General features: G+C 43.7%; 106 protein-coding genes and 2 riboswitches (2 of these 108 cut by a window edge). Of the genes, 91 read left to right on the top strand and 15 right to left on the bottom strand.

Annotated features, from left to right (window positions below):
- From fumC to BQ7400_RS06200, 3 genes are all read right to left on the bottom strand, one after another.
- Positions 1-330: the 5' end (the start) of a class II fumarate hydratase gene (gene fumC / locus BQ7400_RS06210; RefSeq protein WP_072469812.1), read on the bottom strand. It extends 1,050 nt beyond the left edge of the window; only the first 330 of its 1,380 coding nucleotides appear in the window; it begins with the start codon at positions 328-330; the stop codon falls past the left edge of the window.
- On the bottom strand, positions 330-1,493 hold the full coding sequence (locus BQ7400_RS06205; RefSeq protein WP_072469811.1) for an NAD(P)-dependent malic enzyme: 1,164 nt from the start codon (positions 1,491-1,493) through the stop codon (positions 330-332). Before BQ7400_RS06205 ends, fumC begins: the two co-directional genes overlap by 1 nt.
- 136 nt (positions 1,494-1,629) lie before the next feature.
- Positions 1,630-2,580: an NAD(P)-dependent oxidoreductase gene (locus BQ7400_RS06200; RefSeq protein ID WP_034437468.1), complete on the bottom strand. Its 951-nt coding sequence runs from the start codon at positions 2,578-2,580 to the stop codon at positions 1,630-1,632.
- 96 nt (positions 2,581-2,676) lie between these two features.
- On the opposite strand from BQ7400_RS06200, the gene BQ7400_RS06195 reads away from it, so the two are divergent.
- The 4 genes from BQ7400_RS06195 (at position 2,677) to BQ7400_RS06180 (ending at position 6,706) form a co-directional block, all read left to right on the top strand.
- Positions 2,677-3,513, top strand: coding sequence for a YhfC family intramembrane metalloprotease (locus BQ7400_RS06195; RefSeq protein WP_034437471.1), 837 nt, complete (start codon positions 2,677-2,679; stop codon positions 3,511-3,513).
- Positions 3,488-4,411 carry an AAA family ATPase gene (locus BQ7400_RS06190; protein WP_219306812.1) on the top strand — a complete coding sequence of 308 codons (924 nt, stop codon included), beginning with the start codon at positions 3,488-3,490 and terminating at the stop codon, positions 4,409-4,411. The genes BQ7400_RS06195 and BQ7400_RS06190 overlap by 26 nt, the downstream gene beginning before the upstream one ends.
- On the top strand, positions 4,404-6,161 hold the full coding sequence (locus BQ7400_RS06185) for a vWA domain-containing protein (protein ID WP_034437473.1): 1,758 nt from the start codon (positions 4,404-4,406) through the stop codon (positions 6,159-6,161). The genes BQ7400_RS06190 and BQ7400_RS06185 overlap by 8 nt, the downstream gene beginning before the upstream one ends.
- 80 nt (positions 6,162-6,241) lie before the next feature.
- Entirely contained in the window at positions 6,242-6,706 is a 465-nt protein-coding gene (locus BQ7400_RS06180; protein ID WP_034437474.1) for a redoxin domain-containing protein, read from the top strand.
- 48 nt (positions 6,707-6,754) lie between these two features.
- Here BQ7400_RS06180 and BQ7400_RS06175 read toward each other — a convergent pair whose 3' ends face one another.
- Entirely contained in the window at positions 6,755-8,641 is a 1,887-nt protein-coding gene (locus tag BQ7400_RS06175; protein ID WP_072469810.1) for an ABC-F family ATP-binding cassette domain-containing protein, read from the bottom strand.
- A 138-nt stretch (positions 8,642-8,779) separates the two neighbouring features.
- Between BQ7400_RS06175 and BQ7400_RS06170 the strand changes: the two genes are divergently transcribed.
- From BQ7400_RS06170 to BQ7400_RS06115, 12 genes are all read left to right on the top strand, one after another.
- Positions 8,780-9,415 carry a redox-sensing transcriptional repressor Rex gene (locus tag BQ7400_RS06170; RefSeq protein WP_052098715.1) on the top strand — a complete coding sequence of 212 codons (636 nt, stop codon included), beginning with the start codon at positions 8,780-8,782 and terminating at the stop codon, positions 9,413-9,415.
- Between the two features lie 47 nt (positions 9,416-9,462).
- Positions 9,463-10,287, top strand: coding sequence for a DNA-3-methyladenine glycosylase family protein (locus BQ7400_RS06165; protein WP_072469809.1), 825 nt, complete (start codon positions 9,463-9,465; stop codon positions 10,285-10,287).
- 1 nt (position 10,288) lies between these two features.
- Positions 10,289-10,972: a DUF554 domain-containing protein gene (locus tag BQ7400_RS06160; protein WP_072469808.1), complete on the top strand. Its 684-nt coding sequence runs from the start codon at positions 10,289-10,291 to the stop codon at positions 10,970-10,972.
- A gap of 106 nt (positions 10,973-11,078) precedes the next feature.
- Positions 11,079-11,360 (top strand): co-chaperone GroES, encoded by a 282-nt coding sequence (locus BQ7400_RS06155; RefSeq protein ID WP_034437477.1) that lies wholly within the window; start codon positions 11,079-11,081, stop codon positions 11,358-11,360.
- Positions 11,361-11,377: 17 nt separating this feature from the next.
- Entirely contained in the window at positions 11,378-13,015 is a 1,638-nt protein-coding gene (gene groL, locus BQ7400_RS06150) for a chaperonin GroEL (RefSeq protein ID WP_034437478.1), read from the top strand.
- Positions 13,016-13,370: 355 nt separating this feature from the next.
- Positions 13,371-14,141, top strand: coding sequence for a Fe-S cluster assembly ATPase SufC (gene sufC / locus BQ7400_RS06145; protein WP_072469807.1), 771 nt, complete (start codon positions 13,371-13,373; stop codon positions 14,139-14,141).
- The gene (sufB, locus tag BQ7400_RS06140; protein ID WP_072469806.1) at positions 14,119-15,531 is read left to right on the top strand and encodes a Fe-S cluster assembly protein SufB; all 1,413 of its coding nucleotides are present in this window, start codon (positions 14,119-14,121) and stop codon (positions 15,529-15,531) included. The genes sufC and sufB overlap by 23 nt, the downstream gene beginning before the upstream one ends.
- Positions 15,532-15,539: 8 nt before the next feature.
- Positions 15,540-16,583, top strand: coding sequence for a SufB/SufD family protein (locus tag BQ7400_RS06135; protein WP_072469805.1), 1,044 nt, complete (start codon positions 15,540-15,542; stop codon positions 16,581-16,583).
- A gap of 9 nt (positions 16,584-16,592) precedes the next feature.
- Positions 16,593-17,840: a SufS family cysteine desulfurase gene (locus BQ7400_RS06130; protein WP_072469804.1), complete on the top strand. Its 1,248-nt coding sequence runs from the start codon at positions 16,593-16,595 to the stop codon at positions 17,838-17,840.
- A complete protein-coding gene (sufU, locus tag BQ7400_RS06125) occupies positions 17,827-18,261 on the top strand; it encodes a Fe-S cluster assembly sulfur transfer protein SufU (protein ID WP_072469803.1) in 435 nt (144 codons plus the stop codon). The genes BQ7400_RS06130 and sufU overlap by 14 nt, the downstream gene beginning before the upstream one ends.
- Positions 18,262-18,296: 35 nt before the next feature.
- Complete coding sequence (gene crcB / locus BQ7400_RS06120) at positions 18,297-18,659, top strand: fluoride efflux transporter CrcB (protein WP_072469802.1); 363 nt, start codon at positions 18,297-18,299, stop codon at positions 18,657-18,659.
- Positions 18,660-18,683: 24 nt separating this feature from the next.
- The gene (locus BQ7400_RS06115) at positions 18,684-19,154 is read left to right on the top strand and encodes a glutathione peroxidase (protein ID WP_072470455.1); all 471 of its coding nucleotides are present in this window, start codon (positions 18,684-18,686) and stop codon (positions 19,152-19,154) included.
- A 52-nt stretch (positions 19,155-19,206) separates the two neighbouring features.
- Here the strand turns inward: BQ7400_RS06115 and BQ7400_RS06110 are convergent, their stop codons facing one another.
- A complete protein-coding gene (locus BQ7400_RS06110; protein ID WP_072469801.1) occupies positions 19,207-20,259 on the bottom strand; it encodes an acyltransferase in 1,053 nt (350 codons plus the stop codon).
- Between the two features lie 722 nt (positions 20,260-20,981).
- Here BQ7400_RS06110 and kal point away from each other — a divergent pair.
- The 22 genes from kal to BQ7400_RS06000 all read left to right on the top strand — a co-directional run bounded on the left by kal (position 20,982) and on the right by BQ7400_RS06000 (position 66,968).
- A complete protein-coding gene (gene kal / locus BQ7400_RS06105) occupies positions 20,982-21,365 on the top strand; it encodes a 3-aminobutyryl-CoA ammonia lyase (protein WP_034437486.1) in 384 nt (127 codons plus the stop codon).
- Between the two features lie 2 nt (positions 21,366-21,367).
- Entirely contained in the window at positions 21,368-22,192 is an 825-nt protein-coding gene (gene kce / locus BQ7400_RS06100) for a 3-keto-5-aminohexanoate cleavage enzyme (protein WP_034437487.1), read from the top strand.
- 27 nt (positions 22,193-22,219) lie between these two features.
- Complete coding sequence (locus tag BQ7400_RS06095; protein ID WP_034437488.1) at positions 22,220-22,894, top strand: CoA transferase subunit A; 675 nt, start codon at positions 22,220-22,222, stop codon at positions 22,892-22,894.
- Positions 22,884-23,543 carry a 3-oxoacid CoA-transferase subunit B gene (locus BQ7400_RS06090; RefSeq protein WP_034437489.1) on the top strand — a complete coding sequence of 220 codons (660 nt, stop codon included), beginning with the start codon at positions 22,884-22,886 and terminating at the stop codon, positions 23,541-23,543. Before BQ7400_RS06095 ends, BQ7400_RS06090 begins: the two co-directional genes overlap by 11 nt.
- A gap of 26 nt (positions 23,544-23,569) precedes the next feature.
- Complete coding sequence (gene kdd, locus BQ7400_RS06085) at positions 23,570-24,607, top strand: L-erythro-3,5-diaminohexanoate dehydrogenase (protein WP_034437490.1); 1,038 nt, start codon at positions 23,570-23,572, stop codon at positions 24,605-24,607.
- A 20-nt stretch (positions 24,608-24,627) separates the two neighbouring features.
- Positions 24,628-25,866, top strand: a complete 1,239-nt coding sequence (gene kamA / locus BQ7400_RS06080; protein ID WP_072469800.1) for a lysine 2,3-aminomutase — start codon at positions 24,628-24,630, stop codon at positions 25,864-25,866.
- A gap of 19 nt (positions 25,867-25,885) precedes the next feature.
- Complete coding sequence (gene kamB, locus BQ7400_RS06075) at positions 25,886-26,917, top strand: lysine 5,6-aminomutase reactivase subunit KamB (protein ID WP_034437493.1); 1,032 nt, start codon at positions 25,886-25,888, stop codon at positions 26,915-26,917.
- Entirely contained in the window at positions 26,914-28,536 is a 1,623-nt protein-coding gene (gene kamC, locus BQ7400_RS06070) for a lysine 5,6-aminomutase reactivase ATPase KamC (protein WP_072469799.1), read from the top strand. Before kamB ends, kamC begins: the two co-directional genes overlap by 4 nt.
- Positions 28,537-28,540: 4 nt before the next feature.
- Positions 28,541-30,100 (top strand): lysine 5,6-aminomutase subunit alpha, encoded by a 1,560-nt coding sequence (kamD, locus tag BQ7400_RS06065; protein WP_072470454.1) that lies wholly within the window; start codon positions 28,541-28,543, stop codon positions 30,098-30,100.
- Entirely contained in the window at positions 30,097-30,909 is an 813-nt protein-coding gene (kamE, locus tag BQ7400_RS06060) for a lysine 5,6-aminomutase subunit beta (RefSeq protein ID WP_034437496.1), read from the top strand. The genes kamD and kamE overlap by 4 nt, the downstream gene beginning before the upstream one ends.
- Positions 30,910-31,483: 574 nt before the next feature.
- Positions 31,484-31,679: riboswitch (cobalamin riboswitch) on the top strand.
- Positions 31,680-31,977: 298 nt separating this feature from the next.
- The gene (locus tag BQ7400_RS06055; RefSeq protein ID WP_083553282.1) at positions 31,978-38,418 is read left to right on the top strand and encodes a leucine-rich repeat protein; all 6,441 of its coding nucleotides are present in this window, start codon (positions 31,978-31,980) and stop codon (positions 38,416-38,418) included.
- 26 nt (positions 38,419-38,444) lie between these two features.
- Positions 38,445-40,118: an S-layer homology domain-containing protein gene (locus tag BQ7400_RS06050; protein ID WP_072469797.1), complete on the top strand. Its 1,674-nt coding sequence runs from the start codon at positions 38,445-38,447 to the stop codon at positions 40,116-40,118.
- Between the two features lie 81 nt (positions 40,119-40,199).
- Positions 40,200-43,790: an S-layer homology domain-containing protein gene (locus BQ7400_RS06045; RefSeq protein ID WP_072469796.1), complete on the top strand. Its 3,591-nt coding sequence runs from the start codon at positions 40,200-40,202 to the stop codon at positions 43,788-43,790.
- Positions 43,791-44,182: 392 nt separating this feature from the next.
- A riboswitch (cobalamin riboswitch) is annotated at positions 44,183-44,365 on the top strand.
- Between the two features lie 155 nt (positions 44,366-44,520).
- Entirely contained in the window at positions 44,521-49,515 is a 4,995-nt protein-coding gene (locus BQ7400_RS06040; protein WP_072469795.1) for an S-layer homology domain-containing protein, read from the top strand.
- A 269-nt stretch (positions 49,516-49,784) separates the two neighbouring features.
- On the top strand, positions 49,785-52,943 hold the full coding sequence (locus BQ7400_RS06035; RefSeq protein ID WP_072469794.1) for an S-layer homology domain-containing protein: 3,159 nt from the start codon (positions 49,785-49,787) through the stop codon (positions 52,941-52,943).
- A gap of 23 nt (positions 52,944-52,966) precedes the next feature.
- Positions 52,967-60,259: an S-layer homology domain-containing protein gene (locus BQ7400_RS06030; RefSeq protein ID WP_180371963.1), complete on the top strand. Its 7,293-nt coding sequence runs from the start codon at positions 52,967-52,969 to the stop codon at positions 60,257-60,259.
- Positions 60,260-60,374: 115 nt separating this feature from the next.
- Entirely contained in the window at positions 60,375-60,764 is a 390-nt protein-coding gene (locus BQ7400_RS06025) for a hypothetical protein (RefSeq protein WP_072469792.1), read from the top strand.
- An 86-nt stretch (positions 60,765-60,850) separates the two neighbouring features.
- A complete protein-coding gene (locus BQ7400_RS06020) occupies positions 60,851-61,732 on the top strand; it encodes an energy-coupling factor transporter transmembrane component T (RefSeq protein ID WP_072469791.1) in 882 nt (293 codons plus the stop codon).
- A complete protein-coding gene (locus BQ7400_RS06015; protein ID WP_072469790.1) occupies positions 61,714-63,333 on the top strand; it encodes an ABC transporter ATP-binding protein in 1,620 nt (539 codons plus the stop codon). The genes BQ7400_RS06020 and BQ7400_RS06015 overlap by 19 nt, the downstream gene beginning before the upstream one ends.
- A gap of 14 nt (positions 63,334-63,347) precedes the next feature.
- Positions 63,348-64,904: an S-layer homology domain-containing protein gene (locus BQ7400_RS06010; protein ID WP_072469789.1), complete on the top strand. Its 1,557-nt coding sequence runs from the start codon at positions 63,348-63,350 to the stop codon at positions 64,902-64,904.
- The gene (locus BQ7400_RS06005) at positions 64,904-66,052 is read left to right on the top strand and encodes a DUF4430 domain-containing protein (protein WP_072469788.1); all 1,149 of its coding nucleotides are present in this window, start codon (positions 64,904-64,906) and stop codon (positions 66,050-66,052) included. Before BQ7400_RS06010 ends, BQ7400_RS06005 begins: the two co-directional genes overlap by 1 nt.
- Positions 66,053-66,248: 196 nt before the next feature.
- Positions 66,249-66,968, top strand: coding sequence for an ECF transporter S component (locus BQ7400_RS06000; RefSeq protein ID WP_072469787.1), 720 nt, complete (start codon positions 66,249-66,251; stop codon positions 66,966-66,968).
- Between the two features lie 211 nt (positions 66,969-67,179).
- Here BQ7400_RS06000 and BQ7400_RS05995 read toward each other — a convergent pair whose 3' ends face one another.
- From BQ7400_RS05995 to BQ7400_RS05985, 3 genes are all read right to left on the bottom strand, one after another.
- Positions 67,180-67,803 (bottom strand): hypothetical protein, encoded by a 624-nt coding sequence (locus BQ7400_RS05995; RefSeq protein ID WP_072469786.1) that lies wholly within the window; start codon positions 67,801-67,803, stop codon positions 67,180-67,182.
- Between the two features lie 90 nt (positions 67,804-67,893).
- Positions 67,894-68,076, bottom strand: coding sequence for a DUF1858 domain-containing protein (locus BQ7400_RS05990; protein ID WP_009430117.1), 183 nt, complete (start codon positions 68,074-68,076; stop codon positions 67,894-67,896).
- 66 nt (positions 68,077-68,142) lie between these two features.
- Positions 68,143-69,024 (bottom strand): DUF1002 domain-containing protein, encoded by an 882-nt coding sequence (locus BQ7400_RS05985; RefSeq protein ID WP_072469785.1) that lies wholly within the window; start codon positions 69,022-69,024, stop codon positions 68,143-68,145.
- Positions 69,025-69,207: 183 nt separating this feature from the next.
- Here BQ7400_RS05985 and BQ7400_RS05980 point away from each other — a divergent pair, with 183 nt between their 5' ends.
- The 10 genes from BQ7400_RS05980 to BQ7400_RS05935 all read left to right on the top strand — a co-directional run bounded on the left by BQ7400_RS05980 (position 69,208) and on the right by BQ7400_RS05935 (position 79,265).
- Entirely contained in the window at positions 69,208-70,245 is a 1,038-nt protein-coding gene (locus tag BQ7400_RS05980) for a 5-bromo-4-chloroindolyl phosphate hydrolysis family protein (RefSeq protein WP_072469784.1), read from the top strand.
- A 1-nt stretch (position 70,246) separates the two neighbouring features.
- Positions 70,247-71,365 carry a toxic anion resistance protein gene (locus BQ7400_RS05975; protein ID WP_072469783.1) on the top strand — a complete coding sequence of 373 codons (1,119 nt, stop codon included), beginning with the start codon at positions 70,247-70,249 and terminating at the stop codon, positions 71,363-71,365.
- A gap of 74 nt (positions 71,366-71,439) precedes the next feature.
- Entirely contained in the window at positions 71,440-72,786 is a 1,347-nt protein-coding gene (gene mgtE / locus BQ7400_RS05970; RefSeq protein WP_034437504.1) for a magnesium transporter, read from the top strand.
- Between the two features lie 8 nt (positions 72,787-72,794).
- Positions 72,795-74,150 (top strand): magnesium transporter, encoded by a 1,356-nt coding sequence (gene mgtE, locus BQ7400_RS05965; RefSeq protein WP_072469782.1) that lies wholly within the window; start codon positions 72,795-72,797, stop codon positions 74,148-74,150.
- A 43-nt stretch (positions 74,151-74,193) separates the two neighbouring features.
- Positions 74,194-74,595: a YkvA family protein gene (locus BQ7400_RS10825; RefSeq protein ID WP_245759417.1), complete on the top strand. Its 402-nt coding sequence runs from the start codon at positions 74,194-74,196 to the stop codon at positions 74,593-74,595.
- A gap of 188 nt (positions 74,596-74,783) precedes the next feature.
- The gene (locus BQ7400_RS05955) at positions 74,784-75,272 is read left to right on the top strand and encodes a CarD family transcriptional regulator (RefSeq protein WP_034437507.1); all 489 of its coding nucleotides are present in this window, start codon (positions 74,784-74,786) and stop codon (positions 75,270-75,272) included.
- Positions 75,273-75,296: 24 nt separating this feature from the next.
- A complete protein-coding gene (locus tag BQ7400_RS05950; protein WP_072469781.1) occupies positions 75,297-76,394 on the top strand; it encodes a PIN/TRAM domain-containing protein in 1,098 nt (365 codons plus the stop codon).
- A 2-nt stretch (positions 76,395-76,396) separates the two neighbouring features.
- Positions 76,397-76,966 carry a GNAT family N-acetyltransferase gene (locus tag BQ7400_RS05945; protein ID WP_072469780.1) on the top strand — a complete coding sequence of 190 codons (570 nt, stop codon included), beginning with the start codon at positions 76,397-76,399 and terminating at the stop codon, positions 76,964-76,966.
- Positions 76,967-77,085: 119 nt separating this feature from the next.
- A complete protein-coding gene (locus tag BQ7400_RS05940) occupies positions 77,086-78,075 on the top strand; it encodes an aspartate-semialdehyde dehydrogenase (RefSeq protein ID WP_072469779.1) in 990 nt (329 codons plus the stop codon).
- 8 nt (positions 78,076-78,083) lie between these two features.
- Complete coding sequence (locus BQ7400_RS05935) at positions 78,084-79,265, top strand: homoserine dehydrogenase (RefSeq protein ID WP_072469778.1); 1,182 nt, start codon at positions 78,084-78,086, stop codon at positions 79,263-79,265.
- Positions 79,266-79,354: 89 nt separating this feature from the next.
- Here the strand turns inward: BQ7400_RS05935 and BQ7400_RS05930 are convergent, their stop codons facing one another.
- Positions 79,355-80,650, bottom strand: a complete 1,296-nt coding sequence (locus tag BQ7400_RS05930; protein WP_072469777.1) for a sensor histidine kinase — start codon at positions 80,648-80,650, stop codon at positions 79,355-79,357.
- A 2-nt stretch (positions 80,651-80,652) separates the two neighbouring features.
- The gene (locus BQ7400_RS05925; protein WP_072469776.1) at positions 80,653-81,348 is read right to left on the bottom strand and encodes a response regulator transcription factor; all 696 of its coding nucleotides are present in this window, start codon (positions 81,346-81,348) and stop codon (positions 80,653-80,655) included.
- Positions 81,349-81,475: 127 nt separating this feature from the next.
- On the opposite strand from BQ7400_RS05925, the gene BQ7400_RS05920 reads away from it, so the two are divergent.
- From BQ7400_RS05920 to BQ7400_RS05910, 3 genes are read left to right on the top strand one after another with little or no spacing between them, the layout of a single operon-like run.
- Positions 81,476-82,369, top strand: coding sequence for an ATP-binding cassette domain-containing protein (locus BQ7400_RS05920; protein ID WP_072469775.1), 894 nt, complete (start codon positions 81,476-81,478; stop codon positions 82,367-82,369).
- A 1-nt stretch (position 82,370) separates the two neighbouring features.
- The gene (locus BQ7400_RS05915; protein WP_072469774.1) at positions 82,371-83,123 is read left to right on the top strand and encodes a hypothetical protein; all 753 of its coding nucleotides are present in this window, start codon (positions 82,371-82,373) and stop codon (positions 83,121-83,123) included.
- A gap of 8 nt (positions 83,124-83,131) precedes the next feature.
- Positions 83,132-83,830, top strand: coding sequence for an ABC transporter permease (locus BQ7400_RS05910; RefSeq protein WP_072469773.1), 699 nt, complete (start codon positions 83,132-83,134; stop codon positions 83,828-83,830).
- Between the two features lie 56 nt (positions 83,831-83,886).
- Here the strand turns inward: BQ7400_RS05910 and BQ7400_RS05905 are convergent, their stop codons facing one another.
- The 3 genes from BQ7400_RS05905 to BQ7400_RS05895 form a co-directional block, all read right to left on the bottom strand.
- A complete protein-coding gene (locus BQ7400_RS05905; RefSeq protein ID WP_072469772.1) occupies positions 83,887-84,693 on the bottom strand; it encodes an NAD(+)/NADH kinase in 807 nt (268 codons plus the stop codon).
- A 116-nt stretch (positions 84,694-84,809) separates the two neighbouring features.
- Positions 84,810-86,456: a zinc-ribbon domain-containing protein gene (locus tag BQ7400_RS05900; RefSeq protein WP_072469771.1), complete on the bottom strand. Its 1,647-nt coding sequence runs from the start codon at positions 86,454-86,456 to the stop codon at positions 84,810-84,812.
- A gap of 155 nt (positions 86,457-86,611) precedes the next feature.
- Complete coding sequence (locus BQ7400_RS05895) at positions 86,612-86,902, bottom strand: hypothetical protein (protein WP_034437519.1); 291 nt, start codon at positions 86,900-86,902, stop codon at positions 86,612-86,614.
- 161 nt (positions 86,903-87,063) lie between these two features.
- Here BQ7400_RS05895 and dnaX point away from each other — a divergent pair, with 161 nt between their 5' ends.
- From dnaX to recR, 3 genes are read left to right on the top strand one after another with little or no spacing between them, the layout of a single operon-like run.
- Positions 87,064-88,683, top strand: a complete 1,620-nt coding sequence (gene dnaX, locus BQ7400_RS05890) for a DNA polymerase III subunit gamma/tau (protein ID WP_072469770.1) — start codon at positions 87,064-87,066, stop codon at positions 88,681-88,683.
- Between the two features lie 10 nt (positions 88,684-88,693).
- Complete coding sequence (locus tag BQ7400_RS05885) at positions 88,694-89,029, top strand: YbaB/EbfC family nucleoid-associated protein (RefSeq protein ID WP_034437521.1); 336 nt, start codon at positions 88,694-88,696, stop codon at positions 89,027-89,029.
- Positions 89,029-89,637: a recombination mediator RecR gene (gene recR / locus BQ7400_RS05880; RefSeq protein ID WP_034437522.1), complete on the top strand. Its 609-nt coding sequence runs from the start codon at positions 89,029-89,031 to the stop codon at positions 89,635-89,637. The genes BQ7400_RS05885 and recR overlap by 1 nt, the downstream gene beginning before the upstream one ends.
- A 34-nt stretch (positions 89,638-89,671) precedes the next feature.
- On the opposite strand, the gene larB is transcribed toward recR, so the two are convergent.
- Entirely contained in the window at positions 89,672-90,409 is a 738-nt protein-coding gene (gene larB, locus BQ7400_RS05875) for a nickel pincer cofactor biosynthesis protein LarB (RefSeq protein ID WP_072469769.1), read from the bottom strand.
- Positions 90,375-91,748, bottom strand: a complete 1,374-nt coding sequence (locus BQ7400_RS05870; RefSeq protein ID WP_072469768.1) for an APC family permease — start codon at positions 91,746-91,748, stop codon at positions 90,375-90,377. Before BQ7400_RS05870 ends, larB begins: the two co-directional genes overlap by 35 nt.
- Positions 91,749-91,872: 124 nt before the next feature.
- Between BQ7400_RS05870 and murB the strand changes: the two genes are divergently transcribed.
- The 37 genes from murB to BQ7400_RS05685 all read left to right on the top strand — a co-directional run.
- The gene (gene murB, locus BQ7400_RS05865) at positions 91,873-92,766 is read left to right on the top strand and encodes a UDP-N-acetylmuramate dehydrogenase (protein ID WP_072469767.1); all 894 of its coding nucleotides are present in this window, start codon (positions 91,873-91,875) and stop codon (positions 92,764-92,766) included.
- 8 nt (positions 92,767-92,774) lie between these two features.
- A complete protein-coding gene (gene rapZ / locus BQ7400_RS05860; RefSeq protein ID WP_034437526.1) occupies positions 92,775-93,623 on the top strand; it encodes an RNase adapter RapZ in 849 nt (282 codons plus the stop codon).
- A gap of 1 nt (position 93,624) precedes the next feature.
- Positions 93,625-94,593 carry a gluconeogenesis factor YvcK family protein gene (locus tag BQ7400_RS05855; protein ID WP_072469766.1) on the top strand — a complete coding sequence of 323 codons (969 nt, stop codon included), beginning with the start codon at positions 93,625-93,627 and terminating at the stop codon, positions 94,591-94,593.
- Positions 94,594-94,718: 125 nt separating this feature from the next.
- The gene (gene whiA / locus BQ7400_RS05850; RefSeq protein ID WP_072469765.1) at positions 94,719-95,669 is read left to right on the top strand and encodes a DNA-binding protein WhiA; all 951 of its coding nucleotides are present in this window, start codon (positions 94,719-94,721) and stop codon (positions 95,667-95,669) included.
- A complete protein-coding gene (locus BQ7400_RS05845) occupies positions 95,666-95,929 on the top strand; it encodes an HPr family phosphocarrier protein (protein WP_094230614.1) in 264 nt (87 codons plus the stop codon). Before whiA ends, BQ7400_RS05845 begins: the two co-directional genes overlap by 4 nt.
- A gap of 57 nt (positions 95,930-95,986) precedes the next feature.
- Positions 95,987-99,430, top strand: a complete 3,444-nt coding sequence (locus BQ7400_RS05840) for a DNA polymerase III subunit alpha (RefSeq protein WP_072469764.1) — start codon at positions 95,987-95,989, stop codon at positions 99,428-99,430.
- 8 nt (positions 99,431-99,438) lie between these two features.
- The gene (locus tag BQ7400_RS05835) at positions 99,439-100,398 is read left to right on the top strand and encodes an ATP-dependent 6-phosphofructokinase (protein ID WP_072469763.1); all 960 of its coding nucleotides are present in this window, start codon (positions 99,439-99,441) and stop codon (positions 100,396-100,398) included.
- Positions 100,399-100,414: 16 nt separating this feature from the next.
- Positions 100,415-102,163, top strand: coding sequence for a pyruvate kinase (gene pyk, locus BQ7400_RS05830; RefSeq protein ID WP_072469762.1), 1,749 nt, complete (start codon positions 100,415-100,417; stop codon positions 102,161-102,163).
- Positions 102,164-102,475: 312 nt separating this feature from the next.
- The gene (rpsJ, locus tag BQ7400_RS05825; RefSeq protein ID WP_072469761.1) at positions 102,476-102,787 is read left to right on the top strand and encodes a 30S ribosomal protein S10; all 312 of its coding nucleotides are present in this window, start codon (positions 102,476-102,478) and stop codon (positions 102,785-102,787) included.
- Positions 102,788-102,851: 64 nt separating this feature from the next.
- Positions 102,852-103,484 (top strand): 50S ribosomal protein L3, encoded by a 633-nt coding sequence (gene rplC, locus BQ7400_RS05820; protein WP_034437533.1) that lies wholly within the window; start codon positions 102,852-102,854, stop codon positions 103,482-103,484.
- Positions 103,485-103,506: 22 nt separating this feature from the next.
- On the top strand, positions 103,507-104,127 hold the full coding sequence (rplD, locus tag BQ7400_RS05815; protein WP_072469760.1) for a 50S ribosomal protein L4: 621 nt from the start codon (positions 103,507-103,509) through the stop codon (positions 104,125-104,127).
- 2 nt (positions 104,128-104,129) lie between these two features.
- Entirely contained in the window at positions 104,130-104,420 is a 291-nt protein-coding gene (gene rplW, locus BQ7400_RS05810; RefSeq protein ID WP_034437535.1) for a 50S ribosomal protein L23, read from the top strand.
- Positions 104,421-104,437: 17 nt separating this feature from the next.
- Positions 104,438-105,268, top strand: coding sequence for a 50S ribosomal protein L2 (rplB, locus tag BQ7400_RS05805; RefSeq protein ID WP_072469759.1), 831 nt, complete (start codon positions 104,438-104,440; stop codon positions 105,266-105,268).
- 17 nt (positions 105,269-105,285) lie between these two features.
- Positions 105,286-105,564 carry a 30S ribosomal protein S19 gene (gene rpsS, locus BQ7400_RS05800; protein WP_034437538.1) on the top strand — a complete coding sequence of 93 codons (279 nt, stop codon included), beginning with the start codon at positions 105,286-105,288 and terminating at the stop codon, positions 105,562-105,564.
- A 10-nt stretch (positions 105,565-105,574) separates the two neighbouring features.
- Complete coding sequence (gene rplV / locus BQ7400_RS05795; protein ID WP_009430009.1) at positions 105,575-105,910, top strand: 50S ribosomal protein L22; 336 nt, start codon at positions 105,575-105,577, stop codon at positions 105,908-105,910.
- A 13-nt stretch (positions 105,911-105,923) separates the two neighbouring features.
- Positions 105,924-106,688: a 30S ribosomal protein S3 gene (gene rpsC, locus BQ7400_RS05790; RefSeq protein ID WP_034437540.1), complete on the top strand. Its 765-nt coding sequence runs from the start codon at positions 105,924-105,926 to the stop codon at positions 106,686-106,688.
- 21 nt (positions 106,689-106,709) lie between these two features.
- Positions 106,710-107,147, top strand: coding sequence for a 50S ribosomal protein L16 (rplP, locus tag BQ7400_RS05785; protein WP_034437541.1), 438 nt, complete (start codon positions 106,710-106,712; stop codon positions 107,145-107,147).
- The gene (gene rpmC / locus BQ7400_RS05780; RefSeq protein WP_009431684.1) at positions 107,137-107,343 is read left to right on the top strand and encodes a 50S ribosomal protein L29; all 207 of its coding nucleotides are present in this window, start codon (positions 107,137-107,139) and stop codon (positions 107,341-107,343) included. Before rplP ends, rpmC begins: the two co-directional genes overlap by 11 nt.
- A gap of 3 nt (positions 107,344-107,346) precedes the next feature.
- On the top strand, positions 107,347-107,601 hold the full coding sequence (gene rpsQ, locus BQ7400_RS05775) for a 30S ribosomal protein S17 (protein ID WP_009430854.1): 255 nt from the start codon (positions 107,347-107,349) through the stop codon (positions 107,599-107,601).
- 23 nt (positions 107,602-107,624) lie between these two features.
- The gene (rplN, locus tag BQ7400_RS05770) at positions 107,625-107,993 is read left to right on the top strand and encodes a 50S ribosomal protein L14 (RefSeq protein ID WP_034437542.1); all 369 of its coding nucleotides are present in this window, start codon (positions 107,625-107,627) and stop codon (positions 107,991-107,993) included.
- An 11-nt stretch (positions 107,994-108,004) separates the two neighbouring features.
- Positions 108,005-108,316 (top strand): 50S ribosomal protein L24, encoded by a 312-nt coding sequence (gene rplX / locus BQ7400_RS05765; protein ID WP_034437543.1) that lies wholly within the window; start codon positions 108,005-108,007, stop codon positions 108,314-108,316.
- Positions 108,317-108,326: 10 nt separating this feature from the next.
- Positions 108,327-108,872 (top strand): 50S ribosomal protein L5, encoded by a 546-nt coding sequence (rplE, locus tag BQ7400_RS05760; RefSeq protein WP_034437544.1) that lies wholly within the window; start codon positions 108,327-108,329, stop codon positions 108,870-108,872.
- 11 nt (positions 108,873-108,883) lie between these two features.
- Positions 108,884-109,069: a type Z 30S ribosomal protein S14 gene (locus tag BQ7400_RS05755; protein ID WP_072469758.1), complete on the top strand. Its 186-nt coding sequence runs from the start codon at positions 108,884-108,886 to the stop codon at positions 109,067-109,069.
- 18 nt (positions 109,070-109,087) lie between these two features.
- Positions 109,088-109,483, top strand: coding sequence for a 30S ribosomal protein S8 (gene rpsH, locus BQ7400_RS05750; RefSeq protein WP_034437546.1), 396 nt, complete (start codon positions 109,088-109,090; stop codon positions 109,481-109,483).
- A 16-nt stretch (positions 109,484-109,499) separates the two neighbouring features.
- Positions 109,500-110,039, top strand: coding sequence for a 50S ribosomal protein L6 (gene rplF, locus BQ7400_RS05745; protein ID WP_072469757.1), 540 nt, complete (start codon positions 109,500-109,502; stop codon positions 110,037-110,039).
- 14 nt (positions 110,040-110,053) lie between these two features.
- On the top strand, positions 110,054-110,416 hold the full coding sequence (rplR, locus tag BQ7400_RS05740) for a 50S ribosomal protein L18 (protein WP_034437548.1): 363 nt from the start codon (positions 110,054-110,056) through the stop codon (positions 110,414-110,416).
- A gap of 16 nt (positions 110,417-110,432) precedes the next feature.
- Positions 110,433-110,939 carry a 30S ribosomal protein S5 gene (gene rpsE / locus BQ7400_RS05735; RefSeq protein ID WP_034437549.1) on the top strand — a complete coding sequence of 169 codons (507 nt, stop codon included), beginning with the start codon at positions 110,433-110,435 and terminating at the stop codon, positions 110,937-110,939.
- A gap of 12 nt (positions 110,940-110,951) precedes the next feature.
- A complete protein-coding gene (gene rpmD, locus BQ7400_RS05730) occupies positions 110,952-111,128 on the top strand; it encodes a 50S ribosomal protein L30 (protein WP_034437551.1) in 177 nt (58 codons plus the stop codon).
- 11 nt (positions 111,129-111,139) lie between these two features.
- On the top strand, positions 111,140-111,589 hold the full coding sequence (rplO, locus tag BQ7400_RS05725; protein WP_072469756.1) for a 50S ribosomal protein L15: 450 nt from the start codon (positions 111,140-111,142) through the stop codon (positions 111,587-111,589).
- Positions 111,589-112,869 (top strand): preprotein translocase subunit SecY, encoded by a 1,281-nt coding sequence (secY, locus tag BQ7400_RS05720; RefSeq protein WP_034437554.1) that lies wholly within the window; start codon positions 111,589-111,591, stop codon positions 112,867-112,869. Before rplO ends, secY begins: the two co-directional genes overlap by 1 nt.
- A gap of 9 nt (positions 112,870-112,878) precedes the next feature.
- Positions 112,879-113,520 (top strand): adenylate kinase, encoded by a 642-nt coding sequence (locus BQ7400_RS05715; protein WP_034437555.1) that lies wholly within the window; start codon positions 112,879-112,881, stop codon positions 113,518-113,520.
- A 4-nt stretch (positions 113,521-113,524) separates the two neighbouring features.
- Positions 113,525-113,794 (top strand): KOW domain-containing RNA-binding protein, encoded by a 270-nt coding sequence (locus BQ7400_RS05710; RefSeq protein ID WP_072469755.1) that lies wholly within the window; start codon positions 113,525-113,527, stop codon positions 113,792-113,794.
- 2 nt (positions 113,795-113,796) lie between these two features.
- Positions 113,797-114,015: a translation initiation factor IF-1 gene (infA, locus tag BQ7400_RS05705; protein WP_009430442.1), complete on the top strand. Its 219-nt coding sequence runs from the start codon at positions 113,797-113,799 to the stop codon at positions 114,013-114,015.
- A 14-nt stretch (positions 114,016-114,029) separates the two neighbouring features.
- Positions 114,030-114,143, top strand: a complete 114-nt coding sequence (rpmJ, locus tag BQ7400_RS05700) for a 50S ribosomal protein L36 (protein WP_008900988.1) — start codon at positions 114,030-114,032, stop codon at positions 114,141-114,143.
- Positions 114,144-114,158: 15 nt separating this feature from the next.
- Complete coding sequence (gene rpsM / locus BQ7400_RS05695; RefSeq protein WP_034437557.1) at positions 114,159-114,521, top strand: 30S ribosomal protein S13; 363 nt, start codon at positions 114,159-114,161, stop codon at positions 114,519-114,521.
- A gap of 15 nt (positions 114,522-114,536) precedes the next feature.
- Positions 114,537-114,929: a 30S ribosomal protein S11 gene (rpsK, locus tag BQ7400_RS05690; protein WP_009431471.1), complete on the top strand. Its 393-nt coding sequence runs from the start codon at positions 114,537-114,539 to the stop codon at positions 114,927-114,929.
- Between the two features lie 38 nt (positions 114,930-114,967).
- On the top strand, positions 114,968-115,343 hold the 5' portion of the coding sequence (locus tag BQ7400_RS05685) for a DNA-directed RNA polymerase subunit alpha (RefSeq protein WP_034437558.1). Its footprint extends 572 nt past the window's final position; 376 of the gene's 948 nt are visible here — the first part of the coding sequence; it begins with the start codon at positions 114,968-114,970; its stop codon lies off the right edge, out of view.

Below are 115,343 nucleotides of genomic sequence, written 5' to 3'. Positions count from 1 at the left end.
GGCAATGACTTCATTGACATTCATATTGCTCTGGGTGCCAGACCCTGTTTGCCAAACCACCAGGGGGAAGTGGTCATCCAGGCTGCCGGATAAAATTTGGTCACAGACCTCTTCAATGGCCTGGGCTTTTTTTTGGTCCAAAAGGCCTAATTCGCAATTGGCCTGGGCGGCAGCATATTTTAAAAGGGCAAAGGCCTGGATGATTTCCCGGGGCATTTTTTCTTGGCCAATTTTAAAATTTTCATAACTTCTTTGGGTTTGGGCAGCCCAGTACTTGTCCTTGGGAACCTTGACTTCGCCCAGGCTGTCGTGTTCGATGCGGTAGTCCATTATTTTCTCGCCACCCCATCCTTGATGGCCTGGTCTGCCACGGCCTTGGCCACATGGTCCGCTACTGCCAAGTCAAAGGCATTGGGAAGGATGTAGTCTTCATGTGGGTCTTGGACGGCATCGGCAATGGCGTGGGCAGCAGCCAGTTTCATATTATCTGTAATCTTCCGGGCGCGAACATCTAGGGCTCCTCGGAAGAGGCCTGGAAAGACGGAGACATTGTTGACCTGGTTGGGGAAGTCGCTGCGGCCGGTACCACAAACCCGGGCTCCTCCAGCCTTGGCTTGGTCGGGATAAATTTCTGGTACGGGGTTGGCCATGGCAAAGACAATGGCATCCTTATTCATCTTTTCCACCATTTCCTTGGTTACCAGGCCAGGACCGGAAACCCCAATAAAGATATCTGCCCCAGTTAGGGCTTCTTCCATGCCTCCTTGGACATGGTGAGGGTTACATTGGGCCAGGAGTTTTTTCCGGTAGGGGTCGTCATAATAGTCGGCATCCAAAATTCCCTTTCGGCCAACGAAGATGACATCTCGTGCCCCTTCAAGGCTTAAAAGATGGAGGATGGCCATGCCAGCTGCTCCAGCTCCACTCATGACAATCCGGACCTCTTCTAATTTTTTCCCCACCAGCTTTAGGGAGTTGATCACAGCGGCCAAGACCACAATGGCTGTACCGTGTTGGTCGTCATGGAAAACGGGAATGTCCAGTTCTTGGCTCAGTCTTTGTTCGATTTCAAAACACTTGGGGGCCTTGATATCTTCCAGGTTGATGCCGCCAAAACAGGGCTCAATATTTTTTACCGTTTGAATAATTTCTTCTGTATCCTTGGTGGCCAGGCAGATGGGAAAGGCATCTACATTGGCAAAGTTTTTAAATAGGATGGACTTGCCTTCCATGACAGGCATACCTGCCAGACCGCCAATATCTCCCAGGCCTAAAACAGCTGTCCCGTCAGAAACGACAGCCACCAAGTTCCACTTCCGGGTCAGGGCATAGGCTTGGTCCGGGTCTTCTTGGATGGCCAGGCAGGCTTGGGCTACTCCTGGAGTATAGGCCAGGGCCAGGGCTTGGGCACTGTCGGCCTTGGTTCTGGCTTTGATTTCTAACTTACCTCTTAAATCTCTGTGAAGCTGCATGGCTTCTTTTTTGTTGTCCATGGTTCCCCCTTATACATTGATTGGAAAATAATTTGCTTAAGTAGATTATAGCATAGAAAATCTTGGGCTTTTTAAGATTTTTTATAAATTTAGCCAAGAAAAAGCCGGGCTAGGCCCGGTTTAGTCTTTCGAAATTTTAATTCACCCGGTTGGGAAGGTCCTTGCCTTGGGCCAGGGCCAGGAGGTTGTCCCGGGCATTTTCTCCCATTTCCATCCGGGCGGCATAGGTGGCATTGCCCAGGTGGGGAGACAGGACCACTTGGTCCATGGTTAAGAGGTCAGGGTGGACCTTGGGTTCAAACTCATAGACGTCCAAGGCGGCTCCGGCAATTTTTTTCTCCTTCAAGGCTTGGACCAGGGCTTTTTCATCTACAATGGGTCCCCGGGAGGCATTGATGAGGATGGCAGACTCCTTCATTAACTCCAGGGCATCCTTGGAAATCAAGTGGTGGAGTTGGGGTTGGTAGGAGAGGTGGAGACTGACAAAGTCGGATTTTTGTAGGACTTGGGCTAAATCCAGGTATTTGAGGCCCAGGTCTTCCAGGTCGCTTTTCCGGGTCCTGGAAAAATAAACCACTTCCATGCCAAAGGCCAGGGCTCTTTTGGCTAGTTCAGACCCAATATGACCCAGGCCAATAATGCCCAGGACCTTGCCCTTGACTTGGTGACCCAAAAAGAAGGTGGGCCGCCAGCCTTGGAAGTCTCCTTGGCGAACCAGCTTGTCTCCGGGAATGAGTCCCCGGGCTGCTGCCAAGAGGAGGCTGAAGGTCATCTCGGCTGTAGATACAGCCGAAGAAGGGGCCGGGGCATTGGAAACGGCAATGTTTTTATAGGCGGCATACTTGGTGTCGATATTGTCAAAACCGGCGCCGTAGTTGGCCACCAACTTTAAATTTTCTCCTGCATCTAAAATTTCCCGGTCAATCTTGTCGGAAAGGGGGCACAAGAGGGCGTCGACATCTTGGATCCGCATCTTGATTTCTTCTGGAGATAGGGGCTCCAGGGAATCGTGGTAGTCTATGGTATAAACTTTGGCTAAATCGTCAAAAATTTCTTGGGGTATCCGGCTCGTAATTAATAATTTCATAAGGACCTCACTTTCTCTTTCTAGTCTACCACATTTTCCTGTAGAGGGGGAGACATTCATGCTATAATGAAAAGACCAAATACAAAGGAGGTTGACATGTTTAGCAATGCGCAAATCTACGGCCAATTGGCCCTGGGGTTGGTCTGTATCCTGGTCCCCCTTACGGGCATGGTCTATTTAAATATAAGAAAAAATGCAAGGATTAAGTATGCCCTAGCCGGGGCCTTGGTCTTTTTTTCCTTTGCCCTAGTTTTAGAAAAGATGCTTCATGCAGTGGTTCTGCCCCATATTGACCGGGAGAATCAAGTCTGGCTCTATGTCCTTTATGGGGCCTTGGCAGCGGGAATTTTTGAAGAAATTCCCCGTTATTATGTCCTGAAACTCATGGACCAGAAGAAAGGTTTGGGGACCTATGACGCCCTCCAATATGGCCTGGGACATGGAGGGTTTGAAATGACCATCCTGGTGGGTCTAACGGGGATTAGCCAGTTTTTCTTGGAGAGAAAGGTTAATGCCCTGGGCTTGCCGGCCATCTTAAAGGACATTCCTCCGGCCTACCATGGCCAGGTTAAGGAGACCATCCAGGCCCTGGCCTCCATCCAGGGGGTCCAAATGATCCTGCCTTTGGTGGAAAGGATCTTAGCCCTGAGTTTCCACTTGGCCATGGCCCTTTTAGTCTATTTTATTGTCCGGGGATTTTTGAAAAAATCAGCCCTGGTTTTAGCTATAGGTCTACACTTTCTCATGGACCTGCCAGCTGTGCTCTATCAAGTGGGCCTGGTGAAAAACCTCCCGGCCATTTATGCCGGCTACTTGGTTATGGTCCTGGCCATCTTTTACTGGCTCAGCCGGGTCTATAGGAAAAAGGCAGGGGAAGTTTTGCAAGAGAAGGAAGGAGGGGTGGATTATGACCATGACCATGGAAAGCTTTGAAGAATTTTTACGGAGCCAGGGGGTGGCAGATGCCCTTTTGACAGAGGTTAAGGCCTTTCGGGAGGAATACCCCCGGGAAATGGAAGACCGGATTGGGACCTTAAACTATAAATTTTACGGAGGGGTAGTTTGGACCCAGGCCATCCTGGCCCTATTGGAAGGGGCCCACCTCCTCCTGTCGGGGCCCAAGGCCACGGGGAAAAATGTCCTGTGTGAAAACCTGTCCTTCCTCTTTGGCCGACCCCAATGGACGGTTTCCTTGAACATGACCAGCGATGCCCATGGCCTGGTGGCCAGCGATACCTTCAAGGATGGGGAAGTAGTTCTCAAACCGGGGCCTGTCTACCAGGCAGCCAGGTATGGGGGTTTTGGAGTCCTGGACGAAATCAACATGGCAAAAAACGAGGCCCTGTCCGTTATCCATTCAGCCCTGGATGACCGGCGGATTTTAGATATTCCGGGTTACGACCTCTTGAGGCTCCATCCTGCCAGCCGTTTTTTGGCCACCATGAACCATGGCTACCTGGGAACCCGGGACCTAAACGAGGCCCTGGTGAGCCGGTTTTTAGTCTTGGACATGCCGGCCATCTCTCAAGAAGATTTGATTAAGATCCTCATGGACCACACTGGGATCCATCGAGACCCGGCCCAAGCCTTTAGCCAGCTCTTTATGGACCTGCAAGAAAAAAGTCTCCATGCAGAAATTTCCTCCAAGGCCATTGACCTAAGGGGACTCCTTTACGCCCTCCAACTTATGAAAAGGGGTCTGGGAATTTTTCCAGCCCTGGACCTGGGCCTGGCCAACAAGTGTTTTGATACCTATGAAAAAGACCTGGTCCAAGATACCATCAAGACCCTCTTTAGCCAGGACATGAAGGGGCAGGATTTCTTTGACTAGGCAAGAAGGGGACCAAGTCAGGGAAGACAACGTCCTTTGGACAGTGGCCGGGACCTATGAAAGCCTGCCCAAGGACCGGCTGGTTTCCCAGGGAGGCCTGGTCTATAGCAATAGCCTGGAGGGTTTGATTTATAAATACTATGATGGGAAAAAACTTCTACATTTTTTCCGGAGCCGGGTTTATTCCGGAGACCATGACCGGGACCTAAGGGTCCTGGCCCAGCTTTATTTTGACTACCAACTCAAGGACCTGATGGAGGAAGAAAGACCCGGGGCCTATGCCCATCGTCTATCCTACCTGGAAGATGTAAAGGAAAAGTTGCAAGAAAAAAGGGACAAGACCTTTCAGGAGGAGGTTTTGTATGCCTACATCCAGGCCCTGGACGGGGGCTTGGAGGCTGGGTCTTTCTATGAAAAAATCCTAAAAGACCTTATGAAAAAAAGTCCCCTGGAAACGGACCAGGCCATCCGGGACTTGGAAAAAATTTATCGGAGCCTGGCCTGGAAGCGGGAAGCAGGACCTGGACAGATTTCGCATTCTCAAGAAGGCTGGAAAGAAAAGTCCCAGGCCAGGAAAGACCAAGGCAAGGATGCAAAAATTCTTTCGGCCCAAGACAAGGTCAAGGAAACAGACTCCCTGGAAAAATATACCATTGAAGCAGCAGAATTTACCGGCGTCCTCCTAATGGATGAAGAGGTCCAGGCCCTGGAGGAGGCAGCTGGGGACCCGGGTCAGTCCCAAAGTCCCTTTGACCCCAAAATTCATGAAAAAGTCATCCAGCACTATGGTCAAGCCTCCCAGGAAGGGAGTCGACTTTTGGCCCTGGAAGAGAAAATTTGTCGGGGCATCCACCAGGGCATCCGCCTCCACAGGACCAAGGGCCACTATCTCCAGGATATGAAGTCCTGCTACTACCAGTCCCTGGCCCAAGACCAAGAAAAGAAAAACCTCCAGGCCTTTCAAGACAAGGCCACCATTTATCGGAGAAACATCAACCAACTAAAGAGTCTTTTAAAAAAGACCCTCTTGGACCAAAGCCAAGAGGACAGTCAAAGGTCCAGGTCCGGAGACCTGGAAGCGGCCTGGGTTTGGCAGGAAGTTGTCTTGGACAACCACCAGGTCTTTCGAAACCACCTGGCCCAGGAGCCGGGGCAGTTTACGGTAGACCTTTTAATGGATGCCTCGGGGTCCCAGGAAGACCACCAGGAAGATGTGGCCATCCAGGCCTATATCCTGGCCCAGGCCCTGGTGGCCCTCCACATTCCCACCCGGGTTTTGGGCTTCCACAACCTCTACAACTATTTAGTCATAGAAGAATATCGGGACTACCAGGATGGAATCCAGGAAAACCGGCAGATTTTTCGCTACCAGGCCACCGGGTCCAACCGAGATGGCCTGGCCCTGGCCTACCTCTATGAGAGTATGAAAAAAGATCCCAACCGGCAATCTCTCCTGGTGGTCTTAAGCGATGGGCGACCCAATGACCGGATCCACCTGGGCCTGTCAGCTGACCAGACAAGTCCCGGCCTCAACTATGAAGACCAGGAGGCCCTGGAGGATACAGCCCAGATGGTTTTAAATCTCCGGCTGAAGGGAATCCAGGTCCTGGGAGTCTTTACCGGCCAGGAAGAAGACCTGGCCAAGGAGTTGAAAATTTACGGAAAAGACTTTGCCTATATCAAGGACATGGACCGGTTTTCCATTGTTGTTGGAAAATTTTTTAAAAGCTTTGTGGAAAGATGGAGATAATTTTTCCAAATTGGGTATAAGGACAATACAAGGTCTTAAAATAAGTTAAGACCCATGTCTTGAGTAAAGGAGGAAAAATTATGTCGATTATTGAAAAAGGGCAAAAGGCTCCGGAGTTTGATTTAACCAACCAAAGAGGAGACCATGTTAAACTATCGGACTACAAGGGAAAATATGTCCTATTGTCTTGGCATCCCCTGGCATTTACTCCTGTTTGCACAGACCAAATGAGAGATCTTGAAGCCAACTATGGCTTCTTCACAGACCACAATACAGAAGTTTTGGGTATGAGCGTAGACCCCCAACCCTCGAAAAAGGTTTGGGCAGAAACCCTGTGTTTGAGTAACTTAAACATCCTTTCAGACTTCAAACCCCTGGGAGAAGTTTCTAAGGCCTATGGAGTTTGGCAAGAACATTCCGGATCTTCCGGCCGGGCCGTTGTCCTAGTTGGACCCGATGGAACCGTTCTTTGGTCCCACAAGTATGAAGATTCCATCAAACCAGACATTGAAAAAATTAAAGAAATTGTCAGCCAATGTAAATAATGTAAATAAAGATAAAAACGTGTAGGAGGTATTTTCTCCTACACGTGTTTATTGGCTTAAAAAGTCTTCCCATTGGTCCATGGCCTGGGCCAAGAGGTCTTCTAGATCTTGGCGTTTTTTGGACAGGGCCATGGTCTTGTCCAGGTCCTGGTAGAGGTCCGGGTCGGCCAGGTCTTGGTCCACCTGGGCCAGGTCCTTTTCCAGTTGGTCAATTTTTTCTTCCAACTTGGCCAGGTCTTCCTTTTCTTTTTTTCGATTTTTTTGCTCTTGCCGTTCCCGGATTTGTTCCCTTTTTCGACTGGTCTTGGAGGGGCCGCCATCAAAGGCCAGGTCCTCTTCCTCCTTGGTTTTTTCCAGGTAGTAGTCATAGTTGCCTAAAAATTCATGGATTTGCCCATCTTCCAGGGCCCAAATCTTGTTGCTGACGGCATTTAAAAAGTAGCGGTCGTGGCTAATGGTTAAGATGGTTCCCTCATAGAGTTTCAGGGCATCTTCTAAAATTTCCTTGGAGTCCATATCCAGGTGGTTGGTGGGTTCGTCCAGGATTAAAAAGTTGGCTTCAGACAGCATGAGCTTTAAGAGGGATAGGCGGCCCCTTTCTCCACCGGAAAGTTCCTCTACAGTCTTGAACAAGTCATCTCCCACAAATAAAAACTTGGCCAGGTAGGACCGGACCTCATAGTGGGTCAGCTTGGGGTATTGGTCCCAAAGTTCATCCATAACGGTCTTGTTTAGGTCCAGGTCGGCTAATTCTTGGTCAAAATAGCCCAGATGGACATTGGCACCCAACTGGATGGATCCGGCAGTCAAGGGGACCTTGCCCAGGATGGCCTTGGCCAGGGTGGACTTGCCGGTGCCGTTGTCGCCGATGAGGCCTACGGAATCTCCCTTGTAGAGGTTGAGGTTGACCCCCTGAAAGAGGGGGCGGTCATAGGACTTTTGAGCATCTTGGACCCGTAAGACATCTTGACCACTTTGGACCTTGGTTTCAAAGCGGAGGATGGTTTTTTTGGCCTCCAGGGGGGCGTCCATTTGCTTCATCTTATTCAGGAGCTTTTGCCGGGACTGGCCCTGGCGGATGAGCCGGGCCTTGCCCATATTGGTAAAGCGCTTGATGATTTCTTCCTGGCGCTTGATTTCTTTTTGCTGGTCTTGGTATTGCTTGCGGTAGAGGTCCAGGTCCAGCTTGTGGCGAGCCTGGAAGTGGGTGTAGTTGCCCTGGTAGACTTTTAATTGCTGGTTTTCCAGGTGGAAGATTTTTTTACAGACCTTGTCCAGGAAGTAGCGGTCGTGGCTAATGACCAGGACAGTGGCCTGGAGGTCGTTAATGGCCTTTTCTAAAAATTCAATGGTCTTGACATCCAGGTGGTTGGTGGGTTCGTCAAAGAGGTAGACGTCATAGGGGGTCAAGAGGATTTGGGCCAGGCCCAACCTTGCCCTTTGACCACCAGACAGGTCCTGGCTGTCCATGGACCATTGGTCCTGGTTAAAGCCCAGGCCTGTTAGGACACCCCGGATCCTTGACTCATAGCTGTAGCCGTCCATCTGGAGAAATTTTTCCTGGAGGTTGGCATAGCGGTCCATGAGGTCTTGGAGGTCCTCCCCATGGGCATGGGCCATGGCAGCTTCCATTTGGTGCATGGTCTCCTGGAGCCGGAAAAGCGGGGCAAAAATTTCCAGGCAGGAGTCGTAAACTGTCCCGGAAAAGGACATATGTTGGGATAAAAGTCCAATCTTCAGGTCCTTCATCCGGTTGATTTCTCCTGAGTTGGGACTTAAATTTCCCTTGATTAATTGAAATAAGGTGGTTTTCCCGGACCCGTTATTGCCTACCAGGCCGACCTTTTCTCCTGGCTCCAGGACAAAGTCCACCTGGTCCAAGATGGGGTCGACGACATAGGCATAGGAAACCTTGTGAAATGAAATTTGTGCCATGCTTTGCTCCTTTCCTTCATTTATTGTATCAAAAATTGAGAAAAATCGGTATATCCTTGACAAAAAGACTTTAAAAAAAAGGAAAAATCGGATATACTAAATTAGATAGAATATTATTTATTAATAGGAGGGAAAAAATTGGCAAAAGAGATAAAAAAAGTATCAGATATTGTTATTCGACGGCTACCAAAGTATCATCGCTACCTGTCCGATCTTCTGGACCGCAACGTTGATCGCATTTCCTCCCAAGAACTAAGTGGACTTACAGGCTTTACGGCCTCGCAAATACGCCAAGATTTGAATAATTTCGGGGGTTTTGGCCAACAAGGTTACGGCTATAATGTTCAAGCCCTACATACAGAGATTGCCAAGATTCTTGGTATCGATAAGACATATAGGGCTGTAGTTGTTGGGGCAGGTCGACTGGGGTCAGTTATTTCAACCTATTCTGGCTTTAAGGCCTCGGGCTTTGAAATCCTGGCCATGTTCGATAAAAATCCGGAAAAAGTAGGCAAGGTTATTGACGGTCTCAAGGTCTATTCCTTGGATGACATGGCGGACTTTATCAAAAAGAACAAGGTGGAAGTGGGGATTATCACAGTACCCAAGGATGGGTCCCAAAAAATTGCTGATGACTTTGTTGCTGCGGGAATCAAAGGGATTTGGAACTTTGCCCCTGTAGACTTGGTGGTACCGGAAGATGTCATTTTGGAAAGTGTCCGTTTAAACGATAGCTTATTGACCCTGTCATACTATCTAACGGAAAAGAAATAGTAGAAGCTCTCCCTGGGAGAGCTTTTTGTCATTTAGGAAGAGTAACGATGAAGATAAAAACAAGTATGGACCTGGAAAAAACCCTTTTTTGCGGGCAATTCTTCCGGACCCAGGCCCTGGATGGGGGCTACCTGGTTTACTTTAAGGACCAAAGGATTTGGGCCCGACAGGGAGAGGGCTTTTTAGAGGTCCAGGGTCCAGTGGCAAGAAGGGATCTGGAGGACTTTTTTGACTTGAACCGGGACTACCAGGCTGTGGAAGAGACCCTAGCAAGTCACGAATTTTTACGGCCGGCTTTGACGGCTGCCTCAGGAATCCACATCTTGAGGCAGGACCCCTGGGAGGTGGTGGTGGCCTTTATTATTTCAGCCAACTCCAATATTCCCAGGATTCGTAAGTCTCTCTTTGCCCTTTGCCAAAATTATGGGATTAAAAGACAGGACCAGTGGGGGACCTATTACAGCTTTCCCAGGCCCCAGGACCTGGCCGGGGTTTGCCGGGAGGACTTTCGAGAAAAAATAAAGTTGGGCTACCGGGACCAATACCTGGTCAAGACTACCCGGCAGATTTTAGAGGGCCAGGTGGACTTGGAGGCCTTAAAGGAAACTAAGGACAAGGACCTGGCCATGAAGGAACTAAGGAAACTCAGTGGGGTGGGACCCAAGGTGGCCCATTGCATCCTCTTGTTTGGCCTCCACAACTGGCAGGGCTTCCCGGTGGATGTTTGGATGAAACGGGCTTTGAAAAAGCACTTTCCCAAAAGTGGAGAAAAAGACTATGAGGCCTTGGCCCAGGACCTTTTTGGCCCCTATGCTGGCTATGCCCAGCAGGCTCTTTTTTACCATGCCAAGTTAAATCAAATGGAGGGTTGATATGCAGGCAAATCTTGTAAATATGCTGGCTATTTTTATCGGTTGCAGCCTTGGCCGCCTGGCGGGAAGGTTTATGGATAAAAAGCTGGAAGATTTTTTAATGACAGCCATGGGCTTGGCCGTCCTCTACCTGGGCATTGACATGGCCCTAAAAACCCAAACAGCCCTGGTGGTGATCCTGTCCCTGGTTCTTGGTGGAATCCTGGGGACCAAGCTGGATATTGAAGACCGGCTCTATGGCTATGGCAACAAGCTCCAAGCCAAGTTGGCCAAGGATGGGGGACCAAACTTTGCCACAGGTTTTATCGGGGCCAGCCTGCTTTTTTGCATTGGGTCCATGTCCATTGTAGGGTCTCTCCAGGCGGGCCTGGAAAAAAACTACGCCACCCTTTATGCCAAGGCCATCTTGGATGGAACCATCTCCGTGGTCCTGGTCAACACCCTGGGGCCAGGAGTCTATGGGTCTTTGGTAACTGTGGGCCTCTACCAGGGGGCCATTGTGGTTTTTTCAAAATTCATCGACCCCTTACTGACTCCAGCTGCCCTGGCAGATCTAACAGGTCTAGGGGGACTTTTGATTATGGCCATTGGGATCAACCTCTTGGGCCTGAAAAAAATAAAGGCAGGAGATATGTTGCCAGGCCTTCTAATCCTCTTGGTCTACCATATTTTTATCCTGGCTTAAATTTTTTTTAGAAGAGACTTGAAAAGAAGAAAAGAATGGGTTATACTAGATACAGATGGTTAGCAACAAAGGACTTAGAGTGCTAACAAGTATAAGGAGGTTAAAAATGTTAAAACCATTGGGAGACCGCGTGGTCCTAAAAAAAGTTGAAAAAGAAGAAAATGTCACAAAGAGTGGACTTGTTTTGCCATCCAGCGCAAAGGAAGAATCCAATATTGCAGAAGTTCTTGCAGTGGCAAATGAAATAGACAAAGATGAAAAAACAGCCGGCCAATTAAAAGTTGGAGACAAGGTTGTTTACTCAAAGTATGCCGGATCTGAATTTGAAATTGACGGTGAAAAAGTCATCGTTATCAAATACGAAGATATCCTAGCAGTTATTGAATAATTAAGGAGGTTTTTTGCATGGCTAAAGAAATTAAATTTAGAGAAGATGCAAGAAATGGTCTTGTGAAAGGGATCAACCAACTTGCAGATACAGTTAAGGTAACCTTGGGGCCCAAGGGACGGAATGTTGTATTGGATAAGGAATTCGGCTCCCCCCTTATTACCAATGATGGGGTTACCATTGCTCGTGAAATTGAATTTGAAGATAAGTTTGAAAACATGGGGGCCCAATTATTAAAAGAAGTGGCCATTAAGACCAATGATGTAGCTGGAGACGGAACTACAACAGCAACCCTTCTTGCCCAATCCATCATTCGTGAAGGCTTAAAGAACCTGGCAGCTGGTGCCAACCCCATGATCCTGCAAAAGGGAATCCAAAAGGCAGTTGACAAGACTGTTGAAGAATTAAAGAGATTTTCCAAAGAAGTAGACACCAAGGAATCCATTGCCAACGTTGCAGCCATTTCCTCTGCCAATGAAGAAACAGGCCAATTAATTGCCCAAGCCATGGAAACAGTAGGCAAAGATGGGGTTATTACTGTAGAAGAATCCAAGTCCACAGGCACAACCCTTGAAGTAGTAGAAGGGATGCAATTTGACCGGGGCTATGTTTCTCCCTACATGGTAACAGACTCTGAAAAAATGGTTGCTGAACTGGAAGACCCCTATATTTTAATTACCGATAAAAAAATTACCAGCATCCAAGACCTGCTTCCAATTTTGGAAAAATTAGTCCAATCTGGCAAACCTCTTGTCATCATCGCTGAAGACATTGAAGGCGAAGCTATGGCAACTCTTGTTTTAAATAAATTACGGGGAACCCTAAACGTTGTTGCTGTTAAGGCACCAGGCTTTGGAGACCGTCGTAAGGAAATGTTAAAGGACATTGCTGCCTTAACTGGTGGTCAAGTTGTCACTGAAGACTTAGGCCACGACTTAAAAGAAACCACTGTGGACATGTTGGGTCGGGCAGCCAAGGTTCGGGTAGAAAAAGACCTGACTGTCATCGTTGATGGTGCTGGAGACAAGGCAGCCCTTGAAGACCGCATCACCCAAATCCGGACCAGCATGGAAAATTCCGACTCTGAATTTGACAAGGAAAAACTCCAAGAACGTCTGGCAAAATTATCCGGTGGTGTTGCCGTTATCCGGGTAGGAGCAGCTACTGAAATCGAATTAAAAGAACGCAAACTTCGGATTGAAGATGCTCTTGCAGCTACTCGTGCAGCAGTGGAAGAAGGAATTGTTCCAGGTGGTGGAGTTGTTCTTCTGGACAGTATTCCTGAAGTGGAAAAACTTTTGGACCAAACGGAAGGCGACGAAAGAACTGGTGTTAGCATCATTGTCCGTGCCTTGGAAGAACCCATGCGGATGATTGCTGAAAATGCTGGAGTTGAAGGATCCGTTATTGTTGAAAAAGTACGCGCCTTGGATCCGGGCATGGGTTACAATGCCTACAACGGCGAATTTATCGACATGGCCAAGAGCGGAATCGTGGACCCAACCAAGGTTACTCGGTCAGCCCTTCAAAATGCAGCAAGTGTTGCATCCATGATCCTAACTACAGAAGCAGCTGTAGCCAATGTAAAATCAGACCTTCCAATGCCAGGCATGGGCGGAGCACCAGGCGGCATGGGCGGAATGGGTATGATGTAATCAAATTTAAAGACCAAAGAGGCCTCCTAGAGGGGTCTCTTTTTTCTTGTGGGGAAATAAAATGACAAGAGCTCGGAGAAGAAAAAAATTTTCGTAGGGACTTTTTCTGGGTATATATAATAAACAGGTCAAAACTTATAAAATATTAAGGGGATAAATTTGAAAAAATGACTCGATTTTTCTGCAGGGGGAAAACCCCTCAAAGATTGCTAAAATAGCAATAAAAGGCTGGTTTTTCATTGACAAAAATGGGCCCAAGTGATACCCTTATATAAGTTAAGTGTACTCGATAGGTACAAATTGATAGTTTATACAAATTTCAAATAGAGAATAGAAGGTCGCAAGGAGGAAAGTGATGACGAAAAATTTACTCACAGTAAAAGATCTCTGTGCTGGTATTCCCGGGCAAGAGATTATTAAGGGGATTAATTTAAAGATAAATTATGGGGAAATCCATGTAATTATGGGACCCAATGGGTCAGGGAAGTCCACCCTGGCCAATGTTTTGATGAACAACCCCCAATACAAGGTAAGCAAGGGGGACATTCTTTTGGATGGAGAAAGCATCCTAGCAGACACTACGGATGTAAGGGCCAAGAAGGGGCTCTTTATGTCCTTCCAAAACCCGGTGGAAGTTTCGGGCCTAACTGTGGAAAATTTCTTAAGAGCATCCAACCAGGAAATCAACCAAGAAAATATTGGGATTATTGATTTTCATGAAAAGTTACTGGACTATGCCGATGTCTTGGAAATGGATGAAAAATACCTGGACCGTTATCTAAATGTGGGTTTTTCCGGGGGAGAAAAGAAGAAAAATGAAATCTTGCAACTCCTGACCCTGAACCCCAAACTGGCCATTTTGGATGAAACTGACTCAGGCCTTGATGTGGATGCTGTGCGGGTTGTATCCAAGGGGATTGAAAAATTCTTATCTGAAAAGAACTCTGTTTTAATCATCACCCACCACAATGAAATTCTAAACAATATCCCCATTGACCAAGTCCATGTCATTATGGATGGAGAAATTGTCAAAGATGGAGATGAGTCCTTGATTCATGAAATTGAAGCAAAGGGATTCGGTTGGATAAAGGATGAGGTAGACAATGAACAAAAGAAAGAAGACTGAAATCCAAGATTTTGACCGCGGGATCTACGATTTAAAGAATAAGGTCAACTACCGGGACAAGATGGAAAACGGCATTAGCGAAGACATCATCCGGAAGATTTCTGCCAAGAAAAAGGAGCCTCAATGGATGCTGGACTACCGGCTCAAGGCCCTGAAGCTTTTTAACGAATTGGAAAATCCCACCTGGGGGCCGGATATTTCTGAAGTGGACATCAACAAGATTACCACCTATATCAGCCCCGATGCAGACCTATCTGTGGACTGGGATGATGTGCCGGAAGACATCCGGAACACCTTTGATTCCTTGGGGATTCCTGAAGCGGAAAAGGACCAATTTCTATCTGGTGTTGGGGCCCAATATGACTCGGAAGTGGTCTACCACTCCATGCAAAAATATTTAAAGGACCAAGGGGTTATCTATACGGATTTTGATACAGCCATTAAAGAGCATGAAGACCTGGTCAAGGAATATTTTGGTCGGGCAATTTCTCCAGGCTTGCACAAGTATGCTGCTCTCCACTATGCTGTTTGGTCCGGGGGATCTTTTGTCTACGTTCCCAAGGGGGTTAATGTAGATGTGCCCCTGCAATCCTACTACCGGTTAAATGCACCGGGAGCGGGTCAATTTGAGCACACCATGATCATTGTAGAAGATGACGCCTACTGCCACTTTATTGAAGGCTGCTCGGCGCCCAAATACAATGTCTTAAACATCCATGCTGGAGCAGTGGAAATCTTTGTTGGGAAAAAGGCCACCTGTCGTTTTTCCACCATTGAAAACTGGTCCAGGAACATGTACAACTTAAATACCAAACGGTCCATTATCCAAGAAGACGGAAAGATTGAATGGGTTTCTGGGTCCTTTGGGTCTCGGGTGTCCTATCTCTACCCGGCAAGTATCTTGGTAGGGCCTAGAGCATCTGCGGAAATGACGCAAATTTCCTTTGCCGGTCCGGGACAAAACCTGGATACCGGGGCCATTATGATCCATGCTGCACCGGACACCAAGTCCTATGTCAACTCCAAGTCCATTTCCAAGGGCGGGGGCATTTGTTGCTACCGGTCCCTGACGGAGATCAAGGAAAATGCCCATGGGTCCAAGGCCTCCTCTTCTTGCGAGTCCTTGATGCTGGACAACCAATCCAGGGCCGATACCATTCCTGTCATTAAAATTGAAAACAAGGATGTGGATTTTGGCCATGAGGCCACCATTGGCCGGATTGATGACTCGGTCATCTACTATCTCATGACCCGGGGTATCAGCGAAGAAGAAGCGAAATCTATGGTCGTTCGCGGGTTTGCAGAGCCCGTGGCCAAGGAACTTCCCATGGAATATGCCGTAGAAATGAACAACCTGATTAATATTGAGCTTGAAGGAAGCATAGGCTAGGAGGAAGTATGGAAATATTAGGAAATAAATTAGCCTATAGGACCTATAGGCATACAAAAGTAAATGAAGTAACCATTGACTTGCCGGAAATTAAGCCCCAAGCCTTTCCCCTGGAAAGCACAGGAAGCTTTGAAGACCGGCCGGAATTGGAAGGCTACACCTATGGCGTGGCCCAAGAGGCCCTGGACCTGAACCGGACCCAGGGGAATGTCTACCGGAAGTACCTGGCAGACAAGGGCCAAGTCAAGGCCAGCCAAACCATCCACTTAACCACCAGTGATGACTGCCCCCAACTTTTAGACACCCATGATATTATCGTGGAAGAAGGGGGAAAATTAAGCCTGGTTTTATCCTACAAGGACCAAGGACAGGTGGAAAAGTTTAGAAATTCTTTGATCCGGATTATTGCCAAAAAGGCAGCGGAAGTCAATGTTTATATTATTCAAAAGGAAGACAGGTCCATGAGCCTGGAAAGTGTGGTTGTTTTGGCGGAAGAAAGGGCCAAGGTCCGCTTGCGCCAATACGAAATGGGTGCCTTGAAAAATTATATGAACACCCAGGTGGAATTGCTGGGCCAAGAGGCAGATGTGGACATTAAGAGCATCTACTTCGGCCATGAAGAGGACCAGCTTAACATCCTCTACCATGTCAACCACCACAAGCCCAAGACCAAGGCCAACCTTGTTATTAATGGGGCCTTGATGGACCAATCCCAAAAAAATCTAAAGACCACCCTGGACTTTAAAGAAGGCAGCGGAGGATCCCAAGGTAGCGAAGAGGAATACACTGTTCTTTTAGACGACAGTGTCTTAAATATTTCAGTGCCGGTTCTTTTGTCTCATGAAGATGATATTGCCGGCAACCATGCTGCATCCAGTGGGGAAATTGATGCCGACCTGCTCTTTTACCTAAAGAGTCGGGGCATTGACCACCAATTGGCTGAAAGCCTCATTGTAGAGTCCAAGTACGCCTCCACCATTGACCTTTTAAAAGATCAAGAAGAAAAGGATGCGATTTGGGAGTACTTTAGAAACAAGATGAACAAACGATAGAGGGGGATTATGCTAACTCAGGAAGAAATTTTAGAAATTCGAAAAGACTTTCCCTACTTGAGTCAAGAATGGGATAAGAAGATTGTCTACCTGGACAGTGCTGCTACAACACAAAAGCCCCAAGGGGTTTTAGATGCCCTGACAGACTACTATAAGTTTCAAAACGGCAACCCCCACCGAGGTGCTCACTACCTGGGCCAGGTGGCAACGGAAGTTTTTGAAGAGGGAAGACAGGTGGTGGCGGACTTTATTGGCGCCAAGAGCCCCAATGAAATTATCTTTACCAACAACACCACCCAGTCCTTAAACACCCTGGCCTATATCCTGGGCCTCAACAAGGTCAAGGAGGGGGATGAGATTGTCATCTCCATCCTGGAACACCATTCCAACCTCATCCCCTGGCAATATGTAGCAGAAAAAACCGGGGCCAAGTTGCGCTATATCTATATCGACAAGGATAGCAAGGAGTTAAGGGAAGAAGACCTGGACCAAGTCCTGACGGAAAAGACAAAAATTTTGGCCCTGACAGCCTCTTCCAACACCCTGGGAACCCTGCCCAAGGTAAAAGAGATTATCCAAAAGGCCAAGGCCAAATCCAAAGATATCTACACCATTGTAGATGGGGCCCAAGCAGTCCCCCACCACAAGGTGGACGTCCAAGATTTGGATTGTGACTTTTACACCTTTTCAGGCCACAAGCTTTTAGCTCCCATGGGGATTGGCGTCCTCTATGGCAAGGAAGAAAAACTCAATGACCTGCCCCCCTTCTTTTATGGCGGGGAAATGATTGAGTATGTCTACGAAGACCACTCCACCTTTTTAAAGGCCCCCATGCGGTTTGAAGCCGGGACCCAAAATGTGGGAGGAGTCAAGGGTCTGGTGGCGGCCATCCGCTACCTACAAGCCATTGGCCTGGATGAAATTGATGCCTATGAGGGCCAATTGACCCAGTACTGCTATGACCAGGTCAAGGATATGGACTTTTTAGACCTCTATACAGTGAAAAATAACCACAGGGGGTCTGTCATTACCTTTAACTTGGAGGGAATCCATCCCCATGATGTGGCATCCATTATGGATAGCTATGGCATTGCCATCCGGTCGGGCCACCATTGTACCCAACCCCTCCACCGCTATCTTGGAATCAATGCTTCTTGCCGGGCAAGCCTAGCCTTTTACAACACAAGGGAAGAAGTGGACCAATTTGTGACCCATTTAAACGATGTAAGGAGGATGATGGGACTTGGATCTAAGTAAAATTTATACAGAACTGGTATTGGAAGAAAGTCGCAACCCGAAAAATCGTCATGAGCTGGAAGGGTCAACCCATACAGAACCGGGCCACAACCCATCTTGTGGGGACGAAATTACCCTGCAATTAAAGGTCAAAGACGGCATTATTGAAGATGCAGCCTTTACCGGAAAGGGCTGTGCCATCTCCCAAGCCTCTACCTCCATTATGTGTGATACCATTCGGGGGAAAAAGGTGGAAGAAGGACGGGAGCTGGCTAAAAACTTTATCGGGATGATTAACGGGTCTGTCACTGCAAGAGAAGAATTGAAAAAACTGGGAGACGCCAGGGCCTTTGAATCCATTAAAAACCTCCCTGCCCGGGTAAAGTGTGCTGTTTTACCCTGGTACACCCTGGACCAAACCTTCCAGGAAGAAGAAAAATGACCCCAGGGTCATTTTTTCCTTTCTAGGAGCTTAAGATGTATTTTTTTGTCGCCCTGGGAGGGGCCCTAGGATCCAGCTTGAGGTATTTTTTAAGTAGGCAAATCAAGAGCCAGGGAGATTTTCCCTGGGCCACCTTTGCCATTAACCTCCTGGGAGCCTTTCTTTTGGCCTTGCTTTCCTTTTATGGAGAGAAAAGAGGCCTGGACCAAAGGATGGTGGCCTTTTTAAAGGTGGGATTTTGTGGAGGCTTTACCACCTTTTCCACCCTGGCCTTTGAGCTTTTTAACCTGGAAAGCAAGGGCCAGCTGGGCCTATCCATCCTCTATGGCCTGGCCAGCATTTTTCTGTCCATTCTATTGATTTATTTAGCCAGATATCTAGTTTTTCAATCCTCTTAAGGGGAGAAGATGAAAGGAGACTTTATGATTTACGACCATATCGTTCAAGATAGCCAAGGGAAGGACCTTTCCTTAAAAGACTACCAAGGCAAGGTCCTTCTCATTGTCAACACCGCTTCCAAGTGCGGCTTTACCAAACAATATGCAGGCCTTCAAGATCTCTATGAAAAATATAGGGACCGAGGCTTTGAAATTTTAGCCTTTCCCTGCAACCAATTTGGCCACCAAGAACCTGGGACCAACCAGGAAATCCAAAATTTTTGCACAGACTTGTTTTCTGTGACCTTTCCGGTCATGGGCAAGATTGACGTCAATGGAGAGGGAGAAAGTCCCCTCTATACAGACTTGAAGAAATCCCAAGGGGGTCTTTTGGGGTCAGCCATTAAGTGGAACTTCACCAAGTTTTTAGTGGATAGACAAGGAAGGGTTGTGGGACGCTTTGCCCCCACTACCAAGCCCCAGGACCTGGAAGAGGATATTGAAAAAATTCTTTAAGAAGTAGGAAAAATAAAAAAGATGCCGACCCGAATTGCGGGCCGGCATCTTTTCATATGAGCCATTTGTTGACCAGGGGAATTTTTGACAAGACCAGGTAGCTGAGAAGGGAAGGGACCAAGGTCATTAAGACCAGGACCGGAACCTGGAGCCCCAGGGGGAAGAGGGGGTAGATCCAGGCCTTTTCCATAAAAATCGTCAGGAAAAAGACGTGGGTCAGGTAGATGGCAAAGGAGGCCTTGGATAGGAATTGGGTCCAGTGCTTGCCTTTGTAGTGGAGGAGGAAGGTAAAATTCCCCAGGGCCAGGAAACAAACCCCCAGGCTGGTACCGGATAAAAAGGAAGTATTAAAGGTCTGAGAGTGGATGGAAAAAAAGTAGGAGCCAAAAAAGATGATTAGAAGGCCCAAGAGGGAAAAGACCAGGCCAGTTTTCTTGGTCGGGGGGTAGGTCAAGAGGTAGAAACCTAAAAAGCAATAGCCCAGCAAGGCCCAAGTAGACGAAATGGCCGCTTGTTGGATGGCCCCTGTCAAGAGACTAAAGGGCCAAAAAGACAGGACCTGCCAGTAGAGGATGCCGAAGACAAACCAAATTCCCAGGGCATATTGGAAGAGTTTTTTGTCCAGCTTGGCCACAAAGAGCCGGGCCACCGGCAGGCAGATATAGAAAAGTAGGATGACCACTAGGAAGTAGAGGTGGTACTTGTGGCGGAAGAGGGCCAGGTCATCAAGGGCGATTTTTATTTCAGCCCCTGAAAGAAATCCCTGGTTGGAGGCCAGAAAAGCCATGTCGAAGGTCTTGTAAAGGCTGGCCCAAAAGAAAAGGGACACAAGGATCCTGAGAATATTTTTCCCATAGAGCCTTTTTAGGGGGAGACTTTTCTCGGGGTTTAACATCAGGGCCCCGCTGGCCATAAAAAACAAGGGAACAGCCGATCGGCTGAGACTCCCCCAAAAAATCCCCCAAGTCCAGGGGGCAGACCCTACAGGATGGTCGTAAAAAATGCCACAGGCGTGGATACATAAAACACATAGGATGGCAAAGCTTTTAATCAAATCAATGGAAGGGTTCCGCCCTCCCAGGGCTAGAGTTTTTTCTTGGTCCATGATCTCCTCCTTAAATATGTTTATTTTACCATAAGCCAAAAAGAAGAGCAAAAGCGGAGAATTTTTACAGGTCCTTTCATTATGAAAGAAATGAAAAATGAGGAGAATAAAAATGGACAAGGTTTAAGGAAGGCTCGTGAAAAGACCTAAAAACAGGATAAGGCTTGCAAGGGGAAAAAAGAAAAATTAGGAAAAGCTAAAAATATAAAGGTCACCTGGCGGGAGCAAGAGAAGCTCTTAAGGACTGCAAGTCAGGCCAGGGCGGAGAAAGAGAGAAAATGAAGATCCCCAGACCCCTTTTGGGAAAGGAGACCCCACTTGGTAAAAATTTTCACAATTTACATTGCAATAAATAAAAAAATGGTGTATTATTAAATTACGATAAGTTCAAATGGTTTTAGGATAGAGGTTGCGGCAGAAGGGTAACGTACATAGTGAAGGTTTCTGTCGCCGATGGCATTGTTAATGCCAGGTTGCGTAAGAGTAGATTTTACCAACTGTCATATCTTGATGATATGGAGAGCTATTTTATTTAATGCATCCCCTGTGGTTGCTTTATTTAACTTAGGCTCTTTTTTCATGTTTGGACTTAGAGTTCAATGCTCATAGGCGTTTGTTGGAAGACAGGAAGCTACTTGCTTGACAAGGTCGGAGATCTTCGCTCAAAGATTTCTAAGAAGTCCTGTTGTGAAAACGTATTTTATGAATTTCAGGAGGTTATTATGGAAAAAGTTATGATTCGTTTAAGAATGAGTGCAGGAGACGCTCATTATGGTGGAAATTTAGTTGACGGAGCACACATGTTAGCCCTTTTTGGTGATGTTGCTACAGAACTATTGATTCGTGAAGATGGAGATGAAGGTTTATTCTTCAAATATACGGATGTAGACTTCTTGGCACCTGTTCATGCTGGAGACTATATTGAAGCTGTAGGTTACATTTCTGAAAAAGGTAACACTTCTAGAAAAATGGAATTTGAAGCTCGCAAAGTAATTACTTCTAGACCAGACATCTCTGCATCTGCTTGCGATGTTTTGGAAGAACCAGAAATCGTATGTAAGGCAAAGGGTATCTGTGTAACTCCAAAAGATTGCCAAAGGAAGTAAATATGGAAAAATTAATTATTACAGCAGCTATTTGCGGGGCTGAAGTTACAAAAGAACAAAATCCAAACGTTCCATATACTGTAGAAGAAATTCAAAGAGAAGCTAAGTCAGCTTATGACGCTGGAGCCAGCATCATCCACTTACACGTACGTGAAGATGATGGAACTCCAACGCAAAGCAAGGCTCGTTTTAAAGAATGTATGGATGCAATTCGCGAAGTTTGCCCGGATGTTATTATCCAACCATCCACTGGTGGTGCAGTAGGAATGACAGACCTTGAACGTCTGGAACCAACTGAACTCGGACCGGAAATGGCAACCTTGGACTGCGGTACTTTAAACTTTGGTGGGGACGAAATCTTCATCAATACAGAAAATACCATTAAAAACTTCGGTAAAATTATGATTGAACGCGGGGTAAAACCTGAAATTGAAGTTTTTGACAAGGGAATGGTAGACCTTGCCATCCGTTACCACAAACAAGGCTTTATTAAAGCCCCCATGCACTTTGACTTTGTACTAGGTGTACAAATGACAGCTACTGCAAGGGACCTGGTAATTATGGCAAACTCAATTCCTGAGGGATCTACTTGGACTGTTGGTGGCGTTGGTCGCTATCAAATCCCCATGGCTTGCCTGGCAATTGTTATGGGTGGAAATGCCCGGGTTGGATTTGAAGATAATGTTTACCTTGAAAAGGGTGTTTTAGCAAAATCAAATGGAGAATTGGTTAAGAAGGTTGTAGACATGGCCAAGTTATTGGGCCGTGAAGTTGCAACTCCGGCTGAAGCTCGTGAAATTTTAGGCTTGAAACCATTATCTAAATAGTTTTAATCATGCTTTAGGGAGGTTTTTATGGATAAAGTTATAAGTGTTAAAGAAGCTGTTTCAAAAATCAAGGATGGGGATACCATCATGGTCGGGGGCTTCCTGGGCTGTGGAACTCCACATCATTTGATCAACTACATTGCAAATGAAACAGATCTTAAGGATTTAACAATCATCGGCAATGATACTGCCTACATTGACTACGGCATTGGTCTTTTAATTAAGAACAAGCAAGTCAAACACTTCATTGGATCTCATATTGGTACCAACAAGGAAACTGGTCGCCAAATGAATGAAAATGAAACAAAGGTTACCTTGGTACCCCAAGGAACTTTGGCTGAAAGAATTCGTGCAGGCGGATATGGCCTGGGCGGTGTCTTAACAGGCACTGGCGTTGGAATTCCTGAAATCGAAGAAGGTAAGCAAATTGTTGAAGTTCAAGGAAAGAAATACATCCTTGAAGAACCGCTTCATGCTGATTTTGCCTTACTGTGTGGACATGAAGTTGACAAGTACGGAAATACTAAATATAGAGGATCTGCCTTAAACTTTAACGGAGTCATGGCTTTTGCTGCAGACACAGTTATTATGGAAGCAGACCATTTAGTAGATATCGGGGAAATCGACAGCAATGAGATGGTAACACCAGGTGTCGTCGTCGATTATATTGTTGAAGGGAGTCCATTAACGAATGAAAGATAAACAACAAATTAAAGAATTCATAGCAGAACGTGTAGCCAAGGAATTTGGCGATGGCGATGTCGTAAACTTGGGGATTGGCCTTCCAACACTTGTATCTCACTATATTCCAAAAGATGTGCATGTAGTATTCGATTCTGAAAATGGCTACACAGGTGCAGGACAAAAACCTCAAGAAGGCGAAGAAAATCCCTATCTAATTGATGCAGGTGGCGGAGCCGCTACCATTAGACCCTTTGGTTGCTTCTTCGGAAGTGATGTAAGTTTTGGTCTAATCCGTGGAGGTCACGTTGACTACACTGTTTTAGGGGCCTTGCAAGTAGATGAAAAAGGAAACCTTGCCAACTACATGATTCCAGGAAAAATGGTTCCTGGCATGGGTGGAGCAATGGACCTTGTATCTGGAGCAAAGCATGTAATTATTGCCATGGAACACACTCAAAAAGGAAACCACAAAATCCTTAAAGAATGTACTCTTCCAATGACTGGTCGTAACTGCGTTTCTTTGATTATCACTGAAATGGGCGTTATGAAACCAACGGAACACGGCTTAGAATTACTTGAACTAGCTGAAGATGTAACTTTAGATGAAATCAAAGCAGCGACAGGTTGCGAACTGATTGTTCCCGACGACCTTCCTGTTATGAAATAAAGAAAATATTTAAAAGGAGTGATCTTATGAAAAAAGGAAACAAATACGGTACTCACCGGGTTATTGAACCCAAAAATGTATTACCACAACCAGCAATTAAAGTAGACAACGACATGGAAATCTATGACAACGAAATCAGAATTGATGTTCAAACTTTAAACATTGACTCTGCATCCTTTACTCAAATCTACAATGCTGCAGGCAAAGACGTTGAAGAAACTAAAAAAAGCATCTTAAAAATTGTTGCAGACCGTGGGAAACACCAAAACCCAGTAACTGGATCTGGTGGAATGCTCATCGGTACTGTTGAAGCTGTTGGACCTGCCCTAGAAGGCAAAACAGATCTTAAAGTTGGCGACAAAATTGCTACTTTAGTATCTCTTTCCTTAACCCCACTTCGCATTGACGAAATCATTGAAATTCGTCCAGAAATCGACCAAGTAGATATCAAGGGTAAGGCTATTCTTTTTGAATCTGGTATCTATGCCAAGATTCCAAGTGACCTGCCAGAAAATCTTGTACTTTCTGTACTTGACGTTGCAGGTGCTCCAGCACAAACTGCTAAAATTGCTAAATCAGGCGAAACTGTTGCCGTTATCGGTGGACCAGGTAAAGCTGGTATGCTTTGCTTATACGAAGCAAAACGTCGTGTTGGCCCCACTGGTAAAGTTATCTGCTTAAACTATGACGACACTCGTTTTAAAGAAATTAAAGAAATGGGTCTTGCTGATGTATGCATCGAAGCAGACGCTACTGACGCTGTTGGAACCTTAAAGAAAATCGAAGAAGCTACTGATGGACAACTTTGCGATGTTGTTATTAACTGCGTAAACGTTGAAAACACTGAAATGGCTTCCATCCTTGCTACAAAAGATGACGGACTTGTTTACTTCTTCAGTATGGCTACAAGCTTCACTAAGGCTGCCCTAGGAGCTGAAGGTGTTGGTAAAGACGTCAACATGATGATTGGTAATGGTTATACTAAGGGCCATGGCGAAATCACTCTTCAAATCATGAGAGAATGTAAACCACTTAGAGACTTATACGAAAAACTTTTTGCCTAAGCAAATAAAGGGGAGAAAAAATGAGAAATTTTAGAGAAATCGAACTTTACAAAGATGTAACAGATGAACAATGGAATGATTGGCACTGGCAAGTTCAAAATCGTATCAGCGATGTTGAAACTTTAGGAAAAATTTTCGAATTAACTGAAGAAGAAAAAGAAGATATCCAACAAGTACTAAACAAATTCCGCATGGGTATTACACCTTACTATGCAAGTTTAATCGATCCATCTAACCCAAAAGACCCAGTAAGACTTCAAGCAATTCCATCAGGATTAGAAACACACATTGCCGGATCTGACTTGGCTGACCCACTTCACGAAGATGAAGATTCACCAGTTCCAGGATTAACTCACCGTTATCCAGACCGTGTTCTTTTCTTAATCACAGACATGTGCTCCATGTACTGTAGACACTGTACACGTCGTCGTTTCGCAGGAAGCCATGACTCTGGTGTAACAAAAGACCGTTTGGATGCATGTATTGACTATATCCGCAAGACTCCTGTTGTTCGTGACGTACTTCTTTCCGGTGGGGATGCTTTAATGGTATCTGACGAACGTCTAGAATATGTTATCAGCGAACTTCGCAAAATCGACCACGTTGAAATCATTCGTATTGGATCCAGAACTCCAGTTGTTTGCCCACAACGTATCACAGACGATTTAGTTAACATGTTGAAAAAATACCACCCAATCTGGTTAAACACTCACTTCAACCACCCACAAGAAATCACAAAAGAAAGTGCTGAAGCTTGTGCTAAATTAGCCGATGCAGGGATTCCACTTGGAAACCAATCTGTATTACTTCGCGGTGTAAATGACTCAGTAAGAACAATGAGAACCCTAGTACAAAAACTAGCTGCTATTCGCGTTCGTCCTTACTACATCTACCAATGTGACCTTTCCATGGGTATCGAACACTTTAGAACGAAAGTTGCTAAAGGGATCGAAATTATTGAAGGATTACGTGGCCATACTTCCGGATACTGCGTACCAACTTTCGTAGTTGACGCTCCTGGTGGAGGAGGAAAAACTCCAGTTATGCCACAATATATTATTTCTCAATCTCCAACCAAGATCTGCTTGAGAAACTACGAAGGGGTTATCACAACCTACACAGAACCAAACTATGTAGTTGATGAAGATCCATTCTACACTGAAGCTGAAGCAGACGATGGTATTAGCGAATTACTAAAAGGTGATGAAGTAAGAGCTCAAGAACCAGCCCACTTACGCCGTCACGAAAGAAACAAATAAGAACATTTAGAGGTGTACCATGTCTTTTCTTGAGGAAGTTACAAAAAAATATCAAACCATGTCCATTATCGGCATGAGTAAGAACTCAGGAAAGACGGTGACCTTGAACCACATCCTCAGTATGGCCGATGAAGAAGAAATCCCTGTGGGGATTACTTCCATCGGCCGTGATGGGGAAAGGATGGATATTGTTACGGAAACTGAAAAGCCAACAATCTATTTAACGAGAGGAAACTTCGTAGCAACAACGACGGAATTACTAAAACTTTCAGATGCAGTAGTTGAAATCCTAGAGATGACGTCCTACGAGACCCCTCTAGGATCCGTCCTATTAGGCCGGGTCAAATATGATGGCTATATTCAAATTTCCGGACCACAAACCCTGGCAGAATCAAAAGTTGTTTTGGACAAGATGCTTGACTACGGGGCAAGGCTCTCCATCTTAGATGGGGCCATTGACCGCAAGACATCTGCCGCACCTGAAATTACCCAATGTGCAGTCCTGGCAGCTGGAGCCAGCGTTCATCGGTCAATGACAGAAGTTGTCAAAAAGACAGCCTATGTCGCCAGTCTCTTCTCACTACCGGTGATTGATATCCACCGGGAAGAAATTGCAGACCTCTTCCAAAGAGATAGCTATGCAATCATCTCCCAAGATGGATCGGTCAAAGAAATTCCACTGCAAACCAGTTTAAATGCCGGCAAGAGAATTGCTGCTGAATTTAAAAAAGACAGCAAAATAGTCGTTCTTTCAGGAGCCCTAACAGGAAAGACTCTCTTGGACCTGGTCCAATCCACCAGTCAATTACAAGAGATGATTTTTGTCGTCAAGGACGCAACAAAGATCTTTGTCGAAGAACGGGACCTCAAAAGATGCCAACGCAAGGGACTTAACCTGGCCATTTTCCATAAGTCGGACCTGGTTTTGGTTACCGTAAACCCCTATGCAACCCAAGGCTATCGATTTGACCCCTTCCTCTTTAAAGAATCCATGCAAACGGCCTTAAAAGGAATACCGGTGGAAGATGTAATGATGGGAGAATCTTCATGAAAAGAGTAAAAAAAGTTGAAGACATATTGGACTTCACCTGGTGTTTACAAAGAATCAGCACCCAGACACCCTATGGCCTGGACTATAAAAAGGCCATCAAGCCCTATCCAAGAGGGGCTGAAAAGTATTTGGAAAAGGCCCTGGACCAAGTAGAAGCCTATATGAACTACTTGTCTTCCTTGGAATCAACCATGCGGCTTGCTGATATCCTACACTGTGCCAAGGATATCCGCTTTTCCATTCAACGGTCTGTGGAAGAAAACGTCCTGTCAGAAGTTGAACTCTTTGAAATCAAAGCCTTTATCTTTTTACTGGATGATTTGAAGGCCTATCTTGAATCCAGCCATGCGCCATATTTCGAAGAAACAGACATTCAAACCATACCGGAATTGACCCAACTTTTGAATCCAGAAGGGTCCAGTCGAGACACCTTCTACATCTATGATTCCTATTCAGAAGAGTTGGCCAGGATCCGGGATGAAATTTCAACCGTCAATCGAGACGTGCGCATTGCCATTCGAAACTACCGAAAGAAGATCCAAGCCGACTATCAAATTTCCTTAAACCCGGACCAGTCAATTATTGTTTCCAAGAGTAACGAAGAGTTAAAAAACAGGGTGGAAAACTGCCCCTACTTAACCTTTGCATCGGAATCCTATTCCAACCTGGTTTATACACTGAAAAAAGAAGATGCACTCTACCAACAAGAAGCAAAAATTGACCAATTAAAAGAAGCGGAAGAACGGGAAGAATTCAATATCCGTCAAGAAATCACGGCTAAAATAGCCAGTTACAACAAAGAAATTACAACAAATATCCACCACCTTGCAAACCTAGATTTGACTTTGGCTAAAGCAAAATTTTCATTAGAAATAAAAGGGGTAAAGCCAAAGATCCTACAAGAACATCGAATCGAACTTTGCGAGGGAAGACACCCGAAGATTGAACACAATCTTCAAAAAAGCAACTTAAAATTCACACCAATTTCCATATCTGTAGAAGAAGGAGTAACCTGTATTACAGGGGCCAACATGGGAGGTAAAACAATTAGTTTAAAGCTCTTAGGGCTATTAGCTTACTTAGGTCAATGTGGCATCCTTGTTCCTGCAAAATCCATGGAAATGGGGTTAAATGAGTATATATTCACATCAATAGGCGACGAACAATCAACAGATTCAGGATTGTCCACCTTTGGTGCAGAAATCGCCCAAGTAGTCAAGGCACTGGATAAGAGTAAAGATCCCGGATTAATCTTAATTGATGAATTAGCCCGTGGCACCAACCCCATCGAGGGGTATGCCATAAGCCTATCCATTGTCCACAAGCTACAAAGTGCTTCTGCAATTACCGTGTTGACAACCCACTTTGACAAGGTTACCGACCTAGAAGGGGTTCGCCACCTACAAGTTATTGGACTTTCCGACTTTGACTTTGATGACGAAAGCAAGCAAGATGTTGAAGATAAACTAAAAATATTAAACAAGTATATGGACTATCGCTTAAAAGAAGTACCTCGTTCCAACGATGTACCTAAGGATGCAATCCAAATCGGAAAGATTATGGGATTGCCTCAAGATGTGATTGAGTACGCTGAAAAAACTTTAAAAAATGGATGGTGAAACAATGGGGAAACTAAATTTAGACCAAAAACTAATTGATTCTTCAAGAAGTGCTGCGGCCCGGATTGCTGACCAAGTGCAAGAATTTATCGATGCACATACAACAGTATCTACAGAAAGAGCCGTTCTTAGACTTTTTGGAGTTGATGGTGAAGACCAAGACAAGGTTCCAATGCCAAATGTTGTCGTAGACCAAATCCACGACGAAGGCAAATTGGGTCGTGGGATAAGTTATTACTTAGGAAATGCCATGATCGAAACCGGCATGAGCCCACAAGAAATAGCTGAAGACATTGCAGCAGGCAACTTAAACATATTAGAACTAAAGGAACATCCTTTAGAAGAAGTTAAAAAAGTAATTTTTGACCTTGCCAAAGAACGCATGAAAATAGTAGATGCGTCCAGAGATAAACGGAAAGAATACATCGATAGAATCGGACAAGGAGAACAACCCTGGTTATATGTTATCGTAGCAACTGGTAACATCTACGAAGATATTGTTCAAGCTAAATCAGCCGCTCTTGAAGGTGCAGATATCGTAGCTGTAATCCGTACAACAGGACAATCCTTATTGGACTTCGTACCCTACCATGCTCCAACAGGAGGGTTCGGGGGAACCTATGCAACCCAAGAAAACTTCCGCTTAATGCGTGAAGCCCTAGATGAAGTTGGAGAAAGAGAAGGCGGAAAATACGTCCGAATCTGTAACTACTGTTCAGGACTTTGTATGCCAGAAATCGCAGCCATGGGAGCCATGGAACGTCTAGACGTTATGTTAAATGACGCCCTTTACGGGATCCTCTTCCGTGATATCAACATGCAACGGACCCTGGTTGACCAATACTTCTCTCGTGTAATCAACGGTTATGCAGGAATTATTATCAACACCGGTGAAGATAACTATTTAACAACAGCTGATGCCTTTGAAGAAGCCCATACAGTACTTGCTTCCCAATACATGAATGAACAATTCGCCTTAAAAGCAGGTCTTCCCGAAGAACAAATGGGTCTTGGTCACTGCTTTGAAATGGATCCAGAGATTACCAATGGATTCGTCTACGAATTAGCCCAAGCACAAATGGCAAGACAAATCTTCCCTGATGCACCCTTAAAATACATGCCCCCAACAAAATTCATGACAGGTAACATCATTCGGGGTCACATTCAAGATGCCCTCTTTAATGTTGTATCCATTATCACAAAACAAGGTCTGCAATTATTAGGTATGTGGACAGAAGCCGTTCATACACCTCACTTACACGACCGTTACCTGGGAATTGAAAATGCCGAATACATCTTTAACAATATGAAAAACCTAGGCGATGAAATTGAATTCAAACCAGGTGGAATGATGGAACAACGTGCCCATGAAGTTATGGACAAGGCAGACGACCTACTCGTTCAAATTGAAAAAGACGGTATCTTCAAGACCATTGAAGAAGGTAAATTTGGTGATGTTAAACGGGCTCGCGATGGCGGTAAAGGTCTCGAAGGCGTTGCCAAGAAAACCGAAGGATACTTCAATCCATTCATTACTCTTATGTTAGGGAGGGAAGACGCATGACAGCTGGAATGAAATTAAATACAAATATGAACGAGGAAGCACAAGAGGTAGATTTAACAGCCGTTAAACCTTATGGTGATGCTTTAAATGATGGAATGGTTCAAATGTCATTCACACTTCCAGTGCCCCCGGGATTAGAAGCCACAGAAGCAGCAAAACAAATCGTTTTAAAACAAGGCTTCAAAGATCCAAGCGTTGTTTACAGCAAGGGTCTAGGAATTCCCTACACCTACTTTGTTGTCTATGCAAAAATGCCTGTAACCATCGACTATACAAAAATCTATGTACCAAAAGTAGATACAGAAGTTCTCTCTCGTGGAGAAGTTGAAGAATTCATTAAAGAAAACATCGGCCGCGACATCGTCATTGTCGGCGCATGTACCGGTACAGATGCCCATACAGTAGGGATCGATGCCATCATGAACATGAAGGGCTTTGCCGGTCACTACGGATTGGAACGTTACGAAGGAATTGAAGCCATCAACATGGGATCCCAAGTTCCCAACGAAGAACTTGTTGCAAAAGCCATTGAAGTCAATGCCGATGCAATTTTAGTTTCTCAGGTTGTAACCCAAAAAGATGCCCATATTCCAAACCTTGCTGAACTCGTTGAATTAGTTGAAGCAGAAGGTATTCGGGACAAGGTCATCCTGGCTTGCGGTGGACCTCGTGTAGGCTACGAATTGGCTAAAGAATTAGGCTACGATGCCGGATTCGGTCAAGGAACCTTCGCAGAAGACGTAGGAACCTTCGTAGCAGAAAAAGTTGCCGAAAAAATTAAAGCACAAAAAGAAAAAGAGGGTAAATAAGCATCCTCTTTAGACGGGAATCGGTCCTTAGGCCGGTTCCTTTTTTTTGTCATTAGAAAACCCCCGGTCTAACCTGTGGTGACCCCATAAAGTTGGACCAAATACCAGAGAGAATTTATATTTTCTGGTTCTATAATAAATGTTGGGGTCCCCCTAGACTCCAACATTTATTTTTTGCCATAAAAAATGCACTTATCTCTTTTTTCCTTTACAATAAAGTTACCACAACAAAATGAAAGGGTGAGATAAGTGCAAAACTATAATAACACAGATTTATTGAATTTAAAAGGTATCGTAGTATCTTGTATCGTATTAATCTAAGAATTCAAGAAAGGTTTTGTCTTGTTTGTGGTCGCAAAAGCAGTTATATCTATGATTGCCGGATCTAAAAGATTCAGAATAGGATTCTTTAAGCGAGGTTTTTGAGAGAAGTGCAATATCTAATTACACCTGAATAGATTGAACAAATAAAGTATAAAGGGTACTTTATCTTAGTAAAGTATATATAATTACATATTGGAAAAAGCTTGTATTTCAATGAGATAATGATTATAATTAAATTGATATTACATGTAAATAAGAATACTTTTTATGTTCTTGCGAAAACTTCGTAAGCTAAGATGGAAGCTGGTGTAAATCCAGCACGGTCCCGCCGCTGTAAATGAGGAGTCTATCTTAATCACGCCACTGTTTAATTGCTAGATTGAATGGGAAGGCCAGGTAGATGAGGATTCATAAGTCAGAAGACATGCATAAAAGAGACACTAGAAATTGCGAGGAAACGATTTTCTATACACTGACGTAAAAACGGGCGTTGATTTTTTCAATGGCCGTTTTTTGTTGTCTAAAAATGATGCCCCACACTAGATTGACCCGGTGGACAAGACCGGGCTTCTTATAGAAGGAGGAAGTATTCATGAAAAATTTCAGGAGATTAAAGGAAAGAGGGGGGAGGAGGAAATAGATGCACTGAGATAGGTAAAAAGATGGAAGGTAAAAAAGAAAAAATATACTTTTTGGACCATGCTTAAAAGACAAAGAAAGTAAAAATTATCGAAGGTCGAAAAAATGCATGATGCAAGGAAGAGGAAGGAGACAAAGATGAAAAAAAGACTTGTCAGCTTATTTTTGGCTTTGGCAATCATCGTTACCATGATGCCCTATAACTTGTGGGCTCGAGAAGGTGGTGGCTTGGAAGATCAAAAAAATAGGATGGCTGAAATCCTAGAAACAACTCAAAAAACTCTTCTAGGGAATAAATCAAGTTATAATTACGAAGAAGTTTTGGCTCTTCTACAAGGGGGAGAAAAGAAAGAATTCTTAAAATCTAAGGCCACTGATGAAACAAAGTGGAGCGAGAATCCAAACTATAAATCTGCTAAGAATGTAATTATGGCCTTGGCCCTGGGAGAAGACCCTAACCAGCTTTTTGGAAAAGAAAATTTAAATAAATTAATGGAAGATGGGCTTCAAGGAGCTAACACAGATGAACAATACTTCATTAATGCTATTGCCCTAATCTTAGCTGAAAGAAAAGACCAGGTAGAACTTTCTGGACTCAAGGGAAGAATTAATGGCTTACAACGCATTAATGGGAATAAGTACTTGGGAGTATTGAGTTTAGCCCTTTATGACAAAAAAGACCAAGACCTAAAAAATTATAAATTTGAAATGATTTCGAACATGGATGACCAGGGTGTTCTTATCAACCTTGAAACAACATCCAGGGCCATTCAAGCCCTCTATGCCATGGGAGAGGATCCTTACCATGTAAAAAATCCACAAGGGAAGACTCTTGTAGATGGCCTGGAATCTCTATATCGTGGAGAGGGGAAATTTGCTGCGACAGGAGGTCTTCAATATGGACAAGAATCCAATCCTCCTTACTATGCCTTGGCAGACTTGGCGGCGGGATCTTCTGCTTATGGAAAACTATTAAAATCTGAAGAGGGTCCAAATATTCCGGAAGAGCCTGGACAACCGGCTCGCATTGTCCTATCTTTTGCTGGGGGACAACAAGTTAGCCCATTAAAAGAAGGAGGACAACAAGTTATTCTTGCCAAAGTATACGATGCCAAGGGGAAAGCCTTAGAAAATGAAGAAGTAACCTATCAATCCTTGAACTCCCAAGTATTAAAATACTTAGAAGGGAATACTTTTCAGGCTCAAGCTGTTGAAAAAGACACCTGGGTCACGGTTACAGCAAGCTCTAAGACAAAGCCTGAAATAACAGGCGAAATTCAAGTTTTGGTGACAAAGAAGACGAGTTCAAATCCTGCAGGAGCCTTTACCTATGAAATAAATCATGACAATAAAGGAGTGACGATAACAGGCTATAGGGGGAAGAACCCGGAAAGACTGGTAATACCTGGGGAAATTGAAGGAAAACCAGTAACTAAAATAGGGAAAGAAGCATTTAAATATGGTGCTTTTGGCAATGGAAAAATAGAAACAGCGATTACCTCCTTGGAACTACCTGATACATTGGAAGAAATTGACAACAATGCCTTTAGGGGAAATAAATTTGCCAGTTTAGTTTTTCCTAAATCTTTAAAAATAATAGGGGAAGCGGCTTTTGAGTCTAATAATTTAGAAAGCATAGACCTTCCTGAAGGCTTAGAGACAATAAAGGAAGCAGCTTTTTCCTATAATAGTAAACTGAAGACTGTAAAACTTCCAAGTACCATTAAGGAAATACAAGGAGGCGCTTTTAGGAAGTGCCAAATCGAAGAATGTACCCTTCCGGCAGGTGTGGAAAAATTAGGAAAAGGAAGTCCGACAAACTCCTATGGGATATTCAATGAAAACTACCAGGCTGAGGATGCAAAAAAACTTCGCTTAACCAAGGTCTATGACCAGTCAGACCAAGCAGTGCCTGAAAACACGCATGGAGTCATCAACCCAGTTAAGGTGACGATAAAGTATGTAGACAAGGCCACGAACAAGGATATATTAGATCCTGAAACCATTGTAGGAAGAGAACTGTATAAGATTAGGAACTTAGATATGACTTTTCCTGTTCCTAAAATAGCTGATGGCAGTGGAAAAAATTTAATAGACTATACCCTTGATTTAGATAGGAATTTTGACCAGGTTTTCGCGAAAAAAGACATTTTTGAAAAATTTACTGAAAATTACTTTACAAGAGGTAAAGAATACACCTTCAAAGCAAAAGACAAGGCTGGCTATACTAAACCGGCAGATATTACCAAGTCTTTTGATGGAAAAACCGGAGAAGTTGTCTTTGAATATAGCCCCAAAGTGGCAAAGAAAAAACTCAGCCTAAATGGTGAAGGGCTAAGTAGTCAACCGGGAGCAGGAGACCTGGAACCAGGGCAAGAAATTCAAGTGTCCATTAAGCCCCCTGCTGGCAAAAAACTCAAGGCCTTTAAGGTCAACGGCCAAGACAAGACACAGGACCTCAAGGGATCTCCAATTGAATACAGTTATAGCTTTACCTTAAAAGAAAATACGACTCTGGCAGTAGAATATGAAGCTATAAGCTATACAAAGGACTTAGACTTAAAAATTACTGAAGGAAAGAAAGATCGCTACCGGATTGGAGACAAATTAACTCTGCAAGTTCTCTACCATGGACAAGAACTTTCTTTAAAGAATGACAAGCTAAGCCTGGAAGTGGTCCCGGAAGATGGGGTACGCTTGGATAAGGCAACGGGTCAAGTTATTTTAGTTAAGTCCGGAGATTTTAAGATTAATGCTAAAATAAAGGAAGAAAGTTTAACAGACGGACTTTCCTTGCCAGTAGATTCTGTTAAGCTAAAAGTTCGGATTGAAGGGTCTGGGGAAACTATTTTAAAACCAACAAACCTTGAAATTACCAATCTGAATTTAAAACAAGGTTATGACTACTATACAAACCTTTCCTTTGACCAGCCGGTAGCCAGTCTAGCCCTTGTAGCTGGTGCAAAGGCAGCAAATATTGACACCACAGATCGGCAAAAATTTGATATGCAAGGTCAGGGAACCTTCCTCAAAACTCTGGGAAATTATACAGGAGGAGACAGCACAACACCGGCAGATAATATTTATGGTGGCTGGACCTATTATGTAAATAACAAATTTCCATTACTAGCATCAGGCTTAGGGGCAGGTATAAGTCAGTATGTTGTTCAAGATGGGGATTATATTAACTTCTCCTATATGGACAACTATAAATTCAGCTCTTATGTCTATTTTGAACCGGAAGAATATGAAGTAGAGGCCGGTCAGGAATTAAACCTCCAATTAAACCGGCTAGACGTTGAGGGAATGGGATCTACACCGACAAGCCTTGAAGGAATAGCTCTTTTAAATAACGGGAAAAAACTCTTGGATTCTCAAGGAAAGGCCTATAAAACGGATGAACAAGGGAAAGTGACAATCAAGCTTGACAAGCCGGGGACCTACGATCTATCAGCAGAGAAGTTCCAAAAGAATTCGATTCCTGCTGCTGGAGGAGAAAAAGAAATCCAACAAATGGCAATTTCCAGGCCCTATGCCAAGGTGGTTGTCAAGGAAAAACCAGAACAAGCAATTGATATTCCGGACCCTGTCCTAAGAAAAGCAATTTTGGATAAGCTAGAACTGGAAGATGGAGATGCTATTACAGAAAAAGATATGAAGGACTTAACCAACCTTTATATCTTCAAAACAAGTGGTGAGGTCAAAACACTAGAGGGTTTAGAGTATGCTGAAAATTTAAAAAGACTAACTATTAACGGGAGTCCCCATTTAGATAGCTTAAAACCCATTAGCAAGCTTTCTAAACTAGAAAAGTTAAACCTCAATAGCAACGAATTGACCAATGAAAAAATCAAGGACCTAGCAGGCCTTGAAGGGTCAAGTTTAAAAGATTTAAGTCTGGACTCCAATCTTTTGACGGATATTTCTCCCTTGGGAGATTTAATCCAAGGGCTGGAAAGTTTTAGTTCTACAAGCAATACAGTTAAACTTGGTGGAGAAGAGAACATCTTTGAATTTTTCACAAGGGACTGGAAAAATCAACCAGTGGGTTATATCATCCCACAACCAGTCAAAGACACTGTGACAATAGATGAAGGCTCTGATCCAAACATAATTCGGGTCCTAAAGAAAAGTGACCAAGAGATTAAAATTTTTTATGAATCAAAAAATAACCAACGTTATGTAAAAGAATTTGGAGGAAATATTTATATTTCAACAGATCAAATGGTCTTTACAGATAAGGTAAAGGTCACATTTGATCCGGACAATGGAGGTCCTATTCAAGAGAGGTCAATAACTAGGGGTAAGGTATACAGCCTAGGTATTCCTGCACCGGAAAAGCCGGGATGGAAGTTTTTAGGTTGGTATGAAGTCAAGAGCGATGGAAGCCTAGACAATGAAGCCTTTGACTTTACAAGGCCCTTGGAAAAAGACTATAAGCTTAAGGCAAAGTGGGAACAAAACATTGAAAATATAACGGTAACCTTTGACCGGGGTTTAGACTTTGGATCTCCCATAGTTAAAGAAATAAAACAAGGAAGCCCAGTGGAAGCCTTAGAAGTTAAAAAGTTTGGCTATATTTTTAAAGGCTGGCACCAAGTGATGGAAGATGGACAAGTCAGTCCTCAAGCCTTTGATTTTAGTCAAAAAATAGAAAAAAACATCACTTTAAAGGCCCTTTGGGAAAAAGATCCGGACACTTCCTTCACAGTAAACAAGTACCGGGAAAAACTTCTTGAATACTATGAAACTGTCCGTAAGTATGATGATAAGTATCCCAATCAACTAACAGCAAAAGAAACAGCCGCCCTAACTAAAGCAGGATTTGTTCCTGGAGCTGATTGGAAAACTAACGATGATTATATGGAAGACTACCCTGATAAGAAGGGATACTTTGGCGCCAAGGCTCAGCAGGCCCTCATTCTAATAGACTTAGATAAAGATCCTAGAAACTATAAGGGACAAGATATTTTGGCAGACCTGGTGAAGGGCTTGAATAATCCCAACATGCTAGCAGAAGATAACAATACAAACTACCTTCGTGCTCTTATAGCAGTAAATAAATACAATCAAAAGGGAACAAAACCAATTGATTACGATAGAGACCAGGTATTTAAAAACCTTAAATCTATGGTGGCAGAAGATGGAGGAATCAAGGGAAATAGTGACTCTGGCACAAGCATCAATACCGCTTTAATGCTTCAAGCCATGGAATATATGCCAGATAGTCAAGATAAGACGGATTTAATCAATACTTGTCTTAAGTATTTACAAAATATTCGTAAGAGCAACCATGCGATTTATACCACCATTCAAACAACAGCCTACCAAGGAGAAATATTGAAGGGATTACTGGCTGTTGGAGAAGATCCAACAAGTCCTAAATGGCAATCAGGAGATAGGAATCCTATCGAAGTCCTTTTTGATTTTGTGAGACCAGATGGATCCTTTAAAAATGCAGAATCAGACAGTGAAACAAGTCGGTCATGGTTAGCTGCAAACTTATCAAATGTAGAGACCCTCAATACTTTAATTGAAAAGGGTTATGGAAACTATCAAATTAAGAGTGTAAACCTAGATGAAAATGGAGAAGTTGTTCTTAAAGATCCACCTGTTTACCATACACTGACAATTGAAGTTGAGCCAAAGCAAGCACAGGTTCTTGTAACAAAAATGGATGGAACTAAAGTATTTTCTTACAAGAAAAACCCTGAAGATCCAGACAATGTTTATAAGTTAGCAGCTGGGCAGTATAAGATTAAAGTTACTGAAGAAGGCTACAAACCAGAAGAACAGACTCTGGACCTTGCAGGGGATAAGACTGTAAAGATTCAACTTAAGGTGGATAAGACCAAGCTAGAAGAAGCCATTGCCAAAGCTGAAAAAGTGAAGAAGGCAGACGAAACTAGCCAAGATGGGACAGATGTAGCTACAGACAAGACCTGGGTTACCCCGAAAGTCAAGGAAGCATTTGACCAAGCACTGAAGAATGCAAAGGAAGTGAATGCTGACACTGAAGCCACAAAAGACAAGGTCAACCAAGCAACAAGGGCCCTAGAAGAAGCTATAAAGAACTACCAACCTACAAAGGGTGGCCAAACAATTGAGAAAAAAACAGAAGTAAAAACAGAGGTTATACCCTTTGAAAAGAAAGTAGTGAAAGATTCTTCCCAATATGAAGATTACAAGCAACTGGTGCAAAAAGGGAAAAACGGTGAAAGAAAAATTACTGAGGAAGTCACCTATGTAAATGGAAAAGAAATAGCAAGAAAGGAACTTTCTAGTGAAGTAACAATAAAGTCGGTAGATGAAATTGTTTGTGTGGGAACAAAGAAGGCAACAGAGCCAAGTCCATCGATTGGGACCCGCAAGCCAAGGCCATCCCAAAAGCCAACAATAAGTCAACCCATTCAAGACATAAGGACAGAAGAAAAGAAAGAGGACAGTATCACTGTAAAAGCAAGAAGTCCTTTTGATAAGATGACAGATCTTGTAAACCATTGGGCAAAAAACGTCATTAAGTATGTCATGGNAAGACCAAGCTAGAAGAAGCCATTGCCAAAGCTGAAAAAGTGAAGAAGGCAGACGAAACTAGCCAAGATGGGACAGATGTAGCTACAGACAAGACCTGGGTTACCCCGAAAGTCAAGGAAGCATTTGACCAAGCACTGAAGAATGCAAAGGAAGTGAATGCTGACACTGAAGCCACGAAAGACAAGGTCAACCAAGCAACAAAGGCCCTAGAAGAAGCGATAGCCGCCTACAATCCACAAAAAGGAACAAAAGAAACAGTTCCTCCTGTGGATAAGACCAAGCTAGAAGAAGCCATTGCCAAAGCTGAAAAAGTGAAGAAGGCAGACGAAACTAGCCAAGATGGGACAGATGTAGCTACAGACAAGACCTGGGTTACCCCGAAAGTCAAGGAAGCATTTGACCAAGCACTGAAGAATGCAAAGGAAGTGAATGCTGACACTGAAGCCACAAAAGACAAGGTCAACCAAGCAACAAAGGCCCTAGAAGAAGCGATAGCCGCCTACAATCCACAAAAAGGAACAAAAGAAATAGTTCCTCCTGTGGATAAGACCAAGCTAGAAGAAGCCATTGCCAAAGCTGAAAAAGTGAAGAAGGCAGATGAAACTAGCCAAGATGGGACAGATGTAGCTACAGACAAGACCTGGGTTACCCCGAAAGTCAAGGAAGCATTTGACCAAGCACTGAAGAATGCAAAGGAAGTGAATGCTGACACTGAAGCCACAAAAGACAAGGTCAACCAAGCAACAAGGGCCCTAGAAGAAGCTATAAAGAACTACCAACCTACAAAGGGTGGCCAAACAATTGAGAAAAAAACAGAAGTAAAAACAGAGGTTATACCCTTTGAAAAGAAAGTAGTGAAAGATTCTTCCCAATATGAAGATTACAAGCAACTGGTGCAAAAAGGGAAAAACGGTGAAAGAAAAATTACTGAGGAAGTCACCTATGTAAATGGAAAAGAAATAGCAAGAAAGGAACTTTCTAGTGAAGTAACAATAAAGTCGGTAGATGAAATTGTTTGTGTGGGAACAAAGAAGGCAACAGAGCCAAGTCCATCGATTGGGACCCGCAAGCCAAGGCCATCCCAAAAGCCAACAATAAGTCAACCCATTCAAGACATAAGGACAGAAGAAAAGAAAGAGGACAGTATCACTGTAAAAGCAAGAAGTCCTTTTGATAAGATGACAGATCTTGTAAACCATTGGGCAAAAAACGTCATTAAGTATGTCATGGATCAAGGCTACTTTACTGGAACAAGTGAAACAACTTTTTCTCCAGATCGGCCCATCACTCGTGGAGAATTTGTTACCGTCTTAGGTCGTAGGGCCAAAATTGATGCAAACAAATATCCAAAGAGCAAAATGCTTGATATGGAACCAGGAGCCTATTATGAGCCCTATATTAACTGGGCCCTATCGGAAGGTATCCTTCAAGGAGTAGGAGGACAAAAGGTAGAACCGAACCGAAGAATTACAAGAGAAGAAATGGCCACAATACTCAATCGATACCTGGAAAAACAAAATAAAACCTATACAAGACAAAAATTCACTATTTATGTAGATCACAAGAAAATATCCTCCTGGGCTGAAGAAGCTGTAAGTAAATTAAGCCGAGAAGGGTTATTAGCAGGACGAGACAACCATTACTTTGTTCCTAAGGGGAATTTCACCAGAGGAGAAGCCGCTCAAGTTTTATATAACGTGGACAAGAAGTAATGAATTAACAGGAAAAATTATGAGCCTTCATTGTGAAGGCTCATAATTAAAATGAATAGAATATAAAAAGGAGATGGAGGAATGAAAAAAAATAGCCACTTTAAGTTGGGAAGCTTAATCCTACTAGCATTAATATTAGTATTTGGACAGCTTCCGTTAGGAGCCAAAATTTTTGCTCAACCAGATGTTATTGAAATCAGTACAGCTGACCAGCTAATTTCTTTAGCAAATACTAAATGGAATGAAAAAGATGAGGCTTTTAGCAAGCAATATAAATTGGTAGACAACATAGACTTAGATGGAAAAGATTTTAAAGGACTTGGAGACTCTAGTAACAAGTTTACAGGGATATTTGATGGAAATGGATATACAATTTCTAACTTTAATACCAAAAGCAACGCAGGTAGTGGTGAGCAAGGGTTTATTAACTTTCTTGATAAAACCGGTATTTTAAAAAATTTAACCTTTGATAATGCCAAGTTAACTTACGGGAAAAGTAGCGGGATTGCCATTGGATGTAATGCAGGTAAGGTTGAAAATGTCGTAGTTAAAAATAGTGTGCTCACAACCAATCAAAGTACCTGTGGTCTTCTAGCAAGTGTTAATGAAGGAAGTATTAAGAATACCAGTGTCATAGACTCAGAGTTAATTTCTACAAATGTAGATTATGGAACAACCCATGGGGGATTGGTTGGGAGAAATAAAGCCACGGGTAGCCTGGAGAGTGTCTTATTTGATGGGACAATTTCTGCCCAAAAATGGGCTGGAGGTATTGTTGGTTGGAATTATGGAAAGATAAGTAATGCGTATGCTACAGGTCAAATTAATGGAACAGAAAAAATTGGCGGCCTTGTAGGAAGAAATAATGATAGGACACAAATATCTACAAGTATTGCCAATGTAAACTTAAGTGTTAAGGAGAACCTAGCTGGCCCCGTCATTGGGGAAGAAAGTTATGGTGGCGGTAACCAGGAAGATGTAATCTATAATTCAGAAAACAAGTTTAGTGCTGACGCGCCAGTATTAAAGGGAACTATAGGAAAAACAGCCAATGAACTGAAAGATCTTTCTAAGTTTCCTGAAAGTTTTTCCGGTTCTTGGGAAATAAGAAGTGACGTTAATAATGGATATCCCTTGCCTAAAGGCTGCCAAGGGAAGAAAAACCAAGTTATAAAACCTGAAATAGCAAAGGCAACTGTCTATGTTATGAACTATAATCCGGATACCTTAACATTTGTGCCTCTAGCAAAGAGTCCTCAAACTCTAGAATTTAAAGAGGATGATATACTTTTAGATGTTATGGATAAAAATAGGATGGATTATATAGCTGTTGATGGGGCGTATGGAAAATATATTACAACAATGAGCGGAGTAAAGGCTACAGGGAAAGATGGTTGGATGTTTACCATCAACGATAAATTGGCTCCAACAGGCATTTCAACTCAAAAATTAAAAGATGGCGATGAACTTATTTTTTACTATGGGTCACAACTTAATAATTATAATGGGCCTAGCTTAGCGGAAGTAAAGAATAAATTAGAAGAGTATAGTGGAGAAAAACTAGAAGGAAAAGGGACTAAAGAAAATCCATTCCTTATCAAGACGGAAGAAGATTTTAAAGAAATAGAAAAAAACTTAGGTGCTTATTATAAACTAGACCAGGATATTGATTTAAAGGGAAAGGATTTTCAACCTATTGGCTCTAAATCAAATCCATTCACAGGTGTTTTTAATGGAAACAACCATACGATTAAGGGCCTATCTATTAATAAGGGAAAAGATGAAGATAATATAGGCCTCTTTGCAGCATTAAAAGATGCGAAGATTTTAGACCTAACCATTAAAGATGCTACTATTAATGGGGGAGCGAATTTAGGAATTTTAGCAGGCTACTCTGAAGAGAGCACTGTTATAAAAGGAGTGAGTGCATCAGGAAAGATTCGGTCTTCTTATGATAAAATTGCCAAAAAAACAAATATTGGTGGTCTAGTTGGATACAATGATGGAAATCAAAATAATAGCTATAAGTATAGCATCATAGATAGGTGCGAGGCCATTATTGAAATAACAACACCTAGTGACAAGTGTGGAAATATTGGTGGTCTTGTTGGCTATAATAATGGGCATATTAACAAGTCTAAATCCAGTGGAAGAATTAAGGGAGGTGTTATTGTTGGTGGCTTAGCAGGTGTTAACTCCCACATCATTAATGACTCAGTTTCTTCTGTAAACATTGAAGGTGATTATACATTAGGAGGATTTGTAGGCTTAAACCACTTTACTGGAACTTTAAGTGATAATGCAAGTTTGGGTCTAGTTATTCCTACTGATACAGGTTCTGCTCAAAATATTGGTGGCTTTGCTGGGTCAGCTTCAGGAAAATTAGAAGGGAACATCTCCCTGGCTAAGGTTCTTTCTGGATATAGTTGGAATGGAGCTTTTACCGGAAACTTTGATGGAGAAGTTAAGAATTTTAATAATAACTTTTCTGTTAATGAGGATATAAATGGGAACCCTATAAAAACAATAGGAAACGCCGTTGATCCGATTAGTGAACTTAGTAAAATTTCAAAAGAAATTGGGAAAACAAGTCAAGAAATGGCAGAATTAGCTAAGCAAAAGAATTTAGATGTTCCAATAATGGCGAAGGATACTGCAAAAGCTGAATTAGACAAGTATGAAGACCAGGTAGCTATTGGGAAAGAGATAGCAGCGAATGCAGATGTTACGGATCAAGTAATTAAGCTTAAAAAAGGGCAAAAGGCAAATCTAGAAGCGAAGATTTATCTTTTCCAAGAGGAGTACAAGGGCTATATTACAGATAAACTTCCAAAAGGGAAATTTAAGTTAATAAAACAAAATGAAACAGAAAAAACGGTTCAAGAACAAGTTTATATGGCAGTTCTTTTGGACGGAGAATATGCAAGTAAGAAAATAACAGTAGATATTGAGGCTCAAAAAGGAAATCTAGTTACACCAAACGAACCCAATAAACCAAATGAACCAAGTCCATCGATTGGGTCTCGAAAGCCAAGGCCATCCCAAAAGACAACAATAATTCAACCCATTCAAGACATAAGGACAGAAGAAAAGAAAGAGGACAGCATCACTGTAAAAGCAAGAAGTCCTTTTGATAAGATGACAGATCTTGTAAACCATTGGGCAAAAAACGTCATTAAGTATGTCATGAATCAAGGCTACTTTACTGGAACAAGTGAAACAACTTTTTCTCCAGATCGGCCCATCACTCGTGGAGAATTTGTTACCGTCTTAGGTCGTAGGGCCAAAATTGATGCAAACAAATATCCAAAGAGCAAAATGCTTGATATGGAACCAGGAGCCTATTATGAGCCCTATATTAACTGGGCCCTATCGGAAGGTATCCTTCAAGGTGTAGGAGGACAAAAAGTAGAACCGAACCGAAGGATTACAAGAGAAGAAATGGCGACAATACTCAATCGATACCTAGAAAAACAAAATAAGACCTATACAGGACAAAAATTAACTATTTATGTAGATCAAAAGAAAATATCCTCTTGGGCAGTAGAAGCTGTAAATAAACTGGGTCAAGAAGGCCTATTATCCGGACGAGACAACCATTATTTTGCTCCTAAAGAAAACTTTACTAGAGGAGAAGCGGCTCAAGTTTTATATAACTTGGATAATAAGTAAATTTAAAAGAAGGTTTCCTGGGAATAGGGATTTAATAGTGTTGGCGATAAAACGCCAACACTATTTTAGTGAAAAAAATGGGGCAAACTGGATATTACATTTTTATCGGGTCAATGAATGGTGATTTTATAGTAGTCTTGGTTTTGATAAATTCGGCAAGCATAAACTACTAGAGAGTAAACTTAACAATTGATGATACTAAGAAAGAATTAAATTTAATATGTCAAAATGAAAAGATTTAAACTTTATCTCTTATAAATAATCTATGAAAAATTCGGGGAACTAACACTGTCTAAAAAATTAAAATAAGTTCGGAAAACCTTAGGAGGAACAGGCAACAGAAAGTATTTGCAATTTAAAAAAATTGAAGATATAATAAACTTATATAAACTAAATATTTAACCCTATTGTGTTCTTACAAATTGTAAGCTAAGATGGAACTTGGTGAAAATCCAAGACGGACCCGCCGCTGTAAATGATGAGTTTATCCTAAGAAGTCACTGTGAAAGTTCATGGGAAGACAGGATAGATGAAGATTCATGAGTCAGAAGACATGCGCATAGGAGCTTCTTTATGGCGAGGTACCAAAAGAGAAAGGTGATAGGAAAATAGTGCAAATTCGGGCATTAGCGAAAGCTGATGTCTTTTTTATTGCCTTCAAAAGAAGATCAGCAGGGTGGATATGTAAGGAAGATGTTTGCATTTTAAAATCAATTACTAGGAGGCACAGATGAAATTTAAGAAGTGGTTAGTTCGGATTTTAGTCATTTGCATGTTGGCTACCAGTATGCCTTTTCCAAGCTTTGCCAAGAGTGAAGCTGAAAGAACAGAAAGCTTGAAAAAAAGTACTGTATCTATCGATGAGCAATGGGTTAATGCAAAGATAGATGAGATTGCTAAAATCTACCAAGACCAGCAAAAAAAGGAAGGCAAGCTCACGGACTGGTGGGCCATTATAGAGCTGGCCAAGTATGAACAAATTCAAGGCACCTTTGGTCCAGAGACATTTACAGAAGGAACAAAGCAATGGGTTAAGAGAAAAACCATTGATGAGGACACACAAAAGCCCAACAGTGATGTGAATAGCCTGACCAAAAATATTTTAGCTATTCGGAGTATGGGATATGACCCAGAAAACTACTACGGCGTCAACTTGGTGGAACTCTTGGCAAATCGTGCAGATTTTGGAAAGGAAGTCAATGCCTGGGGACCTGCCTTAAATGCCTTAACATCAGATGATTATAAAAAGTCACCAAGTCTAAAAAAGGCAACAGACCAATTAAAGAGCCAAATTTTACAAGCACAAGGCAATGATGGTCTATGGCAAGGCTATAGTCTCCCATGGGACATTACTGGCTTTGCCCTTTATGCCCTGGCTCCTTATTATGGAGAAGCAGACGTCAAGCAAAAACTAGATGGAACTTTTCAAGCCATAGGAAACGAAATGTTATCCAATGGAGATCTAACACAAAGTCCGGGAAATGCAAACTCATTAGAAATGGTTTTAGGCGGGGTTGCTGCCTGTGATCCAGGGCTTTTAACCAAAGACTACATGGTAAGAAACAATAAGACCTTAGTTGATGGCTTAAAGGCCTATGCGATAAAGGATGGCTTTGCATGGATTATCGGACAAGATGGTGGCAAGGAGATGGCGACAGAGCAAGGTTTTCGAGCCCTGCTTTCCTATATAGGCATGGTAAAAGGCAAGGGCGGAGTCTTTGATTTTCGCGGAGTTGATAAGCAAGAAGCCAAGGATAAGGACAACCGGGTTGAGGCCTACAAGGATTGGCTTGCAAGAAAGTATAAAGAATGTAGCGATAAGACCAAGAAAAGACCAGATGATCAATCTCCCATGCTCTATCCGGGTATGGTTCGAAATAAGATTCAAGTTCCAGAGCAAAAAATTCTTCAACTGGCAGACCAACAAAAAGGAAAGGCTGAAAATGACAGGTATGCAAAAGACCTGGCTCAAGTTATTTTAAACTTACGGGTTCTAGGAAAGGATCCAGAAAAATATAAGGGAACAAATTTTGTTGCCCAACTTGTAGGTCTTCCGATGGATAAAATTCGACGGGTTGATGAAATAGAAGCAGCCATCTATGCCCTGACATCAGACGACTACAAGACGCCGAAGAAGGATGAACGACTCAAGGAACTGGTAGACACTCTTTTAAAAAATAGAAATGGATCCAGTAAGCTTTGGGAAAACTATGGAGAATGGCAAGAAGATACAGGCAATGCCCTGGGAGCCCTGGCAGCTGTCGTTCGTACAAATCCAAATGGCGAACTGGCTGAAAATGCAAAGAAGGCCCTAGAGGAAACCATAAAATTAGTAGCAGGCAAGCAACTGTCCAATGGGGACTTTACTGAAGCATCTTGGATGGGGGATGGAAGCATTGCAAACCTAGGAGCCATCTTAAAGGGTCTAGCCCAAAAGGACCCTAAGCTATTAATGGATGAACAATTTCAAAAATCCGGAGATAACCTCCTGGATGTTTTAAAGGCTTATGATGTGCCTGGAGGGTTGTTTTCAGACACTAGAAATGACAAGGACACAGGACTTGACCTTAAGGGAGTAGAACAAGCCCTGTCAATTATTCTTTGGAGTATGGACCACAAGGGATTCATCTATGATTTTCGGTCTATTCCTAAAGAAGGGGGAGAAAGTGTAGATAAGACTCCTCTGATTGAAAAAATTAAAGAAGGACTAAAAGAAGAGGTAAGACTTTCCATTTCTAAAGATGGAAAAGATGTCTTGACCAAAGACTTCTATATTACACCAGAAGAAAGTAAGGCCTTTAAAGGTGCTATTAAAGAAGCAGAAGCTCTTGTAGAGAACAATCAAGCGACAAAAGAAGATGTTCAAAAGCAAGTAAAAAAATTAGACCAAGCAATTCAAACCTTAAAGGGACAGAAAAAACCTGGCTTAAAGGTACCTGTAAATAAGGCCAAGCTGCAAGAGGCAATCCAAGAAGCTAAAGAAGCAAAGAAAAACATACCTGTGGGCGAGGATCCGGCTAAATTTTTAAAGGGTGTAAAATTTGTTTCTCAAACCACCCTAGATGCCCTGAACCAAGCTCTTGGCCAAGGACAAGCCCTGGAAAAGAGGGAAGATGCCAAGCAAGAAGAAGTCAACCAAATGGTTGATGCCTTAAAGAAAGCCATAGAGACCTTTAAGGCAGGAATACAAACAGGTACAAAAGATGCTGTAGACCAAGCAAAATTAAAAGCAATCTTAGAAAAAGGGAAACGGGAAAGTCAAGCCTATCCAGTAACTGAAGATCCACAAGAAGTCCCTGTCAACCAATTATTTACGACTGCTGCCAACAAAGAAGCTCTGGAAAAACTTCTTACAAGAGCTCAAAAATTATTAGAAAATCCTGATGCTAGTAAGGCAGATGGAGATGCAATGATCCAGGAACTAGAGACAGGTATAAAGAAGTTTACAGATGGGCTTAAAGAGGGAAAACAGCTAAAAGATGGCGTTTATTTCCAAAAAGACTCAGGCGAAATAATCTTAATGGATGACAATAAGACCTTCCAACTGAGTGCCTTGGACCAAGGTCGATTCATATTAAAGGCGAAAAATTCCAATCCAGACTGGCAAGCTGATGAGCAAATGAAACTTGATGAATATGCTCGCAAGACCCACTACTGGATTAGCACAGATGGTCGCTTTAATCCAAGAGTGGCAAAAACCATGGATGCAAAAGTTATCAATATGGCAGATGGAAAAGCTTATACCTTTAAAATCCAACAAGTAGCTTCAAATATTGAAGAACTAAAAATATTGGTAGATGGAAGGGAAGTTTCTACCACGAATCCAATACAAATGCAAGGAAGTGCACCCAAGCATATTGTCGTTCAAGGACGAAGAAAGGGCAGTCAAAACTTCCAAAGCATCCCATATCAAGCCCTAAGCCACGATGCAACAGGACAAGGAGGAAATACAGGAGGACAATTTGGAAAGAGAATTACCCCAAATTGGGATTTCCAAATATCATCTGAGCCAATTACCTATGAAATTTATTTAAAGGAAGATGAAAAGGTCAAGGCTTCTTTCACGGCAGTACCATCCCATGTTGCAGTTCAAGATTTTAATATCAGAGTGCCGAAAAAAGCCTATATCCATGCTTGGAATGGAATTTTTGGAGATTATTTTGTTGGCATCCAAAGAGGGCCTGCAGCAAATGAATATATGGAAACTTTTACGCCAAGTAATGCTACAAATAGAGGGCTAACTTGGGAAGCCTTAACACCAGACATTGCCGAATTTATGGAAGTTCACAAAAATGGAATTGTCCCGAAAAAAGCAGGTCTAGCCAAATTTAAGGTAACCAGTGAAGACAACCCCCAAATTTCAAAAATTGTTGAAATAGAATTTGCCTATAAAGAGCCCTTAAAGAAGGCAAGTATTAAAGAAGATGTTATTCGGATGAAGAAGGGAGATAATTTAAGTCTTGAGATTGAAACCCTCCCTCAAGAAGCATCTGAAAAAAGATTCTACTGGTCTTTTGATCAAGATGGAATCGTAAAAATAAAGGATAGCGTAACTAATGATCCGACAAATATCAATATTCCTAAAAAAACGAGTCATGGGGTAACAGCCTATAAAGATGGGATTGTCAAAGTAAAGGGAATCCCCTATGACCAAACAGGAGGAGCTCAAGCTCTAGAATTTACGATTATTGTAGGAGATGCAAAACTTCCAGAAGACAAGAGCCCGCTAAAAGAAGCCTTAAGTCAAGCGGAAGCAATGAAGAAGGCAGACACAACAAGCCCAGACGGAAAAGATGTAGACAAAAATAAGACCTGGGTCACACCAGAAGTGAAAGCTGCCTTGGACCAAGCCTTGGAAAAAGCAAAGACAGTAGATGCAAAAACCGATGCAGACCAAGAAGAAGTCAAGCAAGCTATCCAAGACTTAAAAGAAGCCATGGCAAACTACAAACTACAAAATGGAACAAAAGAAGCAAGCCAACCTGCAGAACCAGGTAAACCAGTAGAACCAGGCAGACCCAATCCACCCCACGAAGAAAAAGAAAAGCCAAGCCCCAGTCCAAGCCCAAGACTTAGCTTCCCAGGTTTCTTCGCTTGGACAAGTCAACCTGAAAAAACCTTAGAAAAAACCCCAGAAAAAATCCAAGTAAAAGAAGAAAACAAAGAACCACAAACCCAGCCACAAAACCACTTCCTAGACATTCAAGGTCACTGGGCAGAAAAAGTCATCCAAGAAGTTGCAAACAAAGGCTACTTTAAAGGGACAAGCGCCACAACCTTCTCTCCCAATAAAACCACAACAAGAGCAGAATTTGTGACCGTCCTAGGAAGACTGGCAAAGATCAACCCAAGCCAGTACCCCAAGGCCCAACAAGTAGACATCCAAGAAGGATCCTACTACCAAGCCTATGTCAACTGGGCCATTGCAGAAGGTATTGTAAAAGGCACGGATGCAAACCACTTTAGTCCAGACCAAAAAATCACACGAGAAGAAGTAGCTACTATCCTTGCCAGATACCTGGAAAAACAAGGAAAACTAAAAAGCAAGCAAGTAGGACAAAGCTATCAAGACCAAGAACAAATTAGCCCATGGGCCAAAGAAGCCGTAAGAAAAATGACAGAAGCAGGCATCTTTAAGGGACAAGACAAGGGGAACTTTGCACCGAAGAAGTCCTTTACCCGGGCAGAATTGGCTCAAGTCATTACAAAAATAGAGGCATTCTAGGAATTGGCTAGAAAAGATATGGGAACTTTAGAATTTTTCCATAAGAGATTTGATGGTGGACATCTATTCTTATAAGGAAGAATTTAGTCAAAACCAGTTCAAGGAAAACATGAGAAGAGAGAATAGGACCATGGAAGAGGTGGGATAAAGGCAGATATAGAAAGTATGTAGAAGATTCATTCCAACTAGGATGAAATGAATCATGAAACAAGAAAGTAAAAAGGGCCTTGGATTTTCTAAGGCCCCCTTTACACTGTAAGGAGGTAGAAATGAAGAAACAAGTATCGCTAATACTGGCCCTTCTCGTCTTGTTTACATCGGTTCCTTTTCATTCTTTTGCTGAAAACCAAGACAAGGCAGTTTTGGCTGGGGCAAAAAATGAAAACACCCTTGTAGAAAGTAGCAAGAAGACAGAAAACCAGGCAAAAGAAAAAACAGAAAAAACCCCAGACCAGCAAGAAGAAAAGCTAGAAGTTGCTCAAGAGAAGATAGCAAGTGGGGTACAGGCACCTCAAGAAGAGACAAAAGATGTAAAGGCTGCTAGAGAAGCCGTTGAAGCCTTGGAAAACTTAGAAAGTAAAGACAAGGAAAAGATATTAAAGGCTGTAAATACGGCAAAAAAACTTGTGGCAAAGCTAGAAGACGAGCCAGTAAAGGCAGATCTTGAAGCAAGAATACTTGCAAATGATGTTGTCACCCCCAAGAAAATCAGCATTTCTTGGACTTTAGATGGAAATAAGCAGACCCGGACCTTGTTTGGAGACAATCCTACAGAAAAAGCAAAACTTGCTTACCAAGTATTCGAGGATGACGCACCTGTTGTAGAAAACTTAAAAGACCTTCAAGCAGATGTTCAAATGGCAAACCCAAATGTCAAGGTAGAGGTGACAAGGGACAACGACGAGGGTTCAAATATTGTCTTTTTCTTTTATAAAGTAACATCGAAAGACCAAAAGAAGGTTTTCGAGTTTAAAATTTTAGTTCCTGTAAAAAACCCTGATCGCAGTTTGGATACTGTGATAAAACAAAGTATTGAGAAAATTACGGACTACTATAGTGGGTCTTCAGATGACTGGGCGGCCATGTCCCTATCTTCCCTGGGCCACCATGATAAGGTGGACCAAGTAGCCCTAATCACAGCAGCACAAAAAACTGTGAAAGAAAAAATTTCGTCTACAGACTTAGAGCGGGTGACCATTTCCTTGACAGCCCTGGGCTATGATGTCCAAAAATTCCCTTTGGCTGATGGGAAAGTGGTGAATATTATTGAAGAAATTGCCAAGTATGAAAAGGGCCAGTATGGGGATGGACTGGGCACCTTAAATGGGTATATCTTTGCCCTGATTGCCTATGATTGTGGTCAATACCCCATTTCCCAAGGGGCTACCTGGACTCGAGAAAAAGTGATTGACTACATTCTTAAAAACCAACTAAATGATGGGGGATGGAATTTAAACAACCAGGGTGTTTCAGATGTTGATATTACCGCCATGGCAATCCAAGCCCTAGCTCCCTATTATAATAAGCAAGACAAGGTAAAAAAAGCAGTGGATAGAGCTTTAAATAAGTTATCTGACATGCAAACGAAGACCGGGAACCATGCTGGAGCCTATGAAGCCTGGGGGGCAGGACCCAATGCAAACTCAACAGCCATGGTAATTTTGGCCCTACAAAACTTAGGCCTTGATTCCCATACAGATTCTCGGTTTATAAAAAATGGCAAGTCTGTTTTAGATGGTCTTCTTTCTTTTAAAACAGCTGATGATTACTTTGGTTACACCGATAATTTTCAATTAAATGGGAAGGCAATGGAACAGGCATACCAAGCCTTAATTGCTTATAGGGACAAGAAAAATATCTATCGTTTTCCGAAACCAACAAAAAGTTTTGCTTCAGTGGTTACACCAATACGCCTAGAGCTTCTTCGATATCCAAAGACAGTCTACTTTGTAGGAGAAGCCTTGGATAAAAGTGACTTAGAAGGAATTGTCTATTTTAGTGATAGAACCAGTAAAAGAGTAGGGCCTGAATCTATTGACCTACAAGGCTTCGATACAGAAACAAGTGGTCGAAAGCTAGTTAAGGCTGTTTATTTAGGGCTAGAAACTAGTTTTTATATTTTTGTTAGGGACAGAGAACTACCCTCTGTACCGGGAGACCCCCTAAATCCTGACCAACAACCCAAAAACACAGCCTATGTTTCAGTTATTGTACCACCGGGTCCAAGAATCCATACCAATGGATGGACCATGAAGGCCAAAACAGCCTATCAAATTATTCCAGGAAAGGACACAGCCTTTTCCATTTTACAAAAAACAGGCCTGTCCTATAACTATAACTACCACAAGATTTATAAGGGGGTCTATGTCAATACCATTGAAGGCCTGTCTGAATTTGATGGGGGCCCCTATAGTGGTTGGATGTACCGGGTTAATGGGGTATTTCCAAACCACTCCTCTTCCCTGCACCCCATAAAGTCAGGAGACTATGTAGAGTGGATATATACTCGTGACCTGGGTAAGGATATTGGCGGCTATGTTGAAGGGATTGAAGATGATGACGGAACGGGGATTAAACCGGTTTTTGTAACCGTCCGCAACTCCCAAGGTGGCATGATTAACCCATCAGGAAGGGTGAAGGTAACCAAGACGGTTCCTGCTATCCTAACCTTTAAACCAGATCCAGGCTATGTCTTAACAGGTGTTTTTATCAATGGAAGAAACATTGGCATTGTAGATAGCTACACCTTGACTGTGGACAATGTGAAAGACAAGGACATTATTACAGCTACTTTTAAAAAGCTAGGGGAATTAACAGAAGCAGAAAAGAAAGAAATCCTAGAAAAGAAAAAACTAGGTGTCCAAGAAAGTGTTGGGAACAAACATTATACAGATGTGGATGGTCACTGGGCAGAAAAAGCCATTGACTATGTAACAGAGAAGGGATATTTCTATGGGATTGGAAATAAAAAATTTGGTCCAAACACCCATATGACCCGGGGTATGATGATTACTATCCTGGGACGGATGGATGGAGTGAAAGATCATCCAACAAATACCAGCTTTAAAGACATCAAGGCGTCTGATTTCTACGCTGCCCATGTGGAGTGGGCCTTGAAGAATAAGATTTCACAAGGAACAGGAAGTGGCTACTTTGAACCCAACCGGAAGATAAGTCGAGAAGAAATGGCAAAGATGATGGATGACTACCTGACCTACAAAAAGGTTAATTTGAAGAAAAGTCAAAAGGCAGATTTGAAAGACCAGGGCCAAATTGCAGTATGGGCAAGGGCATCCATTGAAAAGATGTATCTGGCAGGAATTTTAAATGGAACTCCGGAAGGAAACTTTAAGCCAAAAGACCTGTCAACTAGAGCGGAAGTAGCAACAGTCCTATACCGTATGGATACAGGTAAAGAGAATAAGTAATGGATGAAAGGAGAGTAACTGGCATGAAAAACTGGAAAAGAGTGTTATCCTTATTTTTGGCATTTCTTTTAATGGTAACGGCAGGTCCTCTCCCCATTTATGGGGAAGAGGAGCCGGCTAAGCCAAAATATAGGGTCACTTTTACAGACGCAGATGGATTAAGCTCTAAGCCACAAGAGGTGGAGGAAGGGGCTTCAGCACAAATTCCTCAAGAAATAAAACCGGGACCAGGACGGATAATCACAGCAATAAGGGATGGAGATGGAAATAAAAAGAACCCATCAGCCCCTATATTTAGGGATGAAAATTTCACCGTAGAATATGGAGACCAGGTTGATGTAACCCTATCGGTTATAGGGGATGAACGCTATAATGGGGAAAAAGGCTATAAAGATCAAATTATTGAACCCACCAAGGTAACCATTACAAGCCAAGACTTAGAAATTCAGGATGCAAAGGGATATCCTATAAATAAGCGGTATGCAACACCAGCCAATGCCTTAATCAAGGTCATGGAAGACAAGACACCTAAGGAACTTAAAGAAGATTTTAGAGAACAGGTAAATAAGGGTTATATTGAAGAAATGTTTGGTCTAAAGGCAAAAAGAGAAGCAGGGGATGGTTCTGGATGGATGTATTACATCAACCACTTCTACTCCGGTTATGGAGTAAAGGAAGCTCCGGCCCTGGACCAAGATTCAATCCGTTTTTTCTTTGTTGAAGACTATACCAATAACTACTACACCTGGTTTGACAAAACAGAAGCCACAGTAGAAGTAGGGAAGCCTTTAGACCTTGACCTATCCTATTCCCATTATGAAACAATGGGTGGCAAGACAACAACAGGTAAGTACCAAGGCGCCACCATCTATGTAGATGGAAAGGAATATAAAAAAGATGGACAAGTGGTCAAAACCAATGTAGAGGGAAAGGCCCAAATTGTCCTTGTAGACCCCGGTAGACACACGGTATCTGCAAAACATATTGGCGAAAATGGTCTGTTCCGTACGACTATGCCCTTTATGGAAGTCCATGTAACAGGGAAGCTATCAGATAATGCCAGCCTTAAAAGCCTAAGCTATGATGGGAAGGCAATTGATCTAGTAGATGGACAAACTTCTTATGATGTAAAATTGCCGGCAGGAACAAGTCAAGTTCCCCAAGTAGCGGCAGAAGCTATGGAAGGCGGGGCAAGTGTGGCTTTTACGCAAGCAAGTAGCTTGCCCGGGTCTGCCCTTGTTAAGGTGACTGCTCCCAATGGGACGACAATTAAAGAGTATAATGTGCACTTTAGCCTAGAAGATCCTGAGAATATTGCAGACTTAAAGACTCTAAGCTATAACGACCAAGCAATTTCCCTTGAAGAGGGAAAGACGGAATATACCGTAGAACTACCAGCCGGAACAGTAGACCTGCCTACTTTAAAGGCAAGTCCTGTGCATGAAAGTTCCCAAGTGGAAATCACCCAACCGACAGAATTACCAGGACAGGGAAAAGTTCTTGTTAAAGCAAAAAACAGTGAGAAGACAAAGGAATACACAGTAAACTTCACTGTGAAAGAAGCGACTTGGGAAGGGGAGGGAACTGAAGAAAACCCCTATTTAATCAAGAGCTTAGAGGATTTAAATCGGCTACAAAAAGATGTCAACGTAGATCAAAAATCCTATAAAGATAAGTTTCTTAAACTAACAACGGACCTGGAACTTCCAAAAGATTGGCTGCCCCTAGGAAGGAATCCAAGAAGTAATTACTTTGCCGGAAATATTAATGGGGACAACCACACTCTGACAGTGGCCAAGGGTGGAAAGCCATTATTAGGCAATGTGTCCTATGCAAAAGTAGAAAACCTGAATATTTATGGTCCAGAAATCAATGGCTATGGGCTAGTGGACAATTATTCTGTAGGAGATTATGGAGCTCCAGCTATTGATATTGACAATGTAACAATCAAGGCAGGAAGTAAAATCTTAAAATCAGGATTTTTAGGAGGCTATGCTTCCGGCTCTAACGTTGTAAACATTAGCAACTGTAAGATAGAAAAGGAAGTTATTATAGGCTATAAGAAAGACCAAGAAAAGATTGGGTCTTTTGCAGGGGATTTTAATGGGACCATTAAAAACTCCATTAGCTACGCTACAGTCTATGGAACAAAATATGTAGGCGGCCTAGTAGGTGCTAAGGGACAGTCTATGGGGCCCTTTAGTGTTGAGGACTCTATTTTCCATGGAAGTGTCATTGGAACAGGAGATTTTGTAGGTGGACTTGTTGGAGCCGGATATGATGGCGGAAGCTTTGGCCCATCAGCCAATACACCAAGCGTGTCTATTACCAATTCCTTGGTTATAGGAGAAGTAGAAGGCAAAAATAAGGTTGGAGGGCTTTTTGGTGGCGAAACCAATCAAAAGCAAGCTTGGAAAAATGGTATTGGCAAGATTCAAGGAAACCTATTTTTAGGCAAGGTAGGGGGAACAGAAAATGTAGCCGGAGCTATTGGCTATATGAACTCCCTAAATAAATACAATGAAATCACAGAAAACTTCTATCTAATTAAAGATTCTGCGGCTCCAGGAAAACCAAAAATTTTGGGTATTGGCGGAGGAAGCATCGTTGATACAAGTGCTGAAGAGGTAACGGATTTCCCTGGCATAACCTATTATGACTCCTCCGGCAAAACGGGTCGACCATCAAACATTGGATCGTCAAATCACAATAGGACAGACGATCCATTTGGTAAAGATGCTGCAAGTCTTGCCAAGACCATTATTAAGGCAGATGTCCTTAGTGAAGATGGAAAGGACGTTGACCCAAGTCAAACATGGGTTACTCCAGAAGTAGACCAAAACTACAAAAAAGCAGTAAAAGACTTAGAAGACTTGTTTAGTGGGGACAATCCAGCATCCTTAGATAAAGAAGCCGTGAATAGGGCTAAAGCAGCCTTAAAGGAAAGCATTAACAACTACCAGGCTCAAACCGGCAACGAGAGCAAGCTAGACATCTTGAACGGCTTATATATGGAAGCAATATATACAGAGGAAGCGGATGTAATCAGTCCAGATGGAAGAGATGTAGATCCAGAAAAAACTTGGGTGACAAAAGAAGTACAAGATGCTCTAGATGAAGCAAAAAATGAGGCAAATAAGCTTATTTCTGAAGACAGTCAGGATCAGGCTAAATTAGAAGCAGCCATCAAAAAATTGCAAAAGGCACTAGATGACTATAAACCTATGCCTGGCAAAAATCAGGTTTTGGATGCAGACTTTAATCTAGTAATAGAAGGTTTAGAAAATGCCTACTATGCCGAAAATGGAGAGGAAGAAAAAGAAGTCTCCTTTAACGTTTCTACCACAAAACAAATTCCAGAAGGAATGAAAATTCAAGTCACTTGTGGAGGAGATGAAGTTGAAGGGAAAGACGGAGTCTATAAAGTCAAAATTAAGAGTAAGCAGATGAATATCATTGACATCCGTGTAGTTGATGAAAAAGGAAAGACAGTAAAAAAGGCGGATGGAAAGGAAATAAAAGAACGCTTTGTCATTAATCTTCACACCATTAAGGTCATTGACTTCAAACCGGCACCAGGACAATTTGTCAATACAAGCTGGACAGACTACAAAGACCCCAATAAGATAAAGGAAAATAGCGTAGGTTCAGGATTAACTCTGGGATCTTTTGGCGGTCACCTTATTGTGGACATGCTTCAACCAGTTAAGAATGATTCCAAGAACCCCTATGGAGTGGACTTTACAGTCTTTGGAAATGCCTTTGAAATCAATGGAAAGTCAAATAAATATAATCAAGAACCGGCCGCTGTCTATGTTATGAAGGATGGAAATGGGAACGGTCTGCCTGATGACACCTGGTATGAACTGGCTGGATCTGAACATGGAAAAGAAACCACTATTCGGGATTATCAAATCACGTATACCAACCCCAAAGGAGCTGGGAAAAATATTCCTTGGAAAGATTCTCTTGGGAACAGTGGTTTTGTCTATGCCAATAATTATCACAGTCAAGAGTATTACCCTCTTCATGCAAATTTTCCCAATATCAATCCAGACCAAGAAAGCTACCAAGGGACCCTAATTTTAAAAGGAATGGATCCAAGTGATATTACTGTGAATGGAAAACATCAACTACGTTTTGGGTATGCAGAATCAAGGAAAACTCAGCCTAAGGGAGATTTAACAAGTCCAGATAACCCCTACACACCAGATGCCTTAGAAGGAAGTGGTGGAGATGCTTTTGATATTTCCTGGGCTATTGATAAGGCGGGAAATCCAGTCCAATTAGACGAAATTCGTTTTATCAAAATTGTATCCGCTACCAATGCCAACCAAGAAGGGGGAACAGGGGAAATTTCTCCTGAAATAACAGGTGTAACACGGACAAAAGCCATTGCAGAAGATATTGATGCATTAAAAATTACTTCAGAGATCAAACGGGATTATTTAGAAATAGGGTCTAGTGAATATCTCATAGCCCAAGCTTATAAAGATGGAAAAGAGGCTCCTCATGGAGATTTAGTCTGGATGACTTCAGATCCAAGCCTTGCTAAAATCAACCCTGTAACAGGTCTTGTTGAAGGGCTTGCTCCTGGAGAAGTGGATGTTACTGTAAGTAGTAAAGCAAACCCAAGTATCCAAGCCAAATACCATTTTACAGTACGGCAACCTATTGAGATTCAAGAAATTCTTGGCTTCCAATATCCTGAAAATAAAAAGAATATAACAGCTCAAGGGACAGTCTTTATGGAGCCCTTGGTACAAAATCAATTTGGTGAAAAAATAGAGATAGGCAAGGAAGACATTCAATGGGAAAGCTTAACGCCAGATAAGTTTATTATGAATCCTGGATTTAGTGCGAACGGATGGGTTGATGCTAGTGGTAAAGGGACAGGAGTAGGTCGCTTAAAATACAGCTACCATAACAAGTCTGTAGAAGTTCCCCTGCTGGTTTATCCTGAAGATTCTGTAGTAGATAATGTTTATGGAGAGACTCCTAGGATGAATGATTTAGATAAGGCATTAAGCTTAAGCTATGACTCGGTAATCCTATCCTCAGGAACGGCAAAAGAAAAACCCTATAATGAATTTGTTAAATTAGACCAAGCAGCCAGCCAAAAACTGGCTCAAAGTAATAAAAACCTGATTATTCAAGGAAAGTTCTTCGAAGTTCAAGAAGGAAATGCAGGCTTAAAGGTACCTGACTTAAAGGAAATTAGTTTTAAGGCAGATGAAGTTACTGGTGATGAAAGTCTAAGTCAAGCTTTAGGAACAGCAAAACCAGAAATGCCCTTGTATGACTTTACAGCAAATATTGGGTCTGGTCCGATTAAAATGGGATTAAAACTTGTTCAAGGACAATTTAAAGCAGAGGATGCAAGTCAATATAAGGTAGGGTATTATAATAAGGATACAGGAACCTGGGAAGAAGTAAAATCTACCTTAGATGCAGAACGAATGACCCTGTATTTTAACTATGGAAAAGATGGTATCTATACCGTGGTTAAGGGAGATTTAAAGAAATCAATAGACAAAAAAGATTTACAAGAAACAATTAAAAAGGCTGAAAAAGTTAAACAAGCAGACGAAACAAGTGCAGACGGAAAAGACGTGGACAAAGGCAAGACCTGGGTAACCCCAGCAGTCCAAACCGCCTTCGATCAAGCCTTGAAGAATGCAAAAGCAGTTAACGAAAAAACTGATGCAAGCCAAGACGACGTCAACCAAGCAGCAAAAGCACTCGAAGATGCCATAAAAGCTTACAAACCACAAGAAGGGACAAAAGAAGCTGTCCTTCCTGTAGATAAAACAAAGCTAAAAGAAGCCTTAAGTCAAGCAGAAGCAATGAAGAAGGCAGATACAACCAGTGCAGACGGAAAAGATGTAGCTAAAGACAAGACTTGGGTGACCCCAGAAATTCAAACCGCCTTGGATCAAGCCTTGAAGAATGCAAAAGAAGTGAATGCAAAAGAAAAGGCAAATCAAGAAGAAGTCAACCAAGCAGCCAAGGCACTCGAAGATGCCATGAAAGCTTATAAACCCCAAGCAGGGACAAAAGAAGCTGTAGCTCCTGTAGATAAAGCGAAGCTAAAAGAAGCCTTAGACCAAGCGAAAGCAATGAAGAAGGCAGACACAACGAGTACAGACGGAAAAGACATCGATCAAGACAAGACTTGGGTAACCCCAGCAGTTCAAGCTGCCTTGGACCAAGCCTTGGAAAAAGCAAAAGAAGTGAACGAAAACGCCAAAGCGACTCAAGAAGAAGTGACCCAAGCAACTCAAGACTTAAAAGACGCTATGGCAGGCTACACTCCAGAAAATGGAACAAAAGATAGCCAAGAACCAGTGGATAAGAAAGCCTTAAAGGCCGCTTTAGAAGAAGCCAAAGCAGTAAAACAAGCAGATACAACCAGTCCAGACGGGAAAAATGTAGCTAAAGATAAGACCTGGGTCACTCCAGAAGCTCAAAGAGCTTTAGACCAAGCCTTGGAAAAAGCAAAGACAGTAGACCAAAAACCAGGAGCAAGCCAAGAAGAAGTCAAACAAGCAATCCAAGACTTAAAAGAGGCTATGGCAAACTACACTCTACAAAATGGAACAAAAGAAGCAATCCAGCCAGTAGAACCAGGCAAACCCAATCCATCCCACGAAGAAAAAGAAAAGCCAAGCCCAAGACTGATCTTCCCAGGCTTCTTCACTTGGACAAGCCAACCTGAAAAAACCCCAGAAAAAGTCCAAGTAAAAGAAGAAAACAAAGAACCACAAACCCAGCCACAAAACCACTTCCTAGACATTCAAGGTCACTGGGCAGAAAAAGTCATCCAAGAAGTTGCAAACAAAGGCTACTTTAAAGGGACAAGCGCCACAACCTTCTCTCCCAATAAAACCACAACAAGAGCAGAATTTGTGACCGTCCTAGGAAGACTGGCAAAGATCAACCCAAGCCAGTACCCCAAGGCCCAACAAGTAGACATCCAAGAAGGATCCTACTACCAAGCCTATGTCAACTGGGCCATTGCAGAAGGTATTGTAAAAGGCACGGATGCAAACCACTTTAGTCCAGACCAAAAAATCACACGAGAAGAAGTAGCTACTATCCTTGCCAGATACCTGGAAAAACAAGGAAAACTAAAAAGCAAGCAAGTAGGACAAAGCTATCAAGACCAAGAACAAATTAGCCCATGGGCCAAAGAAGCCGTAAGAAAAATGACAGAAGCAGGCATCTTTAAGGGACAAGACAAGGGGAACTTTGCCCCAAATAAGACCCTTACCCGGGCAGAATTTGCTCAAGTCATTTACACTATGAATAATTAGTAGGTAGATGAGTCTAAGTAAGGAAATAATCTTACTTGGATCAGGTACTGACTTATAGAAAAAGCAAAGAGCACTTAGGTCTATCCAAGTGTTCTTTGCTAAAAAGGAGGAAAAGATGGAGATTGAAAAGTTAAGCGTTCAATTAAAGGGCTTTTCAGGACAGGTTTTGGATAAAATTCCAGACCGGAGTAAGCCTTTAAATATCAATGTATCTCATAAGGCAAGAGTGGAAAAGGTGGAGGGGACTAAAACTTATCTCTACCATCTTTCTACTGATGTGGCTCCTGAACCGCGGGCTCTTTTTACTTGCCAAGTCAACCAAGTAATTCAGGTGGATTTTGTTCAAGACCTAGCAATTCAAGAGGCGAAGAACGTATCTTATGACTTGTGTTCCCAGGCAGCCAATCTCCTATCTTTCCTAATAGGAACTATGACCAAAGAGTTAATTGATACACCGATTATTATTCCACCTTCTCTAAACTTGGAAGCTTTTGAAATTATTTGAGGAAGAGGGGGGTGCAACGGATAACACAGATTAGAGATATGTTGCATTAACTTTCCGGCAGTTTGTTTTTATTTGAAAGGATTTTGATGACTGATTTTTTTAAGGATTACAATCCCTGGGGCCAGGGGCTATTTTTTCTCTTTATCCTAGCCTTCACCATGTTTTTACGCCATCCTGTGGTTCAAGGGGCTAGTTTTCTAGGGGCCTTGTCCTATCTTTTGGTCCAAGTGGGCTTTCAAAAGAGTTGGAAAACACTAGTGATGGCTATATCGACAGGACTTTTTATTACTATTTTAAACCCTATTTTGATCCATCAGGGGGCGACGATTCTTTGGTATTTTCCCAATGGAAATCCCTTGACCTTGGAATCTCTCCTATTTGGCTTATCAGCAGGGCTTATGTTTACAACTATGATTCTTTGGTTTTCCTGTCACAACCGGGTTATGACTTCGGATAGAATCTTATATTTATTTGGCCGGATTTTACCTTCCCTATCTTTAATTTTTTCCATGGTCTTACGTTTTGTTCCCTTATACAAAGAAAGGATTCAGACCATCTATGCTTGTCGAAAGGGAATTGGAGAGGATATGAGTCAAGGATCTCTTCTTCGCCGCTTTAAAAATGCCTTAAAAATTTTTTCAATTTTTGTTACTTGGTCCTTGGAATCTAGTATTGAGACGGCAGATTCTATGAAGGCTAGAGGTCATGGATTAGAGGGGAGAACGCATTTTGCACTCTTTAGAATAGAGAGGCGAGACTATCTTCTTTTAGGTTCGGTTCTCTTAGGGAGTGTTCTTTGTACCCTAGCTGCATATTTTCGAAGGTTTAAGATGGTTATTTATCCAACTGTGAAAATTGCCAAGGTCGATGGGTTTTCCCTAGTAGCTTTCTTTGTATTTGTTGTCCTGGCGTTTATGCCGATTATTTTATCGCTTGTGGAGGAATACCAGTGGAAATACTCAAGGTAGATCATTTTTCATTTAAATATCCTGAAGGAGACAACTGGATTTTAAAAGATGTAAATTTTTCTTTAAAGGAAGGAGAGTTTGTCCTCTTAACAGGCTTATCGGCTTCCGGGAAGACGACCCTTTTAAGGCAGTGCAAGAAGAGTTTAGCTGCTTTTGGAGAAAAGAAGGGGAGGATTGTTTACAATAATAAAAATATCCAAGACTTGGATTTAAGAGAAGATGCATCAGGTATTGGCTTTGTTCAACAAGATCCTCAAAATCAAATTGTAACAGATAAGGTCTGGCATGAATTGGCCTTTGGCTTGGAATCTTTGGGATTAGACCAGGAAACTATGCGGCTACGAGTTGGAGAAATTGCCAGTTTTTTTGGAATGGAGTCTTGGTTTTTAAAAAAGGTAACGGACTTATCAGGTGGCCAGCTCCAAATGGTAAACCTGGCATCTATTCTTTGTATGCAACCGAAGCTTTTGCTCTTGGATGAACCGACGGCTATGTTGGACCCCATTGCCTCATTAGAATTTTTTCAAGGCTTAAACCGGGTTTGTCAGGAACTGGGAATTACTATTTTAGTCAGTGAGCACCGATTGACGGAGCCTTATGCCTTGGCAGAAAGAATTTTATTTTTAGAAAATGGATCCATTGCCTTTGATGGGAATCCCAGAGACTTCGTTCGAGAGATGAAACGAGAGCCCAAACCCATTTTAGAATCCTTACCGGCACCGGCCCAAATTTATGTTAAGAGTGACTGGCAGGGGGAGGTTCCCTTAACTGTTGGAGAGGCTTTAAGGAGTCGGCCTAAATTAAAAGAGGGGCCCCGACCCTCGGAAGCAAAACCTCAAGAAGAAGGGCAGGAAAAATCGCCCATACTGACCTTAAAAAATATTTATTTCCGCTATAAAAAAGAAGGACCGGATATTTTAAAGGGGTTGAATTTTACGCTAAATCCTGGAGAAATCCATGGAATTTTGGGAGGAAATGGGGCTGGAAAGTCTACCATGTTGAAGTTAATTTCCGGAGTAGAAGAGGCCAGCCGAGGAAAAGTTTATGATGGGGAAAAGAAACGCAAAAAGGGCGAGATAAATAGGGATATTGCCCTGGTTCCCCAGCATCCAAAAGCTCTCTTTGTTTTTAAAAGTGCTCGGGAAGAACTGGAAGAAATGTCCAAGGACCAGGAAGAAATACAAGGAATCATTGAAGAATTTGACTTGGAAAAGATTTTAAACCACCACCCCTTTGATTTAAGTGGGGGAGAGATGGAACGTTTGGCTTTGGCTAAGATTCTTTTAAAGAAGCCAAGAATTTTACTCTTAGATGAGCCTACTAAGGGGATGGATGGTCAATTTAAGTTGAAATTTAAGGAAATATTAGACCGTTATGTAAAAAGAGGGGGAACTGTTTTAATGGTCAGCCACGATGTGGAATTTTGTGCAGAAACAGCCCAACAATGTAGTTTGTTTTTTAATGGAGAGTGCATCAGCCAGGGACCTAGTCGAGAATTTTTTTCAGGAAATCACTTTTATACAACAGCAGCTAATAAAATTTTTCGCAAGGAAAATATAAACATAGTTACTATTGAAGATGCAATTGAAGAGATTAACTAAGAAGGAGGAAGAAAATGAAAAAAATACAGCAGAAGTTAAGTTGCCTTTTAGCCCTTGTCTTATTACTTTCTATGACCACGGGGCCTGTTTTTGCAGCATCTCGGGCAGATAAGGAAGTAAAGGAAACAGCAAGATTTTTGTATACCACAGTGGATGCACCAGAATTTGGTACCATGGCTGGAGAGTGGACAGTTCTATCTCTAGCTAGAAGTGGAGAAGCTGTACCAGCTGGCTATTATGACGACTACTACAAGAAAGTAGAAGAAGTTGTTAAGAGTAAAAATGGAGATTTATCTAAGAACAAGTTTACTGAATATTCTAGAGTCATCTGTTCTCTAACATCTATAGGAAAAGATCCAAGGAATGTAGCCGGACATGACCTAGTTAAACCCCTATCTAATTTTAAGCATGTTTTAAAGCAAGGTCTGAACGGGCCTATTTGGGCGCTAATTGCCCTAGATACCAAGGGCTATGAACTATCAAAAATTGATTCAAGTGCAGACCAAAATTCTAGAGAACGAATGGTAGAAGAAATTTTAAGACGGGAAGTAAATGGTGGTGGCTGGAACCTCATGGGAGAAAAGGCTGATCCGGATATGACGGCTATGGCTCTTTATTCCTTAGTTCCCTATAGAAATCAACCAAAGGTAAAGGCAGCTATTGACCGGGGCGTTCAAGCCTTGTCAGATATGCAACTTCCCACAGGTGGTTACCAAACAATGGGAGCTGAAAATTCAGAATCTTCTGCCCAAACCATTATTGCCTTAACAAGCTTGGGCATTGATCCATCCAAAGACCATCGTTTTGTAAAAAGTGATGCCAATGGAAGGAAACAATCTGTTGTGGATGCACTTTTAACCTATAAGGCTCCTCAAGGCGGTTTCAAGCATGTACAAACAGAAACAAGCGCCAATGGAATGGGGACAGACCAAGCCATGGAAGCCCTAGTTGCCCTAAAGCGATTTGAGGAAAAGAAGCCGGCCCTTTTTGATATGAAGCAAGATGGTGGTCTTAAGGGGAATACGGGAGTTGTCAGTGGAAACCAAGGATTTACAGATATTCAGGGCCACTGGGCAGAAGCCTTGATTCAAAAGACTAAGGGTTATGGTATAGCTAATGGTAGTAAGGCTTTTACACCGAATAAGGACATTACTCGAGGGGAATTTGCTGTAGGGTTAGTTCGAGGACTGAATTTAAAATCAGAAAAGGAAAGCCCTTCAAGCTTCAAGGACGTTAGGGGAAGTGAATGGTATGGAAAAGCAATTTCTATTGCTACAGCCCAAGGTATCATCAAAGGACGAGGAGATGGGAATTTTGATCCCAATGCAAATATTACTCGTCAAGAAGCTATGTCCATGCTTGCTCGAGCTCTACCCCAAGCCAAGGGAAATGAAGAAAGTCTGAAACAATTTAAGGACATAAACCAAATAGCTGATTGGGCAAAACCCTCTGCAGCTTTGATGGTAGAAAAGGGAATTGTCAAGGGACGTCCTGAAGGATTGGCTCCCTTATCCAATATTAACCGTGCTGAAGGCGTTCAAATGATTAACCGTTTGGCTGGAGTAAAATAATGAAGGCTTTCCAAAATTTGACCAAGAAACAAAAAACCCTAGGGCTGGTGGCCCTAGGGGTTCTTCTGATTTTTGCATTTATTTATAATAGTGATTTTTTACGTCCGGATAATCGGACGGCTGATGCAGAAAAGGTCTCTCAACTTAAAGAACAAGAGAACAAGGATCTACATGCCTTGACAGGCAAAGGGAAGATAAAAAACTTGACTATCCTTGTTGATAAGGAAGAGGTAGAGATAGGAGGTCAGGCTCAGTTTACAGCACAAATTGAAGGAGAGGGAGACTACGACCCCAGTATCCTTTGGGAAATTACCAGTCCTCATAAGGAAGATACAGTGATTTCAGAAGCAGGTCTCTTGCAAGTGGGGGCTAGTGAAGATGCCCAAAGCCTTACTATTTGTGGAACAGCCAAGGAAGATCAAACGAGGGCCTATAAGGAGATTAAACTCTTGCCCAAAAAAGATCAGGCAAACCCTAAACCAGGTCAAGAAAGTCCTCAGGCCAGTCAGCCTATAGCTACTCCAAAAAACAAGGAAGAGTTAAAACAAAAGGCAATTCAAGAGCAGGCAAAAGTTAGTCCGGAAGAAAGGGCCAAGAAAGACCAAGAAGATAAGAGATTAAAACAAGAGGCTATTGCCCAGAGTTCCAAAGGGAAGAAGGACAAGTACCTAACAGACCCAACACCGGCTGGAAGACCCAAGCCAGTGGAACCGGGAAGTGTGGAAAAAGAAGATCGGCTAGAAACTTGTACCCTGTCCATTCGATGCGATACAATTTTACAAAATATGGACCGTTTCGACATGGATAAGATTGATGTTTTGCCAGTAGATGGACTTATTTTACCACCGACCCAAGTGAACTTTCATCCGGGAGAATCAGTATTTGATGTTTTAGGTCGAGAAACCAAGGCGAGAAAAATCCATATGGAGGCCAATTTTACTCCAGCTTATAATTCTGCCTATGTCATGGGAATCCATAACCTCTATGAGTTTGACTGTGGAGAACTTTCGGGTTGGATGTACAAAGTAAATGGCTGGTTCCCAAATTATGGATGCTCTCGTTATCAAGTGAAAGCTGGTGACCAGATTGAATGGGTTTATACTTGTGATTTAGGTAGAGATGTTGGAGATAATTCTATGGTAAAATAGACCTTAGATAGAATAAAAGTATTTCATAGGAAGGATATAAAATTATTCGGAAGAAAAGAATCTTAGTTAGAGGTAGTCATCTATAAGAATCAGAAAAACAGATGTCACATTGATTTTTGGAGAAATGCTAGCAGTATTGAAAATCAAAAGATGGAGTATTTGCAAATCATTAAAAGCTTGAACGCAGGAGGTTGGAATGTCTCAAGAAAGGAATAAAAAACTTGCTAGAATAAGTGGTCTTATTATTCTAATTATTATTCCTGCTCTTCTTATATTTGGAATGACAGTGCTAAATGACCGAAAGTATATTTTTATTAGTCTACTAATGTTACTTTTAACTACGGTACCATTTCTACTTTTATTTGAGAGGAGAGGAATTAGGACAAGGGAGTTAATTTTAATTGCAGGGCTGTCGGCTATAGGTGTAGCTGGACGGATGGCTTTTTTTTGGATTCCCCAAGTTAAGCCGGTAGCTGCCGTCACTATTGTGAGTGGAATCGCTTTAGGTCCTCAGTCGGGTTTTGTTGTAGGAGCTATGATTGCTTTTGTATCTAATTTCTCTTTTGGCCAAGGGCCCATGACTCCCTGGCAGATGTTTTCTTTTGGCCTAATTGGTTTTTTTTCCGGAATTCTTTTTCAGAAGTTTAAAATCCCTAAGACTAAGTGGGGTATGGGGATTTATGGATTTCTTTCCATCTTTTGCCTATTTGGGTCTATAATGAATCCCATATCGATTATTAGCTTTTATGATCATGTAACTTGGGATATGATTCTAGTTTCCTATGCTCAAGGTCTTCCCTTTGACTTAATTCATGGGTTTGGAACTTTTGGCTTTTTGTTTTTCTTTGGAGAACCCTTTTTAGAAAAAATACAACGGGTTCAAAAAAAATATGGACTTTTAAATGATAAGTCATAGGTCTCTTTCATCTTTACTGCTAGAGGGAATGGCTTTGGCTAATAAAAAGAACTAAAGAGCAGACTTATATTGGGTAAGAATAAAAAAGATAAATATCCTCTTGGCTAACCAAGAGGATATTTATCTTTAACTTAAGCCTTCGTGATGATTGGCTGGACTCAAATAAAAAACCAAGATATAAAAAAGAGCCCTAGGGCTCTTTTTACATACTCTACTTGTCAGCTTCTTTGGGTTGGGCTAACTCTTCATTCTTGGAAAAATCAGTCCCATCTGGGGCGTTGCTTTGGAGGCAGATAAAGGTGGAGAAGTATTCCACTCCATCAATATGGTAGCTGAGTTTAAAGACTAATTCTTCCATAAAGTACTTTTCGTATTGGGTGGTGAAGCGGCGGGATTGGAAGGCATAGGTGGTGTCGTTGACTTTTTCCAATTGGCCTTTAATTTTTTTGGCCTTATCTTCTCCCCGGGAATTATAATTTTTAGCCAGGACTTCCAGGTGGATGTCTTGGGCTTGGACGGCTTGGTCCTCTTTTTTAAAGGAAAAATAGACCTTGGGGTCTTCCAATAAGTCAATGCAGGGCAGGTCTCCCTCTCTTTTACCGGAAATTTCCTCATAGATCTTGGCTACTTCCAGGGTAGATAGACCGTCATAGACGGACTTTTTATAGGTCCTTACAATGGGCTTGCGTTGGTCTTTGGACACTTGGACGATTAATTTGACTCCGTCTACCTGGTTGTTCCGCTTTTTATTGGCAGTGCCCATGACATTTGTAATCACAAAGCTGACTAGGGCCAGGGCAATGATCATGAGAAAGTATCTTACTTGTTTATTCATAGGGCTTCCTTCCTTGGACTCGGCCGGGTTTCCAGGCCTTTACATGTAAAATAAGTCGGAAAAAGGGACGATTTTCATCGCCCCTCCAGCTTATTTATTTAATTCTTCTAAAATCTTTTGGCAGTCAAAGCCGTGAACCATGGCAGCTTCTTCGATGGATTCCATTTGACTGGATGGGCAACCTACACAGCCCATGCCAAAGCTCATTAAAATCGGCACTGCTTCAGGTTTTTGACGGATTAAATCACCAATTAATGTATCTTTTGTAATCATAAGATCCTCCTTAAATTCATTTGTTTTATAGGTTTATTGTACAATAAAGAGGGCCCCGCCGTCAAGTTAGCCTTCCTGGTCGGACTTGTCAAAAAGGGAGAAAATCCAGTCAATAAAGCGTTGCAAAAGGCCCTTGGCTTTTTTCAGATTTTCTTGTCCTTCCTCGCTGTTAATGTAGTCCATGGCCTTTTTGGAATATTTTCCGGCTTGTTCTTTGATGTTGTCCCAGTCGATATTGGTGTTTTTCATGTCGTTAAAGAGGTTGACCACTTGGGTCTTTTGACCTTCGGACAGGTTGATATTGTATTGGTTTTCAATATTTTGGATAAGGTCTCGAACCTCTGCTTCATTTTGAGGCATTTGTTCTGCCATTTGGACCTTGACGCTATTCATAAAGTCGTTGGCTGTATCTTCTCCAACCTCCTCGGTTAGGCTGGAGGTAACAATCATTTCCTTGTTGGCAACTTTTTTTATGTCTTCTGGAATTTTCTTCCCGGTCTTTTTTTCATAGCTCTTAAAGAGGCCTGTCAGGGCAGCGGACCCGGATACATTGCCAGGAGCGGTGACGTAGATGTCGGCGTCCTTAATCCCTGCTGTAATCAGGGCGTTGCGGTAGGCGTCTTCTTTGATGACCTTAACTAGGGGGCTGAGTTTGACATGGATGCCGGACCCTTCTGGTGTGTAGCGGACAATGGCACAGGAAATGGCCTTGTTGCCGATGTTTTTAGCCGGCAGGACATCTCCCAAGTAGTCGTATTCTTCCTTGTTGGATACGGTAACATAGTCGGCGTCTTCCGGTGGATCCAACTCTTTCAAAATGGCTTCTTTTTCCCGGGGGGTCAGGTCTTCTCCCAGGGTCACCAGGGTGGTTCCCTCTTTAGCCAGGGCTGTAAAGGGAAGCATGGCCAGGCACAAAACCAGGGCCAAAAGTGTATTTATTTTTTTCATTTTATAAACCCCTTTCTCATTGGATGGTTCAAGTATAGCACAAAAATGTGTTAAAAAAATGAAGTCCTGGAATCTTAAGAAAAGATTAGAAATATCTTAAATTCTTTAGGTCAAAGCTTGGATTTCTCCCGTTGCCAGGGCCATATTTTTGTGTTACGATAAAATTACTTAAGGGGGGAAATCATGAAGGAAAAGAAAAGCATAGGCCAAAACATAGATGAAATTTTTAATAGCATGGGCAAGAAGGCCTCGGCGGGCCTAACCAGCTTTCTCCAAGGCTGGAAAGACAAGCAAAACCTCATTCCAGCCAAAGATCCCAAGCTGGTGGAAAAAAAGCCCAGGGTGGAAGGCAAGAGAGATTTCTACCTGGCTTTAGGTTTGGCAGGGACAATCTCATCAGGGATCACAACGATCAGTTTTTTATTTGAAGTCTTAACTGGTCAAATAAGAAACCTACCCTATCTGGTGATTTTTGCCCTTTTTACCCTGGCCAGCCTCTTCTTAATCTACCGGTCTTCCTACTATAAAAAAGCCAAGATCCGCCTGGAAAAATACATCCGGGCCCTGGGAAGTGGCACGGTGGGCAAGTTAGATGAAATGGCTCGGATTGCCGGAGTTCCCTTGGAAGTGGCCCAAAAAGACCTGACCAGCTTTATCCAGGACAACACCTTTAAGGAGGCTCAAATTGTAGAAGATGGCCAACTCTTTATCCTGGACTATCCCACCTATCTCCTTTACAAAAAGCAGGCCCAGACCTTGGAAAGGGTCCAAAAAGAAGAGTTGGGAAATCCTAGCAATCCCGATGACAGCCAGGGAAAAGAAGCCTTTGAAAAGATAAAACAAGCCTACCCCAAGCTGCGGCAGGAGGGGCGGGACAAGGTCTTGCCCTTGATTACCACCATTGAGCGAATCTACAAGCATGTAGACCAGTATCCTGAAAACAAAAAATCCCTGACCAAGTTTAACAGCTACTACCTGCCCAGCCTGGCAGGCCTCATGAACCGCTATCTCCTCTTGCAAGAAAGCCAAGACCTCAACCAATCCAACCAGGCCCTGGGAGAATTGGAAGAGGCCTTTGGGCAAATGAACGGTGCCTTTGAAGAACTCTTAGACAAGTTGGGTGGCGCCATGGCCAGGGACAGCCTTTCTGAAGTCAGTGTCTTAAGAAGTTTAATGAAACAAGACGGCCTTATAGACCGCGATTTTACATTGGAGGAATAAAATGGACGAAAGAAAAATTGAACTCACCCTAGACCAAGGGCCCCAAGCTCCTAAGCTGGTCCAGGAAGCTTCCCAAGAAGAAAAATTTAGAGACATCCAATTGACCCAGGAAGAAGAGAAACAGGTGGCAGACTTTGCGGAAAAAATTGACCTCAGCAATACGGCGACTATCCTAGAATACGGGGCAGGAGCCCAGGGACAAATTGCTCAATTTTCCGAAGAAACCTTAAAGACCATCCGGACCAAGGACCTGGGAGAGGTGGGCGACCTGATCTCCTCTGTGGTCCTAGAGCTAAAAAATTTTGACCAAGAGGAAAAAAAGGGCCTGGCAGGCCTATTCCAAAAGTCTAAAAATAAAGTGGAGGCCTTAAAGACCAAGTATAACAAGGCCCAGGCCAATGTGGACCAAATTGCCAAGAGCCTGGAGGGCCACCAAATCCAACTCTTAAAAGACATCTCCACCCTGGACCAAATGTACGACCTCAACCTGTCCTACTACAAGGAATTGACCATGTACATCCAGGCCGGGGAAAAACGTCTGGAAAAGGCCAAGGGCCAAGAACTTCCAGCCCTGGAAGCCAAGGCTCAGGAAAGTAAACTTCCTATGGATGCCCAAAAGGCCCAAGACTTTCGGTCCTCCATTGACCGTTTTGAAAAGAAACTCCACGATTTAGACTTAACCCGGATGGTGAGCCTGCAAATGGCCCCCCAAATCCGCCTGGTCCAATCTGGAGATACTGTCATGGTGGAAAAACTCCAATCCACCATCATCAACACCATCCCCCTTTGGAAGAGTCAAATGGTCCTGGCCCTGGGAGCCCTCCATACCGGCCGGGCAGCCCAGGCCCAAAAAGAAGTGACAGACCTGACCAATGACCTCCTAAAGAAAAATGCCGAAACCCTAAAAATGTCTTCGATTGAAACGGCCAAGGCCTCCCAAAGGGCCATTATCGATATCGACACCATTAAGCACACCAACGACCAACTCATTACAGCCATCCAGGAAATTCGCCAAATTAGCCGGGATGGAGCTGCCCAAAGGGCCCAAGCCAGTGTCCAGCTGCAAGAATTGGAAGAAGAATTAAAACGTGGCCTTTTAGATGCCGCCAAAGATAAGTAAGAAAAGCCTCCCAGAGGCTTTTTTTCATGGGGGCAAGTATGATACAATCAAGAGGAGACAAGAAAGGAGGAAGCATGGATTTAGAACGCCAAGCAAAATATTTTGCCCATTTAATTGAAAGTAAAGACCTACAGACCCTAAAGCAAGAAGTTGAATCGATGAATGGGGCCGATGTGGCAGAGCTTTTGGAATCTTTTGACGAAAGAGACACCCTGCTGATATTCCGCATGATGCCCAAGGACCTGTCTATTGACGTCTTTGCCTACATGACCCCCTACCAACGCCGACTCTTGATTACGTCCATGACCGACGAAGAATTGCAGTCCATTTTAAACGACCTCTACTTTGACGATATGATTGACCTTTTAGAGGAAATGCCTGCATCCTTTGTCAATAAAGTTCTGGCCCAAACCCCCTTGAAAGAAAGAAAACTGATTAACGAATTTTTAATGTATCCGGAAGATTCAGCCGGGTCCATTATGACTACCGAGTATGTGGACTTGAAACCCGAATGGACAGTGGGTCAAGCCCTGGAATACATCAAGCAAATTGGGATGACCAAGGAAACGGTCTATACCTGTTATGTGAAAAACAAGTACCAAAAACTTTTGGGTTTTGTCTCCCTGAGACAGCTGGTGACAGAGGACCCCAAGGCCAAGATTGAAGACATCATGGTTGATGATGTTATTTCCGTAGAAACCCTGGACGACCAGGAAGAAGTTGCCGACAAGTTTAACAAGTACGGCTACCTGGCCCTGCCGGTGGTGGACCAAGAGCACCGACTTATCGGGATTATTACCGTAGACGACATCATGGATGTCATGGAAGAAGAAACCACGGAAGACTTCCACCGGATGGCCGCCATTGAGCCCTCCAAAAAAGACTATATGGAAGAAACGGTTTGGTCCTTGGCCAAAAACCGCCTGCCCTGGCTTTTGATTTTAATGATTTCAGCCACCCTGACTTCAGGCATTATCAACCGCTATAATTGGATTATTCAAGACTTTATTATCCTGACATCCTTTATCCCCATGTTGTCCGACACCGGGGGGAATACCGGGTCCCAATCTTCAACAGTGGTGATTCGTGCCCTGGCTACGGGGGACATTAAGATTAGCGATATTTGGAAGGTGGTTTTTAAGGAAGGAAAGGTTGGCCTTATTGCAGGGACAGCCCTGGGCCTGGTAAACTTTATCCGCCTCTACTTCCTGGTGAAGGAAGGCTTTTTAATCAGCCTCCTGGTGAGTCTGACCATCCTCTGTGTAGTGGAACTGTCCAAGGTCATGGGGGCCTTTTTACCCATTGTGGTGAAAAAACTCGGCTTTGACCCTGCCTTGATGGCCAGCTCCTTTATATCTACCGTTATTGATTCCTGTGCCTTAATTATCTACTTTGGCCTGGCAAACTTGATCTTATACTAGGAGATAGCATGGAAGAAATTAGACAATTGGAACAATTAAAACAAATGATTGAAGAAAAGGACATGGTGGCCCTTAAGGACGAAGTCAGCCGGATGAATGAAGCCGACTTGGCGGAAATCTTGGAAGAATTGGACACTACCGATGCCATGCTGGTCTATCGGATGCTGCCCAAAGACAAGGCCATAGACGTCTTTACCTATATGAGCCACTCCCAGCAACTCCAACTCATTGATGCCATTACAGACCAAGAAATGCTCGACATCATGGAAGACCTCTACTTTGACGACATGATTGACCTTTTGGAAGAAGTACCGGCAGCCATTGTTACCAAGGTTTTGGCGGCAGCTAGTCCGGAAGAAAGACGGCAAATCAACGAGTTTCTAATGTATCCCGCCGGAACGGCCGGGGCAGAAATGACCATTGAATACCTGGCCCTGAAACCTGAATGGACAGTGGAAGAATCCATGAAGTTCATCCGGGAAAATGGCGAAGATTCGGAAATGGTCTACACCTGCTATGTGGTGGATGAAAAAAATACCCTTTTGGGCTTTGTGTCTTTGAGAGAATTGGTGGTGGCCGATGATGCCACCCTGGTGGAAGACATGATGACCACAGACGTGATCTATGTCAAGACCTTGAACCCCATTGAAGAAGTGGCCGAGCGTTTCCAAAAATACGACTACCTGGCCCTGCCTGTTGTGGACAAGGAGCACCGCTTAACTGGGATCATCACCTTTGACGATATCCTGGAAATTATTGAAGATATTGATACAGAAGACTTCCATAGGATGGTAGGGATTGGCGGGGACTCCGACATGGACTACCTGGATGAAAGTGCCTGGTCCCTGGCCAAAAACCGGATTCCCTGGCTCTTGATTCTGATGATTTCCGGAACCATTTCAGCTGGCATCATCAAGCACTACAACCCCATTATTGCCAAGTATATCATCCTAACCACCTTTATCCCCATGATTACCGGGACAGGAGGAAACACAGGGTCCCAATCCACCACTGTGGTGATCCGGGGACTGGCAACTGGAGAGATTGAACTCAAAGATGTCTTTTACATTATGTGGAAGGAGGGCCGGGTGGGCCTGGTGGTAGGGGTCATCCTATCCATGGTCAACTTTATCCGCCTGATGATTTTAGGAACAGACCTGGGAGTCAGTATCCTAGTCACCCTAACCATGATTGTCACCATTATCTTATCTAAACTTTTAGGGGCAGGCCTGCCCATATTAATGAAAAAATTAGGCTTTGACCCGGCCTTGATGAGTGCCGCCATTATTACCACCATCATAGATGCCCTGGTTCTGGTGGTTTATTTCAACCTGGCTGGCCTGGTTTTATCCTATATCGTTTGATGGTTACTTGACACAAGTTGGAAATTCAACAAAGGAAGGATCAATGAAAGTAAACTTTAAAAAAATCTACAAACACCTGTCCCCTAAGGCCAAGCACCTTATGGGGAAAAAGGGCCGGCTTTTAAGACTGGCCAATGAGTCCATGAAGACCTTGAGTAGGGAAGGGGCCTTTCTGGCCCTGGGCCACAAGGCCATCCTTATGGTCAACCTCTTAATCGACTGGCTCAAGGGGAACTACAAGGGGGTTAAAAAGAAAAACCTCCTCCTGATTATTGTAGGAATCCTCTACCTCTTAAACCCCATCGACATCATTCCAGACTTTATTTTAGGCCTGGGCTACCTGGACGATGTGGCGGTCTTTTTTAGCATCCTCCATAGGATGCAGGATGAATTGGACCAATATGAAGACTGGTTACAGGGAGCCAAGAAGTCGGAAAAGGCATAAAGAGACCCCAAGATTTGGATTTAAGTCCAGGTCTTGGGGTTCTTTTCATGGGGAGCTTGACCTGGAAATAAAAATTTTTCAAGGGGAGTTGACAGACCAAATATACTATGATAATATACAATGTTTACTTTATTTTGGAACTATGCTATACTAGACATAGGTTATTGTTGTGAAAATGGAGGTGTAGCATGTTTTCAATTGGCGATAAGGTTGTTTATCCCATTCACGGTGCAGGAGTGATTGCGGATATCCAGGAAAAAGAAGTCCTGGGAGAAGTACAGGAATATTACATATTGAAGATGCCCACAAACCATATGAATGTAATGGTCCCTGTCAGTCAAATAAAAAAACTGGGAGTCCGGGAAATCCTGTCCAAGGAAGAAATGGACCAAGTTTTTGAAATTTTCAGCCAAGAAGACCAAAGCAAGCTACCCAAAAATTGGAATCGCCGCTATCGCTACAATATGGACCGGATTAAAAGCGGAGATATTGAAGAGATAGCCAGGGTTGTCCTATGTTTAGAAAACCTGGACCAGGAAAAAAACCTGTCTACCGGGGAAAGAAAGATGCTAAATAATGCCAAGCAAATCATCATCTCTGAAATGATCCTGGTCTATGACAAGGACCAAGAGGAGTTGTCTGATTTAATTGACCATGCCATTTTTTCCAAGCAATAGCCATTTTTTATTTAAGGAGGGAGTATGAACCAGAGCAAAAAATGGTTAGCGCGAATTTTTCGACTCTTATTCACGCTACTGGGAGCTGGAGTTGGTACTCTAATAGCTGTAGGCCTTAAGAGTTTAAATTTCATTCTTGAAATTCCTCTGCCTCATTTCATTGCCATTATGACTGTGGGATTGATTCTTTTATTTGCACTTATATTTTATTTATTATACCCCAAGGCAGTCTGGCTATTAGAACAAGTTATGGCTCTCATCGAAAAACAATTGGCCGATATGCCCCTGTCGGACCTCTTGCTGGGTTTTACAGGGATTATCCTGGGCCTTCTAGTGGCCTTTTTGGTCTCCAGGCCCATTGACCAAATTCCCTATGTGGGGGGGATTTTAAGTATTTTTATCCATATGATTTTTGCCTATGTGGGCTACCAGCTCTTGGGCCACCGCAAGGCCGAATTGTCCAAGCGGATAACCGAGCTGAGCCTGCCCAAGATCGATGGCTTTATGACCAGGCGGGACAAGCTGGATGATGCCAAGGTCTTGGATACCAGTGTCTTAATTGATGGGCGGATCTTGGATATTTCTCAGACGGGTTTTATAGAAGGCCCCCTGGTGGTGCCGGTTTTTGTCTTGGAGGAACTCCAACACATTGCCGACTCCCAGGACGCCTCTAAACGGGCCCGGGGTCGCCGGGGCCTGGACATCTTAAAGCAGATGCAGGACCACCCCCTGCCCAAGATTGTCATTTCAGACCAGGACTTTAAGGAAATCCCGGAAGTGGATTCCAAGTTGCTTAAACTGACCAAGGCCTTAAATGGTAAGATTATGACCAATGACTACAACCTCAACAAGGTGGCCAAGGTCCAAGGCCTGGAGGTTTTAAACATCAACGACCTAGCCAATGCCCTAAGACCTGTTGTCTTAAGTGGCGAGGACCTGGTTGTCACCATCCTAAAGGAGGGAACCGAACCCCACCAAGGGGTGGCCTACCTGGATGATGGAACCATGGTTGTAGTGGAAAATGGCCGAGACCTCATTGGTCAAAGGCTTTCTGTAACAGTAACCAGCATCTTACAGACTTCGGCTGGTAAGATGATTTTTGCCAAGGGAAAGGAAGGATAGGGATGGTTGAAAAATTTCGGGGGAAAGAAGTTTCTTTAAGACCTGTCTTTGACCAAGACATGGATGATTTTGTCCGCTTTATGAACGACTTTGAAGCCTCCCTCTTTACAGGGTCCATGCCGGGGCTTTATACAGCCGATGACGAAAGGGACTACTTCAAAAAATCCGAGGACAAGAGGCAGTTTGCCGTGGACTACCAGGGGGAAGTCATTGGCCTGGTGGAATTGTTTGACATTGACCTGGTAAACCGCCGGGCGGTTTTAGGTATTATGATTGGCCAGGGGGAGGCCCGGTCTCGGGGCCTGGGTTATGACATCATCAACCTGGTTCTGGACTATGGCTTTTACCTTTTAAATTTACATTCCATTTCCCTGACCTGCTTTACCTTTAACCACCGGGCCCAGGCCCTCTATAAGAAGTGTGGCTTCCAAGAAATTGGCCGCTGGAGACAGTCTCGCTATCTGGCAGGAGACTATTACGACACCCTCTACATGGACATTTTAAAAGAAGACCACAAGCCCTATTTAATCTACCAAGAAATCCAAGAGACCATTGGAAAATACGAAAAGTAAAAAAAGAGGTCCCAAGCCTGAGCTTAGGGGCCTTTTTACTTGCGAAATTTGCCCCCTTCATGTAGACTATCTATATAATTTGTTGGCAAGAAAAAACGTGAATAAATAAAGGAGGCCATATGAAACTAGGAATTTTTGGAGCAACGGGTTTGGTGGGCCAAACCATGTTGAAAATATTGGAAGATAGAGAATCCTTTAAGGATGTCCAAGTGGAGGTTTTTGCTTCCAGCCGGTCCAAGGGGCAAGAAATTGACTACCGGGGACAAAAGCTGGTGGTCCAAGAGTTAAGCGAAGAGTCCATTAAGGCCGGGGGATTGGACTATGCCTTGTCGGCCCTGGATGCAGACCTGGCGGCAAAATTTTTGCCCCTGGCAGCCCAAGAAGGGATTGTCTGCATTGACAACTCCTCTTATTTCCGCATGGACCCAGACAAACCCCTGGTGGTGCCGGAAATCAACCTGGACACCATCCGACCGGAAGATAAAATTATTCCCAGCCCCAACTGCTCCACCATCCAATCCGTCATCCCCCTTAAGCCCATCTATGATGCCTTTGGTATTAAGCGGATTATCTATTCTACCTACCAGTCTACTTCTGGTAGCGGAGTAGGGGGGCTTAGAGACTTAGAAGAGGGCCTCAAGGGCAAGGAACCCACAACCTATCCCTATCCCATTGCCTTTAATCTCTTGCCCCATATCGACAAGTTTTTGGACAATGGCTATACCAAGGAAGAAATGAAGATGATCAACGAAACCCGTAAGATTTTGGGAGATGACAGCCTGGCCATTACAGCTACGGCCGTCCGGGTTCCTGTAAAATTTGCCCATGCCGTATCCATTAACGTGGAAACCAAAAAGCCCTTTAGCCTGGACCAGGTCTACAAGGTCCTGGAAGATTTTCCAGGCCTGGTGGTCCAAGATGACCCGGCCAAGAAAATCTACCCCATGAACCTCTATACAGAAGGCAAGGACGAGGTTTTTGTAGGCCGGATCCGCCGGGACGAATCCATTGAAAACGGCTTGAACTTATGGTGTACGGCAGACAATATCCGCAAGGGTGCTGCCTTAAATACCATTCAAATTTTAGAAAAAGTGGCCAAGTTGGCCTAGGAGGACCTATGAAAATTGCCATTTTAGGTTTTGGAACTGTGGGCCGGGGGACCTATGACATCCTCCAGGCAAGAAAAGAGGCCTTGGAGGACCTAGGGGGAATCCAAGTAGCCAAAGTTTTAGTCTTGCCCAAGGAAGTGGACCGGTGTGGTCTGGACAAGGACCTGGTTACCACAGACTACCAAGAAATCTTAGATAATGAAGAAATTTCCTGTGTTGTGGAAGTAACTGGAGCCAAGGCCCAGGGCTTTGTCTTTATGAAGGAGGCTCTGGAGAGGAAAAAGCATGTGGTGACGGCCAACAAGGCGGTTGTGAGCCTCCACCTGGAAGAACTCACAAGCCTGGCCAAGAAAAATGGGGTCCACTTCCTCTATGAAGCGGCAGTGGGGGGAGGCATTCCCGTCATTAGTCCCCTGAAGGCCCAGGCCAAACTCAACAAGATTGATTCCATTGAAGGAATTTTTAACGGGACCTGCAACTATATCCTGACCAATATGTTGGCCAAGGGTTGGTCCTACCAGGAGACCTTGAAAAAGGCTCAAGACTTGGGTTTTGCTGAAGCAGACCCCACAGATGATGTAGAGGGCTTGGACACCATGCGCAAGCTGGTTATTGTGGCCTCCTTGGCCCTGGGCTTTCCCGTCTTGGAAGACCAGGTGGCCCTGGAGGGGATTTCCCAAATCCAAGTTCGGGACATCAACTATTTCAAGAAAAAGGGCCTAAAGGTCAAACTCCTGGCTAGCTTTAAAAAGCAAGAGGAAGCTTATAGCCTCTTGGTAGAACCTGCCCTAATGGACTTAAACCACCCCTTGTACGGGGTAGATAGAGAAATCAATGCCCTGGGTCTGCACGGAGACTTTGTGGGTCAATTGACCTTTATTGGGCCGGGAGCCGGTAAGTATCCCACAGGCAATGCCATTGTTTGTGACCTGATGGAAATTGCCAACAGCAAGGAGAGAGCTTTTGCCTTTGGCCCAGCCCAAGGGACCAGCCAAAATAATATCCGGGCTAGCTACTATGTCTCCCTGGATCCAGGCTATGACCTGCCAGAGGACTGGGTTTTAGAAAGACTGGATCTGGAGGGGGGCCAAGGCATCCTGACCAAGGAAGTCTTCCGCCAAGACCTGGTGGAAAAAATTGGAGACCTGAGAGGGGCCGGAGCCGGAGTCTTTTTTGCCCGGGTCCTATAAGAAGATCAGACTTCATGGAAAATAAATCAAAGACCGGAGAGAAGTTAAGAATTCTCTCCGGTCTTTTTATGGTTATTGCAGGGGGGATTTCAATGGACATGGTTAAAGAGAAAGGACACTTGGAGACCGGGGTCTTGGTTTTTTATAGCAAGGGTCCCGCCGTGTAATTGGGCTATTTGCTTGGAAATCAAGATGCCCAAACCATGTTTTGTCACATTGGTCAAATCTTCTCTAGTAATTTTTTCAAGGACATCTTCCGATATCCCCTTACCTTGGTCTGATATCCTGATGATTAGCTTATTCTCAGGGTCTGAAATTGTAACCCTAATTTGCCCCCCTGTATAGCTAAGGGCGTTTTTTAAAATATTTTCCAGCATCCTATAAAATAAGTTGGGGTCCATTTTAATCCTTAGATTTGGATTGTTGATCTTACTTTCAAAAATAATTTCCCTGGTGGGGTTTTCATTAAGCTTGTCCACAATGAGTTTTCGGATGACCTTTAAGGGGTTTTCTTCTGTAAAACTTTCTCTATCCAGCTTGGAAAGGGACAGGGTGAGGTTTAAGCCCTCCAGGATGGTTGAAATTTTTAAAACTTGGTCTTGGATATTTTTTGTATCAAGGTCTTCCTTATTTTCCTTGCTGACTTCCCAGGAAATTTTTGCCAGAGGAGTTCTCACATCATGACTTAAGCCACGAATCCACTTATCTTGAGCTTCTTTTAAATTCTTGTATTTTTCATTGGCCTGGTTGATGGAAAGGGCCAGGTCCCCTAACTCTCCACCTTCATCCAGCCTTTCATAGTCGTCCTCATAGAGGCTGTCAATGGCCCTTTGGAGGGGGAGGATATTTTTCAAGAGGTCCTTGATGTCCACCCGGTAAAGGATGTAGACAAAGACCAAGAATAGAAGCAAAAAGACCAGGACCAGGCTTAAATTAAAGATGAGGTTTTTATAACTATAATAATTAAAGGGGAGCTTGTCCAAGGAATGTTGGGGGTAGGCAAAGAGGAGGAGGCCATCCCCAACAACATAGGTAAATACAGGGTAGTCTGCCAAATAAAACCGGCTAAACCGCGCAACATCTGTAAGGTCGAACTGGTCTTTCACTTCCTGGGGCTTATGAAAACTTTCCACAACCTGGCCATCCCGGTCCAGTCTTATGGACCAAATGTCCCTTTCCTCTAAAAACTTTTTATTTTTTTCATTGAGATAGGAGGTGCTTTTATTCTTGTCCACATAAGAAAAAACATCATTAGGATTTGTATAGTCATAGCTTAACCTGTAGTTTAAGTAGAGGAAGGTCACCAGTAGGCAGGTTAGGAAAAAGAGTAAAAGCAAGATCCTAAGAACAATTTTTTTAAACCTTTTTAAAATATAATTAAACATGACTAGTCCTCTTTAACAAGCTTATAACCAAGACCCTTGATGGTAATTAAGATCTTGGGGTCTCTGGGATTGTCCTCCAGCTTCTCCCGAAGTCGGTAGATGTGTGTTATGAGGGTACTCTCATAACCATAGGAATCTTTCCAAATATGGTCCAAGATTCGGTCAATTGACACAATCCGGTTCATGTTTTCAGACAAGTAGGCCAGAATTTTAAACTGGGTGGCTGTTAGGGCAATTTCTTCGCCATTCTTTTCCAGGACCCCCTTGGATTTATTAAAAACCACAGGGCCTAGATGAATCTTTTCTTGGGTCCTTACTTTTTTGCTCCTTCTTAAAACGGCATCAATCCTCCAAAGGAGTTCATCCGGGAAGAAGGGCTTGACCAGGTAGTCATCGGCCTTGTTTTCAAAGGCTTCTTTCCGGTCATCAATCCCATCCAGGGCAGACAGGATGATGACCGCTAGGTCAGAAGTCTGCCGGACCTCCTTCAAGAGGTCAAAACCACTGCCATCTGGAAGCATTAGGTCTAAAACGATAAGGTCAATTTTAAAGTTTTCCAATTTAAACCTGGATTCCTCCAAATTTTTGGCCGTATAAACCTTTTTAAAGCCCTTAGCCTTTAAAAACTGGTATAAATTGTCCAACAAGCTTTTCTCATCATCCACAACGAGGATGGAAAAATTTTTTTTAAAGTCCATTTCAGTCCCCCTATTAAGCTTATTATACACCAGTCTGGGTATTTATTTGTCTTTGTGATGTAAAAGTGACCTTGGATAAAGAGTATTTTTATCTAGGCCTGGTATCCTAGCTTTAGGAGGAATGATTATGGAAAAAATATTGGAAATAAGAAATTTGAAAAAATCCTACAATAAGAAAAGAGTCCTAGACATCGACTCTTTAGACATTCAAGAAGGGGCCATTTATGGCCTCATAGGTAAAAATGGAGCCGGAAAGTCCACCCTCATGAAGCTGGTCTTGGGCCTTGTGAAAAAAGATGAGGGGGTCATTCAGGTTTTTGGCCAGGAAGTAAGCCCCAAAAACCAAAAAGACTTGAACAGGAACCTGGGGGCCTTAATTGAAAACCCATCCTTTTATGACCACCTCACAGGTCAGGAAAACCTGGAAATCATCTGCCAACTCAAGGGGATCCCCAAGGAAGAAATTTCAAAGACCTTAGACCTTGTGGGCCTTAAGAACCTAGGCAAAAAGAAGGCCCGGGAATATTCCTTAGGCATGAAGCAAAGGCTGGGTATAGCCATGGCCTTAATTGGCAATCCCAAGCTCCTAATCTTGGATGAGCCCATTAATGGTCTGGACCCTCAAGGGATTGAAGAAATGAGAAACTTGTTTAAGAATATCGTCAAAAACACCTCAACCAGCATCCTGATTTCTTCTCATATCCTGGATGAAATCGAAAAAATTTCCAGCCACATAGGCATTCTGAAGGATGGAAAATTGACCTACAATGGGAGTTTGGAAGGCTACAGGCGGCTCCATCCGCCCTTTATCTCCCTGGTGACATCGGACAACAAAAAGGCCTTGGACCTTTTAGACCTTTCTGAAGACAGGACCAGGGATGGGAAGATTATTTTGGGCAAGATGTCCAACCAGGAAATTGCAGATATGGTGAATTTTTTACATGGCAAGCTGGACATCTATAGGATAGAGGAAGAAAAGGAAAGTCTGGAAAAGCTATTTATCCAAGAGAGCAGGTCTTAATATGGGAAAGTTAGAAAGAAAAAAATACAAGAGACTGGGAATCAACTTCTTAATTGTCCTGGTATTTCTCGCTCAAACCTTTATGGTGGCAGGGGCCAGCTTTTCCCAAACTTTTTTACAGGGCAAGTATCCCCTGGCCTATATCCTGGACAGCTATTTATTTATCTCCCTATTGGCCAATCCTATTTTAATCTCCTCTCTTGTAAAAAAAGTCATTGAGATTGAAGAAAAAAATAAGATGTGGCAGATGCAGATCATCCTTGGAGAAAGGGTCAACTCTATTCTCCTGGATAAATTTAAAAACCTGTCTTTCAGGTTGCTTTTATTGCAAATCATTGAGGCCCTGGTCTTCCTGGCCTTGGCTAGGCGGTCAGACTATTTCCATATGACCGGTGGGCTGGCCCTAAGATTTGGGCTGGTAAACCTATCGGCCCTAATGGTCAATTTATTTTTCTTGGGCTTTTTTATGATAGTGGAAATGAAGGCAAAAAAAGTCTACACCCTGTCCTTTCTATCCATTATAGGAGGGTTGACCGGAATTATTTCCATGCTGACCTCTAAAATTTTGACCTATATCAACCCCTTTGCCTGGATGGCCAGCCTTATGAACCTTTCCTATGTCAAGGAGGGGGACCGATTTGTCCAGGTTTTAAACCCGTTAAACTTTTATACCCTGATCATAGCCCTGGTCCTTTTAACCACTACCTTGGCTTATTTAAGGGGAATGAAGTCCTACCGGCTATGGAAAGACTAGGAGGAAATATGTTAAAGTTAGAATTAAAAAAAATAAAGCTTGTAAATATTTTACTGGCAAGTCTGATTATCCCTCTACTGGCCAATGTCTTTGGCCTGGTAAACTACATGGGCAACAGAGAAATTCTGACCCACCAGTGGCAAAGTCTCTGGACCCAGGTTAGCCTATTTTACTTTTCCTTTTTCTTTATCCCCCTGGTAGCCATTGTTATCGCCAGTCTATGGTCAGTAGAGCACAGGGCCGGGTTGAAATTTATCCGCTTAAGCCCCAAGAAAAATATATCCTTTGTCCTGGCCAAGTTTCTTTTAGCCCTGATCATCATAAGTCTTTGCCAAGTCTATTTTTTGGCCCTGTTTTACCTTGCTGGAAAATTTATAGGAAATTTTTCAAGTATCAACTTCAATCTGTATTTTTACTATATCATTCTTAGCATCCTGTTGGCCCTGCCTATCATAGGGATTTTTGGAGCCCTGGCCATAAGGATTCGGTCCTTTGGGATTATCGTTCTCTTATCCAGTGCCTTTACCATGCTGGGCTTTGCCACAGCCTATAGGTCTCTAAAAGTAATCGGCCTGAGCTTTTTGGCCATTGAATCCAACAACTTCAGGTATATAAATGCTCATGATTTAGCCCTTTTGGTCCTTTTTGCCCTGGGAGAAGTCGTCCTCTTTTTATACCTTTCAAAAAAGTTTTTAAGCTATGAATAGAAATCATGAAAAAATTGCCAACAAAAAAGCTTGTGGAGATATCTCCACAAGCTTTTTTATAGGAATTTGGACTTGAGGTTGGTCCAATAATTGTCCTTATTTAGGGTAATTCTTTGGATCTTTCTCTTACTCATCCGGATGTTGATTTTCCGCAACTGCCGGTAAGTGTATTCCACACCATCCACCACCAGTAGGGAGCTATTGGTGTAGCGGCGTTCCGGGACAATGGTTGTGATAATGTCCCCGGGAATGACAATGGAATTGGACAGGCTCCGGTAGGCGGAGGAGGTAAGGGGGTTTAGGGGGGTGATTTCCAGGACTTCCATGGTGGGGTAGATCAGGGACCCACCGGCGGAAAAGTTGTAGCCTGTAGACCCGGAAGGGGTGGCCACTAACATCCCGTCGCCGGAAAATTTTTCCACATGGTTGCGGTTTAAAAAGAGGTTGAGGTGGATGACCTTGGAGTGCTGGGCCTTGATGACAATTTCGTTCAGGGCCGTCAGGTAGAAACTGCGATTTTTTGTAAAGACTTCGGCCCCAATAAGGCTGAGTTCTTCAATCATGTAGTTACCTTCTACATAGGCCTTTAAAAAGTCGTCTAATTGGTCCGGGATGATTTCCTGGTAAAAGCCCAGGTGGCCGGTGTTGATTCCCACAACGGGGATGCTGGAAAAGGCCGTCTTATTTACCGCCTTAATAAAGGCCCCGTCTCCTCCCACGACAATGGTTAAAACCGCTTCTTGGTTAAAGTCCAGGCTGGGGACAAAATTTAGCGCAAGTAATTTGTCCATGAGCCGCTTGCTAACCCGGCGGGACTCATAATTTGAATTTGAAATAATATTTACAATGGGCTTTTCTGTCAAAGCAAACTCCTTTATTCATAAAATAGATATTTATACATACTTATTCTTTTATAATCTTAAAGCAAAAGTGGGGAATTGACAAGCCGGAAGAAGAAAAAGAGCCCGGAGGCTCTTTTTTAGCTTAAGGATAGGATAAAGTTCAACAAAATCCAAATCAATTTTGAAATTAGGTCCAGGGTAATAAAGCTAATGGCATACCAGCCTAAAAATTGGATCTTGGCCACGCCCTTGAGCCGGTGCCACAAGAGACCTTGGGCAAAAAGGCAGGTGATAAAGTAATAGATCAGGGTTGCCCAAATGGTTGGGGTGACGGCTCCCAGCATGTTAAAGCCCAGAGTGGCCTGCCGGGGGTAGATGAGGAAGAGGATGGCCAGGACCACTTGGCAAAGGGTCCAGTTGGCCAGGCAGCCTAGGTTTTGCAGGGGCTTGGAAACTTGAATGCGGACAGACTTAAAGGCAAGTTTATGGGCCGTATAGAAGATAAAGGCCGTCATCAGGACTTTTAAAATGCCGTAGATAATGGCGACAAAAGACCGGCCCACCAGGGCCACAGGCAATAGGCAAAAGACCAAGCCGATAATGGCCAGGAAGAGGACACCCTTTTGACCGGTATCGTGGAGTTTTTCCAGGCCGTCATAAATTCGGTCGTGGACTCTTTCCATATAGTCGTCAATTTTTTCAGTCTTGCCGGAAGTTTTAGCCTCCCGGTCTTCTTCCTTGGCTTCCAGGAGTCCTTCTTCCAAGACCCTGGCTGCCGACTTTTTCTTTTTCTTGGGTCGGTCTTTAGGGGCCTTGGCCTTGCCAGCAAAGAGACCCTTGAGAGAGGCCTTGGCCTTGTGGGTAAAGGATTCTTCTTCCAAAATTTCCGGGGTAAAGACGATTTTTTGGGACTTGGACAGGTCGTTGTCTTCCACCTTGTCCATGGAATCAAAGTCCATATGGTCAAAGGAATCGGGATAGTAGAGGTAGTCGTTGGAATCCTTGGGCTTTAATTGGAGGTTCCTTTGGCGGATTTTTTCCAATCTTTCCTTATTTTCCAACTCAGACTTCTTCAGGTCCTCTATTTTTTTGGGGTCCATTTTTTTCTTGGCCACAATTTCTTTCAGGACTTGGGCATCTGCACTAAAGTCAATGGATTGGGGGCTGGCCTTTTGCTCAATGGACTCCATGGGAAGTTTTTCTGCATCGCTGATGTTGCGTTGGATGTCCTCTTGAGGGGTGGACTTGTTTTTCAGGGCTGCAAAGATACTGTATTCGTCATCTTCTTCATGGATAAACTTGTGCCAGGCGGCCTTGAACTTGTTAAGAACCCCTCCAGTCGGGTCCTTGTCCTTGGTCTGGGGAAGGGGAGATTTTTTCTCTTCTTCTTCTTTTTTGGACTCAGGACCCTTGACCTCTTGCAAGTCTTGGCTAATTTTAGCTACAGGTTGGGTCTTGCCCGTGGGTTGGGGACTGGGGTCCTTGACCTTCTTGGGTCCGATGAATTTTGGATTGTCCTCACCTTGGTCCCGGGAGTGGAGTGTAAGGTCTGTATTTATTTTTTCATCTACCTGTTGGATTAAGTCCACCAAGTCGCTGGTGGACTGCATGGTTTCTTCAATAGATCTAGGCCCGTCCAGAGGTTTTTCTTTTTCAATCTCTTCTTCTCTTAGGGGAGGGTAGGATCTTGTGGAAGATTGGGGTATAAAAGGTTGCTTTGTTCCGCAGCGGTGGCAAAACTTTGCTCCATCTACAAGTTTTTCACCGCAATTGATACAATACATAAAGCCCCTCCTTGTTCTTTAATCTATAGCGAGTCAAGTCGTCTACAATATATTTATTATACCATAAAATCTTGTAAATTGACGGATAAACAAAAGAAAGCTCCGGGATTCCGGAGCTTTTCTTTTTGCTTTTAAAATGAACTCAATAGCTAAAATTAGTTAGCAGCGTTAGTTGCTTCAGCGTCAGCTTTTTCAGCAGCGTTAGCAGCGTTAGCAGCATTGTCTTTAGCAGCGTTAGCGTTGTTTTGAGCCTTGTTAGCTTCAGTAGCTTGTTTGTTAGCTTCAGCTTGAGCGTTAGTTGCAGCTTTGTTAGCTTCAGCAGCAGCGTTTTGAGCGTTGTTAGCAGCGTTAGCAGCGTTGTTAGCTGGTTTGTTACCACAAGCAACAGCACCGATCATTAAAGCTCCAACAGAAGCAACAGCTAATACTTTACGTAATGTTTTCATTTCTAAAATACCTCCTAAATAATATACGTCATTTTCATTGACAGCTATAGTGTAACCCAAGATTGTGAAAATTAGGTGTAAATTTCGTTAAAAATTTTTGACGAAAGTAACTTTCTATCCAAGGACAAGATTTGCTATAATAAAAGAAAAGGTGGGATAAAATGTACCAAGCACTCTATCGTAAGTATCGGTCCAAGACTTTTGATGAGCTTTTAGGTCAAAAACAGGTGACCATACCCTTAAAAAATCAAATTATCCAGGGGCAAACCAGCCATGCCTACTTATTTTCCGGAACTCGGGGCACAGGCAAGACCTCGGCGGCCAAGATTTTTTCCCGGGCCGTCAACTGCCTCCACCCCGTAGATGGCAACCCCTGTAATGAATGTGAAAATTGTAAACTCATCCTGGAAGACCGGATGATGGATGTGGTGGAAATGGATGCCGCCTCCAACAATGGGGTGGATGACATCCGGGAACTCAAGGAAAGGGTGGTTTACCCTCCGGGAATTGGCCGCTACAAGGTCTACATCATTGACGAAGTACATATGTTGAGCAAGGGGGCTTTTAATGCCCTCTTAAAAATCTTGGAAGAGCCTCCCAAGCACTTGATTTTTATCCTGGCTACAACAGAGCTGGAAAAAATCCCGGCCACCATCCGGTCTCGCTGCCAGAGGTTTCAATTCCGCCGCCTGGACCAAGACACCATTATCCAGGGCATGGAGGGGATTTTAGAAAAGGAAGGAAAGACGGCAGATCGGGATGCCCTGGCCTTGATTGCCCGGCATAGCCAGGGGGCCATGCGGGATGCCCTGTCTCTTTTAGAGCAGTGCCTCTATCTAGACAAGCACCTGACCCGGGACCAAGTCCAAGACAGCCTGGGCCTGGTGGAAGATGACCTTATAGACCAAGTATTAAGAGACCTGGTGAAAGACCGGACCTTTTCTTTTATTTCCATCCTCAACCAAGCCTACAAGGACGGGCGGGACCTGGAAAGACTCCTTATGGACCTTCTCTACCAAATGAAGGACTTGGTGGTCCAAGTCCAATCCGGCCACAAGGTTGACAAGGATTACTTGGAAGACTTTCAACTGGCCTTCTGGCTCCAAGCCATGCATGGCCTGGAAGAAAGTATCCAGACCCTGCGCTATTCCAAGGACCCCCTTTTGGCTGTTGAAATTGGCTTTATGGATGCCTACCTAGCCTTTGGAGGTCAGACCAGGCTCCAAGAAAAGACCCCCTCGGCCAAGGCCTTGGACCAAGACCTAGGGTCTAGTCCCAAACCAGAGAAAGTCCAGGAGGCTCCTAAAAAACCCCAAGAGATAGGGGAAAAAAACCAGGCCCCTGGAGAGGAAAAAGGTCCTGTCCAAGAAGGGACTCCCAAGATCCAAAAAGAGGAAAAATCTCCCTCCTTTAAGGAAGATGGGGAACATGGTATAATAGAAAAACAGGACCAGGAACCGGGTCAGGAAATCGACATGGATCTTTTTGATGAGGTCAAGGACTATTGCAAGGACTGCGGAAAGATTACCATCTATGCCCTCTTAAAAGATGCCAAGGCCTATAAGGAAGGCAAGCAGGTTCGACTGGTCTTTGAGCCCGACTTCCAATTTCATGTGCGAAATTTATCCGACAAGGAAAATCTCCACTTGATTACAGAGGCCTTTCAAAAGGTTCTGGATGAGGACCTTCAGGTGTCCATCCATTTAAAAGAAGACCAGGAAAAAGATAAGAAAAATAAGGTCGTGGACTTTTTCGGCCAAGACCTTGTAGAGAAAAAATAAGGAGGAAAACATGGCACGTGGTGGATTTCCCGGCATGGGAAACAATAAAAATATGATGAAGCAGGTACAAAAGCTGCAAAAGCAAATGGAAGAAATGCAAAACCAACTCAAGGAATCTGTTGTGGAAGCTTCTTCCGGTGGTGGAGTGGTTACAGCCAAGGTCAATGGGGAAAAGGAAGTTTTAGAAATCCACATTGACAAGGAAGTGGTAGACCCTGATGATGTAGAAACCTTGGAAGACTTAATCCTAGCTGCTGTCAATGAAGCCATGCGAAAAGTGGACGACAAGTCCCAAGAAGCCTACCAAAAGATGACTGGTGGCCTTAATATCCCGGGGATGTTTTAATGAAGGGGCAACAACCCATTGAAAGTCTAGTCTATGAACTGTCCAGGCTGCCAGGAATTGGTCGAAAGACAGCCCAAAGGCTGACCTACTACCTTCTGGACCAGGATGAAAAAGATGTGGAAAGTTTGGCCCAGGCCCTGGTGACGGCCAAAAGAGAGACCAAAAAATGCTCTCTTTGTTCCAACTATTCAGACCAGGACCCCTGTGAGATTTGCGCCAACCCCAAAAGGGACGGGTCCATCCTCTGTGTGGTGGAACATCCAAAAGATGTGGTGACCATGGAAAAAACTGGCAAGTTCAACGGCTACTACCATGTCCTCCATGGGGTTATTGCCCCCCAAAGAGGCTTGGGCCCCAATGAGCTTACCATTCCAGAACTCTTGACCCGCTTGGGAGACCATGACTTTAAAGAGGTGATCCTGGCCACCAATCCCACCCAGGATGGACAATTGACGGCCCTTTACCTGGCCCAGCTCATCCAACCCATGGGGATTAAGTGCACCCGGATCTCCTACGGCCTACCCGTTGGGGGAGACATGGAATACTATGATGCCGTAACGGTGGGAACGGCCCTGGAAAACCGCGTAGAAATAAAAGAAAAGAAGTAGCTTTTAGAAAAAGACTACTTCTTTTTTTTATGGCTTAATGGACTTGAAGGATTCGACTGGCCAGGACGGCGGCGCCGAAACCATTGTCAATATTGACAACAGCCGAACCGGCTGCGCAGGAGTTGAGCATGGATAAAAGAGCGGCCAAGCCCTGGAAGCTGGCTCCGTAGCCCACGCTGGTGGGAACGCCAATCAAGGGACACTTGACCAGGCCACCGACAACGGAAAGCAGGGCCCCCTCCATACCGGCAATGACAATAACCACCTTGGACCGGGCCAGGTCATCCTGGTAGTTTAAAAGGCGGTGGATTCCTGCCACGCCCACATCCTTGATAAAGTTACAGGAAATTCCCAGGGCCTTAAGGGTTAGAAAGCACTCTTGGGCAATGGGCAGGTCTGAGGTTCCGGCGCAGAGAAGGGTGGCCTGGTCCACAGCTGGCGGGTAGGACCCATAGTGGTACAATTGGGAGGCCGGGTCATAGGAACCGGAAAATTTTTCTACTAAGACCTGGCCCATTTGGGCTGAAGCCTTGGTAACCAGGATGTTGTCCAGGCCCCTTTGGGCCATGGCGCCTAAAATTTCCACCACTTGGGGAATGGTTTTGGACTTGCCGTAGATTACTTCTTGGAAACCACACCGGTCTTTCCGGTCCAGGTCCACTTGGGCATCACCTAATTTTAAGACACCCAGGACCTGGCTGCTGGCTTCATCTAGAGAAAGTTGCCCATCCAGGCAATCACTGATGATTTTTTTGACTTGGGATTCGTTCATCTTTGTCCTCCTTGTAAAGTTTTGTCCCTAGGAGAAAAACCAGGGTATTTAAGAGTAAAAAGGCCAAGACGTAAAAGGGACTGGAGATCAAGGCTCCCCCAATCATTAAAAAGGCAGCAAGAGTGGCCATGATGGGGGCAAAGAAGTTCTTAAAAAAGCTCTTGTAGCGGCCTCTTAGGTAGCCTTGGATCAAGCGGATATAGAGGAGGATATAGGATGCATAGGAAAAGACAATGGCAATTTCACTGGCATCCCGACCTCCTAAAAGGTTGAATTTTAAAATGAGATAGTGGAGAGCCATCCAGAAGAGGGTCAAGAGGTAGAAGGCTAAGCTGGCCCGGAGGTTGATTTGATAGCGGGGGTGGAGTTCTTCCATGGTCTTGGGAAGCACGCCTCTTTGGGCCAGGGCTTGGGGCATCCGGATTCCACCCAGGCAGATGCCGTTTAAAACGCCCAAAACCGAAATCAAGACAAAGATCATCAGAACCTTGCCCCCAATGGGCCCCAAGAGGTCCATGGAAATGGAATTGATGGTGGCATCTCCCATGGTCAGGATAAAACCTTCCCCTACATAGTGGACAACCCCTGTAAAGTAGAGGATGTAGATAAATAAAATCAAGAGGGGAGAAAGGATTAGGGCCAGGGGAACATTTTTCTTGGGATTTTTCACCTCGGGAACAATGGTGGTGGAAATAATCCAGCCGTCATAGGAAAAGGCCATGGGGGCCAGGGCGGCAAGAAAACTCATGCCCTGGTTGGATGGCTCCACAGGAGTTACACCAGCTGGCAGGGGCAGGCTCCCCTTGCCGAGAAAAATTCCAGCTAGGGCAATGAGGAAGAGGGGGATCAGCTTGACAAAGGTGGACAGGTTTTGCAGGTAGCCTCCCCAAATCCGCCTCAGGGCATTTAAGAGGCAAAAGACGGTGAGGTAAACCAGGCCCAGGCCCACTTGCATTTCCAAGCTGGAGGGAATATCTAGGATCATAAAAGTATAGAGGGCACCGGCCCAGGCCACTACGGCCGGGACGCTGGGAAGGTACATGACCAATTGAAAGAGGCCAAAGCCCGAGGCAATGGACCGGTTCCAGGTGTCCTCAAAATAGGACATGGCTCCGCCGCTGGCCTGGTTGTCCAGGGCCAATTGGGACAGGCTAAGAGAGCCGAAGATAATTCCAGTGGCCCCCAGGACCAGGATCACCAGGCCCAATTTGAAATTTCCGCCAGTGGCAATGAGAATGTCATCGGCCTTAAAAAAGATTCCTGAGCCTACGACAATCCCCACAATCATGGTGATGACGGTGGAAAGGCCATAGGCTTGATAATTTGATGTTTCCTTCATAGTTCCTCCCTAGTAAAGTTAATATTATCTATTATAGGCTTTTGGGATTGGATTTTCAACAGACTGGAAGTTTAAATCTAGGATTCTTGCCGGGGATAGAGTATAATAAAAATAGAGGTGAGTTATGGAGAAGGACCTATTTTCAAAATTTAGTCAAGTGCACTACCGGGAACCCATGAAAGACCACACCAGCTTCCGCCTGGGGGGACCGGTGGATGTTTTTATTGAGCCCCAAAGCCCGGATGAAATACAAGAAATCATCCGTCTTTGTAAAGAAGAGTCCCTGCCCTGGATGGTTCTGGGCAAGGGGACCAATTTAATTATTAGCGACCAGGGCCTGGATGGAGTGGTCATCCACATGGGCCAGGCCTTTGAAAAAATAGAAAAGATTGACCAAAAGACCATCCGGGCCTATTCCGGAGCCAGCCTAAAGGCCCTGGCAGAATTTGCCCTGGACCTTTCCCTGGAGGGTTTGGAATTTGCCCACGGCATTCCCGGGTCTGTTGGGGGAGCCATTACCATGAATGCTGGAGCCTATGACGGGGAGTGCGTTCAAGTGGTAAAGGAAGTCTGCCTCATGACCAGGCAAGGCCAGGTCAAGGTGCTTTCTAATGAGGAGATGGACTTTGCCTACCGCCACAGCCGGGTCCAAGAGGAAAAAGACATTGTCCTTTGGGCCAGTTTTACCCTGGAAGAGGGAGACCCTGTAAAGATTCAAGAAAAGATGGAAGACCTATGGCAAAGGCGGCTAAGCAAGCAACCCCTGGAATACCCCTCAGCCGGGTCCACCTTTAAAAGACCCCCGGGCCACTATGCTGGTCAACTTATTGACCAGGCAGGCTGTCGGGGCCTCTACCACCGGGGAGCCCAGGTGAGTCAAAAACACTGCGGTTTTGTCATCAACAAGGACGGGGCCACAACCCAGGCCGTGGTGGAATTAATCGAAACAGTACAAAAGTTGGTAAAGGACCAATTTGGCGTCGACCTAGAAACGGAAGTCAAGGTCCTGGGAAGATAGGAGGATGTATGGAAATTTTAGTCATTACCGGTTACAGTGGGGCAGGGAAAAGTGTGGCCTTGGACGTAGTGGAAGACCTGGGCTATTTTTCCATGGACAACCTGCCACCCTCTCTTTTGGAAAAGTTTATCGACCTGGCCATTGAGTCCCCCAAGATCCACAAAGTGGCTGTAGTGATGGATACCCGGGGAGGAGACTTTTTTTCTAACCTTCCCCAGGCCATTGAAAGGGCCCAGGAAAAGAAAATCAAGGTCTCCATCCTCTTCTTATCGGCCAGCGAAGACGTCATTGTGGCCCGGTATAAGGAAAGAAGACGACCCCACCCCCTGGGAGACTCCATTGTGGAGGGCTATCGGAAGGAAAGAAAAGAGTTGGAGGATATAAAAAACCAGGCCGATATTGTCATAGACACTTCTGCCTTGTCCACCAACCAATTCAAACAACGCCTGACCCGGGAACTGGCCAGCAAGGACCAGGCCAAACTCCGGGTAACCATTAACAGTTTCGGTTTTAAGTATGGAATCTTGCAAGATGGAGACATTATTTTTGATGTGCGCTTTTTACCCAACCCCTACTATATTCCGGAATTGAAAAAACTCAATGGCCTCAACAAAAAAACCCAAGACTTTGTCCTGTCCAAGGCCCAAAGCCAGGAATTTTTAGACAGGCTCTATGACCTCTTTGCCTTTTTGATTCCCCACTATGTGGAAGAGGGCAAGAGGCAGCTGGTAATTGGTCTGGGTTGTACTGGGGGCTTCCACCGGTCTGTGGCCATGACCGAGGCCCTGGCCAAGAGGCTGGAAAAGTTGGATGTGGTCATCCAAACCCGTCACCGGGATATGGAATCAGGTGACTGACATGAAGAAAAAAGTTTGCTTCATAGGGGGCGGGTCCGGCATTAGCCAGATCCTTCGAGGCCTCAAGCACCAGGGCTATGACCTTTCGGCCATTGTTACCATGACCGATGACGGAGGAGGGTCCGGGATGATCCGGTCCCAATGGGGGCTTTTGCCACCGGGGGACCTGCGCAATTGCTTGATTGCCTTGGCCAATACAGAACCCACCATGAGTAGGCTCATTAACTACCGCTACAAGCAAGGCCCCCTGAAGGGACAAAATTTCGGTAACCTTTTAATTGCCACCTTGTCCGATATGTACGGGAGTTTCGAACAGGCGGTGGAAGAGCTGAGCCAGGTTCTGAAGGTTTCGGGCCAGGTCCTACCTGTAACCCTGGACAAAAACCACCTGGTAGCTCGTTTTGCTAATGGGGAAAGGTGTATTGGAGAGTCGGCTATTCCCAAGGTGGCCCTGAAACAAAAAACCCACATTGACCGGATGGAACTCTTTCCCGGCGGGGCCAAGATGTTTTACCACTGCGAAAAAATCCTCCTGGATGCCGACGCCATTGTCTTGGGGCCGGGGTCTCTTTACACCTCGGTAATTCCCAACCTTTTGGTGGATGGCATGGTCAAGGCCTTAAAAAAATCCAAGGCCAAGAAAATCCTCTTAATGAATATCATGACCCAGCCGGGAGAAACCGACGGCTATAGCCTAACCGACCACATCCGGGCCCTGGAAGCCCATAGTTATCCGGGACTTTTGGATGCCTGCCTGGTCAACAAGACCCCCCTGTCAGAGGCTCTTAGGGCCAGCTACCAGGGCAAGAACAGGGCAGAGCAAATCTTCCTGGGAAAAGAAGAAAGAAAGGTTCTGGAAAAAGAAGGGCTTGTCTTGGTAACGGGAGACTTTTTAGACCAAAGTCAGGGTTTTGCCCGTCACAAGACGTCCACCGTGGACCGGGCCTTGAAAAAATTTCTGCTTTCTTAACTTTTATGATTTTTTTTGAAAGAAATTCCCCTTTTAAGGGGAATTTAGGAAATTTTCATTGAAAGAATAGAGACCTTATAGTATAATACCAATAGCAATTCTTAAATCCAAAAGGTGTTGATAAGATGAGCTTTGCAACAGACATTAAAGATGAAATTGCCCGGGTCCAGGTGGGAGACATGCAGGAGATGGTCAGTGAGTTGGCCGGCTTTATGCCCATGTGTGGCCGGATTCACTTTTTAGGCAACCAAAAGTACTGCCTGTCCTTTACAACGGAAAACGCCGCAACCTCAAGACGGATTTTTTCATTTTTAAAAGCTCTATATCATGACCATATCACAGTTGAAGTTCGAAAAAGTCAGCAATTAAAGAAGAGGAATGTCTATCACATCCTGCTGAAGGACTATGACCTGTCCAGGGTCTTTCTAGATGACATAAAATTCCTAAAAAATGAAAACGTATTTATGCCAAACTACAAGATTGACCCCTACTTGGTCAGAAGGGACTCTTTAAAGAGGGCCTTCTTAAGGGGAGCTTTTTTAGGATCCGGAACCTTGTCCAATCCATCTAAGACCTATCATATGGAATTTATCACAAGCCAGAGCCTTTTTGCTCAATCAATTCGGTCTCTACTGTCAACTGTCCATTTAAAAGCCAATATAGCTAAAAGAAAAGAAGAGTATATTGTCTATCTAAAAGAAGCCGAAATGATATCAGACTTACTTAGCTTAATGGGATCCAACCAAGGGGTTCTAGCTTTTGAAGATGTGCGTGTCATGAAAGATATGCGAAACCAAGTCAACCGGCTGGTCAATTGTGAAACAGCCAACCTGTCCAAGACCATTAATGCGGCCTTGGGGCAGATTCAGGACATCAAGTTCATAGAAGAAAGGATAGGCCTGGATAAGTTGCCGGACTCTCTGGAGGAAATAGCCGAAATCCGCCTGTCAAATCCAAGCTCCAGTCTAAAGGAGCTGGGAGAAAAAATGCACCCCCCTGTTGGGAAAAGCGGTGTGAGTCATCGTTTAAAGAAGATTCAATCAATTGCGAATAAATTAAGAGGTGAGAATAAGTGAAAGAAAAAGAAATGACATTACAAAATAAAGAAGGACTACATGCAAGAGCGGCAGCCATTTTTGTCCGCTGTGCCAATGGATTTTCTTCCGACATCAACTTAAAGGCTCACGGAGATACTGTCAATGGGAAGAGTATCATAGGAATTATGTCCCTGGGAGCCTATAGCGGTGAAAAGATAACCATCCAAGCAGATGGACCGGATGAGGTCGAAGCAGTCGACAGTCTGGCAAAACTAATTGAAGAAAATTTTGAAATGTAAGGCAAAGAGTTTTAATGGGGGACTGTTAAAACTCTTTTATTTTAGAAAGGTTTAATTATGAAGACGTCTTTTGTCCACCTACATGTCCATAGTGAATACAGTCTTTTAGACGGGTCTGCCCGGATTAGCCAGTTGGCCAAAAGGGCCAAGGAACTGGGCATGGATGCCCTGGCCTTGACAGACCATGGAAATATGTACGGGACTGTGGCCTTTTACAAGGCCTGTATGGAAGAGGGAATCAAACCCATCCTGGGCTGTGAGGTCTACCTGGTCAATGGGTCCTTAAAGGACCGGGACCCCAGGCAAAAGCGCTACCACCTCATCCTATTGGCGGAAAACCAAGTGGGTTATCAAAACCTGATGAAGCTGGTGTCTTACGGCTTCGTAGATGGCTTTTACTACAAGCCCCGCATTGACAAGGAGGTCTTGGCCCAGCATGCAGAGGGCCTTATTGCCACTTCTGCCTGCCTGGGTGGGGAGGTCCAACAATATCTCCTTCAAGACCAATACCAAAAGGCCAAGGAGGTGGCGGAAGAATACAGGGAGATTTTTGGGCCAAATTCCTTTTTTCTGGAGCTCCAAGACCATGGCATGCCCCAGCAAAAAAAGGTCAACCAATACCTGAGAAAGCTCTCCCAGGACACGGGTCTGGACCTAATTGCCAGTAACGACTCCCACTACCTCTACAAGGAAGACGCCAAGGCTCACGATGCCCTCTTGTGTATCCAAACGGGAACTGTCCTGGCCGATGAAGACCGGATGAAGTTTCCCAGTGACGAATTTTACTTAAAGAGCCCGGAAGAAATGGCGGCTCTTTTTCCTGATGATGGCCAAGCCCTGGAAAATACAGTAAAAATTGCCCAGCGCTGCAATGTAACCCTGACCTTCCACCAGCTCCACCTGCCCAGTTTTACCCTGCCAGAGGGCAAGACCAATGTAGACTATTTAAGGGAGCTGACCTTCCAAGGTTTGGAGGAAAGATACCAGGTCTTAAGCCAAGAAATCTTGGACCGGGTGGAATACGAGTTGGACACCATCAACTCCATGGGCTATACCGATTATTTTTTAATTGTCTGGGACTTTATCCGCTTTGCCAAGGAAAACAAGATTATGGTGGGGCCGGGTCGGGGATCGGCTGCCGGGTCCATTGTTTCCTATGCCTTGAAAATTATCGACGTGGACCCCTTGAAGTTTGACCTGCTTTTTGAACGGTTCTTAAATCCTGAACGGGTGTCCATGCCGGATATCGACATCGACTTTTGCTATGAACGCCGGGAAGAAGTCATTGACTATGTAACGGAAAAGTATGGCAAGGACCATGTGGCCCAAATTGTCACCTTTGGAACCATGGGGGCCCGGGGAGCCATCCGGGATGTGGGCCGGGTTATGGACCTGCCCTATGGCCGGGTGGACTATATTGCCAAACTGGTGCCCAACCAATTAAACATGACCATTGCAAGGGCCCTGGACTTGTCGGAAGACTTAAAAAGGGAAATGGACCAAGACAGCCAGGTCAAGGAACTCATTGAACTTTCCAAATTAGTAGAAGGCCTGCCCCGCCACACCTCCACCCATGCAGCTGGAGTGGTGATTTCCAAGGAGCCCTTAAATGACGTGGTGCCCCTGACTCGAAATGGGGATATTATCGCCACCCAGTTTAATATGATTGAACTGGAAGAGTTGGGCCTTTTAAAGATGGACTTTTTGGGTCTCAGGACCCTGACGGTAATCCGGGACGCCCTAAACCTTATTAAAAAGAACCATGGGGTGGACATTGACCTTTCCAAGTTGGACTACAATGACCCCAAGGTCCTGGACATGTTTGCTAAGGGCAACACCCTGGGGGTCTTCCAATTTGAAAAGCCCGGCATGCGGAGCTTTTTAAAGGAACTAAGGCCCAACCAATTTGAAGACCTGGTGGCGGCCAACTCCCTCTACCGGCCGGGACCCATGGACCAAATTCCAAAATTCTGCCGGTCCAAACACGATCCCGACCAAATTTCCTACCTCCACGACAAGTTGGAGCCCATCCTAAATGTGACCTATGGTTGCATTGTCTACCAGGAACAGGTTATGGAAATTGTCCAAAAAATCGGGGGCTACTCCCTGGGACGGGCAGACCTGGTTCGAAGGGCCATGAGTAAGAAAAAGATGAAGGTCATGGAAGAGGAACGGCAAAACTTTATCTACGGTCAAAGTCAAGAAGGCCAAGTCCTGGTGGACGGAGCCATCCGCCGGGGGGTGGATGAAAAAAGCGCCAACAAGATCTACGACCTGATGATTGACTTTGCCAACTATGCCTTTAACAAGTCCCACTCTGTAGCCTATGCTGTTGTGGCCTACCGGACAGCCTACTTAAAATACTACTATCCTGTGGAATTTATGGCGGCGCAGATCTCCTCCTTTATGAACAACCCCACCCAGATGGCCCTCTATATTGAAGAGTGCAACCGGCTGGGCATTGAAATTTTGCCCCCTGATGTCAATGAAAGCTTCGAAAAATTCACCGTAAGCCAGGGGAAAATCCGCTATGGCCTAAGGGGGATTAAAAATGTAGGGACCAATGTGATTGAATCTATTGTCCATGGTCGAGAAAGGGGACCCTATACCAGCCTAACCGACCTTTTGGAAAGGACCGAAGAGGAAGCAAGTGGGGGCATCAACCGTAAGGCCCTGGAGAACCTCATTCGGGGAGGGGCCCTGGCCAGTCTAGGAGGCAACCGAGCCCAGTATATGGCCTGCTATGAATCCATGTTGACGGCAGTCCACGACCAAAGTAAACGCAACATTAAGGGGCAAACCTCTCTTTTTGACATGGACGATGAGGCCCAGGAGGACCTGCCTAAGATTAAGGAATTTCCCAAAAAAGACCTCTTGAATATGGAAAGAGAGGTCCTGGGAATTTATGTTTCTGGTCACCCCCTAGATGCCTACAAGAAATCCTTAAAGACCGGAACCAGTCATAGTATTGCTGAACTCTTGGAAATGTCCCAGGGAGAAGACAAGCTAGACGGACTCCAAGTCCGGCTGGGTGGTCTGTTAAGCCAGGTAAAGACCCTGATAACCAAGAAAAACCAGCTTATGGCCTTTGGTCAATTGGAAGACCTGGCAGGAAGCCTGGAATGTGTCTTTTTTCCTTCCACCTATGAAGGCTACCAAAAACTCATCCAAGACGATGCCGTTGTCCTGGTTCGGGGCCGGCTCCAAGTGGATGAAAAAAATGATTTGAAAGTTTTAGTTCAAGACCTGAGCCCCCTGATGCAAGTTTCTGAAAAAAAGGTCTACTTGCGCCTTCCTGACCTAGAAGAGGGAACCATCCGGAGAGTTCAAAGCCTTTGTAAAAAATACCCTGGCCAGTCCAATGTAATCCTCTATGGGCAAAAAGAAGGTAAGGCCCTGGGCCTGGACCAAGGATCCAATATAGACTTGGAAAAGTTGGAAGACTTTAGCCGGGAATTGGGTAAATATTATAAGACCGAAGAAAATATTGTTGTGAAATAGGAGGAAAGATGAGTCGGATTGGTATTTTAACAAGCGGCGGAGATTCCCCAGGAATGAATGCGGCCATACGGTCCATTGTAAGGACGGCCATCTATTGTGGCCATGAGGCCTTGGGCATCTATTCAGGCTACCAGGGTCTGGTGGATGACGAAATTAGGGTCCTGGGCCTATCCTCTGTGGCCGATATTATCCATCGGGGAGGCACCATCTTAGGCACCAGTCGTTGCCCGGCCTTTGAAAAGGAAGAGGGACGAAAAAAAGCTCTCAAGGTCTTGGACCACCATGGCATTGACAAGGTCATCGTCCTGGGGGGAGACGGAAGTTTCAAGGGGGCCTTGGCCCTGGCGGGAGAAGGGGTGGATGTCCTAGGCATCCCTTGTACCATTGACAACGACCTGGGCTATACAGACTATACCATCGGATTTTTTACAGCAGTAGAAACCATTACGGAGGCCATTGGCCGAATCCGGGATACTTCTTCCTCCCATGAACGAGGCCATATTATTGAAGTCATGGGCCGGACCTGCGGAGACCTGGCCCTCTATGCCGGCATCAGCGGCGGGGCGGAAAGTATTCTTGTTCCTGAAGAAGAATTTTCTTTGGATAGGATTGTCCAAAAGATTCTAAGGGGGAAGAATCGAGGGAAGAGGCACCACATCATCCTCTTAACCGAAGGCCTTAAGGACCCCTATAAACTGGCCAATGAAATTCAAAACCAAACGGACGTGGAAACCAAGGTGACCATCTTGGGCTATGTCCAAAGGGGAGGCAGTCCCAATATTTCTGACCGGATTATGGCAACTAATCTTGGAGCCCAGGGAGTTTTGGCCCTGGAAAAGGGTAGGGGGGCCTTGGCCATGGGCTTTAAAAACAACCGGGCCCAGGTCTTTAACCTGGAAGAGGCCCTGGAGGTCAAAAAGACTTTTGCCAAAACCCTCTACCAAGAATTGGAAATGGTCTCCATCTAGGAAGGTGGTCTATATAATGAAGAAAACAAAAATTGTTGCAACTCTTGGACCGGCATCATCCAGTCCAGAAGTGTTAAAAGAGCTCTTTTTAAACGGGGTCAATGTCTGCCGGCTGAACTTTTCCCATGGAGACTATGACCAACACCGGGAGATGATTCGGAAGGTCAAGTCCCTGAGAGAAGAATTAAATAAGCCTATTGCCATCCTCCTGGATACCAAGGGACCGGAAATCCGTCTTGGTAACTTCCAAGGAGGATCTTGCCAGCTGGAAGTGGGGGACCGCTTTAACCTCTATATGGATGACCGCCTAGGAGACCAAAAGGGTGTCAGCATTAGCTACAAAAACTTGGCCCAGGACATCCAGGTGGGAGACCACATCCTCATTGACGATGGTCTGGTGGACCTAAGGGTTATTGAAAAAAGCAAGGAACTCATTAAAACTATTGTATTAAATGAAGGAATTTTGTCAGACCACAAGGGGGTCAACCTTCCTGGGGTCAAATTAAATTTGGAATCCTTAACCGACAAGGACAAGGAAGACATCCAATTTGGCATCCAAGAGGGGGTGGACTTCATAGCCCCCTCCTTTGTCCGGAAGGCTGAGGATGTCCATGCCATTCGCCAGGTCCTGGAGGACCATGGAGGGGGTCACATCCCCTTGATTTCAAAAATTGAATCCAAGGAGGGCGTGGAAAATATGGATGCCATTATCCAGGCCTCGGACGGAATTATGATTGCCCGGGGAGACCTGGGGGTAGAAATTGACCCAGAAGAAGTTCCCTTGGTGCAAAAAACCTTGATTCAAAAGTGCATTGATGCCAGTAAGCCTGTTATTACGGCAACCCAGATGCTGGACTCCATGATCCGCAACCCCAGACCCACCCGGGCTGAGGTGACAGACGTGGCCAATGCCATCCTGGATGGAACTTCAGCCATTATGCTTTCAGGAGAAACTGCTTCAGGCAAGTACCCCATCCTGGCTGTAACCACCATGAATCGGATTGCCATCCGGACAGAAGAATACATGGACTATGACAAGGGTCTCAAGGCCAGCCCCAAGGGCCGGACCAATACCACCCATGCCATTAGTCAATCCACCTGCATCATAGCCCGAGACCTGGGAGCTAAGGCTATCATTACAGCCACATCCAGTGGCTACACCAGCCGGGCCATTTCTAAATTCCACCCCCGGGTACCCATTATTGCCGTTACCACCAGCCCCCAAGTCCAAAGACAATGTGCCCTGGACTTTGGCGTCTTTGCCTTGGAAGCCCCCTATGGGTCCTCCACAGACGAAGTCTTATCGACAGCTGTAAAACGGGCCCTGGAAGAATCCTTCATTAAAGAAGGAGACCTGGTGGTTTTGACAGCCGGCCTGCCGGTAGGGGTCAGTGGTACCACCAACATGATCCAAGTCCTATCTGTGGCCCACACCCTGGTTAAGGGACAGGGAATTGGTCGGGGTAGGGCTGTTGGAAAAGTAATTTTCACGAGAGACAGGGGATATTTTGAAGGCAACTTCCGAGATGGAGACATTATCGCCACAGAAGCTTGCCATGCCGACTTGCTTCCCTATATTCAAAGGGCAGGAGGCCTTTTGGCCCAAGAAGAGGGCCTTACCAGTCCTTCGGCAGTCCTAGGTCTCGACCTGGGGATCCCCACCATCGTGGCCCTGAAAGATTTGGATAACAAATTAGAAAATGGTCAAACCGTTACAGTCAATGCCACAACAGGACAAGTTTTTGCTGGCAAGGTGGACCTATAAAAAAACCCGGGGCAAGAAAATTTTGCCCCGGGAGAAAATACATTGTTCAAAAAAATAAAAAAATTATCTTTTTTTTGCAAATACCCTTGAAATAAGGCGCGTATTCAACTATACTACTAGGGTATGATTAATTGACATTGCGAAGAAACAATAGGTTGCTTAAGGGCTGAAGCCACTTAGGGGAATTATTGTGGAGAAGTAGAAGACATGATCTTCTGCGAAGGATCCCTTTTTTATTTCGCAAGAGATGATACACCCGGCTGGGTGTACGGGACCCCTTCTCGCAAAGCAAAAAACTTTAGGAGGAGAATTATGTCAAAAAAACAAAAAATTCGTATCCGTCTTAAAGCCTACGATCATGAGGTTTTAGACAATTCAGCTAAACGTATTGTGGAGGCAGCTAAGGCCACAGGAGCACAAGTATCCGGCCCCATCCCTCTTCCAACAGACAAAGAGATTATCACCATTTTACGTTCAGTCCACAAACATAAGGATAGTCGTGAACAATTCGAACAAAGGACCCACAAGCGTCTAATCGACATCGCGAATCCAAATCAAAAAACGGTAGATTCTTTAATGAAGTTAAATCTACCTGCAGGCGTAGATATTGAAATAAAATTATAAATTTCATAAATATCTTTGGTTATGATTGCCTAGGCAATCCGCTATCACTCAGGAGGTGCAGGAAATGAAGTACATGATTGGCAAAAAGCTAGGAATGACTCAGCTTTTTGATGAAGACGGCACAGTAGTACCTGTAACAGTTATTGAAATGGAGCCACAAATTGTGGTCCAAAAGAAAACTGTTGAAACAGATGGTTACAATGCAATCCAAGTTGCATCTGGTGCTGTAAAAGAAAAGAAGGTCAACAAACCAATGAAGGGTCACTTTGACAAGGCTGGTGTTGACTACCGCAAACACTTAAGAGAATTCAGAACAGACGATGTAGATAAGTACAATGTCGGTGATGAAATTAAAGTAGACATCTTTGCAGCCGGGGACAAGGTTGATGTTACCGGAACAAGCAAGGGTAAGGGAACAGCCGGGGTTATTAAACGTCACCACTTTGGTCGGGGCCGTGAAACTCACGGTTCTAAATTCCACCGTATGCCAGGGGGTATGGGAGCCGCTTCATATCCGGGCAAGGTTTGGAAGGGTCATCGTATGGCAGGAAAGATGGGTAACGAAAGAGTAACTGTTCAAAACTTGGAAGTTATTCGTGTTGATGTAGAAACCGGCGTCCTTCTTGTTAAAGGTGCAATCCCAGGCCCTAAAAAAGGTCTTGTAGCAGTTAAAGAAACTGTTAAGAACGCAGAATAAAGCTTGGAAGGAGGAACCGAATATGCCTAAAATTCAAATGCTCAATATGGAAGGCAAGTCCATCCAAGAAGTTGAGTTAAAAGAAGACATTTTTAACATTGAAGTCAATGAACATGCAGTATATTTAGTGGTTAAAAATATATTGGCAAACCGTCGTCAAGGGACCCAATCAGCTAAGACACGTGCTGAAGTTCGTGGCGGTGGACGTAAACCCTGGAGACAAAAGGGAACTGGACGTGCTCGTCAAGGATCCATCCGTTCTCCACAATGGAGGGGTGGCGGTGTTGTTTTTGCACCAAAGCCAAGAGATTATTCCTATACAACACCCAAGAAGGTTAGAAGACTTGCCTTAAGAAGTGTTTTAACTTCTAAGGTTCAAGAAAACGAACTAATTCTTGTGGATGCTTTAAAACTTGAAGAAGCCAAGACCAAGGCAATGGTCCAAGCCCTTAAGGCTTTAAAGGCTGCTAAAAAATCTCTAATCTTAGTGGGAGAAGGCAACGAAAGTGTTGCTCGTGCAGCGAAAAACATTGCTGGAGTTAAGGTTTTAAATATCCAAAACATCAATGTATATGATTTGTTGAAATATGATTCTTTGATCTTGGATCAAGAAGCATTAAATAAAATTCAGGAGGTGTACTAATCATGAACGTGCATGATATTATTATTCGTCCCTTGGTTACTGAAAAGAGTATGGACGATATGGAACAAGGAAAATACACCTTTGTTGTTGCTCGTGGAGCGAACAAGTCTGAAATCAAAAAGGCAATTGAGCAAATTTTCGATGTGACCGTTGACCGTGTCAATACCATGAACATGCGTGGCAAAATGAAGCGTCAAGGAGCCAACCAAGGCCGCAGACCTTCTTGGAAAAAAGCCATTGTGAAGTTGACAGAAGACTCCAAGTCCATCGAGTTTTTCGAAGGCATGCAATAAGATAAGGAGGAATTCAAATGGCGATTAGAGGGTTTAAACCCACCACTCCTGCTCGTAGACAAATGACTGTTTCAACATTTGAAGAGATTACTACGAATAAACCTGAAAAATCTCTTGTTGTTTCATTAAATAAACATTCCGGTCGTAATGCACATGGCCGAATCACTAGCAGACACCGTGGTGGTGGAGCAAGAAAAAAATACCGTATCATTGATTTTAAGAGAAACAAGGATGGCATTCCAGGACGTGTTGCTACGATTGAATACGATCCAAACAGAACTGCCTATATTGCTCTTATTAACTATGCAGACGGAGAAAAAAGATACATCCTGCAACCTGTTGGTTTAAAGGTAGGGGATGAAATTGAATCCGGAGAAGAAGCAGATATCAAGGTTGGAAATGCTCTTAAATTAAAGGACATCCCAGTAGGTACTGTTGTTCACAATATTGAATTGATTCCCGGAAAGGGTGGCCAAATGGCACGTTCTGCAGGAACAAGTGCCCAATTAACAGCCAAGGAAGGCAAGTATGCCAACCTTCGTCTCCCCTCCGGTGAATACCGTCGTGTCAGCATTGAATGTCGGGCAACTGTGGGACAAGTTGGAAATGTATCCAACGAATTGATTACCCTTGGTAAGGCCGGTCGTAAACGTCACATGGGCATTCGTCCACATGTACGTGGATCCGCCATGAACCCGGTAGACCATCCACATGGTGGTGGGGAAGGTAGAACACCAATTGGTCGTCCATCTCCAATGACACCATGGGGTAAAAAAGCTCTGGGCTTGAAGACACGTAAGAAGAATAAAAAATCCGACATGTATATTGTACGTCGTCGTAAGAAATAGTTGAGAGGAGGATATCCATGAGTCGTTCATTAAAAAAAGGACCTTTTGCAGATGAGCATCTATTAAAAAAGGTTGACGCTTTAAACGAAAAAAACGAAAAGAAAGTTATTAAGACATGGTCACGTCGTTCCACCATCTTCCCAGAAATGGTCTCTCACACTATTGCTGTCCACGATGGTCGTAAACATGTGCCTGTATATATCACAGAAGATATGGTTGGTCATAAATTAGGTGAATTCGTACTAACTAGAACTTTCCGTGGCCACACTGCTGATAAGTCTACTACGGTAAAATAAGGAGGGAAAAATGGAAGCAAAAGCTATTGCAAAGTATGTTCGTATTTCCCCACTAAAAGTTCAATTCATCTGTAATGAAATTCGTGGGCTTCAAGTTGATGAAGCACTGGCAAAATTAGAATTTACAACAAAACGTGGGGCAAAAGAATTATATAAAGTATTAAAATCTGCTGTTGCAAATGCAGAAAATAACTTAAGCTTGGATCGTGCAGATCTTTATGTAAAAGAAGCTTATGCCAATGATGGCCCTACTATGAAGCGTTTTCGCCCAAAGGCTAAGGGGATGGCATATCCTATCTTAAAGAGAAGTAGCCACATCGGCGTAGTTGTAGCAGAGCGGGAATAAAGGGGGTTTAGACATGGGTCAAAAAGTAAATCCGAAGGGACTTAGAGTTGGCGTCATCAAAGATTGGGACTCCAAATGGTATGCAAAAAGCAAAGACTTCGGGGAACTTTTATTAGAAGATAATAAAATTCGCAAATACGTGAAAGAATCTCTTTTCCAAGCTGGAATCTCCAATATTCAAATCGAACGTGCTGCGAATAAGGTAAAAGTAACTGTTTACACTGCAAAACCTGGTATGGTCATTGGCCGCGGGGGAGCAGGTGTTGAAGAATTAAGAGCAGAATTAGAAAAAAGAACCAAGAGAAGTGTTGTTGTCAATGTTGAAGAAGTTAAGACTCCAGATATGGATGCTCAACTTGTTGCAGAAAACATTGCTTTTTCCTTGGAACGCCGGGTTTCATTCCGTCGTGCTATGAAACAAGCCATCCAACGCACCATGCGTTTGGGAGCCAAGGGGATCAAAACTTCTGTTGCCGGTCGTTTAGGTGGAGCGGACATGGCTCGTACTGAAGGGTATAGTGAAGGAACTATTCCTCTACAAACTCTTCGTGCAGACATTGACTATGGATTTGCTGAAGCGGATACTACCTATGGTAAGATCGGGGTAAAAGTTTGGCTGTACAAGGGAGAAGTTCTTCCTGAATTTAAAGGAAACAGACCAAGCAATCGTCGTGATAACAAACGCGGTTTTGACCGTGATAAGAGAGATAATAAGGATCGCAGAAACCGTCGTAGGCCTTCAAACAACAGAAGACCTCAAGATGGGGATCGTGCTTAATCCAAGGAAGGAGAGACGCTTATGTTAATGCCAAAAAGAGTGAAATATCGTCGTGTTCATCGAGGCAGAATGAAGGGCAATGCCAGTCGCGGTAATACCTTAACATACGGTGATTACGGCATCCAAGCCTTGGAACCTTCTTGGATCACCTCGAACCAAATAGAAGCTGCCCGTCGTGCAATGACTCGGTACATCCGTCGTGGTGGGAACATTTGGATTAAAATTTTCCCAGACAAACCGGTTACTGAAAAGCCAGCTGAAACTCGGATGGGTTCAGGTAAAGGGGCTCCAGCTTACTGGGTCAGTGTAGTAAAGCCAGGTCGTGTTTTATTTGAAATGAGTGGAGTAAGTGAAGAAACTGCTCGGGAAGCTATGCGGTTAGCATCTAACAAACTTCCAATCAAAACACGTTTTGTGGCTCGTTATGAAGAAAAGGATGGTGAATCAAGTGAAAGTTAAGGAAATTCGCCAATTGTCAACAGAAGAACTAACCAACAAGGTAGCGGAACTTAAGAATGAACTGTTCAACCTACGCTTTCAACTAGCAACAGGTCAATTGGATAATTCATCTTCGATTCGCCTAGTAAAAAAAGATATTGCTCGTGTTAAAACCATTCTTAGAGAACGTGAGCTGGATTTAGGGAAGGAGGCATAATCAATGGAAAGAAACGCAAGAAAAGTTATTTCAGGAATTGTTGTCTCCGATAAAATGGACAAGACAATTGTTGTATCAACCACAACCTTTAAGACACATCCTATTTACGGGAAACGCTTCAAAAAGACGTCTAAATTCAAGGCTCATGATGAAGAAAATACAGCCAAAATAGGTGATCGCGTTCGCTTGATGGAAACAAGACCCCTGTCTAAGGACAAACGGTGGAGACTTGTTGAAATTCTTGAACGTGCTAAGTAAGTTTTTTTGATAAGGAGGTTTTTATGTTACAACAAGAATCTAGAATGCGCGTTGCTGATAACTCCGGTGCAAGAGAACTCTTAGTTATTAAGGTCCTTGGTGGAACCAATCGCCGTATTGCCAATATTGGTGATGTTGTTGTATGTAGTGTAAAGCATGCAATTCCAGGCGGGGTCGTGAAAAAGGGACAAGTAGTTAAGGCAGTTATTGTCCGTTCAACAAAGGGAATCCGTCGCCAAGATGGAAGTTACATCCGCTTTGATGACAACGCAGCCGTTATTATAAAAGATGATAAGAGTCCGGTAGGAACTCGTATCTTTGGGCCAGTTACTCGTGAACTTCGTGGAGACAACTTTATGAAGATCATTTCCTTGGCTCCAGAAGTACTCTAGGAGGTGTCGCATTGAAAATTAAAAAAGACGATACAGTCATCGTAATTTCCGGAAAAGATCGTGGTAAAACCGGAAAAGTTAAAAGCGTGCTTCCAAAAGAAGATAGGGTTATTGTTGAAGGTGTCAACATGGTGACTCGCCATATTAAACCACGTGGACCCCAAGAACCCGGCGGAATTAAAAAATCAGAAGCACCCATCCACGTATCCAATGTTATGTACTATGATGCAAAGTCTAAAAAAGGCGTGCGGATTGGATATCAAGTTGAAGATGGTAAAAAAGTTCGTATTATGCGTCCCGCTGGTACGAAGATAGACAAGTAAGGAGGCTGAAATGGAATCCAGATTAAAAGAAAAATATGATGGAGAAGTAAAAGGCTTCCTAATGGACACATTTGAATACAAGAATGTTATGCAAGTTCCAAAGCTTGAAAAGATTATTGTAAACATTGGTGTCGGTGAAGCAAAAGACAATCCAAAAGCTTTAGAATCAGCTGTAAAGGACTTAAGAACCATTACAGGTCAAGCGCCCATGGTCACCCATGCAAAAAAATCCATTGCTAACTTTAAGTTAAGAGAAGGGCAAAAGATTGGTTGCAAGGTCACTCTTCGTGGTCAAAAGATGTATGACTTCTTGGATAAGTTAATGAATATTGCCCTTCCTCGGGTTCGTGACTTCCGCGGAGTGAGCAAGACTGCTTTTGACGGTCGTGGCAACTACTCTTTAGGGATCAAGGAACAATTAATTTTCCCTGAAATCGAATACGATGAAGTGGATGCCCTAAGAGGGATGAATGTTGTCATTGTTACAACAGCTGAAACAGATGAAGAAGCTAAGGTGTTCCTGGAAAAGATGGGAATGCCATTTACGAAGGAATAAGGAGGTATCTTGTGGCAAAAAAATCTATGATTGCAAAGCAAAAAAGAAAACCGAAATTTTCAACAAGAGCCTATACACGTTGTAGCATTTGTGGAAGACCTCATGCGGTACTTCGTAAGTATGGCATTTGTCGCATATGCTTCAGAAAGTTGGCCTACCGCGGGGAAATCCCTGGCGTTCGTAAGGCCAGCTGGTAACCGAAAGGAGGAAGTTCTATGATGACAGATCCTATAGCAGATATGCTTACAAGAATTCGCAATGGAGCCCATGCAAAACACGCAACAGTGGATGTACCAAGCTCAAATGTGAAAAAAGGAATTTCGGATATTTTATTAAGAGAAGGTTATATCAAAAACGTTGAAGTTATCGAAGATAACAAGCAAAATGTTTTAAGAATAACTTTAAAATACAGCGATGAAGGAGAAAAAGTAATCTCCGGCATCAAAAGAATCTCTAAACCGGGCTTACGTGTTTACGCTCAAGCAAATGAAGTGCCCAAGGTACTGGGTGGTTTAGGAACAGCAATTATTTCAACATCAAAGGGTCTTTTAACAGACAAGGAATGTCGCAAAGAAGGCATTGGTGGCGAAGTAGTATGTTACGTATGGTAGTCTAGGAGGTGTAGATATGTCTAGAATTGGAAAAAAACCAATTGATATTCCAAGCGGTGTAACCGTCACTATTTCTCCAGACAATGTGGTTGAAGTCAAGGGTCCAAAGGGTACTTTAACACAAGCCATCGATCCACACATGGAGATTAGCCAAGAAGATGGTCAAATCATCATTCAAAGAAGTGACGATAAAAAGAAGACCAGAGCAAGCCACGGCCTAAGTCGCTCCCTAGTAGCGAACATGGTTGAGGGTGTAGCCAATGGATATCAAAAAGAACTTGAAATCGTTGGAACTGGATACCGTGCTGCGAAAAACGGCAACAAGTTATCCTTAACATTAGGATTTTCACATCCTTTAGAATTAGATGCACCGGAAGGAATTACTGTAGAAGTTCCATCTGCAAACAAAATTACCATTTTCGGAGCAGACAAGCAAAAAGTCGGCGCTTATGCAGCCTATGTTCGTAGCTTCCGTAGCCCAGAACCCTACAAGGGCAAGGGAGTTAAGTATGTAGACGAACACATCCGTCGTAAAGTTGGTAAAACAGGTAAATAGAAAGGAGAGATTTTATGATTAAAAAGATAGATCGGAATGCGAACCGTAAAAAACGCCATGCCCGAGTTAGAAATAAAGTCTCAGGAACAAGCGAAAAGCCAAGACTTTCTGTTTATCGTTCCGATGCACACATCTATGCGCAATTAATTGATGATGTAGCCGGCAACACACTGGCCCAAGCATCGACCTTAGATGGGTCTTTAAAGCTTGATAGCACAAAGAATATGGAGGCTGCAAAGGCAGTTGGAACCCTAATCGCAGAACGTGCTAAAGAAAAGGGAATCGAAGAAGCAGTTTTCGACCGGTCAGGTTACATTTATCACGGACGTATAGCAGCCCTTGCTGAAGCAGCAAGAGAAGCCGGACTTAAATTCTAATAAAGGAGGGAAATTCTTGAGACGTACTAAAATAGACGCAGGTGAATTAGATTTAGAAGAACGCGTTGTGTCCATTAGCCGTGTAGCTAAGGTTGTAAAAGGTGGACGGAACTTCCGTTTCAGCGCCTTAGTGGCAGTGGGTGACCACAATGGTCATGTGGGCATTGGTACAGGAAAAGCCTTAGAAGTTCCTGAAGCAATTCGCAAGGCAGCACAAAACGCTCGTAAAAATCTTGTTTCAGTAAGCTTACTAGACTCATCAATTCCTCACGAAATTTATGGAGTGTCTGGAGCTGGAAAAGTATTTTTAAAACCAGCAGCACCTGGTACCGGGGTTATTGCCGGTGGACCAGTGCGGGCTGTGTGCGAACTAGCTGGAATTTCAGATATTCGTACCAAAAACATTGGTTCAAACAATCCTAGAAATACCGTTAATGCAACAATGGATGCTCTTACCCGGTTAAAAACTGCAGAAAATGTAGCAAAACTTCGTGGCAAGAGTGTAGAAGAAATTTTAGGATAAGGGGGTTCATCAATGGAAACAATTAAAATTAAATTGATTAAAAGCCCTATTGGACGCACAAGCAAGCATAAAAAAACAGTCAAGGCCCTTGGCTTTTCAAAAGTAGGCCAAGTTGTAGAAAAACAAGACACTCCTCAAATTCGAGGAATGATCAGCGCCATTGACTATATGGTTGAAATCGTAGATTAAGGAGGTGCATGATGAAATTACATGACTTACACCCAGCAGAAGGTGGCGGTGTCAAGGCAAAAAAACGTGTAGGCCGAGGACCCGGATCTGGTACAGGAAAGACATCAGGACGTGGTCACAAGGGTCAAAATGCACGCTCCGGTGGTGGCGTACGCCCTGGATTTGAAGGGGGCCAAATGCCATTGTTCCGTCGTTTGCCAAAACGCGGTTTTACAAATAACTTTAGCAAACAATTTGCACAAATTAATGTTTCTGCATTAAATTGCTTCAAAGATGGAGATACAGTGAACCTGGACAGCCTGGCTGAAAGAGGACTTGTCAACAAAAACAAGGCCAAAGACGGTTTAAGAGTCTTAGGAAATGGAGACTTAACTGTAAAAGTAACTGTTCAAGCAGCCCACTTTACAAAATCTGCAAGTGAAAAGATTGAAGCGGCTGGAGGAAAGGCTGAGGTGATCTAATGTTGCAGACTATCAGAGATGCGTGGAAAGTACCGGAAATTCGAAAAAAGATGATCTTTACTCTTTTAATGCTGGTAGTCTATCGCATTGGCGCAAATATTCCGGTGCCCTTTGTAGATAGAGCATATATTGCAAAATTATTATCTCATGGACAAAGTAGTTTGTTCGGATTTTTAGATTTAATGGCAGGGGGAGCAGTGAGTCGGTTTACGATTTTTGCTGCAAACATCTATCCCTACATTACCGCATCAATTGTTCTGCAACTTTTGACCATTGCAATTCCAAGCCTGGAAGCACTTTCTAAGGAAGGTGAAACAGGCCGTAAAAAAATTGCAAAATACACAAGATATCTATCTGTAGTTCTAGCCTTAGTTACAGCATTGGGTTATGTTTATGGTGCTTTCTCTAAAGCTGTCTTAGCAAATGGATTCTTAGAAAACTTAGTCGTTGTATTATCTATCGTAGCCGGTTCTTGTTTCTTAATTTGGATTGGCGAATTAATTACAGAACGAGGCATAGGAAACGGAATTTCCTTAATTATCTTTGCCGGTATCGTATCTCGATTCCCAGCAGATATTTTCAGATCTGCTGCAGCCGTTGTTGCAGGTCGAGCATCCGTTGTCTTTTTGATTCTATTTATAATCATTGCCCTGGCTATCGTCGTTTTCGTTGTAACCTTAAACGAAGGAGAACGTCGGATTCCAGTTCAATATGCAAAGCGTGTTGTAGGTCGGAAAATGTATGGCGGACAATCTACCCATATTCCCATCAAGGTTCTTATGAGTGGGGTTATGCCCATTATCTTTGCCAATTCCATCATGGCCATGCCACAAACCATTGCGCTCTTTAGACCGAATTCCGGTTTTGCAGCCTTTGTAACCAAGTGGTTCTCACCAGGAGGAAATTGGTTGGGTATCAGCATCTATTCAGCCTTGACCATTATCTTGATTGTCTTCTTTACTTTCTTCTATACCACTATCCAATTCAATACAGTGGAATATTCCAAAAACTTACAACAAAATGGTGGATTTATTCCAGGCATCCGTCCCGGACGGTCTACCAGTGATTATTTAAGTCGGACAGTAAACCGCTTAGTCTTCCCAGGCGGGATTGCCTTATCCATCCTAGCCGTTCTTCCCTACTTTTTAACAAAATCCAGTGGAATGAGCTTTAACTTCGGTGGAACAAGCATGATCATCGTAGTGGGAGTTATTCTTGAAACAGGTCGAGTTATCGAACAACAAATGCTAATGAGACACTATCGAGGATTTTTAAAATAGGAGGAAGTCATGCGACTTATTATCGTAGGCCCACCAGGAGCTGGGAAGGGCACCCAAGCAGAATCAATTATTAAAAAATATCAAATTCCACATATCTCAACAGGAGATATTTTAAGAGAAAACATTAAAGAAGAAACGGATTTAGGACTGGAAGCAAAAAAATACATGGACCAAGGAGACTTGGTACCGGACCATTTAGTTGTGGCCCTAGTTCAAGATCGTTTAACTCGTAAAGACTGTGAAAATGGATTTTTGCTAGACGGATTTCCAAGAACAGTAGCCCAAGCAGTTTCCCTAGATGCACAACTGAAAAAAATGGGCATTAAATTAGATCGAGTTGTCAACATGGAAGTAGACGAAAAGCTCTTAGTTGAACGGGCAGTCGGCCGTAGAATTTGTAAATCCTGCGGAGCAACCTACCATGTTAAAAACAACCCTCCCAAAAAAGAAGGCACCTGTGATGTCGATGGAGGCCAATTGATCCAAAGAGCGGACGATACGGAAGAAACCGTAGCAAACCGCATCAAGGTCTATAAGGAACAAACATCACCTCTTATTGACTACTACAGAGCCCAAGGATTACTTTTAAACATCGATGGGTCCCAAGACATTGACCAAGTATTTGATCAAATTGTAAAGGGATTGGCTTAAGCCAATGCGAACCACAAGTGAGATTCAGCAAGGACAAGTAGTACGGTCTTTAGCCGGAAGAGATAAAGATCGCTACTTTCTTGTTCTGGAAGTTGTGGACCAGACCTATCTCCTTCTAGTGGACGGCAAGTTGAGAAAACTGGCCAGGCCCAAGAAAAAGAAGGTCCAACACGTGCAAATTTTAAAGCAAGACCTGGACCTAGACCAAGAAGGATTAAACGATAGCAAGATTCGTAAAGCATTAAAAGCATTCAATGAACCAAGGAGGGTTTAAATTTGGCAAAAGATGATGTCATAGAAGTGGAAGGGATCGTAACCGATGCCCTACCCAACACCAACTTTAAAGTAGAGTTGGAAAATGGACATGAAATTCTGGCACATATCTCCGGGAAACTACGTATGAACTATATCCGTATTCTACCAGGAGATCGTGTAACCGTAGAGTTATCTCCTTATGATTTAAGCAGAGGTAGAATTACTTGGCGTAACAAGTAACAAGGAGGGATACAATGAAGGTAAGACCATCTGTAAAAAAGATGTGTGAAAAATGTAAGATTATTAAGAGAAAGGGTCGCATCATGGTTATCTGTGAGAACCCAAAACATAAACAAAGACAAGGTTAAGGAGGTGTAACACTCATGGCAAGAATTGCAGGTATTGACTTACCCAGAGAAAAAAGAGTGGAAATTGGCCTAACCTATATCTTCGGGATTGGACGCTCCACAGCACAAAAAATTCTGGATAAAACTGGAATTGACTACAACACACGTGTAAAAGATTTGACAGAAGCTGAAGAAGCAGCTTTACGTGATGAAATCGATCATTACACCGTAGAAGGGGATTTACGTCGCGATGTTGCAATGAACATCAAACGTCTACGTGAAATCAACTGCTACCGTGGAATTCGTCACCGTCGTGGACTTCCGGTACGTGGACAAAAGACCAAAACCAACGCTAGAACTCGTAAGGGTCCTAAGAAATTAGTATCCAAGAAAAAATAGGAAGGAGAAGTAAGATTGGCTAAACAAAAAACCACAAGAACACGTCGTCGTGCTCGTAAAAATATCGAAAAAGGTCAAGCTCATATTGCTTCGACTTTCAACAATACAATGGTTACCCTAACCGATGTTAGCGGTAATGTTATTTCCTGGGCATCTGCAGGACAATTAGGCTTCCGTGGATCACGTAAGTCCACTCCATTTGCAGCCCAAGAAGCAGCCCAAGAAGCAGCTGAAAAAGCAAAAGAACATGGATTAAAATCCGTAGAAGTCTTCGTAAAAGGACCTGGATCTGGACGTGAAGCAGCAATCCGTTCACTTCAAGCCTCAGGACTTGAAGTAACCATGATTAAAGATGTCACACCGATTCCACACAATGGTTGTAGACCACCAAAACGTCGTCGCGTTTAATTGTGTTGTAGAATACCCGTAAAGGAGGGCGAGCAATAGTGTTAGAGATTGAAAAACCGGACATTGAAATACAAAGCTTAAGTGAAGATGGAAAAATGGGTCGGTTCGTCGTAGAACCCTTAGAAAGCGGCTACGGAATCACCATTGGAAATTCCTTAAGAAGGGTCCTCTTGTCCTCATTGCCAGGAGCCGCAGTTTCTTTTGTGAACATCCGAGGCGTTGAACATGAATTTGCTACAATTCCAGGAGTATTAGAAGACGTACCGGAATTAATTCTAAACATTAAAGAAATTGTCTTAAAATCTCATATCGACGAACCCGTCCATATCACCATTGAAAAGACAGGGGAAGGCGAACTGCTGGCAGGAGATATTCAAACGGGTATTGATGTTGAAATTATCAATCCGGACCACC

Source organism: Urinicoccus massiliensis (assembly GCF_900120405.1).
In the GTDB taxonomy this organism is placed as follows: domain Bacteria; phylum Bacillota; class Clostridia; order Tissierellales; family Peptoniphilaceae; genus Urinicoccus; species Urinicoccus massiliensis.
This window is presented reverse-complemented; position numbering and strand designations above follow the sequence as displayed.

Coding starts and splice junctions, on each gene's coding strand:
- rpmJ (WP_008900988.1), top strand. CDS start 114,030: ATGAAGGTAAGACCATCTGTAAAAAAGATGTGTGAAAAATGTAAGATT.
- rplR (WP_034437548.1), top strand. CDS start 110,054: ATGATTAAAAAGATAGATCGGAATGCGAACCGTAAAAAACGCCATGCC.
- BQ7400_RS06175 (WP_072469810.1), bottom strand. CDS start 8,641: ATGGCACAAATTTCATTTCACAAGGTTTCCTATGCCTATGTCGTCGAC.
- BQ7400_RS05925 (WP_072469776.1), bottom strand. CDS start 81,348: ATGGACTTTAAAAAAAATTTTTCCATCCTCGTTGTGGATGATGAGAAA.
- BQ7400_RS06160 (WP_072469808.1), top strand. CDS start 10,289: ATGCAGGCAAATCTTGTAAATATGCTGGCTATTTTTATCGGTTGCAGC.
- BQ7400_RS06045 (WP_072469796.1), top strand. CDS start 40,200: ATGAAAAAAAATAGCCACTTTAAGTTGGGAAGCTTAATCCTACTAGCA.
- BQ7400_RS06190 (WP_219306812.1), top strand. CDS start 3,488: ATGACCATGACCATGGAAAGCTTTGAAGAATTTTTACGGAGCCAGGGG.
- BQ7400_RS05995 (WP_072469786.1), bottom strand. CDS start 67,803: ATGAATAAACAAGTAAGATACTTTCTCATGATCATTGCCCTGGCCCTA.
- rpsJ (WP_072469761.1), top strand. CDS start 102,476: ATGTCAAAAAAACAAAAAATTCGTATCCGTCTTAAAGCCTACGATCAT.
- rplN (WP_034437542.1), top strand. CDS start 107,625: ATGTTACAACAAGAATCTAGAATGCGCGTTGCTGATAACTCCGGTGCA.
- BQ7400_RS06020 (WP_072469791.1), top strand. CDS start 60,851: ATGACTGATTTTTTTAAGGATTACAATCCCTGGGGCCAGGGGCTATTT.
- rpmD (WP_034437551.1), top strand. CDS start 110,952: ATGGAAACAATTAAAATTAAATTGATTAAAAGCCCTATTGGACGCACA.
- kal (WP_034437486.1), top strand. CDS start 20,982: ATGGAAAAAGTTATGATTCGTTTAAGAATGAGTGCAGGAGACGCTCAT.
- BQ7400_RS05955 (WP_034437507.1), top strand. CDS start 74,784: ATGTTTTCAATTGGCGATAAGGTTGTTTATCCCATTCACGGTGCAGGA.
- rpsC (WP_034437540.1), top strand. CDS start 105,924: ATGGGTCAAAAAGTAAATCCGAAGGGACTTAGAGTTGGCGTCATCAAA.
- kamD (WP_072470454.1), top strand. CDS start 28,541: ATGGGGAAACTAAATTTAGACCAAAAACTAATTGATTCTTCAAGAAGT.
- BQ7400_RS06035 (WP_072469794.1), top strand. CDS start 49,785: ATGAAGAAACAAGTATCGCTAATACTGGCCCTTCTCGTCTTGTTTACA.
- BQ7400_RS05935 (WP_072469778.1), top strand. CDS start 78,084: ATGAAAATTGCCATTTTAGGTTTTGGAACTGTGGGCCGGGGGACCTAT.
- BQ7400_RS05840 (WP_072469764.1), top strand. CDS start 95,987: ATGAAGACGTCTTTTGTCCACCTACATGTCCATAGTGAATACAGTCTT.
- BQ7400_RS05980 (WP_072469784.1), top strand. CDS start 69,208: ATGAAGGAAAAGAAAAGCATAGGCCAAAACATAGATGAAATTTTTAAT.
- rpsQ (WP_009430854.1), top strand. CDS start 107,347: ATGGAAAGAAACGCAAGAAAAGTTATTTCAGGAATTGTTGTCTCCGAT.
- BQ7400_RS06115 (WP_072470455.1), top strand. CDS start 18,684: ATGATTTACGACCATATCGTTCAAGATAGCCAAGGGAAGGACCTTTCC.
- rplD (WP_072469760.1), top strand. CDS start 103,507: ATGCCTAAAATTCAAATGCTCAATATGGAAGGCAAGTCCATCCAAGAA.
- BQ7400_RS05710 (WP_072469755.1), top strand. CDS start 113,525: ATGCGAACCACAAGTGAGATTCAGCAAGGACAAGTAGTACGGTCTTTA.
- crcB (WP_072469802.1), top strand. CDS start 18,297: ATGTATTTTTTTGTCGCCCTGGGAGGGGCCCTAGGATCCAGCTTGAGG.
- rplW (WP_034437535.1), top strand. CDS start 104,130: ATGAACGTGCATGATATTATTATTCGTCCCTTGGTTACTGAAAAGAGT.
- rapZ (WP_034437526.1), top strand. CDS start 92,775: ATGGAAATTTTAGTCATTACCGGTTACAGTGGGGCAGGGAAAAGTGTG.
- BQ7400_RS05975 (WP_072469783.1), top strand. CDS start 70,247: ATGGACGAAAGAAAAATTGAACTCACCCTAGACCAAGGGCCCCAAGCT.
- kamB (WP_034437493.1), top strand. CDS start 25,886: ATGTCTTTTCTTGAGGAAGTTACAAAAAAATATCAAACCATGTCCATT.
- kamE (WP_034437496.1), top strand. CDS start 30,097: ATGACAGCTGGAATGAAATTAAATACAAATATGAACGAGGAAGCACAA.
- sufC (WP_072469807.1), top strand. CDS start 13,371: ATGACGAAAAATTTACTCACAGTAAAAGATCTCTGTGCTGGTATTCCC.
- kdd (WP_034437490.1), top strand. CDS start 23,570: ATGAAAAAAGGAAACAAATACGGTACTCACCGGGTTATTGAACCCAAA.
- rplE (WP_034437544.1), top strand. CDS start 108,327: ATGGAATCCAGATTAAAAGAAAAATATGATGGAGAAGTAAAAGGCTTC.
- BQ7400_RS05920 (WP_072469775.1), top strand. CDS start 81,476: ATGGAAAAAATATTGGAAATAAGAAATTTGAAAAAATCCTACAATAAG.
- rplV (WP_009430009.1), top strand. CDS start 105,575: ATGGAAGCAAAAGCTATTGCAAAGTATGTTCGTATTTCCCCACTAAAA.
- BQ7400_RS05855 (WP_072469766.1), top strand. CDS start 93,625: ATGAAGAAAAAAGTTTGCTTCATAGGGGGCGGGTCCGGCATTAGCCAG.
- rplP (WP_034437541.1), top strand. CDS start 106,710: ATGTTAATGCCAAAAAGAGTGAAATATCGTCGTGTTCATCGAGGCAGA.
- BQ7400_RS05895 (WP_034437519.1), bottom strand. CDS start 86,902: ATGAAAACATTACGTAAAGTATTAGCTGTTGCTTCTGTTGGAGCTTTA.
- BQ7400_RS05985 (WP_072469785.1), bottom strand. CDS start 69,024: ATGAAAAAAATAAATACACTTTTGGCCCTGGTTTTGTGCCTGGCCATG.
- BQ7400_RS06040 (WP_072469795.1), top strand. CDS start 44,521: ATGAAATTTAAGAAGTGGTTAGTTCGGATTTTAGTCATTTGCATGTTG.
- larB (WP_072469769.1), bottom strand. CDS start 90,409: ATGAACGAATCCCAAGTCAAAAAAATCATCAGTGATTGCCTGGATGGG.
- murB (WP_072469767.1), top strand. CDS start 91,873: ATGGAGAAGGACCTATTTTCAAAATTTAGTCAAGTGCACTACCGGGAA.
- BQ7400_RS06135 (WP_072469805.1), top strand. CDS start 15,540: ATGGAAATATTAGGAAATAAATTAGCCTATAGGACCTATAGGCATACA.
- BQ7400_RS06200 (WP_034437468.1), bottom strand. CDS start 2,580: ATGAAATTATTAATTACGAGCCGGATACCCCAAGAAATTTTTGACGAT.
- BQ7400_RS06180 (WP_034437474.1), top strand. CDS start 6,242: ATGTCGATTATTGAAAAAGGGCAAAAGGCTCCGGAGTTTGATTTAACC.
- BQ7400_RS10825 (WP_245759417.1), top strand. CDS start 74,194: ATGAAAGTAAACTTTAAAAAAATCTACAAACACCTGTCCCCTAAGGCC.
- dnaX (WP_072469770.1), top strand. CDS start 87,064: ATGTACCAAGCACTCTATCGTAAGTATCGGTCCAAGACTTTTGATGAG.
- mgtE (WP_034437504.1), top strand. CDS start 71,440: ATGGATTTAGAACGCCAAGCAAAATATTTTGCCCATTTAATTGAAAGT.
- rpsS (WP_034437538.1), top strand. CDS start 105,286: ATGAGTCGTTCATTAAAAAAAGGACCTTTTGCAGATGAGCATCTATTA.
- BQ7400_RS05715 (WP_034437555.1), top strand. CDS start 112,879: ATGCGACTTATTATCGTAGGCCCACCAGGAGCTGGGAAGGGCACCCAA.
- rplO (WP_072469756.1), top strand. CDS start 111,140: ATGAAATTACATGACTTACACCCAGCAGAAGGTGGCGGTGTCAAGGCA.
- kce (WP_034437487.1), top strand. CDS start 21,368: ATGGAAAAATTAATTATTACAGCAGCTATTTGCGGGGCTGAAGTTACA.
- BQ7400_RS06010 (WP_072469789.1), top strand. CDS start 63,348: ATGAAAAAAATACAGCAGAAGTTAAGTTGCCTTTTAGCCCTTGTCTTA.
- groL (WP_034437478.1), top strand. CDS start 11,378: ATGGCTAAAGAAATTAAATTTAGAGAAGATGCAAGAAATGGTCTTGTG.
- BQ7400_RS06130 (WP_072469804.1), top strand. CDS start 16,593: ATGCTAACTCAGGAAGAAATTTTAGAAATTCGAAAAGACTTTCCCTAC.
- pyk (WP_072469762.1), top strand. CDS start 100,415: ATGAAGAAAACAAAAATTGTTGCAACTCTTGGACCGGCATCATCCAGT.
- BQ7400_RS05910 (WP_072469773.1), top strand. CDS start 83,132: ATGTTAAAGTTAGAATTAAAAAAAATAAAGCTTGTAAATATTTTACTG.
- rplB (WP_072469759.1), top strand. CDS start 104,438: ATGGCGATTAGAGGGTTTAAACCCACCACTCCTGCTCGTAGACAAATG.
- BQ7400_RS06025 (WP_072469792.1), top strand. CDS start 60,375: ATGGAGATTGAAAAGTTAAGCGTTCAATTAAAGGGCTTTTCAGGACAG.
- BQ7400_RS06000 (WP_072469787.1), top strand. CDS start 66,249: ATGTCTCAAGAAAGGAATAAAAAACTTGCTAGAATAAGTGGTCTTATT.
- BQ7400_RS05930 (WP_072469777.1), bottom strand. CDS start 80,650: ATGTTTAATTATATTTTAAAAAGGTTTAAAAAAATTGTTCTTAGGATC.
- whiA (WP_072469765.1), top strand. CDS start 94,719: ATGAGCTTTGCAACAGACATTAAAGATGAAATTGCCCGGGTCCAGGTG.
- rpsM (WP_034437557.1), top strand. CDS start 114,159: ATGGCAAGAATTGCAGGTATTGACTTACCCAGAGAAAAAAGAGTGGAA.
- BQ7400_RS06095 (WP_034437488.1), top strand. CDS start 22,220: ATGGATAAAGTTATAAGTGTTAAAGAAGCTGTTTCAAAAATCAAGGAT.
- BQ7400_RS05870 (WP_072469768.1), bottom strand. CDS start 91,748: ATGAAGGAAACATCAAATTATCAAGCCTATGGCCTTTCCACCGTCATC.
- BQ7400_RS06090 (WP_034437489.1), top strand. CDS start 22,884: ATGAAAGATAAACAACAAATTAAAGAATTCATAGCAGAACGTGTAGCC.
- BQ7400_RS05835 (WP_072469763.1), top strand. CDS start 99,439: ATGAGTCGGATTGGTATTTTAACAAGCGGCGGAGATTCCCCAGGAATG.
- BQ7400_RS05940 (WP_072469779.1), top strand. CDS start 77,086: ATGAAACTAGGAATTTTTGGAGCAACGGGTTTGGTGGGCCAAACCATG.
- kamA (WP_072469800.1), top strand. CDS start 24,628: ATGAGAAATTTTAGAGAAATCGAACTTTACAAAGATGTAACAGATGAA.
- recR (WP_034437522.1), top strand. CDS start 89,029: ATGAAGGGGCAACAACCCATTGAAAGTCTAGTCTATGAACTGTCCAGG.
- BQ7400_RS06155 (WP_034437477.1), top strand. CDS start 11,079: ATGTTAAAACCATTGGGAGACCGCGTGGTCCTAAAAAAAGTTGAAAAA.
- BQ7400_RS05915 (WP_072469774.1), top strand. CDS start 82,371: ATGGGAAAGTTAGAAAGAAAAAAATACAAGAGACTGGGAATCAACTTC.
- rplC (WP_034437533.1), top strand. CDS start 102,852: ATGAAGTACATGATTGGCAAAAAGCTAGGAATGACTCAGCTTTTTGAT.
- BQ7400_RS06030 (WP_180371963.1), top strand. CDS start 52,967: ATGAAAAACTGGAAAAGAGTGTTATCCTTATTTTTGGCATTTCTTTTA.
- BQ7400_RS06005 (WP_072469788.1), top strand. CDS start 64,904: ATGAAGGCTTTCCAAAATTTGACCAAGAAACAAAAAACCCTAGGGCTG.
- BQ7400_RS05885 (WP_034437521.1), top strand. CDS start 88,694: ATGGCACGTGGTGGATTTCCCGGCATGGGAAACAATAAAAATATGATG.
- BQ7400_RS06165 (WP_072469809.1), top strand. CDS start 9,463: ATGAAGATAAAAACAAGTATGGACCTGGAAAAAACCCTTTTTTGCGGG.
- kamC (WP_072469799.1), top strand. CDS start 26,914: ATGAAAAGAGTAAAAAAAGTTGAAGACATATTGGACTTCACCTGGTGT.
- BQ7400_RS06110 (WP_072469801.1), bottom strand. CDS start 20,259: ATGGACCAAGAAAAAACTCTAGCCCTGGGAGGGCGGAACCCTTCCATT.
- rplF (WP_072469757.1), top strand. CDS start 109,500: ATGTCTAGAATTGGAAAAAAACCAATTGATATTCCAAGCGGTGTAACC.
- BQ7400_RS05950 (WP_072469781.1), top strand. CDS start 75,297: ATGAACCAGAGCAAAAAATGGTTAGCGCGAATTTTTCGACTCTTATTC.
- sufB (WP_072469806.1), top strand. CDS start 14,119: ATGAACAAAAGAAAGAAGACTGAAATCCAAGATTTTGACCGCGGGATC.
- BQ7400_RS06195 (WP_034437471.1), top strand. CDS start 2,677: ATGTTTAGCAATGCGCAAATCTACGGCCAATTGGCCCTGGGGTTGGTC.
- rpsH (WP_034437546.1), top strand. CDS start 109,088: ATGATGACAGATCCTATAGCAGATATGCTTACAAGAATTCGCAATGGA.
- BQ7400_RS05990 (WP_009430117.1), bottom strand. CDS start 68,076: ATGATTACAAAAGATACATTAATTGGTGATTTAATCCGTCAAAAACCT.
- secY (WP_034437554.1), top strand. CDS start 111,589: ATGTTGCAGACTATCAGAGATGCGTGGAAAGTACCGGAAATTCGAAAA.
- BQ7400_RS05945 (WP_072469780.1), top strand. CDS start 76,397: ATGGTTGAAAAATTTCGGGGGAAAGAAGTTTCTTTAAGACCTGTCTTT.
- BQ7400_RS06205 (WP_072469811.1), bottom strand. CDS start 1,493: ATGGACAACAAAAAAGAAGCCATGCAGCTTCACAGAGATTTAAGAGGT.
- BQ7400_RS05900 (WP_072469771.1), bottom strand. CDS start 86,456: ATGTATTGTATCAATTGCGGTGAAAAACTTGTAGATGGAGCAAAGTTT.
- mgtE (WP_072469782.1), top strand. CDS start 72,795: ATGGAAGAAATTAGACAATTGGAACAATTAAAACAAATGATTGAAGAA.